129 protein-coding genes, 2 tRNA genes and 2 pseudogenes (2 of these 133 cut by a window edge) are annotated in these 106463 nt (G+C 62.3%); 62 read left to right on the forward strand and 71 right to left on the reverse strand.

Going from position 1 to position 106463, the window contains the following annotated elements; genetic code table 11:
* A protein-coding gene (locus ABIC03_RS00240) for a hypothetical protein (protein ID WP_354054549.1) crosses the window boundary here: on the forward strand, nt 1-28 show its 3' end. The gene continues 266 nt to the left of window position 1, outside the view; 28 of the gene's 294 nt are visible here — the last part of the coding sequence; its start codon lies off the left edge, out of view; its stop codon occupies nt 26-28.
* A 234-nt stretch (nt 29-262) separates the two neighbouring features.
* Here the strand turns inward: ABIC03_RS00240 and tnpC are convergent, their stop codons facing one another.
* The 3 genes from tnpC to tnpA all read right to left on the reverse strand — a co-directional run bounded on the left by tnpC (nt 263) and on the right by tnpA (nt 2661).
* Nucleotides 263-1834 carry an IS66 family transposase gene (gene tnpC, locus ABIC03_RS00245; RefSeq protein WP_354054551.1) on the reverse strand — a complete coding sequence of 524 codons (1572 nt, stop codon included), beginning with the start codon at nt 1832-1834 and terminating at the stop codon, nt 263-265.
* 72 nt (nt 1835-1906) lie between these two features.
* Nucleotides 1907-2233 (reverse strand): IS66 family insertion sequence element accessory protein TnpB, encoded by a 327-nt coding sequence (gene tnpB / locus ABIC03_RS00250; protein ID WP_354057453.1) that lies wholly within the window; start codon nt 2231-2233, stop codon nt 1907-1909.
* Between the two features lie 17 nt (nt 2234-2250).
* Complete coding sequence (tnpA, locus tag ABIC03_RS00255; RefSeq protein ID WP_247405896.1) at nt 2251-2661, reverse strand: IS66-like element accessory protein TnpA; 411 nt, start codon at nt 2659-2661, stop codon at nt 2251-2253.
* A 431-nt stretch (nt 2662-3092) separates the two neighbouring features.
* Between tnpA and ABIC03_RS00260 the strand changes: the two genes are divergently transcribed.
* From ABIC03_RS00260 to ABIC03_RS00270, 3 genes are all read left to right on the forward strand, one after another.
* On the forward strand, nt 3093-4727 hold the full coding sequence (locus ABIC03_RS00260; protein ID WP_354054554.1) for a hypothetical protein: 1635 nt from the start codon (nt 3093-3095) through the stop codon (nt 4725-4727).
* Nucleotides 4728-6547: 1820 nt separating this feature from the next.
* The gene (locus tag ABIC03_RS00265) at nt 6548-6991 is read left to right on the forward strand and encodes a hypothetical protein (protein ID WP_354054556.1); all 444 of its coding nucleotides are present in this window, start codon (nt 6548-6550) and stop codon (nt 6989-6991) included.
* An 80-nt stretch (nt 6992-7071) separates the two neighbouring features.
* A complete protein-coding gene (locus ABIC03_RS00270) occupies nt 7072-7275 on the forward strand; it encodes a hypothetical protein (protein WP_354054558.1) in 204 nt (67 codons plus the stop codon).
* A 1084-nt stretch (nt 7276-8359) separates the two neighbouring features.
* On the opposite strand, the gene ABIC03_RS00275 is transcribed toward ABIC03_RS00270, so the two are convergent.
* On the reverse strand, nt 8360-8551 hold the full coding sequence (locus ABIC03_RS00275) for a hypothetical protein (RefSeq protein WP_354054560.1): 192 nt from the start codon (nt 8549-8551) through the stop codon (nt 8360-8362).
* 977 nt (nt 8552-9528) lie between these two features.
* On the opposite strand from ABIC03_RS00275, the gene ABIC03_RS00280 reads away from it, so the two are divergent.
* On the forward strand, nt 9529-9753 hold the full coding sequence (locus ABIC03_RS00280; protein ID WP_354054562.1) for a hypothetical protein: 225 nt from the start codon (nt 9529-9531) through the stop codon (nt 9751-9753).
* Nucleotides 9754-9836: 83 nt separating this feature from the next.
* Here ABIC03_RS00280 and ABIC03_RS00285 read toward each other — a convergent pair whose 3' ends face one another.
* Nucleotides 9837-10016 carry a hypothetical protein gene (locus tag ABIC03_RS00285; RefSeq protein ID WP_354054564.1) on the reverse strand — a complete coding sequence of 60 codons (180 nt, stop codon included), beginning with the start codon at nt 10014-10016 and terminating at the stop codon, nt 9837-9839.
* A gap of 210 nt (nt 10017-10226) precedes the next feature.
* Between ABIC03_RS00285 and ABIC03_RS00290 the strand changes: the two genes are divergently transcribed.
* Entirely contained in the window at nt 10227-10586 is a 360-nt protein-coding gene (locus ABIC03_RS00290) for a PRC-barrel domain-containing protein (protein WP_354054566.1), read from the forward strand.
* Between the two features lie 764 nt (nt 10587-11350).
* Here ABIC03_RS00290 and ABIC03_RS00295 read toward each other — a convergent pair.
* Complete coding sequence (locus ABIC03_RS00295) at nt 11351-11710, reverse strand: hypothetical protein (RefSeq protein WP_354054568.1); 360 nt, start codon at nt 11708-11710, stop codon at nt 11351-11353.
* A gap of 377 nt (nt 11711-12087) precedes the next feature.
* Between ABIC03_RS00295 and ABIC03_RS00300 the strand changes: the two genes are divergently transcribed.
* A complete protein-coding gene (locus ABIC03_RS00300; protein WP_354054570.1) occupies nt 12088-13866 on the forward strand; it encodes an adenylate/guanylate cyclase domain-containing protein in 1779 nt (592 codons plus the stop codon).
* Between the two features lie 156 nt (nt 13867-14022).
* Here ABIC03_RS00300 and ABIC03_RS00305 read toward each other — a convergent pair whose 3' ends face one another.
* The 4 genes and pseudogenes from ABIC03_RS00305 to ABIC03_RS00320 form a co-directional block, all read right to left on the reverse strand.
* A complete protein-coding gene (locus ABIC03_RS00305) occupies nt 14023-14232 on the reverse strand; it encodes a hypothetical protein (protein WP_354054572.1) in 210 nt (69 codons plus the stop codon).
* Between the two features lie 58 nt (nt 14233-14290).
* Complete coding sequence (locus tag ABIC03_RS00310; protein WP_354054574.1) at nt 14291-14467, reverse strand: DUF3606 domain-containing protein; 177 nt, start codon at nt 14465-14467, stop codon at nt 14291-14293.
* Between the two features lie 185 nt (nt 14468-14652).
* Complete coding sequence (locus ABIC03_RS00315) at nt 14653-14883, reverse strand: ATP dependent DNA ligase (RefSeq protein WP_354054576.1); 231 nt, start codon at nt 14881-14883, stop codon at nt 14653-14655.
* A gap of 161 nt (nt 14884-15044) precedes the next feature.
* Nucleotides 15045-15332: pseudogene (locus ABIC03_RS00320) on the reverse strand (ATP-dependent DNA ligase); the annotation flags it as partial.
* A 569-nt stretch (nt 15333-15901) separates the two neighbouring features.
* On the opposite strand from ABIC03_RS00320, the gene ABIC03_RS00325 reads away from it, so the two are divergent.
* A complete protein-coding gene (locus ABIC03_RS00325; protein ID WP_354054578.1) occupies nt 15902-16141 on the forward strand; it encodes a hypothetical protein in 240 nt (79 codons plus the stop codon).
* 51 nt (nt 16142-16192) lie between these two features.
* Here ABIC03_RS00325 and ABIC03_RS00330 read toward each other — a convergent pair whose 3' ends face one another.
* Both ABIC03_RS00330 and ABIC03_RS00335 read right to left on the reverse strand, forming a co-directional pair.
* Complete coding sequence (locus tag ABIC03_RS00330) at nt 16193-18049, reverse strand: acyltransferase family protein (RefSeq protein WP_354054580.1); 1857 nt, start codon at nt 18047-18049, stop codon at nt 16193-16195.
* A gap of 219 nt (nt 18050-18268) precedes the next feature.
* The gene (locus tag ABIC03_RS00335; RefSeq protein ID WP_275174549.1) at nt 18269-18502 is read right to left on the reverse strand and encodes a hypothetical protein; all 234 of its coding nucleotides are present in this window, start codon (nt 18500-18502) and stop codon (nt 18269-18271) included.
* A 102-nt stretch (nt 18503-18604) separates the two neighbouring features.
* Here ABIC03_RS00335 and ABIC03_RS00340 point away from each other — a divergent pair, with 102 nt between their 5' ends.
* Nucleotides 18605-18763 (forward strand): hypothetical protein, encoded by a 159-nt coding sequence (locus tag ABIC03_RS00340; protein WP_354054582.1) that lies wholly within the window; start codon nt 18605-18607, stop codon nt 18761-18763.
* A 905-nt stretch (nt 18764-19668) separates the two neighbouring features.
* Here the strand turns inward: ABIC03_RS00340 and ABIC03_RS00345 are convergent.
* Entirely contained in the window at nt 19669-20040 is a 372-nt protein-coding gene (locus ABIC03_RS00345) for a PilZ domain-containing protein (RefSeq protein ID WP_354054584.1), read from the reverse strand.
* Between the two features lie 1787 nt (nt 20041-21827).
* Between ABIC03_RS00345 and ABIC03_RS00350 the strand changes: the two genes are divergently transcribed.
* Nucleotides 21828-22214: a hypothetical protein gene (locus ABIC03_RS00350; RefSeq protein ID WP_354057455.1), complete on the forward strand. Its 387-nt coding sequence runs from the start codon at nt 21828-21830 to the stop codon at nt 22212-22214.
* Between the two features lie 263 nt (nt 22215-22477).
* Here ABIC03_RS00350 and ABIC03_RS00355 read toward each other — a convergent pair whose 3' ends face one another.
* The 3 genes from ABIC03_RS00355 to ABIC03_RS00365 form a co-directional block, all read right to left on the reverse strand.
* A complete protein-coding gene (locus ABIC03_RS00355) occupies nt 22478-22759 on the reverse strand; it encodes a hypothetical protein (protein ID WP_354054586.1) in 282 nt (93 codons plus the stop codon).
* Nucleotides 22760-23103: 344 nt separating this feature from the next.
* Nucleotides 23104-24567 (reverse strand): hypothetical protein, encoded by a 1464-nt coding sequence (locus tag ABIC03_RS00360; RefSeq protein ID WP_354054588.1) that lies wholly within the window; start codon nt 24565-24567, stop codon nt 23104-23106.
* Between the two features lie 227 nt (nt 24568-24794).
* Entirely contained in the window at nt 24795-25001 is a 207-nt protein-coding gene (locus ABIC03_RS00365; RefSeq protein WP_143273880.1) for a hypothetical protein, read from the reverse strand.
* Nucleotides 25002-25597: 596 nt separating this feature from the next.
* Between ABIC03_RS00365 and ABIC03_RS00370 the strand changes: the two genes are divergently transcribed.
* Nucleotides 25598-25753 carry a hypothetical protein gene (locus ABIC03_RS00370; RefSeq protein WP_275172625.1) on the forward strand — a complete coding sequence of 52 codons (156 nt, stop codon included), beginning with the start codon at nt 25598-25600 and terminating at the stop codon, nt 25751-25753.
* Nucleotides 25754-25815: 62 nt separating this feature from the next.
* Here the strand turns inward: ABIC03_RS00370 and ABIC03_RS00375 are convergent, their stop codons facing one another.
* Both ABIC03_RS00375 and ABIC03_RS00380 read right to left on the reverse strand, forming a co-directional pair.
* Entirely contained in the window at nt 25816-26181 is a 366-nt protein-coding gene (locus ABIC03_RS00375) for a hypothetical protein (RefSeq protein ID WP_354054591.1), read from the reverse strand.
* A 15-nt stretch (nt 26182-26196) separates the two neighbouring features.
* A complete protein-coding gene (locus tag ABIC03_RS00380) occupies nt 26197-27480 on the reverse strand; it encodes a hypothetical protein (RefSeq protein WP_354054593.1) in 1284 nt (427 codons plus the stop codon).
* A gap of 137 nt (nt 27481-27617) precedes the next feature.
* Between ABIC03_RS00380 and ABIC03_RS00385 the strand changes: the two genes are divergently transcribed.
* Entirely contained in the window at nt 27618-27845 is a 228-nt protein-coding gene (locus tag ABIC03_RS00385) for a DUF2171 domain-containing protein (RefSeq protein WP_275172628.1), read from the forward strand.
* Nucleotides 27846-27971: 126 nt separating this feature from the next.
* Here the strand turns inward: ABIC03_RS00385 and ABIC03_RS00390 are convergent, their stop codons facing one another.
* Nucleotides 27972-28190, reverse strand: coding sequence for a hypothetical protein (locus tag ABIC03_RS00390; RefSeq protein ID WP_275172629.1), 219 nt, complete (start codon nt 28188-28190; stop codon nt 27972-27974).
* A 236-nt stretch (nt 28191-28426) separates the two neighbouring features.
* Nucleotides 28427-28576, reverse strand: a complete 150-nt coding sequence (locus ABIC03_RS00395) for a hypothetical protein (protein WP_197031201.1) — start codon at nt 28574-28576, stop codon at nt 28427-28429.
* Between the two features lie 226 nt (nt 28577-28802).
* Between ABIC03_RS00395 and ABIC03_RS00400 the strand changes: the two genes are divergently transcribed.
* Nucleotides 28803-28964: a hypothetical protein gene (locus ABIC03_RS00400; protein WP_007610185.1), complete on the forward strand. Its 162-nt coding sequence runs from the start codon at nt 28803-28805 to the stop codon at nt 28962-28964.
* A 76-nt stretch (nt 28965-29040) separates the two neighbouring features.
* Here the strand turns inward: ABIC03_RS00400 and ABIC03_RS00405 are convergent, their stop codons facing one another.
* From ABIC03_RS00405 to ABIC03_RS00415, 3 genes are all read right to left on the reverse strand, one after another.
* A complete protein-coding gene (locus tag ABIC03_RS00405) occupies nt 29041-29826 on the reverse strand; it encodes a hypothetical protein (protein ID WP_275172630.1) in 786 nt (261 codons plus the stop codon).
* Between the two features lie 184 nt (nt 29827-30010).
* Entirely contained in the window at nt 30011-30247 is a 237-nt protein-coding gene (locus ABIC03_RS00410; RefSeq protein ID WP_275172631.1) for a hypothetical protein, read from the reverse strand.
* A 77-nt stretch (nt 30248-30324) separates the two neighbouring features.
* Nucleotides 30325-30561 carry a hypothetical protein gene (locus ABIC03_RS00415; RefSeq protein WP_275172632.1) on the reverse strand — a complete coding sequence of 79 codons (237 nt, stop codon included), beginning with the start codon at nt 30559-30561 and terminating at the stop codon, nt 30325-30327.
* A gap of 268 nt (nt 30562-30829) precedes the next feature.
* Here ABIC03_RS00415 and ABIC03_RS00420 point away from each other — a divergent pair, with 268 nt between their 5' ends.
* Nucleotides 30830-31177, forward strand: a complete 348-nt coding sequence (locus tag ABIC03_RS00420; RefSeq protein WP_275172633.1) for a DUF6481 family protein — start codon at nt 30830-30832, stop codon at nt 31175-31177.
* Between the two features lie 140 nt (nt 31178-31317).
* On the opposite strand, the gene ABIC03_RS00425 is transcribed toward ABIC03_RS00420, so the two are convergent.
* Nucleotides 31318-31560: a pentapeptide MXKDX repeat protein gene (locus ABIC03_RS00425; protein ID WP_007591301.1), complete on the reverse strand. Its 243-nt coding sequence runs from the start codon at nt 31558-31560 to the stop codon at nt 31318-31320.
* Nucleotides 31561-31893: 333 nt separating this feature from the next.
* Here ABIC03_RS00425 and ABIC03_RS00430 point away from each other — a divergent pair, with 333 nt between their 5' ends.
* Genes ABIC03_RS00430 through ABIC03_RS00440 form a run of 3 tightly spaced genes read left to right on the forward strand, consistent with a single transcriptional unit; the run spans nt 31894 to nt 34822 of the window.
* Entirely contained in the window at nt 31894-32916 is a 1023-nt protein-coding gene (locus ABIC03_RS00430) for a TRAP transporter substrate-binding protein (protein ID WP_354054599.1), read from the forward strand.
* The gene (locus ABIC03_RS00435; protein ID WP_106943529.1) at nt 32913-33467 is read left to right on the forward strand and encodes a TRAP transporter small permease; all 555 of its coding nucleotides are present in this window, start codon (nt 32913-32915) and stop codon (nt 33465-33467) included. The genes ABIC03_RS00430 and ABIC03_RS00435 overlap by 4 nt, the downstream gene beginning before the upstream one ends.
* Complete coding sequence (locus tag ABIC03_RS00440) at nt 33464-34822, forward strand: TRAP transporter large permease (protein WP_354054602.1); 1359 nt, start codon at nt 33464-33466, stop codon at nt 34820-34822. The genes ABIC03_RS00435 and ABIC03_RS00440 overlap by 4 nt, the downstream gene beginning before the upstream one ends.
* Before the next feature lie 91 nt (nt 34823-34913).
* On the opposite strand, the gene ABIC03_RS00445 is transcribed toward ABIC03_RS00440, so the two are convergent.
* Nucleotides 34914-35597 carry a GntR family transcriptional regulator gene (locus ABIC03_RS00445; protein WP_354054604.1) on the reverse strand — a complete coding sequence of 228 codons (684 nt, stop codon included), beginning with the start codon at nt 35595-35597 and terminating at the stop codon, nt 34914-34916.
* 205 nt (nt 35598-35802) lie between these two features.
* Here ABIC03_RS00445 and ABIC03_RS00450 point away from each other — a divergent pair, with 205 nt between their 5' ends.
* The 4 genes from ABIC03_RS00450 (at nt 35803) to ABIC03_RS00465 (ending at nt 39685) form a co-directional block, all read left to right on the forward strand.
* On the forward strand, nt 35803-36411 hold the full coding sequence (locus tag ABIC03_RS00450; RefSeq protein ID WP_275172659.1) for a TRAP transporter small permease: 609 nt from the start codon (nt 35803-35805) through the stop codon (nt 36409-36411).
* Nucleotides 36411-37676 carry a TRAP transporter large permease gene (locus tag ABIC03_RS00455; RefSeq protein ID WP_354054606.1) on the forward strand — a complete coding sequence of 422 codons (1266 nt, stop codon included), beginning with the start codon at nt 36411-36413 and terminating at the stop codon, nt 37674-37676. Before ABIC03_RS00450 ends, ABIC03_RS00455 begins: the two co-directional genes overlap by 1 nt.
* Before the next feature lie 24 nt (nt 37677-37700).
* Nucleotides 37701-38684 (forward strand): TRAP transporter substrate-binding protein, encoded by a 984-nt coding sequence (locus ABIC03_RS00460; protein WP_275172637.1) that lies wholly within the window; start codon nt 37701-37703, stop codon nt 38682-38684.
* Between the two features lie 74 nt (nt 38685-38758).
* Entirely contained in the window at nt 38759-39685 is a 927-nt protein-coding gene (locus tag ABIC03_RS00465) for a dihydrodipicolinate synthase family protein (protein ID WP_354054609.1), read from the forward strand.
* A 113-nt stretch (nt 39686-39798) separates the two neighbouring features.
* Here the strand turns inward: ABIC03_RS00465 and ABIC03_RS00470 are convergent, their stop codons facing one another.
* From ABIC03_RS00470 to ABIC03_RS00485, 4 genes are read right to left on the reverse strand one after another with little or no spacing between them, the layout of a single operon-like run.
* On the reverse strand, nt 39799-40710 hold the full coding sequence (locus ABIC03_RS00470) for a hydroxymethylglutaryl-CoA lyase (RefSeq protein ID WP_354054611.1): 912 nt from the start codon (nt 40708-40710) through the stop codon (nt 39799-39801).
* A 1-nt stretch (nt 40711) separates the two neighbouring features.
* Nucleotides 40712-42715, reverse strand: a complete 2004-nt coding sequence (locus ABIC03_RS00475; RefSeq protein ID WP_354054613.1) for an acetyl/propionyl/methylcrotonyl-CoA carboxylase subunit alpha — start codon at nt 42713-42715, stop codon at nt 40712-40714.
* Between the two features lie 4 nt (nt 42716-42719).
* Complete coding sequence (locus ABIC03_RS00480; protein WP_354054615.1) at nt 42720-44324, reverse strand: carboxyl transferase domain-containing protein; 1605 nt, start codon at nt 44322-44324, stop codon at nt 42720-42722.
* Nucleotides 44325-44348: 24 nt separating this feature from the next.
* Complete coding sequence (locus tag ABIC03_RS00485; RefSeq protein WP_502916927.1) at nt 44349-45476, reverse strand: isovaleryl-CoA dehydrogenase; 1128 nt, start codon at nt 45474-45476, stop codon at nt 44349-44351.
* 157 nt (nt 45477-45633) lie between these two features.
* Here ABIC03_RS00485 and ABIC03_RS00490 point away from each other — a divergent pair, with 157 nt between their 5' ends.
* Nucleotides 45634-46662, forward strand: a complete 1029-nt coding sequence (locus ABIC03_RS00490) for an AraC family transcriptional regulator (RefSeq protein WP_354054620.1) — start codon at nt 45634-45636, stop codon at nt 46660-46662.
* 73 nt (nt 46663-46735) lie between these two features.
* Here the strand turns inward: ABIC03_RS00490 and ABIC03_RS00495 are convergent, their stop codons facing one another.
* The 3 genes from ABIC03_RS00495 to ABIC03_RS00505 form a co-directional block, all read right to left on the reverse strand.
* A complete protein-coding gene (locus ABIC03_RS00495) occupies nt 46736-47035 on the reverse strand; it encodes a DUF3551 domain-containing protein (protein WP_354054622.1) in 300 nt (99 codons plus the stop codon).
* 272 nt (nt 47036-47307) lie between these two features.
* Entirely contained in the window at nt 47308-47793 is a 486-nt protein-coding gene (locus ABIC03_RS00500) for an Lrp/AsnC family transcriptional regulator (RefSeq protein WP_354054625.1), read from the reverse strand.
* Between the two features lie 262 nt (nt 47794-48055).
* Nucleotides 48056-48361, reverse strand: coding sequence for an ETC complex I subunit (locus ABIC03_RS00505; protein ID WP_247499210.1), 306 nt, complete (start codon nt 48359-48361; stop codon nt 48056-48058).
* Between the two features lie 259 nt (nt 48362-48620).
* On the opposite strand from ABIC03_RS00505, the gene ABIC03_RS00510 reads away from it, so the two are divergent.
* Both ABIC03_RS00510 and ABIC03_RS00515 read left to right on the forward strand, forming a co-directional pair.
* Entirely contained in the window at nt 48621-49790 is a 1170-nt protein-coding gene (locus ABIC03_RS00510) for an OpgC domain-containing protein (protein WP_354054627.1), read from the forward strand.
* Between the two features lie 171 nt (nt 49791-49961).
* A complete protein-coding gene (locus ABIC03_RS00515; protein ID WP_275172645.1) occupies nt 49962-50387 on the forward strand; it encodes a translational machinery protein in 426 nt (141 codons plus the stop codon).
* A 13-nt stretch (nt 50388-50400) separates the two neighbouring features.
* On the opposite strand, the gene ABIC03_RS00520 is transcribed toward ABIC03_RS00515, so the two are convergent.
* The 5 genes from ABIC03_RS00520 to ABIC03_RS00540 all read right to left on the reverse strand — a co-directional run bounded on the left by ABIC03_RS00520 (nt 50401) and on the right by ABIC03_RS00540 (nt 53791).
* Nucleotides 50401-50595 carry a hypothetical protein gene (locus ABIC03_RS00520; protein WP_275172646.1) on the reverse strand — a complete coding sequence of 65 codons (195 nt, stop codon included), beginning with the start codon at nt 50593-50595 and terminating at the stop codon, nt 50401-50403.
* An 815-nt stretch (nt 50596-51410) separates the two neighbouring features.
* Nucleotides 51411-51487: transfer RNA gene (locus ABIC03_RS00525), tRNA-Pro, on the reverse strand.
* Nucleotides 51488-51601: 114 nt separating this feature from the next.
* Nucleotides 51602-52087, reverse strand: coding sequence for a DUF192 domain-containing protein (locus ABIC03_RS00530; RefSeq protein WP_354054630.1), 486 nt, complete (start codon nt 52085-52087; stop codon nt 51602-51604).
* 111 nt (nt 52088-52198) lie between these two features.
* Nucleotides 52199-52831: a cold-shock protein gene (locus ABIC03_RS00535; protein ID WP_018457757.1), complete on the reverse strand. Its 633-nt coding sequence runs from the start codon at nt 52829-52831 to the stop codon at nt 52199-52201.
* 198 nt (nt 52832-53029) lie between these two features.
* Nucleotides 53030-53791 carry an SIR2 family NAD-dependent protein deacylase gene (locus tag ABIC03_RS00540; RefSeq protein WP_354054632.1) on the reverse strand — a complete coding sequence of 254 codons (762 nt, stop codon included), beginning with the start codon at nt 53789-53791 and terminating at the stop codon, nt 53030-53032.
* Between the two features lie 294 nt (nt 53792-54085).
* Here ABIC03_RS00540 and ABIC03_RS00545 point away from each other — a divergent pair, with 294 nt between their 5' ends.
* The gene (locus ABIC03_RS00545) at nt 54086-54250 is read left to right on the forward strand and encodes a hypothetical protein (RefSeq protein ID WP_007610153.1); all 165 of its coding nucleotides are present in this window, start codon (nt 54086-54088) and stop codon (nt 54248-54250) included.
* Nucleotides 54251-54318: 68 nt separating this feature from the next.
* Here the strand turns inward: ABIC03_RS00545 and ABIC03_RS00550 are convergent, their stop codons facing one another.
* Complete coding sequence (locus tag ABIC03_RS00550) at nt 54319-54615, reverse strand: hypothetical protein (RefSeq protein WP_275174556.1); 297 nt, start codon at nt 54613-54615, stop codon at nt 54319-54321.
* Between the two features lie 97 nt (nt 54616-54712).
* Between ABIC03_RS00550 and ABIC03_RS00555 the strand changes: the two genes are divergently transcribed.
* Both ABIC03_RS00555 and ABIC03_RS00560 read left to right on the forward strand, forming a co-directional pair.
* Nucleotides 54713-55123, forward strand: a complete 411-nt coding sequence (locus ABIC03_RS00555) for a hypothetical protein (protein ID WP_354054635.1) — start codon at nt 54713-54715, stop codon at nt 55121-55123.
* A 76-nt stretch (nt 55124-55199) separates the two neighbouring features.
* Nucleotides 55200-55325, forward strand: coding sequence for a hypothetical protein (locus tag ABIC03_RS00560; RefSeq protein WP_007610149.1), 126 nt, complete (start codon nt 55200-55202; stop codon nt 55323-55325).
* Here ABIC03_RS00560 and ABIC03_RS00565 read toward each other — a convergent pair.
* Nucleotides 55322-55519: a hypothetical protein gene (locus ABIC03_RS00565; protein ID WP_354054637.1), complete on the reverse strand. Its 198-nt coding sequence runs from the start codon at nt 55517-55519 to the stop codon at nt 55322-55324. The two genes, ABIC03_RS00560 and ABIC03_RS00565, sit on opposite strands and share 4 nt — an antisense overlap.
* Before the next feature lie 763 nt (nt 55520-56282).
* A complete protein-coding gene (locus tag ABIC03_RS00570; protein WP_354054639.1) occupies nt 56283-56435 on the reverse strand; it encodes a hypothetical protein in 153 nt (50 codons plus the stop codon).
* A 291-nt stretch (nt 56436-56726) separates the two neighbouring features.
* On the opposite strand from ABIC03_RS00570, the gene ABIC03_RS00575 reads away from it, so the two are divergent.
* A complete protein-coding gene (locus ABIC03_RS00575) occupies nt 56727-56954 on the forward strand; it encodes a hypothetical protein (protein WP_354054641.1) in 228 nt (75 codons plus the stop codon).
* Between the two features lie 236 nt (nt 56955-57190).
* Here ABIC03_RS00575 and ABIC03_RS00580 read toward each other — a convergent pair whose 3' ends face one another.
* Nucleotides 57191-57367: a DUF2934 domain-containing protein gene (locus ABIC03_RS00580; RefSeq protein WP_007610132.1), complete on the reverse strand. Its 177-nt coding sequence runs from the start codon at nt 57365-57367 to the stop codon at nt 57191-57193.
* A gap of 160 nt (nt 57368-57527) precedes the next feature.
* Complete coding sequence (locus ABIC03_RS00585; RefSeq protein WP_007591377.1) at nt 57528-57824, reverse strand: HU family DNA-binding protein; 297 nt, start codon at nt 57822-57824, stop codon at nt 57528-57530.
* Nucleotides 57825-58234: 410 nt separating this feature from the next.
* Here ABIC03_RS00585 and ABIC03_RS00590 point away from each other — a divergent pair, with 410 nt between their 5' ends.
* The 7 genes from ABIC03_RS00590 to ABIC03_RS00620 all read left to right on the forward strand — a co-directional run bounded on the left by ABIC03_RS00590 (nt 58235) and on the right by ABIC03_RS00620 (nt 61968).
* Nucleotides 58235-58420, forward strand: a complete 186-nt coding sequence (locus ABIC03_RS00590) for a hypothetical protein (protein WP_007591378.1) — start codon at nt 58235-58237, stop codon at nt 58418-58420.
* Nucleotides 58421-58679: 259 nt separating this feature from the next.
* A complete protein-coding gene (locus tag ABIC03_RS00595) occupies nt 58680-58982 on the forward strand; it encodes a hypothetical protein (protein ID WP_354054647.1) in 303 nt (100 codons plus the stop codon).
* A gap of 126 nt (nt 58983-59108) precedes the next feature.
* Nucleotides 59109-59381: a hypothetical protein gene (locus tag ABIC03_RS00600; protein ID WP_275174562.1), complete on the forward strand. Its 273-nt coding sequence runs from the start codon at nt 59109-59111 to the stop codon at nt 59379-59381.
* A gap of 171 nt (nt 59382-59552) precedes the next feature.
* The gene (locus ABIC03_RS00605) at nt 59553-59729 is read left to right on the forward strand and encodes a hypothetical protein (RefSeq protein WP_354054650.1); all 177 of its coding nucleotides are present in this window, start codon (nt 59553-59555) and stop codon (nt 59727-59729) included.
* 219 nt (nt 59730-59948) lie between these two features.
* Nucleotides 59949-60482, forward strand: a complete 534-nt coding sequence (locus ABIC03_RS00610; protein WP_354054652.1) for a hypothetical protein — start codon at nt 59949-59951, stop codon at nt 60480-60482.
* A gap of 167 nt (nt 60483-60649) precedes the next feature.
* Nucleotides 60650-61672 carry an acyltransferase family protein gene (locus ABIC03_RS00615; protein WP_354054654.1) on the forward strand — a complete coding sequence of 341 codons (1023 nt, stop codon included), beginning with the start codon at nt 60650-60652 and terminating at the stop codon, nt 61670-61672.
* Between the two features lie 92 nt (nt 61673-61764).
* Nucleotides 61765-61968, forward strand: a complete 204-nt coding sequence (locus ABIC03_RS00620) for a DUF3072 domain-containing protein (protein ID WP_275174566.1) — start codon at nt 61765-61767, stop codon at nt 61966-61968.
* A gap of 233 nt (nt 61969-62201) precedes the next feature.
* Here ABIC03_RS00620 and ABIC03_RS00625 read toward each other — a convergent pair whose 3' ends face one another.
* The 3 genes from ABIC03_RS00625 to ABIC03_RS00635 all read right to left on the reverse strand — a co-directional run bounded on the left by ABIC03_RS00625 (nt 62202) and on the right by ABIC03_RS00635 (nt 63493).
* Nucleotides 62202-62471 (reverse strand): hypothetical protein, encoded by a 270-nt coding sequence (locus tag ABIC03_RS00625; RefSeq protein ID WP_275174567.1) that lies wholly within the window; start codon nt 62469-62471, stop codon nt 62202-62204.
* Nucleotides 62472-62476: 5 nt separating this feature from the next.
* Complete coding sequence (locus tag ABIC03_RS00630) at nt 62477-62677, reverse strand: hypothetical protein (RefSeq protein WP_354054657.1); 201 nt, start codon at nt 62675-62677, stop codon at nt 62477-62479.
* 423 nt (nt 62678-63100) lie between these two features.
* Nucleotides 63101-63493 (reverse strand): hypothetical protein, encoded by a 393-nt coding sequence (locus ABIC03_RS00635; RefSeq protein ID WP_354054659.1) that lies wholly within the window; start codon nt 63491-63493, stop codon nt 63101-63103.
* A gap of 307 nt (nt 63494-63800) precedes the next feature.
* On the opposite strand from ABIC03_RS00635, the gene ABIC03_RS00640 reads away from it, so the two are divergent.
* Nucleotides 63801-64253, forward strand: a complete 453-nt coding sequence (locus ABIC03_RS00640) for a VOC family protein (protein ID WP_027517781.1) — start codon at nt 63801-63803, stop codon at nt 64251-64253.
* Between the two features lie 327 nt (nt 64254-64580).
* Complete coding sequence (locus tag ABIC03_RS00645) at nt 64581-65219, forward strand: glutathione S-transferase family protein (RefSeq protein ID WP_354054665.1); 639 nt, start codon at nt 64581-64583, stop codon at nt 65217-65219.
* 109 nt (nt 65220-65328) lie between these two features.
* On the opposite strand, the gene ABIC03_RS00650 is transcribed toward ABIC03_RS00645, so the two are convergent.
* The 3 genes from ABIC03_RS00650 to ABIC03_RS00660 are packed head-to-tail and all read right to left on the reverse strand — an operon-like array spanning nt 65329 to nt 66051.
* Complete coding sequence (locus ABIC03_RS00650; protein WP_247397846.1) at nt 65329-65496, reverse strand: hypothetical protein; 168 nt, start codon at nt 65494-65496, stop codon at nt 65329-65331.
* Nucleotides 65497-65502: 6 nt separating this feature from the next.
* Nucleotides 65503-65748: a hypothetical protein gene (locus ABIC03_RS00655; protein WP_354054668.1), complete on the reverse strand. Its 246-nt coding sequence runs from the start codon at nt 65746-65748 to the stop codon at nt 65503-65505.
* 48 nt (nt 65749-65796) lie between these two features.
* Nucleotides 65797-66051 (reverse strand): PilZ domain-containing protein, encoded by a 255-nt coding sequence (locus ABIC03_RS00660; protein WP_007591415.1) that lies wholly within the window; start codon nt 66049-66051, stop codon nt 65797-65799.
* Between the two features lie 224 nt (nt 66052-66275).
* Between ABIC03_RS00660 and ABIC03_RS00665 the strand changes: the two genes are divergently transcribed.
* From ABIC03_RS00665 to ABIC03_RS00700, 8 genes are all read left to right on the forward strand, one after another.
* Nucleotides 66276-66350 (forward strand) — tRNA-Glu (locus ABIC03_RS00665).
* Nucleotides 66351-66450: 100 nt separating this feature from the next.
* Nucleotides 66451-67098 (forward strand): hypothetical protein, encoded by a 648-nt coding sequence (locus ABIC03_RS00670; protein ID WP_354054671.1) that lies wholly within the window; start codon nt 66451-66453, stop codon nt 67096-67098.
* A gap of 165 nt (nt 67099-67263) precedes the next feature.
* Nucleotides 67264-67890 carry a pilus assembly protein PilZ gene (locus ABIC03_RS00675; protein WP_007609965.1) on the forward strand — a complete coding sequence of 209 codons (627 nt, stop codon included), beginning with the start codon at nt 67264-67266 and terminating at the stop codon, nt 67888-67890.
* A 104-nt stretch (nt 67891-67994) separates the two neighbouring features.
* Nucleotides 67995-68267 carry a hypothetical protein gene (locus ABIC03_RS00680; RefSeq protein WP_473301206.1) on the forward strand — a complete coding sequence of 91 codons (273 nt, stop codon included), beginning with the start codon at nt 67995-67997 and terminating at the stop codon, nt 68265-68267.
* Nucleotides 68268-68343: 76 nt separating this feature from the next.
* A complete protein-coding gene (locus ABIC03_RS00685) occupies nt 68344-68499 on the forward strand; it encodes a hypothetical protein (RefSeq protein ID WP_275172004.1) in 156 nt (51 codons plus the stop codon).
* A gap of 319 nt (nt 68500-68818) precedes the next feature.
* Nucleotides 68819-69859 carry a PrsW family glutamic-type intramembrane protease gene (locus ABIC03_RS00690; protein ID WP_354054674.1) on the forward strand — a complete coding sequence of 347 codons (1041 nt, stop codon included), beginning with the start codon at nt 68819-68821 and terminating at the stop codon, nt 69857-69859.
* Nucleotides 69860-69932: 73 nt separating this feature from the next.
* Nucleotides 69933-70511 carry an HdeD family acid-resistance protein gene (locus tag ABIC03_RS00695; protein ID WP_354054676.1) on the forward strand — a complete coding sequence of 193 codons (579 nt, stop codon included), beginning with the start codon at nt 69933-69935 and terminating at the stop codon, nt 70509-70511.
* A gap of 234 nt (nt 70512-70745) precedes the next feature.
* Nucleotides 70746-71831, forward strand: coding sequence for a 3-deoxy-7-phosphoheptulonate synthase (locus tag ABIC03_RS00700; RefSeq protein ID WP_354054678.1), 1086 nt, complete (start codon nt 70746-70748; stop codon nt 71829-71831).
* Between the two features lie 54 nt (nt 71832-71885).
* Here the strand turns inward: ABIC03_RS00700 and ABIC03_RS00705 are convergent, their stop codons facing one another.
* The 3 genes from ABIC03_RS00705 to epmA are packed head-to-tail and all read right to left on the reverse strand — an operon-like array spanning nt 71886 to nt 74336.
* On the reverse strand, nt 71886-72137 hold the full coding sequence (locus ABIC03_RS00705) for a hypothetical protein (protein WP_275172000.1): 252 nt from the start codon (nt 72135-72137) through the stop codon (nt 71886-71888).
* Nucleotides 72138-72180: 43 nt separating this feature from the next.
* Nucleotides 72181-73275: a lysine-2,3-aminomutase-like protein gene (locus tag ABIC03_RS00710; protein WP_354054680.1), complete on the reverse strand. Its 1095-nt coding sequence runs from the start codon at nt 73273-73275 to the stop codon at nt 72181-72183.
* A complete protein-coding gene (gene epmA, locus ABIC03_RS00715) occupies nt 73272-74336 on the reverse strand; it encodes an EF-P lysine aminoacylase EpmA (protein ID WP_354054682.1) in 1065 nt (354 codons plus the stop codon). The genes ABIC03_RS00710 and epmA overlap by 4 nt, the downstream gene beginning before the upstream one ends.
* Nucleotides 74337-74498: 162 nt before the next feature.
* Between epmA and efp the strand changes: the two genes are divergently transcribed.
* The 3 genes from efp (at nt 74499) to ABIC03_RS00730 (ending at nt 77782) form a co-directional block, all read left to right on the forward strand.
* Nucleotides 74499-75065 carry an elongation factor P gene (gene efp / locus ABIC03_RS00720; protein WP_027569909.1) on the forward strand — a complete coding sequence of 189 codons (567 nt, stop codon included), beginning with the start codon at nt 74499-74501 and terminating at the stop codon, nt 75063-75065.
* Nucleotides 75066-75088: 23 nt separating this feature from the next.
* On the forward strand, nt 75089-76711 hold the full coding sequence (locus ABIC03_RS00725; protein WP_354054685.1) for a M23 family metallopeptidase: 1623 nt from the start codon (nt 75089-75091) through the stop codon (nt 76709-76711).
* An 84-nt stretch (nt 76712-76795) separates the two neighbouring features.
* The gene (locus ABIC03_RS00730) at nt 76796-77782 is read left to right on the forward strand and encodes a DUF808 domain-containing protein (RefSeq protein WP_354054687.1); all 987 of its coding nucleotides are present in this window, start codon (nt 76796-76798) and stop codon (nt 77780-77782) included.
* 30 nt (nt 77783-77812) lie between these two features.
* On the opposite strand, the gene ABIC03_RS00735 is transcribed toward ABIC03_RS00730, so the two are convergent.
* Both ABIC03_RS00735 and ABIC03_RS00740 read right to left on the reverse strand, forming a co-directional pair.
* Nucleotides 77813-78316 (reverse strand): cupin domain-containing protein, encoded by a 504-nt coding sequence (locus ABIC03_RS00735; protein ID WP_354054689.1) that lies wholly within the window; start codon nt 78314-78316, stop codon nt 77813-77815.
* A 22-nt stretch (nt 78317-78338) separates the two neighbouring features.
* On the reverse strand, nt 78339-78818 hold the full coding sequence (locus ABIC03_RS00740; RefSeq protein ID WP_354054691.1) for a carboxymuconolactone decarboxylase family protein: 480 nt from the start codon (nt 78816-78818) through the stop codon (nt 78339-78341).
* A gap of 54 nt (nt 78819-78872) precedes the next feature.
* On the opposite strand from ABIC03_RS00740, the gene ABIC03_RS00745 reads away from it, so the two are divergent.
* Nucleotides 78873-79397, forward strand: a complete 525-nt coding sequence (locus ABIC03_RS00745; protein ID WP_275171994.1) for a MarR family winged helix-turn-helix transcriptional regulator — start codon at nt 78873-78875, stop codon at nt 79395-79397.
* Nucleotides 79398-79424: 27 nt separating this feature from the next.
* Here the strand turns inward: ABIC03_RS00745 and ABIC03_RS00750 are convergent, their stop codons facing one another.
* From ABIC03_RS00750 to ABIC03_RS00760, 3 genes are all read right to left on the reverse strand, one after another.
* Nucleotides 79425-79604 (reverse strand): hypothetical protein, encoded by a 180-nt coding sequence (locus ABIC03_RS00750; RefSeq protein ID WP_275171993.1) that lies wholly within the window; start codon nt 79602-79604, stop codon nt 79425-79427.
* A gap of 85 nt (nt 79605-79689) precedes the next feature.
* Complete coding sequence (locus tag ABIC03_RS00755) at nt 79690-79941, reverse strand: hypothetical protein (protein WP_354054694.1); 252 nt, start codon at nt 79939-79941, stop codon at nt 79690-79692.
* Between the two features lie 62 nt (nt 79942-80003).
* The gene (locus ABIC03_RS00760) at nt 80004-80264 is read right to left on the reverse strand and encodes a hypothetical protein (protein ID WP_219680264.1); all 261 of its coding nucleotides are present in this window, start codon (nt 80262-80264) and stop codon (nt 80004-80006) included.
* A gap of 134 nt (nt 80265-80398) precedes the next feature.
* Here ABIC03_RS00760 and ABIC03_RS00765 point away from each other — a divergent pair, with 134 nt between their 5' ends.
* The gene (locus ABIC03_RS00765; protein WP_354054697.1) at nt 80399-81628 is read left to right on the forward strand and encodes a lytic murein transglycosylase; all 1230 of its coding nucleotides are present in this window, start codon (nt 80399-80401) and stop codon (nt 81626-81628) included.
* A 7-nt stretch (nt 81629-81635) separates the two neighbouring features.
* Here ABIC03_RS00765 and ABIC03_RS00770 read toward each other — a convergent pair whose 3' ends face one another.
* The 3 genes from ABIC03_RS00770 to recJ form a co-directional block, all read right to left on the reverse strand.
* The gene (locus tag ABIC03_RS00770) at nt 81636-82433 is read right to left on the reverse strand and encodes an aldolase (protein WP_354054699.1); all 798 of its coding nucleotides are present in this window, start codon (nt 82431-82433) and stop codon (nt 81636-81638) included.
* A 109-nt stretch (nt 82434-82542) separates the two neighbouring features.
* Nucleotides 82543-83352, reverse strand: a complete 810-nt coding sequence (locus ABIC03_RS00775) for an SDR family NAD(P)-dependent oxidoreductase (protein WP_354054701.1) — start codon at nt 83350-83352, stop codon at nt 82543-82545.
* A 45-nt stretch (nt 83353-83397) separates the two neighbouring features.
* Entirely contained in the window at nt 83398-85239 is a 1842-nt protein-coding gene (gene recJ / locus ABIC03_RS00780; protein WP_354054703.1) for a single-stranded-DNA-specific exonuclease RecJ, read from the reverse strand.
* 278 nt (nt 85240-85517) lie between these two features.
* Here recJ and ABIC03_RS00785 point away from each other — a divergent pair, with 278 nt between their 5' ends.
* Nucleotides 85518-86594, forward strand: a complete 1077-nt coding sequence (locus tag ABIC03_RS00785) for a methyl-accepting chemotaxis protein (protein ID WP_354054705.1) — start codon at nt 85518-85520, stop codon at nt 86592-86594.
* Nucleotides 86595-86754: 160 nt separating this feature from the next.
* On the opposite strand, the gene ABIC03_RS00790 is transcribed toward ABIC03_RS00785, so the two are convergent.
* Nucleotides 86755-87741 (reverse strand): helix-turn-helix domain-containing protein, encoded by a 987-nt coding sequence (locus ABIC03_RS00790; protein WP_354054707.1) that lies wholly within the window; start codon nt 87739-87741, stop codon nt 86755-86757.
* A 317-nt stretch (nt 87742-88058) separates the two neighbouring features.
* Nucleotides 88059-88832 (reverse strand): MBL fold metallo-hydrolase, encoded by a 774-nt coding sequence (locus tag ABIC03_RS00795; protein ID WP_354054709.1) that lies wholly within the window; start codon nt 88830-88832, stop codon nt 88059-88061.
* 73 nt (nt 88833-88905) lie between these two features.
* Here ABIC03_RS00795 and ABIC03_RS00800 point away from each other — a divergent pair, with 73 nt between their 5' ends.
* Nucleotides 88906-89790 (forward strand): LysR family transcriptional regulator, encoded by an 885-nt coding sequence (locus tag ABIC03_RS00800; RefSeq protein ID WP_354054711.1) that lies wholly within the window; start codon nt 88906-88908, stop codon nt 89788-89790.
* 13 nt (nt 89791-89803) lie between these two features.
* On the opposite strand, the gene ABIC03_RS00805 is transcribed toward ABIC03_RS00800, so the two are convergent.
* Entirely contained in the window at nt 89804-90544 is a 741-nt protein-coding gene (locus ABIC03_RS00805; protein ID WP_354054713.1) for an SDR family oxidoreductase, read from the reverse strand.
* Between the two features lie 99 nt (nt 90545-90643).
* On the opposite strand from ABIC03_RS00805, the pseudogene ABIC03_RS00810 reads away from it, so the two are divergent.
* From ABIC03_RS00810 to ABIC03_RS00825, 4 genes and pseudogenes are all read left to right on the forward strand, one after another.
* Nucleotides 90644-90820 (forward strand): annotated as a pseudogene (locus ABIC03_RS00810) (IS5/IS1182 family transposase); the annotation flags it as partial.
* 319 nt (nt 90821-91139) lie between these two features.
* Complete coding sequence (locus tag ABIC03_RS00815; protein WP_354054715.1) at nt 91140-92153, forward strand: formylglycine-generating enzyme family protein; 1014 nt, start codon at nt 91140-91142, stop codon at nt 92151-92153.
* A gap of 236 nt (nt 92154-92389) precedes the next feature.
* Nucleotides 92390-93133 carry an SDR family oxidoreductase gene (locus ABIC03_RS00820; RefSeq protein ID WP_354054717.1) on the forward strand — a complete coding sequence of 248 codons (744 nt, stop codon included), beginning with the start codon at nt 92390-92392 and terminating at the stop codon, nt 93131-93133.
* Between the two features lie 10 nt (nt 93134-93143).
* A complete protein-coding gene (locus tag ABIC03_RS00825; protein WP_354054719.1) occupies nt 93144-93560 on the forward strand; it encodes a cupin domain-containing protein in 417 nt (138 codons plus the stop codon).
* Between the two features lie 42 nt (nt 93561-93602).
* Here ABIC03_RS00825 and ABIC03_RS00830 read toward each other — a convergent pair whose 3' ends face one another.
* From ABIC03_RS00830 to ABIC03_RS00870, 9 genes are all read right to left on the reverse strand, one after another.
* Nucleotides 93603-94598: a L,D-transpeptidase family protein gene (locus ABIC03_RS00830; protein ID WP_354054721.1), complete on the reverse strand. Its 996-nt coding sequence runs from the start codon at nt 94596-94598 to the stop codon at nt 93603-93605.
* A gap of 12 nt (nt 94599-94610) precedes the next feature.
* On the reverse strand, nt 94611-95672 hold the full coding sequence (locus ABIC03_RS00835; RefSeq protein WP_354054723.1) for a glycosyltransferase family 4 protein: 1062 nt from the start codon (nt 95670-95672) through the stop codon (nt 94611-94613).
* Between the two features lie 135 nt (nt 95673-95807).
* A complete protein-coding gene (locus ABIC03_RS00840) occupies nt 95808-96017 on the reverse strand; it encodes a hypothetical protein (protein WP_354054725.1) in 210 nt (69 codons plus the stop codon).
* Between the two features lie 136 nt (nt 96018-96153).
* Nucleotides 96154-97158 carry a 4-hydroxythreonine-4-phosphate dehydrogenase PdxA gene (locus tag ABIC03_RS00845; RefSeq protein ID WP_354054727.1) on the reverse strand — a complete coding sequence of 335 codons (1005 nt, stop codon included), beginning with the start codon at nt 97156-97158 and terminating at the stop codon, nt 96154-96156.
* Nucleotides 97155-98705, reverse strand: a complete 1551-nt coding sequence (locus tag ABIC03_RS00850) for a tripartite tricarboxylate transporter permease (protein ID WP_354054729.1) — start codon at nt 98703-98705, stop codon at nt 97155-97157. Before ABIC03_RS00850 ends, ABIC03_RS00845 begins: the two co-directional genes overlap by 4 nt.
* An 11-nt stretch (nt 98706-98716) precedes the next feature.
* Nucleotides 98717-99199 carry a tripartite tricarboxylate transporter TctB family protein gene (locus ABIC03_RS00855; protein WP_354054731.1) on the reverse strand — a complete coding sequence of 161 codons (483 nt, stop codon included), beginning with the start codon at nt 99197-99199 and terminating at the stop codon, nt 98717-98719.
* Between the two features lie 253 nt (nt 99200-99452).
* Entirely contained in the window at nt 99453-100445 is a 993-nt protein-coding gene (locus ABIC03_RS00860; RefSeq protein ID WP_354054733.1) for a Bug family tripartite tricarboxylate transporter substrate binding protein, read from the reverse strand.
* Between the two features lie 54 nt (nt 100446-100499).
* Entirely contained in the window at nt 100500-101759 is a 1260-nt protein-coding gene (locus ABIC03_RS00865; RefSeq protein WP_354054735.1) for a CaiB/BaiF CoA transferase family protein, read from the reverse strand.
* A 9-nt stretch (nt 101760-101768) separates the two neighbouring features.
* On the reverse strand, nt 101769-102563 hold the full coding sequence (locus ABIC03_RS00870) for an enoyl-CoA hydratase/isomerase family protein (protein ID WP_354054737.1): 795 nt from the start codon (nt 102561-102563) through the stop codon (nt 101769-101771).
* 102 nt (nt 102564-102665) lie between these two features.
* On the opposite strand from ABIC03_RS00870, the gene ABIC03_RS00875 reads away from it, so the two are divergent.
* The 6 genes from ABIC03_RS00875 to ABIC03_RS00900 form a co-directional block, all read left to right on the forward strand.
* A complete protein-coding gene (locus ABIC03_RS00875; protein WP_354057457.1) occupies nt 102666-103346 on the forward strand; it encodes a GntR family transcriptional regulator in 681 nt (226 codons plus the stop codon).
* A 185-nt stretch (nt 103347-103531) separates the two neighbouring features.
* A complete protein-coding gene (locus ABIC03_RS00880) occupies nt 103532-104503 on the forward strand; it encodes an MBL fold metallo-hydrolase (protein ID WP_354054739.1) in 972 nt (323 codons plus the stop codon).
* A gap of 209 nt (nt 104504-104712) precedes the next feature.
* On the forward strand, nt 104713-106128 hold the full coding sequence (locus tag ABIC03_RS00885; protein WP_354054741.1) for an L-lactate MFS transporter: 1416 nt from the start codon (nt 104713-104715) through the stop codon (nt 106126-106128).
* 26 nt (nt 106129-106154) lie between these two features.
* On the forward strand, nt 106155-106310 hold the full coding sequence (locus ABIC03_RS00890; RefSeq protein WP_354054743.1) for a hypothetical protein: 156 nt from the start codon (nt 106155-106157) through the stop codon (nt 106308-106310).
* A gap of 7 nt (nt 106311-106317) precedes the next feature.
* Nucleotides 106318-106443: an MFS transporter small subunit gene (locus tag ABIC03_RS00895; protein ID WP_275171964.1), complete on the forward strand. Its 126-nt coding sequence runs from the start codon at nt 106318-106320 to the stop codon at nt 106441-106443.
* Nucleotides 106444-106453: 10 nt separating this feature from the next.
* Nucleotides 106454-106463, forward strand: partial view of a hypothetical protein gene (locus tag ABIC03_RS00900; protein ID WP_354054745.1) — the 5' portion only. Its footprint extends 200 nt past the window's final position; 10 of the gene's 210 nt are visible here — the first part of the coding sequence; it begins with the start codon at nt 106454-106456; its stop codon lies off the right edge, out of view.

The following is a 106463-nucleotide window of genomic DNA, read 5'->3' on the forward strand; positions in this document are numbered from 1 at the left end:
CCTTACTCGGTGCCTGCCACACGCCTGAGGTAAGTGATCCTGAACTCCACGATCACGTAACTATTTGTCGGCGCCGCCGTCGGAACGGCTCGCCGGTTACCAAGTTTTCCCGATGCCCATTCCCAAGTGGGTAATAAAGTCGGGCCCCAGCTCTTCCCCATACCCCCCGGAGCTGGGGCTCATTTTTTTGTTTCATCTCGAAGGAAATCGTACGCATCCGGCGAAGGCCCCAGCAGGCCGCTTTCGGGAAGGCTGATCGCGCTCAAGCTGCGTGAGCGACGCTTTGAGGCTGCCAATTCCAAGGCAGCAGTTCGTCAATGCGCTTGGCAGAGTGATCAGGTAGGCGCGCCAGCACGTCGGCAAGCCAAGCCTGCGGGTCGACGTCGTTGAGCTTTGCGGTGGCGATGAGGCTGTAGATGGCAGCAGCACGCCGACCGCCCTGATCGGATCCGGCGAAGGTCCAATTTTTTCGCCCGATGGCGACCGCCCGTACCTCACGTTCAGCAGCATTGTTGGACATGCAAAGCCGTCCGTCATCAAGGAAGCGGCTAAATGCATCCCAGCGGCTGAGGCAGTAATTGATCGCCTTGGTCGTGTCGTTGTTCCTGGAGAGCTTGGCGCGCTGCTCGCGCAACCACACCTCCAGCTCGCCGATCAGGAGGCGACTACGCTCCTGGCGCACACGCAGACGCTCCTGCGCAGGAAGTCCGTTGATCTCGCGCTCGATAGCGAACAGAACATCGACGCGCTTGACCGCCTCGGCCGCGATTGGCGCCTTGCTGAGCCGTGCCAGATCAAAGAACTTGCGTCTGCCGTGCGCCCAGCATGCGGCCTCGATGATCGGGCCGCCCTTGCGATTGGCCTCGTAGAGCCTGCCAAAGCCGGCGTAGGCGTCAGCCTGCATCAGTCCGGCGTAGCCCGCCAGATGCTGCTCCGGATGCGCACCGCCACGATCGGGCGAGTAGAAGAACACGGCCGCCGGCGGATCTGGGCCGGCAAACGGACGGTCGTCGCGCACGTAGGTCCAGAGCCGTCCGGTCCGGGTCTTGCCCTTGGCCAGCACTGGCACCGTGGTGTCATCGGCGTGGATGCGCTCGGCTGCGAAGACGTGGCTCCGGATCGCATCGACCAAAGGCATCAGGCTTGCGGCGGAGGCACCTACCCAGTCCGCGAGCGTCGAGACGTCGAGGTCGATGCCCTCACGCTGGTAGACGTCGCTCTGACGATGAAGCGGCAGGTGCAGGCCGTACTTGGCGAACAGGACATGAGCCAGAAGCTTGGGCCCTGCACGCCCGCGCGCAATCGGGTGCGAAGGAGCCTGCGGCTGGGTGATCGCTTCGCAGGCCCGGCAGACGAGCTTCTCGCGCACATGCTGGATTACCTTGCACTGGCGCGGAACGAGTTCCAGCGTCTCGGTCACGTCCTCGCCAATTTTGCGCAATCGGCTGTCGCCGCAGCATGGGCAGGTGGCAGGCACCGGATAGACAATGCGCTCCCGCTGCAAATGCTCCGGCAGCGGACGGCCGGCCGGCTTGCGGCGCTCGAACGATGGCACCGTAATCTTGTCGGCTGCCATCTGCGTCGCGGCCTCAGCCTGCGCCGCGTTCTCCTCCAGGTCGGCGAGCTGTAGCTCGAGCTGGTCCAGCAATGCGCCTCGCTCGGAGGACTGTCCGAACTGCTCATGCCGCAGCTTCTTAATCGTGAGCTTGAGCTTCTCGATCAACAAGGTCCCCGCATGGGCCTCGGCTTCTGCGGCCAACTGGGCCGCTCGCTCGGCGAGCAGCATCGCCTGCAGCGTAGTCACATCATCAGGAAGAGAATCATCGGCGCCCATCGCGACCAGAGAATCACAAGACGCGGTCTCTGTCCGAACTGCTGGTCGCGCCGGCGATTCAAATCACAGCGATCAGCCGGCCGCCTGCGGTCGCCAGGTATGTTGCGGCATCCGCCAGTCGATGCCCTCCAGCAGGTAGCCAAGCTGGGCTGGGGTAATTGTCACGACGCCATCAGCCGGCGATGGCCACAGGAAGCGGCCGCGCTCCAGCCGCTTGGCATAAAGCGACATGCCCAGTCCATCGTGCCAAAGGATCTTGATCAGCTTGCCGCTTTTGCCACGGAACACATAGAGGTCGCCGCCGTGCGGATCTCGCTTAAAGCCTTCCTGCACCAGTAAGCCCAGCGAGTTCATGCCCCCACGCATATCGGTGTGGCCGGTCGCAATCCACACCCGCACGCCTGACGCAATAGGGATCAACGTAGACGTCCATCTGCCAGCACCGCCACCGCGGCCTTCAGCGTGGCCGCGTCGACCGTACCCGTGATCCGCATCCGAGCCCCGGCAGCAAACTCGATCTCGATCGTCCCGCCGCTGCTGGCCGGCGCGACTGGACAGGGCGCCGGACCTGATTCCGCCACCACCATCGCCGGTACGAAGCCAGGTTGATGGACGGCATCCTTCGGCTCAGGCCGAAACGACCGTCGCCATCGCAGCAGCAGTGAGCGCGAAACGCCATATCGCCGCGCCGTCGCAGCGACCTGACGCGGCGCTTGTAAGCTCTCCAGGACGATCTTGAGCTTCTCATCCTCGGACCAGCGCCGCCGCCGGCCTGTATCCACTACTTCGAGCCGTTCGACTTGGCCACTGCGCCTATCACTGTCCATAAGGACAGTTCTCAACAACACGCCTCATTCGGCAAGGCGGCCTTCACCGAAAGCATACAGGAAATCTTCCGTCTGCTTGCCTGCTTTGCTGCCGGGGACTTTGGCGGCGCGCACATAATGAACGGAAGCGGTGGTGCGGGCAGCCCATCGCCTCCGTTGGCGCGGTGTCGCTGCATGTCGGCGGCCGGCCGCCAGTTCGGCGGCTTGTGACCCCGGAGCGGAAATTCGTGGGGGCCTGGCCGGTATTCATGATTGCCAATGTAGGCTGGATAGAGCGGCTCAGTTGCGCCCCCCGCAGCTCACCCAGCCGGAACCTCATTTAAGTATCTGATTTAATTTGTTCGAAAATGTGATTTAATTTTAACAACGAAACGTTGTAAGTCATTGGAGCGCATCTCCGCGGCAACCTGCAAACCAGGAGGGAGGGTCACATGGCTGTTCTCTATGGCGACACAAGTGGATCACTCACGGGACGACAGCATGGCGCAGCGCAAACACTGGTTGGTTCCGATCCGACAAACACACTGTTCGGGGATGCTGGCGTGGACTTGCTCGGCCGCGCGATCGGCGGCAGCGACACTTTGCTGACGTCCGGCTCTGGAAGCCTATTCGGTGATGCGGGCGGAAACATTTCTGATCATGCGCGGGGCGGCAGCGATACGTTGTCCGCTCAAGTACCGGCGTCCGCTATGATTCCCGGCGAGACTTTCAGCCTAGATATGTACGGTGATGCTGGAGGCAATATCTCGGACTGGGCCATTGCGGGCAATGACATGTTCAATGTCGAACTGCCCCTGGCCTTTACGCCCGGAGTGAGGGTGAATGCCTATGGCGACGCTGGCGAAACATTGTCCGGTCAGTCCCAGGGTGGTGACGACAACTTCGGTGTCACCGCTGGCGCACATCAAACAATTACCGTGTATGGAGATGCGGGCGGAAACCTGATCAATCGCGCGGTCGGCGGTAATGACACATTCGTTGGTCACATCGGACCGGATGGCAGTTTTGTGTTCTATGGCGACGCCGGCGGAGGTTTGCTCGGGCATACCCGCGGCGGCAATGATAGCTTCACTGCGACCGGATTAGAGTACAACAACTATCTCTATGGTGACGCCGGAGGTGACATGGGCCGTCATGCGGCGGGCGGCAACGATAGTTTCGCTGTGAGCGGGATTAATCCGTTCAATTTCGTTTTTGGCGATGCGGGTGGAAACATGTCCGCTTCCGCCGCCGGCGGAAACGACACGTTCGACGACTCTAGCGACGCAACACTCGCCGACCGAAATGTCTTTTCCGGCGATGCTGGCGGGAACATGTCCGGCTCTGCCCAAGGCGGGGACGACACGTTCAACAAGACCGGCTTGGGGGGAAGTACGTTCTATGGCGACGCCGCGGGCGACATGTCTGGTCGTGCCCACGGCGGCAACGACACATTCCAGGCCTCAGGCACGCAAAACCAAAATCTCTTCTACGGCGATGCCGGCGGCAATATGGGCGATCAGGCCGTTGGCGGCGACGACACCTATCTCGGTGGCAACGTATTCTCCCAGGTCATCAATCAAGCATATGGCGATGCGTCGACTATGTCGGGCCGCGCGCATGGCGGCAATGACACCCTGGTCGGCGGCAATGATCCGAATCCGCATGCCGCGGGCAGCTACGAGACCATTCTCGTCGGCGATGCCCAATCCATGTCCGACTACGCGCGCGGCGGCAACGACGAGCTGGTTAGCGGCACGGGAAACGATAACATCTGGGGCGATGCCCAGATGATGCTCGGCTTTGCCCAAGGAGGGAACGACACGTTCGTGTTCGATTTCGATAACGGGCACGATAAGGTCGAGGACTTCGGACAGGGACTCTCGAATCGGGGCGCCGATCACATCGACGTCTCTGCGCTCGGCATCGAGAATTTCAGCGATCTGAGCATCTCACTGTTCGATCCTGCCACGCACGAGAGCACGGTCACGTTCAGTCCGGGCAACGACGTGGTTGTGCTTAGCGAGCAAGCGCTCAGGCCTGAAGATTTCATTTTCGCGCCTTCTCAGTACGATCTGTTGACCTGAGCCGATACTAACACCGCCCGCACACCGCATATGCGTTCCAAAGCTCGTTCCTACTTCGGCCGACAAGGTCATCGAGTAACGACCGGCTCCCGGGCAGGGCTCGGACCCTCTCGTCGGGATGCATGTCTTTCAACTTGGTCAACACCAAGCCTGAAGTTGCGGCGATAGATGAGTCCGGTTGTGGCCCTTAGGCGACATGCTGCATCGGCTATTTCTGATGTCCGATAACCGCCCTTACCGGACATCAGGATTCCCGCACGCGGTGCGCTTACCCAAAGGAATGCTGCGCACCTTGGAGGGAAGTGGTGGCTGCGTTCATGTTCGGAACTAACAAATACACTCGCCGCGCCGGCTATAGAGATTCGCTTCCTTTAATGACGCCTGCCGACTCACGCACCTTACTCCAGTCTTTCAGGATGGATTGAATGGGAGGCGCATTTGCAGGGACTTCGCCAAATCCAATTTGCTCAACGACTAGACGAGCTCGCTTCCCAACTAACCGAACTCGAAGATCTCCGATCCCAAGTCGAAGAAGCAGAGCGGCGCGCCAAGTTTGTACTACGGTCGCCTGCGAAGCCTCGATCGCCCGCTCGTAGTGAGACTGCTGCCAGAGCGTCCGCCCTGACCTGAAGCCAGTGAGTGCCCCCGTGCTCAACAATGTTGGAGTTGCGGCCGACGAAGAAACGGGGCTGGAACGACTTGCCGATTGTAAAGTTTTCACGCTGCCCGTTGCCAAGGGTGGCTGCCTTCCCCAAGGGGCAGCCGTAAAGAAAGCCCCAGCTTCACCGCCCTGAATCTGGGGTCCTCTTGCTGTCTCGATCGCCTCAAAAGTGGACCCCGACGCGTGCTGACCTGAAGGGAGCGAGCCGACATCCCGGAGGAGTGAACTTGAGGGTGAGGAACGAAGTCCACAACCTGGTGTTGTCGGACTGAAATCCCTCCCGGAATGCCCTCTCCGCATGCGCCGCCTGCTCATAACTGCTCTGGAAAACCGATCGATCAAACTCGGCACGCTCGCTCTCCGCATGGTCTACACCCCGCCGCGAACCGAGCTCAGGAGCAGGTTTAGGCAGCGCGTAAACATCAGAAAGCTGGGGAAGCCCCACACGCACGACTCTGGAGCGATAACTTCCTTGAAGAAAAGCGGACGGGTTACAACGGGGGCCGAGGCCAAGCGAAGCCACTGAAGGGAATGGACGGACACGCCGCACTTGGTTCAAGATGCCGCTATGCGTACCCATATTATTGCTATCCTAATTGGCGCTCTGCTCGGGACCGCGACATCGGCCGAAAGCATTCGTCCGACCACCGTCCGAACAGGCAAAGCGCGCCCAGACGGCGCCCTAGTTTGCCCCACCTTGGCCGCCGTAGCTTTCGCCACGGAACAGCTCCGGCGAGGCTCCTCCCCGCCTGACCTCAAGATCCTTCGTTGCGCTTTGCTTCCCGAAGGAACGTCCATGACGATCGAGGAAGGCGACCGCGGCGCGATCGTAACGGCCGAAACGATGTTCGGCACCGTCGTTCGCGGCGTGACAGACTTGACGACGGTTGATGTTGATTCACCAGGCCGCTGAAGTTATCGAGGCGCGTTGCTGTTCGGCACGACGAGGCCGACATCCATCGATTTATCGTCAAGTCCACTAGCACCTCCGCCCTTGCCGCTATCCCTGGCTCAATTTCATTGCGCTCGCGGGCAATGGTTCGACGCCCCTCCCGCACACCCTGAGGGAGTGACTGAGAAAGGGACAATTTTAGCAAAAGTCGGAACGGCCCCTCAAAGCCTGCCCGATAGTGTGCGGGTCGGGACTTGGGGACATGCCATGAAATACCTGCTCTGTGCCGCCACGGCGGCCTTTCTGTGCCAGCCGGCAAGCGCAAGCTCGTTGTGCGTCAAGGATCGAACGCCATTTGCATTGGCCTCCGATACTATGACCTGGAGCATGACCATTGCGCCCAGCCAGGACTGCATCCAGGGTCTCCGCTGGTCTTACATGCAGATTTATGACGTCTCGGTCGTGCAAGCTCCAAGCAAAGGACGGCTCGTTGTTGTCGGATCAGGCTTTCGATACTTCGCCGGCGGCTCAGATGATCAGCACAGTGTCGACAAGTTCACGCTGCTGATTTCAGGGAAGAACCGGCACGAAGTCGGTTCTTCGACCCTGGAAGTCGAGGTCCACCCTAGTGCAATGACCTCCGGCCACGCTGCAACCGATCGCTCTGCCGCGGCCGCTGCGGCCGCCGAACTTAGCCCCGCAGGGAGTTAGTACGCAGCCTGAGGGAGTGAACGGCCGCGGTTTGGCCGCACTTCGGTTTGACAGATGATGGCTTCCTACAGGAGGCGTCCATGAAGATCATTTCTCAGGTAGCCGTCGCCGTCACACTGCTCATTCACACCGATGCGCTTGTCATGGTTCGCGATGCCTCAATCAATCATGATCTTGGTGGTGTAAGGGAGCAGTTCAAAGCAATGCTTCGATCACACGAGGGTCAGGCGACAGATCGGGCGAATGCAGTTGCGGCCGTCCGCGACGCAGAGGTGCCTCGTTAAGCGCGTTGCCGCCTGCAGGAGGCTTGGCTAACCGCCGGGCGGCAGGCTTGATCGGAGTGAACCGGGGCCACCACCAGAGACCGTTGCTAGCAAGGTAGTGTGGCCCTAAACTCTGGGTAGATGCATAGAATTTGGGATAATTGCCATGCGAGCAATCTCGATCGTCGCTGTCGTCCTGATTTTACCTACGTCCGTTCTGGCCCAGAAAAAAGAGAAACCGTCTGAACTACCGCCATGCTCATACTCATTGGCGACAGGTCAGTATGTTGAGGTGCCAGTTGGCTCAACTGTTTGCCGCCGCGCCCCAGCACCGTACCAAGATTTGTACGGGCTCCTGCAATGCATTCCACCGCTGAATGAGGTCGAACAAGTAAAGCGCGGCGATCCACGCTGTGAAAAATACGATGATCGGCCTTAAGCGGGAGCTCCGCGGCGATACTCGCAACTTTCGACTGGCGGGGCTGCGACAGGCTACGCCATTCCATCTCCCGCCGCAGGCGTCAGCGCCTAAGGCACTCAAGGTAGTGGACGGTCCTTTATTCCTGGCGTGCAGGCGAACGAGCTGCGGAACTGCGGAACTGCGGTTCTCCTTTGTTGAGATCAGCGGTCATTGAGCGCAGGCCGCCTTCACAAGACTGTCATGGCACATTTTTAGCATGGTACCGCGATGGGGGATCGGCGCGCCAGCTCCCCGCTCGGCCTGATGGCCAAGGCTCTGCGGGGAGTGAGCCGGCCCTTTTGGCCTGCCGTTGGTTCGACAGGCTGCTTGGAGGTTAGCGCAGGTCACCTTCCAAGTTTTTGCGTTGAAACAAATTTGAGAGCGACCGTTTTTTGCGCATTTCCTTCCTTGGAGGGTTTTCCATGCGTATCCCGCCAATTCAAAATTCGTATGTTGCGGCATTGTTGAAACTCCACGAGCAGCGACTAGAAAGACTCCGCATCGATCCAGAGATCGCACGGGAATATGCAAAAATCCTTCGTCTGAGGAAAAGACTAAGACTGGCACTCGATCAGAAGAAGGCTCCGTCCGCACCGTTCAGCACACGAGTCTCGCGATCTCGCACCGAAAAGCGCTCCTGATACATCAATGCGCGCTCCTTATCCAGTAAACCAGCATCTTTGCGGGGGTGGACCGGACGATCATCACCGCCCGGGTCCACGTCGTTTCCGAAGGTGGCTCGGTTGCGATTTCGCCCGCGGTCGAGCCAACGTTGATCATTTTGATCAGCATCTGTACATCGCCCTTGGTCCACTGCTCAGGTTTGTGGTTTCGCACGCGCCAAGCTCCGGTTCGCTGAGAGATTAGCGCAATTGTTCCACGCCTGGACGAAATGCCCACTGCGGTTATACCGAATTTGTATTTGCAAACGAGACGAAGCTGGGGCAGAATTTTCTGCACCGGGGCTGGCTGCACTTGGCCCTTTTAACCCGGCTCCATTGACCCCGCGGGGGCCGCTGCGATTTAACCTCCCGCCGCGGCCTTCGCCGTATGGCCGCCAGTGTGAACCGCGGTGGGTCGTCCGAAGATGGCCGCTCGAAGCGCCTGCTCAGCTTTGCTTACCGTGCATGCAGGCGATCACGAACTCTCGCTTTGCGCGACGTTGTCCCTTTCCTCTTCGCCCACACTCGAAAACCCGCGAGCTGCTGGCATTTTTCCACTTTCTGAGGATTGCGAGGCGCACCCTGCCGAGCCTGTACGGCGCCGCCGAACCAGAGCAACGGAAGCATGCGCACACTGGCCGATAAACTAAATGGGGGCCATTATCCTCCCGCTGGCTGACGGCCATGTGACCTGCAGCATCCAGTGCCTGAACGGCCGCTGCGAATCGCGTGGGCTTGGGCTCAGGTGCCTCTTTAGCCGGGTGAGGCTCGTCAGGCGGCCCGAGGGTCGCGGAGAAACCGAACGCGGCCGTTGAGATGGATCTCAGGTCGAATCGGCCTCGGGGAGTTACAAAGAAAGCCCGGCGGGGGATCGGGACCCAGCTGGGCCTTGCTGAACACTGGGCTTATCTGGAGAAGGACAGTCCCAGCGATAGAGACGATGGATGGCTCGCCGGCGCCCCTTGATCCATGTCAGAACGATCTCAGAAGCTTAACAAAGCTGAAATGCCCGCCAGCGTGAACCGGCGGGCTGAGGATTAGACGGTGTAGGAATTGGGGGCGATCCCACGCAGCATGAGCATGGCGGCGGCTTTCGTTAGGGGCGCCTTCGCCTCTCAGGAACCTTAGCTCGTTCCGTCGCTTGGCAGAAATATGAGCGAGGAGTCCGTCATTCTATTTCCTGGGATGCGCAAGGCCCTTCGGCTGGCCCGCGTGCACGGCTTTTTGGTCCAGCGCGAGGACGGGCTTTATCACCCGGGAGGCAATCAACCTGCGTGCTCGATGGGTTTGGCGCGCAAGATGGTCGAAGGGGGCTGGCTCGTGAAGCACGGCTGGCGTTATGAACTGACCGAACCGGGTCTGAAAGCGGCGGAGTGATCCAAATGGGACTCCGTCGCCTTTGCGCCGCTTGGTCGCGTTACATCTGGCCGCTAATGCTGTCGGTCCTGCTGGCGAAGTCTCTAGCTTTCGCGCATGCAGTGCAACTCAGTTTCCTCATTTTCGGTGTCTAGTCTCTGGCGTTTCTTTTCAGCGACCAACGCTTCCAGTTCGGCCAGTAGCCGCCGTTCACTTGCAACCACCTCGTTCTCAATTTGCCGTAGCACATCTTGAAGAAAGCTTGTGTCCATCTGATCGCTCATCCCGGTTTTTATGAGCCTGATCAAATCCGGCGAGAGGATTGCGTTCCGGCGGGCGATGTCTCTGCCGCTCGTCAATTAGACGGAAACATTAAAGCGTTGTCATCGCGTGGGTCCGAGAGAAACTGTTGCGGCTTGAATCCGTTATCTGATTCTGCTGATGGACAACCATCATGCAGGCTCATTCCAAGAATGCCAACACGGAGGCAAGCAATGGGAATGCAAGATCGAGAAACGAGCAATCTGATCGGCAGCGACAAAGTTGAGGGGACCACGGTCTACGGCGCCGACCGTAAGCAGATCGGTAGCGTCGAGCGCGTGATGATCGACAAAAGAAGCGGCCAGGTAAAATACGCTGTTTTGAGCTTCGGAGGTTTCCTCGGGATTGGCGATGACTACTACCCCTTGCCGTGGCAGTCCCTCACATACGATGAGAGCCTCGGTGGGTACGTCACCAACATTACGGAAGACCGGCTAAAGGCTGCCCCCAAGTACAGCGACGAAAGCAGCTGGAATTGGTCGGATCAAAGTGAGACTAACGTGAACAAGTATTACGGGAGCTCATTTACGTAACACTGGGAAGACCGCCTTCGGGCGGTCTTTTCGTCTCAAAGCCAGCCATAACAGAATCTGGCCGTCCCGGTGCTGTACATCACGAACCCGACGTTGCCCCCCACGTGGCAACTGCAGCACTCACCTGCGCAGAACGACTCCGCTTCACGGCACCAAGCCGGTAAGAAAAGGCGCGTGCGCAATCGAACGCGCTGAGTTTACCTCGGGATCAGCATCCCTATAGATCAACGTCGACAAAGACGTTGCGATCAGTTGAGAAACTTCACAGCGAGACGGCGCTCATCACGCCATACAACGGAGCAATCGACATTCAAGCCAGCACATGGAACGCGAAGCCCAAATGCCGCGGGCACGATAGGCGCGCTATCGATTTGGACGATCGCAGAGGAATCCGTGAGGTGCCGGACCTTGCATCGCACAGGACTGCCGTCGACCAATATCTGCGCAGTATAGACGTTACGTCGCCGCTCGTTCCCCACGTCCCGCAGTCTCCCCCTCTAGCGCGATGGATATTGATCGGCGATTCCAGTCTCAAATGAGGCTGGACCATGGTTTCATTGGCCACGAGCACCTATCTCCATCGCAGCCAGAGCCTCCAAGGCCACGTCTCGCGGTGCCAGCGCCATCTCGCTCTCGTCTAAGGCCAACAACTCTTTACCCTCGGATCGAAGGCCTAATTGGCGATCCATTTGCTCGAGACCCCAACGGCCCATGGCGAGTTTCAGTTCTTATTGCGCGGGCGGCAGGCCGACTACAATGCTTCCCTAAAGGACGGCTCCGCGCGGAAAAATAGCGCAGCGAGACTGCTCGGAGAACAGGGCGTGCAAGTTTCGAAGCACAACGGAGGAACTGTTGATCTTTGATTGATCGTTGGGTGTCCTGCTACCGGTTGTCATTCCTGCCGTGCTGGTTGTCTCGCCGGGCGCATGAGAAGCCGCGCCACGCTTGTCTTGATTGGCCACATAGCCAGATTCACCGGAGTTGCGGGTTTTGATGCCTTTGTCGGCTTCAGTTTGCACGTTTTGGTCCACACCGGCCTGAGACGTCGCGCCCGTTTGCTGCGCGGCAGCGGGTATCGAAATGAGTGGCAACGCGGCAACAAATGCCAAGGAAAGCTTTCGCATGGCCGTTCTCCATCTAAACCCTCCACTGCATCAACGTGCGCATCTCCGAACATTTCCGCAAAACTGCTGAAAACTTGTGACTGCAACGTTGACACGTTCAAACACGGGACGACATGTCGCGTTAGCGTGCGGTACTCTTGGGGATGTAACCGCCCTCAGTTTTTCACCGTGTCCTCGTGGGGACTTCGGGTAGACAGCCAGAGCTCTACTTAGCACCGTTTCGGCTGATGCCAGCGCACTCCGGTCTACCCTGATAACCAGACGCACTTTTGTGAAGGGCGAGAAGCCGACATACCGAACCGCGCCCCTCATCACCGAATCCCTTGGCACCTAGAGCTAAATGCGTAGACTGGGTCCGACCGAGACAGGAGGGAGATTTGGCGATAGAGCGGCCAAGTCGACGGCTGACGACGATCCTAGCGGCCGATGCAGTCGGCTACAGTCGGCTAGTGGGAGCTGACGAGGAAGGCACGCTCGAGCGCCTCCGGGCCGTCCGCAAGAACCTAATCGATCCTGTGATCGCAACCCATCGCGGGCGCATAGTCAAAACGACTGGAGATGGCCTGCTGGCCGAGTTCGCCTCGGTTGTGGATGCAGTTCGTTCGGCGATCGAGATGCAAGGGGCCATGATCGAGAGCAATTCTGACCTCGCACAGGATAAGCGCATCGAGTTTCGCATCGGCATCAATCTCGGAGACGTGGTCGTAGAAGACGATGGCGACCTTATGGGCGATGGCGTCAATGTAGCGGCAAGGTTAGAGGGGATTGCTGAGCCCGGTGGCATTTGCCTGTCTAGTGCGGCCTATCACCAAGTGCGTGGCAAAATTGATATGGCAGCGCAAGATCTAGGTGAGCAGAACCTGAAGAACCTTGCCGAGCCGGTACGGGTCTACGCGCTGTCACCACGAATTGCTGCAGCGGCGGCGCCGTACCCTGTCACACCGCGGCTTTCCATCGTTGTCCTGCCTTTCGTCAATCTCGGCGGCAGGAGCGAGGAGGACTATTTTGTCGACAGCGTGACCGAAAGCCTGACAACTGACCTGTCGCGCATTCCTGGCGCCTTCGTCATCGCACGCAACACAGCCTTCACCTTCAGAAATAAGCCGGCGGACGCGCGCGTGATCGGGCGCGAACTCGGAGTACGTTACGTGATGGAAGGTAGCGTGCAAGGCAGCGGGGACCGCATTCGGGTGAACGCGCAGCTTATTGATACGGGAACCGGTGCTCACCTGTGGGCCGAGCGTTTCGATAAGCCCCGCGCCGACATCTTCGACATGCAAGACGAGATCACCACGCGCCTCGCCCGGACCGTCGGTATCGAGCTCGTTGCCGCAGAGGGCCGTCGCGCGGAGCGCGAACGACCGAACAATATGGATGCCGTGGACCTCGCCATGCGGGGATGGGCAATCCTCAACCAACCCCTGTCGCTGCGCCGCGACCGCGCGGCATGTGACCTGTTCGATGCGGCGCTCCGGTTAGACGCTAGGAACGTCGAGGCGCTGGTTGGTCTCGCCTTTTACCACGGCAACGAGCTTCGCACCTTCGCCTCGACCAATCGGGACGAACAGCTACGCATCGCCGGGATGGCCATCAGCGAGGCACTGAGGCTTGCTCCAAGCAATGCCTTGGCCCATTTCGTTCACGCCAATCTCCTCCATGTCTCGGGCGCGACGGAACCAGCGCTGCGCGAACTTGAGTTCGCTATTGCCATGGATCCTAATCTGGCTTGGGCCCATGCTGATGCAGGCTTTTTGAAAGTACTGCTGGGTCGTGCTGAAGAAGCAGAAGCCGACCTCACAAATGCGATCCGGCTAAGCCCGCGCGACCCCGGGCTAGATCGCTGGTACGCCCTGCTGGGTATCGCCGACCTGTTCCTCGGTCGGCTGGACTCGGCCATGGACCGGCTGCGCAAGTCGGTCGGAATGAATCCAAACGTTGCCATGCCTTATTTCTTCCTCGCGACGTCATTGGCGCTCAACGGCCGCACCGCGGAGGCACGGGAGGCGCGGAACGCCGGCCTCCGGCTTGACCCGAACTTTACCATCGCCAGATTTCGCAATGAACGGCGCAGTGAAAACCCGACCTTTCTGAACCAGCGGGAGCGGATCTATGAGGGGCTAAGCTTGGCCGGAGTTCCAGAAGACAAGTTGAGTTGAAGCAAGGGCAAATGGTCTCCAAGATGACGCTGTTCCAGTTTGTCCGCCTCGGGTCAAAATGCCAAGAACTCAGCGTGAGCAAATCGGGTCTGCGGGCGACGTTCTCGTTATCGCTCGCTTCACAGGATGTGAATCGTGGACCGATCAAGCGGCTCGTCAATGACGGCGCTTCTCCACGCCTGCGTGTTCGATGATCTGGCTGGCATCCGGCTCTTCGATTCCCGCGTCTATGTCCGGCGACCTGTTGCAGGCGCACGGATCACCGGCACCACACTGGCAGCCAAGCTCTGCGCTCCAGGCCCGGTCCGGGTGGTTCTCGCAGACGAAGCCGATGCCGAGGCAGATGGGGCAGTTGGGATTGGTCATGGCATGAAAAAGCGCGCGGGCCTTGCACCAAAGATCGCAAGCATACCGCGCGCCTCGGTCACGCCGCTAATTCTTTGCGAACCGCGGCGGCCGAATTGCCTACCTTGTCGACGGCGTTCTGCAACTCATCCTTCGAGACACCAAGCTGCTTGGTCCAATACTTGACCTCGAAGTCTTCATGCATGTTGATCTTGCTACGGTCGCGCTGGTCCCGCTTGGTGAGATTGTCGCTCATCTTCCTCCTCCATCGCCTGGACAAGCCGCTCATCGTCAAGAACGGCCAGCAGGTCATTGATCGTCTTCTCGCTGTCCCTCGGCCCAGGCTCGACATAGCGAGCGAGGATGGCTTGGGCTTCTTTTACCGCTTGGGTTACGCGATCCGGCATGCCGGTACTCCACTCACACGTGGAGAAAACGCGGTCAGGAACGCCGCGTTCCCTTGCTGAGCCCCTTGAAAGAGCTGGCCCGCAGCAGGCCTTCGGAGGTGATGTCCCGGTATTCGATCTCGGCGTAGAACTTCGGCTCGATCCAGGTGGGCTTCGGCTTCTTGATGCGCTTCGTGAGCTTTTGCTTCGGGCTGACGACGGTATCGAGAGCCTTGCGGATCTCCGCCGATTTCGTCCGTCTCCAGCCCGTCCCGACTTTCCCCATGTACCGCACCTCTTTCCCTTCCTGCTTGCCGAGGTAGAGCGCGGCGACGCCGGACGGGTCCTTGACGAAGCCAACGACGAGGATTTTTTCGCGCTCACCGTCTTGATCTTCTGCCAGGCCTCAACCCGCTCCGACCGGTACGGCGCATCAACCCGCTTGGAGACGATGCCCTCGTAGTTCAGCTTGCTGGCCGCCTCGAACAGCGCCTGCCCGTCACCTTCATGGTGCTCACTGTAGAAGATCGGTGCTTCCAGCCCGTTCTCGTCTATCAGCTGCTTCAGGAGCTCCTTGCGAGCAAGCTGAGCCATCCTGCGAAGGTCCTTCCCGTCCAACCATAGAAGATCGAAGGCGAAGTAAACCAGCCGGTCCTGGTCGCCCCTGCCGAGGTCGGCCTGAAGTTCTGAGAAGTTCGTTCGCCCTTGATGGATTACAACCACCTCCCCGTCCACGATAGCCTGACCTGGGATGTCGAAGGCGCCGGCAATGACGGCAAACCGGTTGATCCAATTATAGCCGTTGCGGGTGAAGGCCTACGGTCGTCGCCGTCGATATGGAGCTGGATGCGGTAGCCGTCGTATTTGACTTCGTGAATCCACTGAGCCCCCGAAGGAGCCTTCATCTTCAGGGTCGCCAACTGCGGACTGATGAAGCCCGGCATGGAAGCTCGCGGCTTCTTGGCCGGTGCCCGGATACGCTTTGCCACTAACGCAACTCACAAAAAGCCCGCCGCCGGTGTTGGGAGCCGACGGCGGGGCAGTCTACCTACCTTATTCGCGACTCTCCAACGGCGAAGCCGATGCGGCGTTCCCCGGCGTTCCCTCATACAACCGCAATCGCGATTCCAGGTTGTATTTTCAACGTCAACGAGAACGGCAGCCGAACAGGAAGCGAACGCTGTGTGCTAATTCCTTCTCAGTACCGCCGCTGCGGCGCGCCCGGGCCCGGCGGGAGATCAGTACCGACAACACAGGTCAGCTTGGCGGGAGTTTGCTTGCACCAATGATTGGCTGCGGAGATGATGCCGAATGTCAAAAGCCATGGAGTTGATTGTCGCAGGTTATTGAGGGGCAAGGATCGACGCGCTCTGGCAGAATTGCTCGCGCATCGGCGCAAGATGCTTGGCGAGCTGCAGGCCGTCTCGGGCATCGATCCGGCGAACTCCATTCAAGCCGTTCAGGACGAACTTGTTATCATCGAAGCCGGCCTGGAAGAGCTTATGCCGCCGCCTGGCTCATTGCCCGAGAACGAGTGGAGCTAGGCAGCCGGCTCCGAGCATGACATAGTTCAACGACGGCGAATTTGCTGCCGACTAGCGAGTTAAAGCTTGGCCGGAAACGATATATGGGCCGATTGCGTCGAGCACCAATTTCGCCCCGCTTGATGTCAGATGAACTGTATCGCTTGCAACCGCGTCTCCATTTGGCGTGCGCACCAGGCACTCCTGGCGCTGATCGCAAAGCACGTTCCTCACGGACACATACTGCACGCCCACCGATTTGCTGAACCCAGCCATCAGGTTGTCCTCGGCCGGACCGGACACGCCGGATCCAAGTCGGTCCGGCAATTCGTGCGAGAAACGATAGTGATTGACGATGGCGTGCGGGAGGGTGCGCTTCCAAACCGGCGGCGGCCCAATAATGACCACCCGGGCGACGCCGGCTTTGCGCAAGGTAGCGATGGTGCCGCCGAGCTTGTCCAGGTCGTTGTCAAATCCCCACATCGCGTGCAGCACTACAACATCGGGGTGAGATACCTTGATGTGGCCAAAAGCCGCCTCGTTGCTTTGCTTGCAGGACGCATTGGGTCCGGCCTCAAGAATCGGCGCGCAACCGGGCGCACTGAGACGCGCTACCCGGAACGATGCCGATCTGGCCGCATCGGCTATAGCCGGAAAGAGCGCCGCAGCATTTGAATCTCCCCACAACAGAAGCAAAGGTCCGTCACCTTGCTCGATGCAGCTCATATCAAAGCTGCTGCCCGGCGCCTCGAGGAAGCAGTGGTCTTTGAATGCGGAATTGTCGTCAGTGCTGACTGCCGCGATCGCCTGCAGTTTCTCTGGAAATCGCGAGACGAAGCCGGCAAAGAGGATCGTTGCGACGCCGATCACCCCGACTAACGCTAGAGTCATCGACAATGCCGGCACGACATTGCGCCCGCGACGAGCCGGCCATTCGACGAAGCGATATGTCAGAATCGAGAGCACGATCGCGGCGACAACCGCGGCCCATACTTCGAGGAAGTTCGGCACCCCATGCCGAACAACGCCGAGGTAAGCCAGGAGCGGCCAATGCCAAAGATAGAGTGGATAGCTGATGAGGCCAAGCAGCACAGCGGGCCTGCTCGACAACAGCAGTCGGTTGACAGCGGCATTTGGCGTCGCGATCACGACTGCAGCGCCGAGCACGGGGAGCAGCGCCAGCGCCCCCGGAAAAAGCATCGATTTATCAAACAGCAGCGCGGAGGCCAAGATTGCGCCAACGCCGGCCGCACTCAGGAGATTGCTACTGTCTTTCTTCACGAGATTGGCCTCAGCGACGAGACCACCGATCAACAACTCCCAGGCGCGCGGAACGGGCGCATAGAAGGCCCAATCCGGATTGGTCCACGCCAAAACCTGTCCGGCTGCCAGCGAGACTCCGATCAATCCGACGATGATCTGCCGACGATGCGGCGAATGCACCATCAGACCGAGAGCCAACGGCCAAAAGATATAGAATTGCTCTTCGACGCCGAGCGACCACAGATGAAGAAGCGGATTTTCGGCAGCCCGCGGCGCAAAGTACCCAGCCTGCCCGACCTGGAACAAATTCGAAACGAAGAGCACGCTGGCGGCCATGTTCTCTCCGAGCAGACGTAACTCTGACGGGAGCAGGATCATCCATCCGAGCGCATAAGTGGCCAACAGGACGGTGATCAGCGCCGGAAAAATGCGTTTGATCCGTCGCCCGTAGAATGTCGAGAGCGAGAAGCCGTCGGGCGCCAGCAATATCCGGGTGATGAGAAAGCCCGAAATGACGAAGAAGATGTCGACGCCAACGAAGCCGCCGGACAACATCCAGGGATGCGCGTGATAGCCGACCACTAGCAGGATCGAAACAGCGCGAAGCCCGTCAATATCCGGTCGATAATTTTCCGATGGTTTCATGGACGTTGCAGGATGCGGCATCCGTTCTTCAACGGCCTGTGGATTTGTGATCGCCTACAAGCTGCACGCGCCTGGAGATCGCAAATTGCGGTTGATTTAACCTGAGCACGTACCAACGTCTAGCCGAGCCATGAATCGAAATCGCAGGATGCCTTGAAGACCGGTTCGCGCGGAATTGTGACAAACGTTGAAGGGCTCCAGAAGGCCGAGCACAAATCCCGCGCCTCGCCGAATAGGCCATTACCATCGACGCCCGCCGAGCACCCTGCCCTTATTGTGATGCGTGTCGGTCTTCTTCAGCGCGTCTCGCTGGTCGCAGAGCGTATCGATCTTGCCTAGCATTCGCGAGAGCAAGGTCTCAGCCGATGCAGTCGATATGCCCGCCCGCTGGAGTTGGAGGATCTCCTTTCGCTGGCGCCCCACTTGGGTGCGCATGCGCTCGATCTCCTTCCTGATGTAGTTCAGGTCGGCCATATCCGCCTCTCGTTTGGAAAAAGACACATTAGAACGAAAAGCGAACGAATACTCAAGCCAGATTCTTCAGGAACTCGACTTTTTGGGAAGAGTTGTGCGCCCATGAAGCCGGCGAAAACCTTTAAACAGCAGGCTCGCGTAGCCAAGAAGGCCGCTGAGAAGACCGCCGACGAATTCGTGTCTCGGCAAATGAAGGCTCTGGCCGCGGGGTTTAGAGCGCAGGGGAAAGTATTGAAGAAGAACAAGAAGAAGGGGAGATGACCAAGGAATCTCTTCAGAACCAAGCCGACCGGGCCGAAGCCCTCGCCGCCGAGACGTAGGACGATGAGGTTAGCGAGACCCTTCTCAAGGCCGCGCGGGAATACCGAGAGCAGCTCAACAGCGAAAACAACCACCGGGCCGATCGCCTGGGCGCCACCGACTCGGTCGCAAAGGAGGATCAGCAGTGAGCGACAGGACGGGCAATGAACCGGCACCCTTGCTGCTTCTCGGCGTGGCAATCATCCCGATCATTGCAGTATTGGCGTGGTTCGCTTTTTAGCTTTGAACCTTTTCCGCGATCGCGCGTCATACAGTCGAAGCGTCCCTAAGCTTCACCCCTACCAGAAAGCCCCGCTTCCCCCAGGCGGGGTTTTCGCTGTCCGCGCTGCATCAACGCACCAATCTCTTGAAGCGCCCTTGGCGTGACCACTTTTGCCGATACAGCAGCCTAAATGTGAAGAGGCAAACCCTAGTGGACTGGAGCGCTTTGCGTGTTTCATGGAACCGCTACATGCTGTGATGTAGGCGCGGCCTCTTGTACTTTTCGGCTCTGGGCCGATGTGACCGCCCCCGGAGGGGAGGTGAGGCTTCTGGCGCGGTCACCCTCGCGGACCGCCGTTGAACTTGCACACGCGACACCGCGGATTTCGCAACTTTTTTTGCCCGTGACACTTTTTGGAAACTTGCGGCCTAAACTCTATGACTGTACGGCCGGAAGTTAAGCTGGATCGTCCAAGAGCGTTGAGCCGCCCCTACCCCTCTCTTGCAAATCGGCCCCATGGCCAACGCGATCAAAACGTGTCGCCAGCTATCATGAAGCACTTGGCGTGCAAGCCGGTGCGCCCGCGACAGCGGTCATCTCGGTTCTCACGAGCCTCTTCCCCATTCGATGCTAGACCATTAGGTCAATGCACATCAAAGGGGAGGACGCATACGTCGCCAACGGGTCTCACAGGCGGGAGCGAATTGCACGGATTAAGCTGAATGACGCTTGCACTCACCGGCTTTGTTGCGCGGCGGCGCACAACGAACACCACGCCCGAAATGGTTGCCCGCCTCCATACCACTCGACAGGCAAGCTTCTTGTGAAGCCCGCGGAACAACAGATCAAACTCGCTGGCGAATATGTAATAGGGCGCGGAAAGGCAAGCGCCAAAGGCATTGATGTCGCGCACTACACACGGATGCACCCCTATAATTCCATCGAAGGAAAGCAAGGCCGGCACATTAACGATCTCGCGCGGCAGAGCGCGACGCTCCATTGAACTTTCAATCATGGCGAGAACTCCGCACAAACTTCTTTGCTTCAGTTGTCGGTCCCGCCGAACCTCGTCAAACAAGATATTTCGTGCACTCCGCGAAACAAGCAGTTCTCCTGTCTAATTAGAGTTGACTCTAATTCTTCTATGAAAGCGAAGAACGGACGATTCAAAAAATCGCGCGATGCACGGAAACGCGCAGATCGAGGCTGCCCGGGCGGATGAATTGAGAAGCACTTTTGGCAGCTATTGGCCATTCTGCGGAGTCGCGACGCCCCTCACTAGCGCGCTGAATCGGTGGGGGGCTGGCATGACTCGGTTCGATCAAGAGGGTCATCGTGGGCAATTTACTTAGTTGCCGGAATGGCTAGATGACCGGCTTGTAGATGACAATCCGGTTCGCTTGATCGACGCCTTCGTTGCAGCCCTCGACCAATCATTCACGAGGTCCTCTTACCTAGGCATGGCGGACCAGATTTGCTCGCGTTGAGTTCTTCGCATTTGACCCGGAGCGGTCCTTTGCGCTGGTCGAAGACGTAGTGGCGTCTCCTCTCTTTTTGCGGTCATGTAGTCGAGCGTTGGGTCACTATGTGCTTTTGCGGCGAGCCGATCGCGCTGCTGTATGTCGCAGATCAGCCGCCGCCAAACTTGGATGGATCATTGTAGGAAGGAGGGTCGTCGTGGTCGGTCCGCAGACCACCCGGAACGGAGTCGTCGCGATAGATCCGCACACCACCTGGAGTGACATAAGCTGGTGAGCTTCCTGGAGGTAATGTTCTAAGGCCTGATCGTCTAGGGGCCAGGATCGTGACGCCTCTAACAGGAGGGCGAACAGTGGAAAGGTTGTAGTTCAATGTGCCTTCTGCAAGGGCAAAGTCACTTGGGACAGCGAGGAGTATTGCTATTCCGATTGTCGTAAGTTTCATAGTCGATCCGCACATTGTGTCGGTTGGTCGAACAGATAAGACACACCCGCACCCGTTCCATTAAATTCTTCTTCAACAATAGAAGCCGGAAAGCCGTTCACCTGTACACAGAGCGTTGATCTTCTGAGCACTCGTTCCGTTTAAAGAACCGGTTCGGAATTGCCATCACTTCCACTGTTGCCCATCTCTGACCTCCCGCAGCGCCGATGACGCCCGTTCCCGGTGCTCAACCCGATGTAAGCAGCCGGAGATACCGAAAGGCCGCTCGTGACCCATGCCGGACTCAGGTGCCTTGAGGCAAACTCCTCGACGGTTGACCAAGGCCACGCGGCATCATGTATATCGGCACCGCCTGATAGAAACCGAAGCCCCGCACCTTGGTCGTCACCTTCTCAGCCGGCAGTGCCTCCATTGAGGCGCCGACGGAGCTTCCCGATGATCTCGCGCAGGCTGTCCGCATATTCCTCGATGATGCGTCGACCCTCCTCCGCGCGCGAAGGCTTGGGCTTTGCGCTTCTTTACCCGGGCTTGGCTCGTCAGGCCGTTCATGGCCAACCCTCGCGGAGACCCAAACGCGGCCGTTGAGATGGATCAAAGGACCGCCCGGCCCGTGATTTCCGTCTCACGGCGCTCAGGTCGAAATGGTGTCTTGATGTTCATGACAAAACAAAGCCCGGCCGGAGATCGAGTCCCGGCCGGGCCTTGTTGAAGACTGGGCTGTTGGAGAAGACCGGCCCAGTGATCAATACAATGGACAGGCTCGCCCGCACCTTCCTTGATCTACGTCAAGGCACCCGCATTAGAAGGCGCGCTCGATTCCCCCGCATGAAGAAGCTAGACCTGGCATTGTGCGCCACGGTCCAACGCAAGGAGCAAGCCATGATAAATCTGAAAGTTCTTGGCGCGGTCGTTATTGCGGCATCCGCGCTGTCCAGCTCTGCTGCACTGGCCCAGGCGGCTCTCTCCAATCCGGACGAATGCCAAGCTGAATTCGCCAACTGCACGGGTCTTGGAACCGGGACTACCCCCGTCTATCGATACCGGCGAACGGCGTATCGCCATCATCCGGTGGCGGCGGCCGCTACCGTCGGCGCCTGGGGCAACTCCTACGCCATGTCCGGCGGGATGGGGTACGGCGGCGGGATGGGGTACGGCCAGAACGGCTGGTACGGCAACTGGAGTTCGTATGCTACCCGCAACGGCATCACCTGCAGGCCCGGCACCAATTTCAAGGGTGCTGACGGTCTCCAGCATCTCTGCCAATAGGTCACCCGCTAGAGGCTAAATCAGGCGGCCCCAAAAGGCCGTCTGACTCTTGGCCCCAAACCCGACACGCATCCTGTCGGGTTTCGCGTCCTAGGGGCAAAGCGGATGGGCCTATTGAGTACACATGTTAAGCCGCAGCCTGCTCATCCCCGCCTATGGCCACGTTCAGCGCAGCTACCGCCGCCCGCACCTCCTTACCCACCATCCTTGCCGCGTATTGGCCCGCAAAGCCGAGATATTCGCCTATCTCACTTAAGGTGCTGTCAGCGCCGGCCATATCCAGCACAGTGCACCTTATGGCCCAGCTGGCCGCGCAAGGTCTCGGTATCCAGCGCGCGAGCCAACTCCCCTTGGGCATCCGGCATCTCAGCATCCCAGCTCTCTGTGTCGGCTTTCTCGCTTGCCCGATACCGAACCTCACCGAACCGTTCTTCGGGACTAAGCCAGGCGTGCCCGTCCCAGATCTTAACGAGCTTGTTACCAACCCAGCACGCCCGTTTGATTTCGACCGCCCAAATCAGTTGCTTCGCGCTGACGTCCACCATCTCGCGCTCCATGCTCGGAAGTACGGGCTGCTCGCCGCTCTCCGTATCCGCCTCATCTGGCACCTCATTGTCGTTGGCAGCCGCCCGCGGCGGAGCGTTCAAGTCGCGCCAGAGCCGGAGGCCCAAGAACGTAGTCTCACCCCCGCCCGCTTGGCCCACGTCACGCAGGGTGGCTATCCCTGGTGCGTGGCTTGCGTCGCTGGTGCGCTTTCCAGCCAAGCACGGCGGGCGGCAAGGTCAGTGAAGTCGCTGGCCTGTATCGGGCTATTGTCGTTGGCGTGTGTCATTGTGGCTCCGTGAAATGCTATTGGCCGTCTGCGCGGCTTAAAAAAACGACTCGGTGATCAGGCGCCATCCTCTAACTGGGCCTCAAACCAAGCGTCGTATTCGGCTTGCTCCTCATCGACAGTCATCCGGCGCTTTGATGGTGGTGCATCGTCGACCGGTGCATCCTCGAAGAATTCCGGATGCGCCGCATCCCATTCCCTCATGCCTGCGGCGCGCTCTTGCCGAGCCGTATAGCGCCGCTCCCATTCCTTGGTGCCAAAGTCGGCCGGCCTGGGGGGTGGTGCGGCCGATGGCGTATGCAGATCCACCGGCTCGGGCTTGACCGGCAACGGCGGCTCGTCATCCGGCCGGGTTGCTGGCGCGGCGAATGCGGCGTCGTCGCCAGTTAGTATGACGGTACGGCCTAATAGCTCCGCGGTGTCATCGATGCGCTCAAGGCCGGTCGCACGGCCAAGCCGCGTGAATAACCGTTGGCCATCCTCCTGCTTTTCTTGGACGTCGTGCTCAAGCGGGATGATGTAGTCCCACACCGTGCCGTCGCCGTCCGTGAATTCTAGACGCAACTCGGTCGCGCCTTTAGTTTTCACAACGTCCACAGACGTGATGCGAGCAGTGGTAGCGGTTGTTCGGACCGCACGCTTGGCGGGCTTGGCTGTGGTTGATGTGATGGCGGAGTTCACCTTGGCCGCCCTGATCGGACGTTCCTTCGGCTGGAAGCCCTTCGGCGGGTCCTCGTCGTACCGCTCATCCTTGAGCCAGCGGGCCAGCGCGTATCGCGGCGCGTCAGGCTTACCTTGTGCCGCCCATGAGGCTTGCCATGCCGCAGCGACCCTGATCACGGCGGCGCGGTCTACCTCGGCGGGGAGCGCATCCCATGCCGCCCTGGCTTCCTTCTTGCCCTTGAGGCAGTCATACGTGCGGTAGCATAGCTCAAAGGTTGGCTTGGCTTGGGAACTCGCCAACTCTTCCACCGCCGTCCCCCCAGCCGGGGTGGCCGCAAGGCCAGCCCCGTGCGGGGGCGCCGTAGGCGGGCGCGTGCCATCTCTATCTTTCTGTATCTCGGCCTTGTAGGCCGGATTCAGTAGATAGGATTCGGTATCGTCAGCAGTACCGCTAGAGGCGCTAGAGGTATCGTGGGCAATACCCCCAGTGGTATCGCTAACAGAACCACTAGGCTCATTGGTGCTAGTGGTATCGTCAGCAATACCGCTAGAGGGAAATTCGAAGTTCAAGGAAAATTCGGAAGGGCGAGTCCCCTGACCTTGCCGAACCAAAACGATGGCACCTTGCTCAGCGAGGCGGCGAACCGATGCGATGACGTTGGGGCGACTCGCTCCCGTCGCCCGCTCCAGGTAGCGCAGGCTGGCACGGCCATTGCCATGCTTTGGGTAATAGCGGTCGATGATGTGGCGGGCCACCTTGTGGTCGAGGCGCGTTGCCCACGACGCATCGATGATGGCACCCAGCAGATTGTATTGGTCTAGAAGGCCGCCGGGCTTATGAGCTTTACTGTCGGCCATGGCCACGCCCCCCAGCCGCTATCGCGGCGCGCGCAAATCAGCAACGGCTCTGTCAAAGCGGACGCCAGCGCCAAACACGCGCATTGAGCCGTCAGGCTTGCGAGTAACCGAGATGTCTACGGCTCGGACTCCTGGGGCAAGCTCTATATCTATTTTTGCAACATGCTTGGCATCCCAACCGGGACGCACATTAGTAATCCTCACTCAAAGGTCTCCTGATAAAAGAGCTAGAGATAGACAACGCCAGCAGCAGTATTCGCTGCCGCGTATTGCGGTTTCGGCTCGAAAAACAGTTCGCCGTCCAGCTCGCACATGATGAATCCTCTGCGGTCCATCTCGGCCGCCGTCAAGGCGAGCTGTCGGTGCATATCTGTGAGCCGCGGGTCCGACATGACGCGACATGCCCACGCACGACGCTTGGCGCGATTACCCATGAAAGCCTCCGTTGTTGGTCTGGTAAGGAATAGTGCGAGTTTTTGAGCCGATCGCTAAAAGCGACGGTGCCGATATTTGGTGGTCGGCGCGGCAAGGCTGCGGGATGCTCTCGGGTAGGCCAGTCGTGCTATAGGGATAAGTATGGCCGGCGAGGAAAATACTCGGGGTGCCCTCAAAAAAGAGGGTCAGGGCAAGGGTCGCCAATCGAGGACGAATCAGACCCCGCGCCTGCCCTCTGAAGGTTAGGCATTCGCCAAATTCCTCTAAGAGAAACAATGGCAGGAGAATTGCCTAACCGCGCCATCAAGCTCTTGAAATGATTCATTTCAATCAATCCTGCCGGGATCGCCATTTCAGTCTCAAGCGTTCATCGTGAGCCCGGTCTACGATGCGCGCCTGCAGAATCCACCGTCCTTCACGAACGCGTGGGTCGCCTCGCTCCGGGCTTTGATCTTGGCAAACGAGCCCTATCTATCCGCCGAGCGACGTGCGCCCGATAAGGACTTCGATGCCACTATCCGACTTGGCGAGAATGGCTGTCGCATCTGCGGTGGCGATTGTGGCAATATCGTTCCTGGCAGTTGACGCGGGAGTCGTGAACTCCGGCGTCATCACAAAGCCCATCGCGACGGCGCGGGCTTCCATCGCGGACGCGGCGGCCAGTCAGCATCAACTCGCCTTCGCCGTTCAGGCATGGACGCGTCGCGGCCACCAGAAGCCGGCCGTGGAAGAATGCCTGGCGATCGATTGAAACAGCGCAGTTGTCGCCGCTTTCGTTTCGCGGATGTATGCGCAACGTAACAATCATGTTTGTTACAGGCCATTATTCCCCCGGATGAAGATCGTCCAAATCCAGCCGAACAGTGCGCTCAAGGCGGCGACCGATGCGGCGATTGCCGCGGTCCGGGTCCACCAGATCTGCCGCTCGTGGCGTTCGATATCCGCCTCGGACTTTTGATTATCTTTCCAGTTCAGCCATTCCTGGGCGAACCCGATCGTCATGACCGGCGCGGTTCCGATCGCAATCGCTCCTGCGGATGCCGCGTCGGTCTGGGCTAGGCGCGCGCGGACGTTGGCTGCACCCGTCTTTTCAAGCACCGCAAGCCATTGCTGGGACTGTTCGTCTGAAACATGCCACGTGCATTCCCTGTAAGGAAACGCGTTCGATCGCTCTGTCATGGCCTTGCACCGTACTCACCCTTCAGTCTCGCCCTGATGTCGCGCCCACCACCCGGCAATCGCCGCCGCGAGATCCTTCCACAACGCGGTGGGCAAATCCGGCACGGCGACCCGGACGCTGTACCGATCCTTGGTCGCGTCGTGAAACCACTCGGTCGCCGCGAAATCGAAACCAAAACTGCCGGCGTGGCGAATGGGGAAGCCTTTGGCGCTGAGGTCGCGGCTCATGTCGTCGGCGGCCTGCCGCGCGGTCGCCTCGTCGAGGGCGCGCCTGCCGCGAAGCGTGACATAGAGGCCGTGGGTGAAATGCAGCTCGGCCGAGAGCGAAGCGAGCTCGGAGGCGAAATATCGCGCCGTGTGGCGACCGTTGCGCAGGATCGCCGCGACGCGCCTTTTCGTCAGCGCCCAATAGCCCGCTGAGCCCACGAATGGCGGGAAGTGCGCCGGCAACGCCGCGCCACCGAGAAGCCGGACGGCATTGCGGGTTTCCGCCGCCAGGCTTTCGGACAGCAGCTGGCCTGCCTTGAGGTCCTTCCGGCTCCAATGCCCGAACACGGCGGAGCCGAGCCGGCCGTATTCCACCCCGAGCGAATCCAGCTTGTTGTGGCTTCGCACCAACACGACGGGAATGTCCCATCGCGCGGCCCATCTCAGGACGCGCCGGATGCGCCCCGATCTGCCGGCGAAACATGTCGTGTCGAAAATCAACAGATCGAGCCCCGAACCGTCGCAACGCAAAGCCGCTTCGAACGCCCCGGCAGGAGCGCATGAATCCAGCAGGAGAAGCCGTGGCGAGGCTGCCGCAGCGAACGCTTCGGCCAGCGGCAGTCTGGCGGTGACAAGTCGCAAATGGGGGACGAGGCTCTCGATCAACTCCAGTGTCTCGCCGTATGTGCCCGGCAGCACCACGATGTCCGCCTTGCCGGTGATTCGTGCGGACGCGAGCAGCAGCGCGGAGATCGCGGCCATGCCGGATGCGGTATAGATCGCCTCGCTCCGGCAGCCGCGCTCGAGTTCATAGAACGAGGGACCGCGGACCTTGAGGTCCGCGCGCTGATAATCGTAGCTGAACACGAACGGACCGCTGGTGGGAGACGCCGCGTGCGACCAGGCGGTCTCCGTCGCCTTCCAGTCCTGCAGCGCATGCTCCGCGCGCAGCGCGGCGGCGAGCCGAAATTTGGAGTCCACGACCTCGTCGACCGATTGCGGCCGAGCCAAATGCAGCGGGCTCCTCAGGCAATCGTTCAGCAGCCCGATTTCCCTGTGCTTTCGTTCGAGATAGGCCTCGGAGGTCTCCATGCGGATATTGATAACGGTCCTGGCAATTGCGGTTGCCTTTCAACGCTCGGCGAACGCATTGGCTCCAGACAGTCGACCCCGCTCGTCCTTGCAACGAAGACCGGTCCTCGCCGTTGACACTTCACAAGGAGAACATCATGAGCGAGATCAGAGAGCATATGAAGATCATCGGCAAGGACGGCGCGCCTGTCGGCACCGTCGACCGCGTCGAGGGAAACCGCATCAAGCTGACGCGGAAGGACAGCCCGGAAGGTCACAAGGACCATCATCATTACATCGACACGAAATATGTGGGTGCCGTCGAAGGCGATATCGTCAAGCTTTCGGTCAATGCCGACGCGGTGCCGAAGTCGGAAGCAGCCTGAGTCAGCAAATTTCCCCGGAGGCTTTTTGTTTGTTCACGGTCCTGCTCCGCTTCGTTCCGCGAAACGAATCGCGATCGGAAAATCGTCGTCCGAACAAGTCTTAACGTCGCGTTTCTGCGACTCTCGTCAGGCGTCGAGCGTCACGAGTACGGGCCGCAAGCGGTAGGCGTCGATCGCGGCGTTGGACAGCAGCAACCGTCGGCGTTCGCCACCCCGCATCATGCGGTCGATCCTGTTTAGGATGAACCGGGCCGCGTCCCTGCGCTCGCCAGTAAGCAGGCCGGATTGGTCGAGATATTTCCAGGCAATCTCGAAGGACTCTGCGCGCAACTCGGGATCGTTCATAGCGGCTCAACGTCGGCGAGGAACCGACGTTCCATCGGCAAGATGCGCCTCCCCGGCCGGCCTTCATGATCTCGCGCGAAAAGGATTGAGGAGGCGCGGAACGAACCTCCGGTCGGCGCGTTCGCTACCGAGTGGTGCCGATTTGCCAGCCCCGATCGGCTCTCGAGAACCCCGTGCTTGTCCCCCCGAGCACGGGGTTTTTCTGTGAATACGGGTATTGTCGCAAGAACGTGGGCTCAGTCCGTCCGCTCTTCGCGCCGGTCGCGGGCGAGTTGATGCCAGGCCAGAGCCAGCTCGATGAGACGTTGCCGGTCGGGGCCTTCGGCCGCGACGGCGCGCTTCATCGCCGCCTCGGCTTCGTGCTGTGGATCGTACTTGGTACACATGAAGCCAATTCTAGCCGGACGATCTGGACAAGCGCGTGGCAATTTCGTCCGTATGATTGCGGGGTTAATGCCGTTCTCGGCGTTTGCGACTCGATCCAGTTCACACGTCTGTCTGGCCTTGATGCGCACCGATCTGTGAAGTGCGTCACAGCCGGCGCCCGGCGCCTCCGCTAAACAGTCCTCAGCGCTCTCAGGAGAGCGAGAAGGCATGGGAGGTGGTCCCGTCATGACACAAGAAGCCGCAGCCGAAATTGCCGTCCCGACGCGACGCGAAAGATCCGATCCGCTCGGCATCGCATATCTTGCGACCATCGGTATCGTGATGCTGGCCTGGATCGCAGGCCTGGTCTGGGCCGCGATCGCGTTCTTCAGCTGGCTGGTGTCCTGACGCGCGCGGCCACGCCACAAACGAAAAGAGGCGGACTTTTCATCCGCCTCTTCGCATCAGGTCTTGCCTGGAGTGCTCAGTAACACGCGCGAGGGTCGGCCTGCACATATTGGCCGCTCGGATAGCGGTAGTAGCAGTTGCCCTGGGCCAGATAGTAGCCAGGACGCGAAGCAGCCGTCGCGCCGGCGATCGCGCCGGTGGCACCGCCGATCACGGCGCCTGCGGCCGCACCTGAGGCGTTGCCCGAGATCAGGCCGCCCAGCAGGCCGCCGACGATGGCGCCGCCAAGCGCGCTCGCGCCGGGATCGGCCGGTGGCGGTGGCGGCGGCGGTTCATAGGCGACCGGCGGCGGGGCGTAGGCCACCGGCACGTCGTCGTAATAGTCCTCCGAGATGTAGGCCGGCGGGCCGGCCATCCGCTGCGGATAATAATACCGCGCGCCGCCGACATCCCACCACCAGCCGGAGCGGCCGTTGTGGACTTCGTGGCGCCAGCGTCCGCCATCCCAGGCGAGATGGCCGCGATAGCTGTGTCCGCCCCAATCGCGCGCCGGTGCGGGCCCCCTGGCGTAATTGCGTCCGGGCGGTGGACCGCCGGCATTGCGCGGCGCAGGACCTGGACCCGGACCTGCATGTCCAGGACCGCCGGCGTGAGGCTGGCCGCCGGGCTGTGGCGCGGGCCGGGCGGCCTGCTGCGGCGGCGGACCCTTGCGCATGTTCTGCGGAGCACTGGCGCCCGGTCCGGCCGATGGCTGGGCGGCGTCTCTCGGCGGCCTGGCCTCCTGAGCCTGCGCCGGGACGGCGAGCATCGACATCGCCGAAACCAAGGGAATGATGATCTTGATGCGACTGGACGCACTCATGCGTGCTTGCCCCCTACTCTCTCGATTGCGGTCAATGGCCGTGATGCCTGGCGCGATAGACGATTCGGCTCGCGCTGAGCTGATGCCGGCTGACATGACTGACCTGCTTTGGTCGCCCAAGTCCCGTTACAAATGATTAAGATCACGAGATTTTTTCGTCCGCGCGGGCCGCGCTGGAGTGCTTCTAGCGGGCCGGCTCGATCACGTTGCAGTTGCTTCGCCCGGACATCAGGCAGTCCTGCATCTTGCTGGCCGAGGTGAGATCGCGGGCGAGCCACCAGCCGACGCCGAGGATCACGATCGCGATGATCAAGCCCGCAATGGCGCCGCGGCGGTTGTCACCGGATTGAGGTTTTGGAGGGGATTTGGGCTTCGCGCCCGGTTCGGGCTTACGTTCGGACTTTGCTTCGGACTTTGACATGGCTGGCCGATCACGGGGGCGAGCGGGCTTTATCACCTCTGCGGCGTGGCGTCACATCTCGCCCAAGCTTCTCCCGGTTAGCCTCGGGTGGGCCGGATCGCTTCCTTGCGCGAGGTTTCGACCGCCGGGATCGCCTGCTGGACCCGCGGTGCGCAGGTCGTGAGCACGAACGCGGTCTGGGTGCATTCCCAATCTGCGCCCAGGACGGCACTTTCGATCGGCTGCGGCCGGGCGAGGAGCAGCGTGGCACCGGCCAGGGCTGCCACCGTGACGGCGATTGCGAGCGCCTTCACGCTTAGTCTTGAGATCGTCATACCCGTGCTCCGCGTCTCATACCGGGCGGGACGCTAGGCACCGCCCTGGTGCCCCCGTATGAGGGACATCACAATTCGGCAGTTTTTCGGGGCTACGAGAGATCGTCGGGGGCGGCGATTTTCGTCTACCTGATCGGCTGCGATTATAGGTGGCATCACGGCGCGCGCCGATGTACACGCATCTGCGTCGCGCGGCGCCCGCTATGCCCAGCCGACGTACCAACAGGCAGTGATGTAGGATCGAAAGCGAGGATGACAAGGTTCGCCGATGAGTGGATTTAGGGAACCAGGCTTCTCCGACCGACAAAAGGCGGCACAGGAAGCACGCAAGAACCTTTTGAACAAATTCAAGTCGCAGCCAGGGCCGGATGATCCGGCGGTTGTGGCGAAGCGTGCGGAGCGCGAGGCCCTTGCGGCCAAGCGCGCCGAGGCAAAGGCTGCGCGAGAGACTGAAAAGGCCGAGCAGAAGCGCCTTCAAGAGGAGGCTGCCGCGCTCGAGTCCGCGCGGATCGCCCGCGAAGCCGAAGAAGCCGTCGCGAAGGCGGCCGAAGCCGAGGCCGAGCAAAAGGCCAAGCGAGACGCTCGCTACGCCGCCCGCAAGGCGAAGCGCAAGTAACGTTCGCAAGTCTAACGCTCGCAAGTCACGTTCAATTGAATTTGGACTGAAACGACACTCTGGGGGGCGGTCATACGTGACCGCCCCCGGATTTTTGGCGCGCGTCTGTCTGTCGCAAGCGCCTCCTCGACGATGGAAGATCAGTGCTTCTTCATCATCCCGTCGTCTTTCTTCATCCCGTCCTTCGACATCGTGTCCTTCTTCATGCCGTCGTCCTTGGACATGGTGTCCTTCTTCATGCCGTCCTTGGACATCGTGTCCTTTTTCATCATGCCGTCATCCTTGCCCATCTTGTCCTGGGCAAAAGCGGCCGGCGACAGCGCGAGGCCGAGCGAGAGAACGGCCGCCGAAACGCCGAGCGCGATGCGGGTACGAATGGTCATGACTGGTCTTCCCTTCGAGATGGATGTTTGTCAGCGACGGACGCCGCTATCTGATCTCGACGGATTGCCACGGGGCGTTGTTACGCGGCCGGTGATAAATTTCTGCGCGCCCGCCGCCTTCCTTCGTTCGGCGGATGCAGGAGATCGGGCGTGTGCAACGCAACATAGCCGCCTCTTGCCGCGGCATTCGGTCTCGAACTATCAGACTAGAGAACATTGTCTGAAAGACCGGCTAGGATAGGCCTCAGCACGGTCTCAAAGACCAACCCAAAATCACGGCAAACAAGAACCCTCCAAAGAACCGTTCAAAAAACCGCCCAAGGGAATCACACCATGCTCACGCGCCGCCACCTGATCGCGACTGCCGTCGCCGCACCCGCCATTCTCCGTTTCGGCACCGGCACCGCGCATGCCGCGACCACGCTGAAGATCTCGCATCAGTTCCCGGGCGGCACCGTCGACAAGGGCGATTTCCGCGACCGGCTCTGCCGCATGTTCGCCGCCGAAGTCGGTAAGCGCAGCAACGGCGACATCGCCGCCGAGATCTATCCGAACTCCTCGCTGATCAAGACCAACGCGCAGTTCTCCGCGATGCGCAAGGGCGCACTCGACATCAGCCTCTATCCGATGCCCTATGCCGGCGGCGAATTGCCGGAAACCAATATCGGCCTGATGCCGGGCCTCGTCACCACCTACGACCAGGGCATGCGCTGGAAGAAGGAGCCGGTCGGCAAGGCGCTGACCGACTTCCTCGCCGACAAGGGCATCATCCTGCTCAGCTGGGTGTGGCAGGCCGGCGGCGTCGCCAGCCGCTCCAAGCCGATCGTGGCCCCCGAAGATGCCAAGGGTCTCAAGGTGCGCGGCGGCTCGCGCGAGATGGACATGGTACTGCAGACCGCCGGCGCCTCGGTGCTGTCGGTGCCCTCGAACGAAATCTACGCAGCGATGCAGACGGGTGCCTGCGATGCCGGCATCACCTCCTCGACCAGCCTGATCTCGTTCCGCCTCGAAGAGGTCGCGAAATCGCTGACCTCTGGCGCAGGGGCGTCCTATTGGTTCATGCTCGAGCCGCTGATGATGTCGAAGGCGATCTTCGACAAGCTGGCGAAGAACCAGCAGGACATCCTGCTCGCGGTCGGCACCGAGCTCGAAGCATTCGGCCGCAAGGGCGCGCAGGACGACGACGTCGAGGTCGCCAAGGTCTACGAGAAGGCCGGCGCCAAGGTCTCCGCGCTCGATGCCGCAACCGTCGGCAAGTGGCGTGACATCGCCCGCGACACCGCATGGAAGGACTACGGCGCCAAGACCGCGACCTCGGCCAACCTGCTCAAGCTCGCGACCGACGTCGCCGCATGAGCCACGGTCCGCTTCCGGATCGTGACGACCAGGCCAACGCTGCCGCAAGGACCGGCCTTGCGGCGGCGATCGATCGCGGTCTCGCCATCCTCAACAGCATCATCGTCGTGTTCGCCGCGATCGCGCTGATCGCAGCCTGCGCCATCCTGAGCTACAGCGTGCTCAGCCGCGCCTTGTTCAAGGCCGCCAATTATTGGCAGGACGAGGCGGCGGTGTTCCTGCTGGTCGGCGCCACCTTCATGACCGCCGCCTACGTGCAGCAGAACCGCGGTCACATCGGCATCGAGGCCTTCGTCGGCCTGCTCTCGCCGCTGGCGAACCGGATCAGGCTCTGGCTGGTCGATGCCGTGACGCTTCTGTTCTGCGCTTTCTTCGCCTGGAAGTCCTGGACGCTGGCGCATGAAGCCTATGTCGACGGCCAGGTCTCGAACTCGATGTGGTCGCCGCCGCTGGCGATCCCCTATTCGCTGATGGCGTTCGGCATGAGCCTGCTCTGCGTCCAGATCCTCGTGCAGCTTGCGCTGCCTTTCGCTGGAGCCAGGCGTTCATGAGCGTTTTCGGTATCGGCCTCGCGTACGGGATCGCGACGCTGGTCGTGATGTTTTCGGGCATGCCGATTGCGTTCGCGCTCGGCGCGGTCGCGGTCGTGTTCATGGGCATCTACATGCCCGCCGCCTCTCTCGATACGGTGACGCAGAACGTCTACGAGGAAATGGCCTCGATCACGCTGCTTTCGATCCCGCTCTTCATCCTGAAGGGCGCCGCGATCGGCAAGTCGCGCGCGGGCCAGGATCTCTACTCGGCTCTGCACGCCTGGCTGCACCGCGTCCCCGGCGGCCTCGGCGTCGCCAACGTGTTCGCCTGCGCGCTGTTTGCGGCGATGGCGGGCTCCTCGCCCGCAACCTGCTCGGCAATCGGCTCGGCCGGAATCCCCGAAATGCGCAAGCGCGGCTATTCCGGCGGTTTTGCCGCCGGCATCATCGCCGCCGGCGGCACGCTCGGCATCCTGCTGCCGCCGTCGATCACCATGATCCTGTTTGCTGTCGCCGCCGAAAAATCGCTGGGACGGCTGTTCCTCGCCGGCATTGGACCCGGCCTGCTGCTGGTCTCGTTGTTCGGCATCTACGCCGTGATCCGCTTCCGCCAGGAATATGCCGCGGCCGAAGCGGTCTACAAGAACGGCGGCCCGGAAGCTGCGATCCTCGCCCGCGACGAGTACACGCTCGCGGAACGCTTCAGCGTGCTGCCGCGCGTGATCCCCTTCGTGCTGCTGCTCACCGGTGTCATGATCGCGCTCTATGGCGGCTACGCCACGCCGTCGGAAACCGCCGGCCTTGGTGGCCTGCTGGCGCTGGCATTGATCGCGGCGATCTACAGCGTGTGGCGGCCGAGCGACCTCGCCCCGATCCTGAAATCGACGATCCGGGAATCGACCATGCTGATGATGATCATCGGCATGTCGCTGCTCTACTCCTACGTGATGAGCTATCTGCACATCTCGCAATCGGCGGCCGAATCCGTCGTCGCGATGCACCTGCCGCGCTGGGGCCTCTTGTTCGCGATCCTCGTCATGGTCGTCGTGCTCGGCTTCTTCCTGCCACCGGTCTCGATTATTCTCATGACCGCGCCGATCATCCTGCCGCCGCTCCGCGCGGCGAACTTCGACATCATCTGGTTCGGCGTCGTCATGACCATCGTGATGGAGATGGGACTGATCCATCCACCCGTCGGCCTCAACATCTTTGTCATCCGCAACGTCGCGCCCGATATCCCCTTGCGCGAAGTGATCTGGGGCACGCTGCCGTTCGTGCTGCTGATGATGGTCGCGGTGCTGCTGCTGTGCTTCGTGCCGGAGATCTCGACCGCGCTGCCGGATCTGGTGATGGGCCCGGACGGGAGCAGGTAAAACTCCCGTAGGGTGGATTAGCCGAAGGCGTAATCCACCTCTTCTCGTCAATGCGGTCAGAAAGAGGTGGGTTACGCTTCGCTAACCCACCCTACGATTTCTCTTTCCGCCGCGACCGCGGTGCGATCGCCACCACCTGCAACAGATCCTTACGCACGGCTTCGATGTGCCGCTCCAAAAACCGGCAGGCTTCATCGACCTTCTGCGCGCGACAGAGCGCGATCAGATGGGCGTGCTCCTTCTCGGCGGTCCCCATCGCCTTGGTGTTGGAGAGCTGAAGGCGCGTGTAGCGGTCGCTGGTTTGGAGCAGTGACAGCGCGATCGCCCGGGTGCGGGGCTGCGGGGCATGGACATACAACGCCATGTGGAAGTCGGCGTTGAGCTGCCCCCATTCGCTGACGTTGCGGGCCTTGATCGCCTTCTCGAAGCTCTTGTGGATGTCGTCGAGCCCCGCGAAATCCTCCGCCGTGAATCGGGGAGCCGAGTGCGCCAGCAGCCGCGGCTCCAGGATCCGGCGCAGGTCGAAGACGTCGTTGATCTCGTCCAGTGACAGCTCGGAGACGATGGCGCCCTTCTGCGGAACGATCCGCACCAGGCCCTCCGCTTCGAGCTGAAACAGCGCCTCGCGCACCGGGATACGGCTGACGCCATAGGCCTCGCCAAGCGCATCCTGGCGCAGTTGCGATCCGGCCGGATAGGTCCCGTCGAGGATTGCCTGTCGGAGTTGGTCGACGATCGCAGCCGACAGGGTGCGATGCTTCAGAGGCGCTTTCATCCGATATTCCGTCCGTTCCCGACTCGGCCGGCCGGAACGGTCCCTGTCTTGCATGTTGATGTCATCCCGTCCCCCGCGAAAAGGTCGTGCACGCCTTCGAGGCAGCCCGCAATTCCATTTGACAGCCAAAATGTATAAATTATACATTCGGCCATCGCACGACAAATCTTGCGGGCAATGGGGCCTCTTCATGATCGAGCAGACGATGCCGGCCACGCGCGCGTTCAGCGTTCGACGCATGATCGTCCGCGCTTCCAGCGCCCTGCTCGCTGTCGAGCGCATCGCATTGATGGGCCTGATGTACCTGCTCACCGGCCTGATCCTGGTCAACGTCGTCACCCGCTACTCGCATTTTCCGATCTACTGGATCGACGAATCCGCGGTCTATTGCGTGGTCTGGCTGACCTTCATTGGCGCCTCCGCGATGACGCGGCTGCGGCTCGATTTCGCGGTGACGATGCTGACGGAACGTCTTTCGCCCCGCATCCGGAAGATCGCGAAGGCGATCTCGACGGGCCTCGTCGTCGTGTTCGGCCTCGCCCTGATCGTTACCTGTGTGCTCTGGATGGACCCTATCGGCCTTGCCCGCGCCGGTTTCGACGGGCGCAAGCTGGCGGCCCAGACCTTCAATTTCCTCTACACGGAGCACACCCAGACGCTGAACTGGCCGACCTGGGTGCTCTATCTGACGCTGCCGATCTTCGCGGTGTCGATGACCGTGCATGGCCTCGCCAATTTGCTGGAAGACCTCGAGCTGGTTCCGCGCACGCAACCGAAGGGCTTTGCGCTCTCCGAACTCGACGGGGTCAACTGATGATCACGTCGGCAGCCTTCCTCGCGATCATGCTGGTCGGCGTGCCGATCGGCCTCTGTCTGTGTCTCGCCGGCCTGGTCTACATCGCGGCGTCAGGCAATCCCGTGCTGTTCCAGTCCTATCCGCTCCAGCTGTTCGGCGGCGTCGACAGCTATGGCCTGATCGCCATTCCGCTCTTCATCCTGATCGGCGAGATCATGAACGGCGGCGGCATCACGCGGCGCATCGTCGATATGGCGATGGCCTTCGTCGGCTCGCTCAAGGGCGGGCTCGCCTACGTCAACATCCTCGCCAACATGTTCATCTCCTCAATCCTGGGATCGGCGACCGCACAGGTCGCGATCATGGCCCAGATCATGGTGCCGGAGATGGAGAAGAAGGGCTACGACAAGACGTTTGCGGCGGGGCTGACCGCCTATGGCGGCATGCTCGGCCCGATCATTCCGCCATCGGTGATGTTCGTGGTCTACAGCGTGCTCGCGCAGGTCTCAGTCAGCGACATGTTGATCGCCGGCATCGTGCCGGGTGTGATCCTCACCGTGATGTTCTGCGTCGTCATCGCCCTGATGGGATACATCTACAACTATCCACGCGCCGACTATCAGACGCCGCGGCAGCGCGTGGCGACGATCCTGCGGACTTCGCCCACCCTGCTGATCCCGATCGTCATCGTCGGCACCATCCTCGGCGGTCTCGCCAACGCGACGGAATCCGCCGCCGTCGGCGCCGTTGCCGCAGCCCTGGTCGGAAAGTTCTGGACCAGGGAGTTCGAATTCTCGCAGCTGCCGCAGATGATGCTGCGTAGCGCGATCTATGCGGCGATCGTGCTGTTCCTGGTGGCCGCCGCGGCGGTGTTCTCCTGGGTGCTGATCTTCGGCAAGGTGCCGCAGGAAACCGCCGCCTGGATCCAGACGGCCGCCAAGGACCCGATCAGCTTCATGCTGATTTGCAACGTCATCCTGCTGGTGATCGGCACAGTGATCGACGGCATTCCCGGCCTGATCATGACGGTGCCGATCCTGCTGCCGGTCGCAACCGACGTCTATCACATCGATCCCAGGCATTTCGGCGTCGTGGTGGTGATCAACCTGGTTCTCGGCCTGTTGTCCCCGCCGGTCGGGCTCTGCTTCTTCGTCGCGGCCGCCGTCACCGGCGCCAAGCCCGGCAAGATGTTCATGGTGACCCTGCCCTTCTTCGTCATCTCCTGCGTCCTGCTGGTGCTGCTCTCGCTCTATCCGTCGCTCTCGCTGATCCTCATCAAATAGGCCCGTCAAAAAGGAAGCCCGACCATGCCGCTTTCACGCCGCCGCTTTCTCGCAGCCAGCGCCGCCGCATCGGTGTTCGCGCCGTCGCTGGCGCTCGCCCAGTCCAAGGAATTCCGCCTCGGCCTGATCACGCCGAACGGCCATTCCTGGAACAAGGCCGCACTCAAATTTGGCGAAGACCTCAAAGCCGCTACCAACGGCCGCCTGACCCTCACCGTGTTCCACTCCGGCCAACTCGGCAACGAGCCCGCGATGATGCAGCAATTGCAGTCCGGCGCGCTCGACATGGGCTTCATCCAGGCCGCCGAGCTCGGCTCGCGCGTGCCGCACATCGCTGCGATCAACGCGCCCTACATCGTCCGCTCGACCCCTGCGGTCGCGAAATTCGTGCGGCATCCGGCGGCGGTCAAGCTGTTCGAGGTGCTGCCGCAGGAGACCGGGACGATCGGGCTAGGCTGGGGCATCACCGGGATGCGGGCGGTATTCTCCTCCAAGGATCTGACTTCGCTCGCCGACATCAAGGGCATGAAGCTGCGGATCAATCCGACGCCGGTCTATCGCGATTTCTACTCATCGCTGGGTGCAGCCCCGACGCCGATTCCGACGCCGCAGGTGTTCGACGCGATGGCCAACGGCCAGGTCGACGGCCTCGAAGCCGACCTCGAATTCTCCTGGAACCAGCGCTTTGACAAGGTATCGAAGGTGATCCTGCAGATGAACGCCGTCTTCATGCCGATGGCCGCAGTGGTGTCGGGCCGGGTCTGGCAGTCGCTCCCCGCCGCCGACCGCGAGCTGATCGCCAAGACCGTCAAGTCGACGCTGGATGCGCAGATCGACGAGTTGGCCTCCAACGAGCCCACCCTGATCGAGAATTTCCGCAACGCCCCGATCCCGATCCGCCAGGTGCCAGCCGGCGATACCGAAGCTGTCATTGCCGAGTTCGACAAGATCTGGCTGCCCAAGGCACCCGTCCTCGCCGAGTTGCGCAAGGTCGGCGCCACGCTCTGACCCCACCCGCCATCCCCTTCAAAACACCCGGCGGATCCAGCCTCCCGCCGGCAAAATCCCCTCGGAGTCAAACCATGAGCCGCCGCGTTTCCTGGGAAGGCGTCTTCCCGGCCGTCACCACGCAATTCCACGACGATCTCTCGCTCGACATCGACGCGACCGCGAAGGTGATGGACGGGCTGATCCGTGACGGCGTCTCCGGCCTGATCGTCTGCGGCTCGGTCGGCGAGAACACCTCGCTTCAGCGCAAGGAGAAGGTCGCGATCATGGAGACCGCGAAGTCCGTCGCGGCCGGCCGCGTCCCCATATTGTGCGGCATCGCCGAATTCACCACGGCCTTTGCGGTTGAAACCGCGAAGGAGGCCGCGCGCGTCGGCATCGACGGCGTGATGGTGATGCCGGCCCTGGTCTATTCGTCCAAGCCGCACGAGACCGCCGCGCATTTCCGCGCCGTCGCCACCGCGACGGACCTGCCGGTGATGCTCTACAACAACCCGCCGATCTACAAGAACGACGTCACGCCCGACATCCTGGCCACGCTCGCGGACGTCGAGACCGTCGTCTGCTTCAAGGATTCCTCCGGAGATACTCGGCGCTTCATCGACACCAGGAACATGGTCGGCGATCGTTTCGTGCTGTTCGCCGGCCTCGACGACGTCATCGTCGAGAGCATCGCGATGGGCGCCGTGGGGTGGGTCTCCGGCATGTCCAATGCCTTCCCGCGCGAGGGCGAGACGCTGTTTCGTCTGGCCAAGGCGGGGCGCTTTGCCGAGGCGATGCCGCTCTACGAATGGTTCATGCCGCTCTTGCATCTCGATGCGCGCCCGGACCTCGTCCAGTGCATCAAGCTGTGCGAGCACATCATGGGCCGCGGCACCGCGCTGACGCGCCCGCCCCGCCTCGCGCTGCTGCCGCAGGAGAAGGCTGAGGTCGAGGCGATGATGGTGAAGGCCCTCAAGAGCCGACCGCGCCTGCCGGATGTCGGGCTGAAGGCAGCCTGATCCTACAAGAGCTCTCTCAGTCGTCATTGCGAGGAGCTCTTGCGACGAAGCAATCCAGACTTATCCCGCGGAGGGACTCTGGATTGCTTCGCTGCGCTCGCAATGACGGAGAACTAGGAAGCGGCGCGCTTCTTCTTCGCGTTCAGCGCGGACGCCACGCGGCTCACGGGCGACTTGCCCAGCACGCCGCTCATCTCATTCGTGGCGGCCAGCAGTCGGTCCATATCGACACCGGTCCTGATTCCCATGCCCTCGAGCATGTAGACGACGTCCTCGGTCGCGACATTGCCGGTCGCGCCCGGCGCGTAGGGGCAGCCGCCGAGGCCGCCGGCGGCGGCATCGATGACGCGGACACCCTCCTCCAGGCCGGCATAGAGATTGGCGAGCGCCTGGCCGTAGGTGTCGTGAAAATGCATCGCGAGGTTGGCGGGAGGGATGTTGGCGCTGACCGCCCGCAGCATCTCTTTGGCTTTGGCCGGCGTGCCGACCCCGATGGTGTCGCCGAGCGAGATTTCGTAGCAGCCGAGCTCCCACAGCGTGGTGGCGAGATCGGCCACCGCCTTCGGCTTGATCTCGCCGTCGAACGGACAGCCCAGCACGCAGGAGATATAGCCGCGGACCTTGACACCATCGGCGTTGGCGCGCGCCAGCACGGGCCTAAACCGCTCGATGGATTCGGCGACCGTGCAATTGATGTTGGCCCGCGAAAAGCCCTCGGAGGCCGCGGCGAACACGGAGACCACCTTCGCGCCCGCGGCGCGCGCGGCGTCATAGCCCTTCTCGTTCGGCACCAGCACGTGGAATTCGGCGCCGATCAGGTGGCTGACGCCGCGCAGCACAGCGTCCGAGCTCGCCATCTGCGGGATCGCCTTGGGCGAGACGAAGGCCCCGACCTCGACTGTATTGAGGCCGGCGGCAACCAGCGCCTCGATGAAGGCGATGCGGGCCTCGACGCTGACCGCCGTCTTCTCGTTCTGCAAGCCGTCGCGCGGCCCCATTTCGATGATGCGGACCTGATCGCTCATCTCATTCTCCGGAAGGCTCGACCACGGCGAGCTCGACGCCCTCCTGGATGATGTCGCCGACCTTGCACTTGATGGACTTCAGCACGCCGGCATAGGGCGCCCGCAGCGTCTGCTCCATCTTCATCACTTCCAGGGTGAGGATCGGCGCGCCCTTCTCGAGGTTGGCACCCTCCTCCGCCAACACGGCGACGACGGTGCCCGGCAACGGCGCCGCGATCTTGTCCGCGCCGGCCTGCTCCTCCATCTCGCCGCCGAACGGATCGACCCAGTGCAGATCGAAGCGGCCGTTGCGCGTGCGCAAATACAGCTCATGACCATCGATCACGGCCGCGACCGACGATTTGACGCCGTCGAGGGTCAGGTCGAAGCCGCCGTCCTTCGCCGCGATCGTGAACGGCAGCTCGCGCTCGCCGATCATCAGCGTCGACGGCCCGCTGCCGTAGTTCAGCACAACCTTTTGCTCCGGCCCGTGGCCAACGCGGAAAGCAAAGCCGCGCTGGCGGCGGCCGACCGGCATCCAGCCAAAGGTCTGCCAGGGCGAGCTCGCCTCGCCTTGCGCGGCCTGCCGCTCATCATTGACGATCGCAGCCACCGCGGCACACAGCTCGAGCTCGCCTGGCGCCGGCGGAGCCTGCGTCAGGACCGCCAGCTCGCGTTCGATGAAGCCGGTATCGATCGCGTTCGCCCTCACCTTCGGATGCGTCATCAGCGCCGACAGGAACGGGATGTTGGTGACGATGCCGCGAACGTCTGAATCCTCAAGCCCGCGATTCAGCCGCTCGATCGCGACATCCCGCGTCGGTGCCCAGGCGATCATCTTTGCCAGCATTGCATCGTAGTACGGCGAGACGGCATCGCCCTCGCGATAGCCCGCGTCGATGCGCAGACCGCCGGTTTCCGCGGGCAACCGCCAGGTCGAAATCTTTCCAACTGACGGCATGAAGTTCTTGGTCGGGTTCTCCGCGTAGACCCGAGCCTCGACGGCATGGCCGTTGAGCTTGATCTCATCTTGTTTGAGCGGCAGCGCCTCGCCGAAGGCGACCCGGAGCTGCCACTCGACGAGGTCGATCCCGGTGATCAGCTCGGTCACGGGATGCTCGACCTGGAGGCGGGTGTTCATCTCGATGAAGAACACGTCCTTGCCGTCGGAGACGAACTCGATTGTGCCGGCGCCGACATAGTTCACCGCGCCCGCCGCCTTTCGCGCGGCGGCGCAGACCGTCTCGCGCTGGGCTGGATTGAGCGTCGGCGACGGCGCCTCCTCGATCACCTTCTGGTGGCGGCGCTGCAGCGTGCATTCGCGCTCGAACAGCGACAGGAGATTGCCGTGGCTGTCGCCGATCACCTGCACCTCGATATGCCGGGGATTGTCGACGTATTTTTCGATCAGCATGCGGTCGTCGCCGAACGCCGCTTTTGCTTCCCGCTTGGCGCTAACGATCGCAGGCGCGAGCTCGTCCGCGGAGCGAACGATGCGCATGCCACGTCCGCCGCCGCCTGCGGACGCCTTCACCAGGATGGGAAAACCGACCTTCTCGGCCGCCTTCGCCAAGGTCGCCTCGTCCTGGGCCTCGCCGTGATAGCCGGGCACCAGCGGCACGCCGGCCTTCTCCATCAGCGCCTTGGAGCCGGACTTCGAGCCCATCGCCGTCATCATACCGGCGGTCGGGCCGACGAAGACCAGTCCCGCATCGAAGCACGCCTGGGCGAATTCGGCATTCTCCGACAGGAAGCCGTAGCCGGGATGGATCGCCTCCGCTCCCGTCTTGCGCGCGGCCTCGATCAGCCGTTCGGCATTGAGGTAGCTGTCGCGGGCGCGTGCGGGCCCGAGCAGCACGGCCTCGTCGGCGAGCGCGACATGCATCGCACCGCGGTCCGCCTCGGAATAGACCGCGACCGTGCGCAGGCCCATGGCGCGCGCGGTGCGGATCACGCGGCAGGCGATCTCGCCGCGGTTGGCGATCAGGAGCGTGCGAAAACGGCGGTAGAGCTTTGAGCGGTCCATCGCATCACATCCTGAACAGGCCGAATTTCGTCGGTTCGATCGGCGCATTCGACGCCGCCGAGAGGCCGAGGCCGAGCACCAGCCTTGTGTCGGCCGGGTCGATCACGCCGTCGTCCCACAGCCGCGCGGTCGCGTAATACGGGTGCCCCTGGCTCTCATATTGCGCGCGGATCGGACTGCGGAATGTCTCTTCGTCCTCCTTGGACCAGCTATCGCCCTTGGCCTCGATATTGTCGCGGCGGACCTGGCTCAGCACCATCGAGGCCTGCTCGCCGCCCATCACCGAGATGCGCGCGTTCGGCCACATCCACAGGAAGCGCGGCGAGTAGGCGCGGCCGCACATGCCGTAATTGCCGGCGCCGTAGGAGCCGCCGATCACGACGGTGAATTTCGGCACCGACGCTGTCGCCACCGCCGTCACGAGCTTGGCACCATCCCGCGCGATGCCGCCGGCTTCGTATTTCTTACCGACCATGAAGCCCGTGATGTTCTGCAGGAACACCAGCGGAATGCCGCGCTGGCAGCATAGCTCGATGAAATGCGCCCCCTTCAGCGAGCTCTCGCTGAACAGGATGCCGTTGTTGGCGATGATGCCGACTGGAAAACCCCAGATGTGGGCGAAGCCGCAGACCAGCGTCGTGCCGTAGAGCTTCTTGAATTCGTCGAACTCGGAACCATCAACGACGCGCGCAATGATGTCGCGCACGTCGAACGGCTTGCGCCCATCGACGGGCACCACGCCGTAGATCTCCTCCGCCGCAAACAAGGGATCGCGCGGCGGATGCATGTTGAGGTTCGGTCGCACGGATGGCTTCAGCGTGCCGACGATGCGGCGGGCGATGCCGATCGCGTGCGCGTCGTTCTGGGCATAATGATCGGTCACGCCCGACTGCCGCGAATGCACGTCGGCGCCGCCGAGTTCTTCCGCGGTCACCACTTCGCCCGTCGCCGCCTTCACCAGCGGCGGCCCGCCGAGAAAGATCGTGCCTTGATTGCGCACGATGATGCTCTCGTCCGACATCGCGGGGACATAGGCGCCGCCCGCAGTGCAGGACCCCATCACGATGGCAATCTGCGGAATGCCTTGCGAGGACATCTGCGCCTGGTTGTAGAAGATGCGGCCAAAGTGACGCTCGTCCGGAAAGATCTCGTCCTGCAGCGGCAGGAAGGCGCCGCCGGAATCCACCATGTAGACGCAGGGAAGATTGTTCTGCCGCGCCACGTCCTGCGCGCGCAAATGCTTCTTCACGGTCATGGGATAATAGGTGCCGCCCTTGATGGTGGCGTCGTTCGCGACGATCACGCATTCGCGGCCCGCGATGCGCCCGACACCGGTGACGACGCTCGCCGAATGCACGTCGCCGCCATAGAGGCCATAGGCGGCGAGCGGCGACAGCTCCATGAACGCTGTGCCGGGATCGACCAGCAGGTCGACGCGCTCGCGCGCCAGCATCTTGCCGCGCGACGTATGTCGGTTGCGCGAGACCTCGCCGCCGCCGCCGGCAACCTGGCTCAGCTTTTCGCGCAAATCCGCGACGAGGCTGCGCATGGCCTCGGAATTGCGTGCAAAGTCCGATGAAGACGTATCGATGCTGGAATGGAGCGGCATGTTGATTCCAATTGCGTGAAGGTTTTAAGCCGTCTCGGCCATCAATTCGCGCCCGATCAGCATGCGCCGGACCTCCGAGGTGCCGGCGCCGATCTCGTAGAGCTTTGCATCGCGCCACAGACGTCCGACCGGAAATTCGGATGTGTAGCCGACCCCGCCCAGCGCCTGGATCGCCTCGCCCGCCATCCACGTCGCCTTCTCGGCGGAATAGAGGATCGCAGCCGCCGCATCCTTGCGCAAGCTGCGCGCATGATCGGCGCGGTCGCAGGCGCGCCCCACCGCGTAGACATAGGCGCGCGTGGCCTGCCAGGTCGCGTACATGTCGGCGAGCTTGCCTTGCATGAGCTGGAAGTCGCCGATCGGCTGCCCGAACTGCTTGCGCCCGTGCATGTAGGGCACCACCGCGTCCATGCAGGCCGCCATGATCCCGAGTGGGCCGCCGGAGAGGACCGTGCGCTCATAGTCGAGCCCGGACATCAGCACCTTGACGCCCTCGCCGACCTTGCCAAGCACGTTCTCCTCCGGCACCTCGCATTCGTCGAAGAACAGCGGATAGGTGTTGGAGCCACGCATGCCGAGCTTGTCGAGATGCTGGCCATGGCTGAAGCCCTTGGCCCCCTTCTCGACCAGGAAGGCGGTCATGCCGCGCGGGCCGGCTTCGGGATCGGTCTTGGCATAGACCACCAGCACGTCGGCATCACCGCCATTGGTGATCCACATCTTCGAGCCGTTGAGCACGTAGCGGTCGCCGCGCTTGTCGGCGCGCAGTTTCATCGAGACGACATCAGAGCCGGCGCCGGGCTCGGACATCGCGAGCGCGCCGACATATTCGCCGGAGATCAGCTTTGGCAGATAGCGCTCGCGCTGCGCATCATTGCCGTTGCGGCGGATCTGGTTGACGCAGAGATTGGAGTGGGCGCCGTAGGAGAGCCCGACCGCGGCCGAGCCGCGCGAAATCTCCTCCATCGCGACGATATGGGCGAGATAGCCCATGTTGGAGCCGCCATATTGCTCCGGCGCGGTCATGCCGAGCAGGCCGAGGTCGCCGAGGCGCTTCCACAGGTCCGCCGGGAACAGATTGGCTTTCTCGATATCGGCGGCACGCGGGGCGATCTCCGCCTCCACAAAGGCGCGCAGCGTGTCGCGCAGCATGCTGATGTCTTCACCCAGATCGAAATCGATGCTCGGGATATTCAAGGCGATTCCTCCGTATTTTGGGGACCGAACCTAGCGGCATCGGGGCCCTTCTGCGGTCGAAAAGGTTGCATTTTCCGCCAAACTTGGCGAGGATTTTCCCAGAGGATTTCCGATGCCTTTTCAAGTCGCAACTGCGATCCCGCGCCGTGCCGTGACCCCTGCCGCCTTCGTCCGCGGCGTCGTTGCCGCTTACGAACGCTACGGCCGCGATCCGACCGAGGCGCTGAGCCGGGGTCAGGTAACGCCAGACCTTGTCAATTCTCCGGATGGGCGGGTCACGGCCGGCCAGTTCGAGGCGCTGGCGGGCCACGCCATGCGCGAGCTCGATGACGAGGCGCTCGGCTGGTTCTCGCGGCGGCTGCCCTTCGGCACCTACGGCATGCTGTGCCGCGCCTCGATCACCGCCCCGACGCTGGAGGTCGCGCTCAAGCGCTGGTGTCGGCACCATCGTCTGCTTACCGAGGACGTGCTGCTCGATCTCGCGGTCGGCGAGGAGACCGCGGTCGTGTCCATCCGCGAACTGGCCGACCTCGGACCTCTACGCGAATTCTGCCTGGTCACCCTGCTCCGCTATGTCCTAGGCTTTTCCTGCTGGGCTGTGGATTCAAGGATCGCGCTCCGCACCGCGGAATTTCCGTACCCCGAACCCGGCCATGTCTCGGTCTATCCGACCATCTTTTGCCGAAACATCCGCTTCGATTCCGACTGTGCTTCCATCATCTTCGACAAGCATTATCTGTCGTTGCCGCTCACCCGTAGCGCGGCGGACCTCGACAACATGCTCAAGGGCGCGCTGCGGCTGACCGTACTGCCGTATCGGCGCGACCGGCTGCTGGTCGAGCGTGTTCGCCGCGTGCTCCGCGATGCGCGCGGACGCAGTCTCGGCGCCGAGGATGTCGCGCGCGAGCTGGCGCTCTCCACCCGTACGATGCATCGGCGCCTGCGCGAGGAAGCGACCTCGCTGCGCGATCTGAAGGAAGAAGCAAAATTCGAGCTCGCCAAGCAGGAGCTGATGCGCGGTCGCAGCCCGATCAAGCGGATCGCGGAGATCGCCGGCTTCCGCAACGAGAAAAGCTTTTCCCGCGCCTTCCGCACCTGGGCCGGCGCCTCACCACGCGAGTTTCGCGGCAGGTATCGCTGACGCGTGGGCTGTCATGCTGTTGCGGCCTCCGAGATCCAACTCGGAGGCCGCAACATTTCGAAACCGGTCCCGATCAGTTCGAGTTGGTCTGCCCGCCCGGGCGGAGCTTGGTGCGCGACTGCGTCTGCTTCGGCTGGAAGGCCAGCGCGTCGGTCGACGTCTTCGCGCCGCCGCTCTGCGAGCACGAGCCGCCGATGCCGCCGGCCGCGGCCCGGCAGGCCTCCATCGTCGGATAGCCGCAGCCGTGCGCGGCCTGGGCGCCATTGGTGATGCAGTAGTCTTCCGCCTGGGCAGCCGGCGCGGTCATCATGAGAAACGCAGATGCAAACAGCGTCGCAGCGGATGCGACGAACGTCTTCGAGATCGAGGTCATGTTGTCTTTTCCTGCTTCAGGGTCCCACAAAAGAGGCCTCGGCATGCGACGCAGGCTGAGGTTCACACCTGGCATGTAGGCCGGCACCAGGAACCGGCAATCACGGCTCGGCGCATTGCAGGACTTCGCAAATCACATGTCACAGTTAGGTGAGTTACTTAGCTTTTTATCCACCTTATCCGAACCTGTATCCCGGTAAGGGAATCACTCCCGCGCCTTCGGATTTTTGGATGTCGTTGTGCGAGCCACGTTTAGGATCCGTCGCCGCCGAACTATCCTGCCGCCGCGATCTCCTGCAACGGCAGCGGTACGTCCTTCGCCACGCCCAGCACCGGGAAGCTGCGGACGTTCTTCACGTTCGGCATCGCGGCGAAATGCAGGAGCTGCTGGCGCATGCTCTCGACGCTCGGCGCCACGCATTTGAGAAGATAGTCGGTGTCTCCCGAAATCCGCCAGCACTGCTGGATGCGCGGGATCGCGGCGATCGAGCTCTCGAACGCCGCCAGCACCGGCTGGGCCTGGCTGCCGAGTTGGATCGAGACGAACGACACCACCTCGTAGCCGAGCAGCCGCTCGTCTATGACGGCGCGCACCGCCCGGATCACGCCGCGGCTGAACAGCGATTTCAGCCGCCTCACGCAGTTGGGCCCGGACACCCCGACGCGCAGCGCAAGCTCGTTGTTGCGAACCCACCCGTCCTGCTGCAATTCGGAGAGTATTTTCAGATCGACGCCGTCGAGCTGGTCACGCCCCGCCATAGCCCACCTCGTCATGCTCGTCTTATGCGCGGCAGCGAAGCACGGAGCGGAATGGCTGCCAAGGGCAGGACGATGGGAAGAACCCGCGTGGTTGCCTGAGCTTGTCCCGGCCAGCCGCGGGCTTTCACGCGGAGGCTAAAAACGTAGATGCCCGGGACCCGGCTCCGCCAAGGCTTCGCCGGGCATTCGGTGTTGGGCCGGCGAAGCTTCAGCGAAGACGGCAAGCCCAGGCATAACGAGAGTCTCGACGCGCGGCCCGCCCTCAATGCGTCCAGGGCTCGCCGCGGCGGAACGAGAAATTGTCGGAATAGGCGACAGGCCGGCGCACCGATTCCTTCGGCTCGATCACCTGGTAGGCGATGCCCTTGCGCTCGCAATAGGCGACGGCCTCTTCCTTGCTGTGAAAGCGCAGCGTGATCTGCTGCTTCATGTCGCCGGACGAGGTCCAGCCCATCAGCGGCTCGACCGCGCGCGGCTGCTCGGGCTCGTAGTCGAGCTGCCATTCCTTGGTCTTCGACCGGCCGGATTGCATCGCGTTCTTGGCGGGCTTGAAAATTCGTGCGGTCATGGATGGTCCGGGCCTCTTGTTCGTCTTTTCGTTCGATTTCGATGCGTCACGGTAGCAGTTGGTGGAAACCGCGGGCATAGTATAGAGACACCTTTTGGGAACTGATCGGTGATTCCGGCCCCCGGGATGCCTCGCCGATGGGTATAATCATTATGCTGCATCGTGACAATTGCGTACCCGCCTTCCGCGCCGGGATCTCGCCTGGCGGCCCTGCTTCGTTGACCTCTCCCTGTCCGTCCCCTCCGAAAGCTCTCGTCGCATGTCCTTCCTGAACATCAATGCCACGCTCCCCGAGAAGGGCCGTGACCTCAGGCTCGACCTGTTTCGCGGCATTGCGAACTGGGCGATCTTCCTCGACCATATCCCCGACAACGTGGTGAACTGGATCACCACCCGCAATTACGGCTTTTCCGACGCCGCCGATCTGTTCGTCTTCATCTCCGGCTACACCGCCTCCTTCGTCTATGCACGGATGATGCTTGAGCGCGGCTTCCTGGTCGGCGCCACGAGGCTGACCAAGCGGGTCTGGCAGCTCTACGTCGCCCACATCATTCTGTTCGTGATCTACATCGCCTCGATCAGCTATCTGGCGCTGCGCTTCGGCGATTCCGAGATGATCAACGAGTTCAACGTCGCCGGCCTTGTCGACAACGCCACCGAGACGCTGCGCCAGGGCCTGTTCCTGCGCTTCAAGCCGCTCAATCTCGACGTGCTGCCACTCTACATCGTGCTGATGGGGCTGTTTCCGCCGGTGCTCTGGTTCATGCTGCGCAAGCCGGACCTGACGATGGCACTATCCATCGTGCTGTGGCTGACAGCGCGCCATTTCGGTTTGAACCTGAACGCCTATCCGGCCGGACAGTGGTACTTCAACCCGTATGCCTGGCAGGTGCTGTTCGTGTTCGGCGCCTGGTGCGCCCTGGGCGGCGCGCGGCGCTCGATGACGTTGATCAACGCGCCGGTCACGCTGTGGCTCTGTCTCGGTTACATGCTGTTCGCGCTGATCATGACCATGGCCGGCCGCTTCCCGACCCTCGGCGGCATGTTCCCGGAATGGCTGTTCTCGGCGTTCAATCCGAACGACAAGACCAACCTCGCGCCCTACCGCTTCATCCACTTCGTCGTGATCGTGATCCTGGTGATCCGCTTCGTGCCGAAGGACTGGCCGGGCCTGGAATGGAAAGGGTTCGACCCCATCATCGTGTGCGGCCAGCAGTCGCTCGCCGTGTTCTGCGTCGGCGTGTTCCTGTCCTTCGTCGGTCATTTCGAGCTGTCGATGAGCTCGGGCTCGCTGCTCGCGCAGATCTTCGTCAGCGTCGCCGGCATCGCGATCATGACGACGGTGGCCTATTACATCTCCTGGTCGAAGAGGCAGGACAAGCCGCTGAAGCCGCCGCCGCCCAAGCCTGCGGCCGCAAAAGCAGGCTGAGCCGGGGACGCCTGGTTCTCCAGGCTCCGGTTAGTCCCCTGGGACTGTTTCGCTTGCCCGGGATCGGATTGACCTGCCTCAACCAAAGGCGGCGCCGGTCGGCCTAATGTCGCCGCGACGCACCCCGCCGCAGCGATGTCGGCGCCCTCCCTCCTCGGAAGGCCCAAGCACATGCCCTCTCATTTTCACGCCGTGGTATGGATCGACCATTCGCAGGCCCGGATCTTCCATCTCGGTCTGAGCGGCTCGGACGAAATCACGCTGCATCCGCAGCTGGCGACGCGTCATCTTCATCACAAGGCCAACGCGATCGGCAGCGGCCATGCCGCACCCGACAAGGCTTTCCTTGTCGAAGTGACCAAAGTCCTCGCCGATGCTGGCGAAATCCTGATCATCGGTCCGGCGAGTGGGAAGACGGAGCTTGCCAGCCACATTCGCGCACACGCGCCCAATATTGCCGAGCGGATTGCCGCGGTGGAGGCGGCCGATCATCCCTCCGACAACGAAATCGTCGCTTATGCAAAGCGTCACTTCAAGTTGCCGCTGCCGCGTGTGCAGACGCCGGGATCGGCCGCGAGCGAGAGGCATTCGAGTTAAGCGGCGTGGCCTGCTAGGCCGCCACTTCGCCGTCGTACTCGGTGAACTTCTTGTAGATCCAGTCGCGGCCGTCGTGGCGGCGCCAGACCTTGCCGTAAACCAGCTGGCCGTTGATCGAGCGGCGCGGCACGAACACGGTCCAGAGATGCCAGATCTCGGTCCAGCTCGCCTGCGGACCGATGGTTCGGACGTCGCGATCGAAAGACATGATGCAGAACTCACAGGATACGAGCGCTGCGACGAACTGTGATGTCGTGTGAGCACGAGTTTCAGGCAGCCATCGCGAGCCGGACCGATCTGATAACAGCCACTAAGGCGGCCGCAACAACCGCTCGCCCTTAACCTAACCGATCAACCTTACTTCCTGTGAGCGCGCGGCAAGACCGGTTGAAAGCGGTCGCCGATTTTCCTAGACTGTGTGCGATTTGAGAATGAGCGCGTCATTTTTTTGAGGGCGCGCGGTTATTTCCGGGCTGACGCGAATTTTTGAAAACTATTGATGGGCGGGGCCACCACGATGAATTTGCAATGTGCATGTCTGCGCTTGGCGCTGCGATCGACGCCGCCTGCGCCGCTCGCGAAGACGCCGGAGCAAGAGCCGCGGAAGGCCGCCAACGACAATCAGCTGGCCTGGCCATTCCTGCCGTTTCCGTTCGGCTGGTACGCGACGAACTGATGGTTGGAAAAGCGCAACGCCGCGCAAGCGGAATATCATCGCTTGGCGGCGTCCGTTAGGCATTGGGCGCTGAAATCCCCCAACACCTATATGTCTAGGGCGACGCCTAAAGGTTCGACAAAGTTTTACGATTTCCGCGCCGCCCGACCCGCCCAATGCCTTGAAAAATCGCGCGGAAGTCGCGTTGCGCAGAGAATGAGGGCCGAGGGTTTAGGAAGGCTTTTGGCAGCTCCCGGCATCGGCACTGAACGCGCGCCATGCTCGGCTGCTTGCGCTCTCGCTCGGATCTTCTGGCGCCTCGCCGAATGGCTGCTGTTCTGAGGTGCGGTTCTGACCCAACTCCGGACTGGTCGGGGCAGCTGGATTCGAACCAACGACCTGCAGTACCCAAAACTGCCGCGCTACCAGGCTGCGCTATACCCCGAATGTCCGGCGAGCCCCGTCGATACACGCTTCCCAAAGCGCCAGCAAGCCTTCCAAAGGCGCCAGCAAGCTTCCCAAGAGACCGCCAGGACGGGAGCAATAGCTCCCTTCCCGCCTACTTGCTGCCGAACAGCGGGTGGCCGACGCGGTCGCCGGCGCGGATTCCATATTTCTGCGCCGTTCCCGCCACCACCTCCAGAACGGCCCGCGCGGGCCCCCTGGATGAGATGATCTTTGTCGACATCGGCTCGGTATTTTCGGCGATGCGCAGGATGCGGCCGTCGGCGCGAATGAAGATCATGTCGAGCGAGACGTAGGTGTTCTTCATCCACATCGACACCTCCTGCTCGGGATTGAAGTCGAACAGCATGCCTTTTCCGTCCGCCAGTTCCTTACGGTACATCAGGCCGGTCTGCTTCTCCTCCTCGGTCGTCGCGATCTCGACCGAGAACACCTGCACGCCGTTCCTGGTGACGATCTCGAGCGGCTGGAAGCTGGCGGCGCGGACGGGCGCGCTCGCAACGGCAGAACTGGCGATGACGAGGATGGCGGCAAGCCAGCCCTTCGCAACCGCGAAGACGGCCTTTCGATCGAAATTCATGAATGGCACTCGAGGCGTGGGACTGGACCAGTCCTTACGCGGCAGCCTCCGGAAAAGCCAGAGGCGCGCCGGCCAGCCAGCGCACTCCTGCTCACGATCGCGGGAAATGGATCAGTGGGATGAGACCGGCGATCCCGTCTCGGGATGGATCTCGGCCGCCATCATGCCCTTGGAGCCGGGCCCGAAGCGGACCAGGACATACTGGCCGGGCCGCAACTCGGTCATGCCGAAGCGGCGCAGCGTCTCCATGTGCACGAAGATGTCGGGCGTGCCCTCGCCGCAGGTCAGGAAGCCGAAACCGCGCAGCCGGTTGAACCATTTGACCTGGGCCCGTTCCAGCCCGCTGGTCGCCGTCACCGTGACATGGGTGCGCGGCGGCAGCATCTGCGCCGGATGGATCGCAGTCGACTCGTCCATCGAGACGACACGAAACGCCTGGTAGCCCTTGGCCCGCTGGATGCACTCGACGACGATGCGGGCGCCCTCATAGGCGGTCTGGAAGCCGTCGCGCCTAAGCACGGTAACGTGCAGGAGCACGTCGGGCCAGCCATTGTCGGGAACGATGAAGCCGTAGCCCTTTGAGGCATCGAACCATTTGATGACGCCGTGAACCTCGACGAGGTTGGCGCTGCTCTCTCCAAGTCCGGTGAACGGACTGAGAGCGCTGTCGCGACCGCCACCGCCGTGTTCGCCCACGGCGGGAACTCCGACCTTCTTGGACTCAAATCCGTCCGACGACCCCATAACCCCGGACCCCACACATGCCATGCAACCCGCCTGAATGGCGGCGCCGAATCACGCGTCTTTAGAGAATCTTCTCAACTGGACGCGACGCGAATCTTTCGACTCAAAAGATAACACTCCCGGTTGCGACGCATAGACAAAAAAGAGATTCGGCGGAACCTATGAACAGCTTGCACAGCCGCGAATCAAATTGCTGCCTCAATTAGCGACAAAGGGCCCGAGCGTTTCGCCGATGTCGTGGCGGATCACGAGGTCGGCGATGTCGTCCTGCTCGGTCGGCTCGCGATTGACGATCACCAGGCGCGCACCTGATTCCTTCGCCATCATCGGAAAGCCCGCGGCCGGCCATACCACCAGCGAGGAACCGATCGCGATGAAGAGATCGCAGGCTTGCGACAGCGCGGTCGCGCGCTGCATCTCGTCCTCAGGCATCGTCTGGCCGAAGGAGATCGTGGCGGTCTTCACTGGCTCGTCGCACACGGTGCAGTTGGGCGCGGCGCCCTCCTCGGCGAAGCGGCGCTTCACCCAATCAAGCGGATAGGCCTGCCCGCATCCGATGCAGCGCGCATAAGTGGTGTTGCCGTGAAGTTCGATCACGTGGTCGCTCGCGACACCGGAGGCCTGGTGCAGATTGTCGATGTTCTGGGTGATGATCGCGGGAACCTTGCCGGCGCGGTAGAGCGAGGCGAGCGCGCGATGGCCCCGGCCGGGCCTCGCCGCCGCGAAGACCTCCTCCATCGCGAAGCGCCGGCGCCAGGATTCGTCGCGCGCCTCCTGGCTGGCGACGAACTCGTCGAACGGGATCGGGCGGTTGCGCGTCCAAATTCCGCCCGGCGAGCGGAAGTCGGGGATACCGCATTCGGTCGAGATGCCGGCGCCGGTGAACGGCACGATCCGTTTGGCTTCGGCGATCATGTCGCCGAGACGCTCGACGCCGCTGCGAAGATCCGATGCAATCAACGCGGCCTCCCGTTTTGCTTTGCCGTGTTGCCTAGTCGATTGGTTTCTCTGATTTGTTTTTGCGCTAGCTGCAACATGCGCAAGCGACAAGATTGTTGACGCTGTTATCCACTGCGGCACAAGGCGTAGTCGGCAATTTTTTCCGACCGTCGCTTATCACAATCCTGCAATGCCTCCTCCCCATTGACGCCCCAATCAGAAGCGCCAATGCATGTGTTGACGCGACTCAACGTGATTGCGGCGGCAGTGCTTGAGTTCAGTAGGACACATACTCACGTGCAGAGGGGATTTGACATGACCGAGGACGAACAACGCAAAATCCGCGAACGCGAAGAGATCGCCGCCCGTGTCGCCGCCTTCCGTGCCACCCAGGAAAAATTCAAACGCGAGCGTGACGAGTATTTCGTCTCGACGCTCGACAACGCTCGCAAGGTAGAGCGGCCCTCGCTCTGGCCGTGAACACACCAGATCACCAAGCATGAAAAGAGCCCGGAGCGTTGCTCCGGGCTCTTTCGTTCGTTCAGCCGTTACCAGTGGCGGTAATAATGGTGGCGGCGGTAGTACGGTCCATCGCCGTAATAGGCGTACGGACCAGGGCCGTAAGCGTAGGCCGGGCGGCCATAGTAGCCATACCCCGGACCATAGCCGTAGCCATAAGGATGGGACGCGGCAACAGCGCCCGCAGTGATCGCGCCGGCGGCGAGGCCGAATGCGAGGCCCGGACCGATGCCGCGGCCGCGCGCCTCGGCGGGCGCAGGCGCCGCGATCGTGGTCACGCCGACGGCCGCAACGGTAGCCAGAACTGCCAGTGTCTTCCTGATCATAAATGTCCTCCTTCGTATCTCGCACAGACAACGCCCGCGCGTTGCGATGGTTGCGCGTAAGCCTGTGGAACCGAGCTCGGAATAAATGCGACCGTGCATGGAACGGGGACGCGTTCCGCGAATTGCATCTTCGAGTGCGGAAGCCTCCGCCATCCGGTTGAGGCAACAGCACGAAGACCCCGTCAGCATCACCGATGCTGGCGGGGTTTTCAGTTTCACGCACAGCATTGGCAATGCACCACAATTGCTGCCAAAGGGGAGCGCCGAGGAGGATAAAGTGCCGATATCCAAATTGCTGGCCCGTATCCGCAGGCTCGTTCCCAAATCAGGCGATCAGCATTACGACGAGATCGTCCGCAATTTCGGTGTCGGCACGCTGCGCCCGCCGCCGACGCCGATGAGCGACGGCGAACTGGCGCGGGCCATTGCCGAGTTCCTTAGGGAACAGCCGTCGAGCGAGTCCGTAGGCGCCCTCGGCCGGCGGCTCGACCCCACCACGCCGCTTTGAGGTGCCGTTCTTCCGGTTCGGGAACATGCGCTTCGCGCGCACGTTGGCGTAGCCTTCAAGGAGAAAAGAGGCCCCCATGCCCGTTTGGCTCGAAGTCTTGCTCAACCTGTCCGGCTATGCCGGCTTCGTGGCGCTCGCCTCACACGGCACCGCGTGCCCGGGCAATTCCGCCGACCATCAGATCTCCGGCGACGACCGCTAGTTCGCGTGCGGCGCCTGGCCCGCAGTCCGCATCAGCCTGTCGGCCTTGACCGCGACACGCGTGTCCTCGAGCTGCGGCCGCAGCGAGAAGCTGATCACCACGAAAGCCAGACAAAAGAGCATGCCGACGATGGCGACCCGCCGGTAGGTGTGGCGGTCGCCCTGATAAAAGCTCGGTTCTGAAAAAGGTGTCATGAATTCGTTCTTGGCAAAATTGCTTGTTGGTAAAGTCGCTTATCGCAAAGTCTTCGCCAGACACCTATCGCAAGTGGCGGCAAGCGCAACGCGATTGCGCTTTTAACCTAACCGAATAGGGTTATCGGCTTCGCGGCAAGCTTCCATTAGGAGTTCGCCAAGCGTCTTCAGAACAAGCGTCTTCAGAACACGCGTCTTCAGAACTCGGCGAGCCGCTTCAGGCTTGCGCGAAAGCCGAGGCCTTGTGCTAATTCGCCGTCCGGCTTTGTTCCAGCTTCGCCTTTCGTTCTCGAAGAACGAATCGGAATCGCGGAAATCGGCGCGAAGCAAGCCTTAAGAATTCGTTTGCACGCAAACGAGCGACGTCGCCAGCCATCGCGCGCTCACATCGCGTCTTCGGATTTCGAGCGCGGTGGCACTTGCGGCACCGATGGCCTGCCTTTGCGCAAGCGCGGGTGCCGATCGTACCAAAACACTTTTGCGATCTCGGCGAACATCTCGAGAAACCAGCACGCATCCATGTCGCGTCTCCCTCGCCTGATCTCGTAGCGAGAACACGCGGACGGGACAGTGCGAAGCATCACGCTGGCTTGGTTAGGAAGCGCGTGTCCCGCATCGACACAGAAGGTACGGCTTGTTCTGCATCCGACTCCATTTCGTTCGCAAAGAACGAATCGGAGTCGAGGAATCAGCGCAAAACGATTCCTAACGATCGGTGAAGGCGGGCGCGATTGCCCTTATCATTGACGCAGTGCGACGCCCATCACGCCGCTCGCTTCACCGTGTCGTTCCCCGACAGGCCCTTCTCCGAAAAGCATTCGAGGATCTGGATGCGGAGTTCTTCCGCGGCCGGGCCCTCGAGCTTCCTGAGCTGATTCCAGAGCCTGATCACTTCGCGTTGTTTCTCGACAGTCATGGGCACCTCCAAAAGAATGGTCACTTCCAAAACCGATGCCTCACTAGAACAAAATAGGAACAAAAAGTCCAGCCCCCTGCCCGCGAAATTCGCTGGGCACATCGCCTTGAGTCTTCCGCGCGCCGGCGCGGTTGCTTTTTGGGTTTTCAACCTTAAGTTCGAGCCACGGCCGGCGGCCCGGCGCTGAAATCCCATCGCCGCCAGCCAAGAAGGCCCCGTGCGAAAGCGCGGGGTTTTTCTTTGGGGAACGCGCCATCGCCGTCCCCGTTAGTCATTCCGGAGCGAGGGACCGTGACCAGAAAATTCTACGCCGTCGAAGTGGTGCGTCAGATCGAGGAGACCGTGGAGATCATGGTCGAAGCGCCGGACCAGACCGCCGCACATGATGCAGCGCTTGCGCACCTGAAGGCGCGCGGCTCAGAATATCAGTGGCTCAATCCCAAATGCGATCTCGTCGTCTGGCGCGAGCGCCAGGTCGATACCCCGGCGATCATCGACGTGTCCGTGTCGCCGGACTAGCGGCCGGAACGAATTTACCCGGCTCGCGTTGTCAATTCGAATTCAGTGGTGCTGGCGGCATGTCGCAACGCGGCCGGCCAGCTTGAAGAACCCCGGTCCCTAAGCCCGGGGTTTTTCTTTGAGGCGACTCCATTCGAACGGTGGCCGAACAGCAAAGCAGCCACCCGGGTGTTACGCCGGGTGGCTGCTTTGAGAACTGTCAACGCTCGCCTCTGTTCGCCTCTTAGACCAGCATGTCAGACCGGCAAATTGTCGGTCATCCCGGGCGGCACTTCGCCTTGCTTGGTCCGCTCGGCGAGAAGCTCCTTTTCGGCTTCGTACCAGAAGGTGTCCATCGTGCCCGCGGGCTCGCCGGCCTCCTTCCAGAGGTGATAGGCCCGGTTTCGAATCTCTTCTTCGCTGAGACCAGTCATGTGATTTCTCCCTTTCGGAAGCAAAGCCTGACGACGCCCGAGAGTTCCCTAAGAGAGTTCCTTATTGGTTCGGCACAAGCAAGCAGTCATTGCAGTACGTCGCGGCAGCACTCCGCGAAAAGGAGCCTCCGCAACGAAACCGCGAACCCTTAGCGAACTCTTAGACGGAGTCCTTGGCCACCTTCAGCGGCGAGGCCTTCACCGACTTGCTCGCCGGCTTCGCCGCGAACTGCATCGGCTCCTTGGTGAAGGGATTGACGCCCATGCGGGCTTCGGTCGCCGGCTTGTTCACCACCGACATCTTCACGAAGCCTGGAATGACGAACTCGCCGGACTCGTTGAGCTCCTTGTAGCCGACCGTCGCCATGTACTCGATGACCGACTTCACGTCGTTCTTCGACAGCTGCGTGCCCTCGGCAATTGCATCAATCAACTGAGTCTTGGTCATCTTCGCCATGTCTGAATTTCCTTCTGTGCGCGCGAGCAGGCTTTGCTCAGGACGCGGTCCAACCGCGCAACGCGCTTCTGATTCATGCCAACTTTCATGAAGTGACGGGGCTTAGAACCCATCGACGCCCAAAACGCAAGCAGGGGGTTCGGCGGGGGGCCGGACGCCGTGGGAAAGATGCCGCAGCCTGCGCCGTTTTCGCCTTGAACCATTTTCTCCCTGAGGCGTCTAACTCTTTGAAGTCCCCAAGCTTCACCCCCATCAGAGAGCCCCGCTTCCCCCAGGCGGGGCTTTCGCCTTTTCCGGGGACCCGGCCACGCAATTTCGATCCAGCCGGGCCCCGAGGTCTGCGCCTGGGCCGCGCGGATGACCGTCACAAGGCAGGTTCTCTTTTCCGGCCATCTCCTGCATAATGCGGCATGGCAAAAACAAAAGTGACCTTCAAAACCGTCCGCATTGCAGACAACGACTGGAAAATCCTGGCGGATTACCCGGACAGCGAACAGCGCGAAATCAAGGGCTTCACCAGCAAGGCAGATGCGGACGACTGGATCAACGGCGACCGCAAGATCGCGTGGCTCCGCTCCCAGGGATACGCCAAATAGCGGATACGCCAATAGCGCGTGCAAGTAACACGCGCCTAAGTTACGCGCGCATCGTGTGACGCCCGTATGGGCATGCGCGCTTAGTCCCTCCCCGCTCCAGATGTTCTTCCCGTGCCGGCGCGTTGTCGAGCAGGCGGCGACGCCCGCGCGTCTATCGCTTACCTGGTCGAGAAACCTGTGGCCGGGCATGTGCCGTTGAGACTTCAGTAACCTAACGCCTCCAAGCTCCTCTCAGTATCGTTGCGTTGGAGTACCCACAGTGCTGGATTTTAACGAGCTGCGTGAACTCGCAGCCGATGTTCGCGTGTTCGTCGACATTGCCGAAGACAAGGCCGAAGCGCTTCGCGCCGTCATCACGGCCTATGACGTGGTGCTCGCGATCTTCCCGTCCGGAGAGGGCATGGGCCTCCACGTCATCAAGGGCGGCGAGATCCTGGACCATATTGCAAAATCACGAACCCATGCGAGCTACAGCCACACGGCCATCGCGGTTCCGGACCTGGAGCATGCGGAAGTGCTCAAGCACCTGACGGGCCCGGCCGACCAGCGCATTGCGGCCTAGTGGGTTTTCACGCGAAGTCGATAGCGGTCCGCGCGCAGACGAGAATTTTTGCACTCCGGAACGCCCTCTTTTAGGAACACGGCTGCTGCGCTCCCGTTGGCCCACGCAACCAACCAGGAGTTTGAGATGAAGAAGCTCATCATTGCGACCGCCGCCCTCGGCCTCATGTGCGGCTCCGCCTTTGCGCAGAACCAGACCGGCCCCGCCGCGCAGACCGACAACATGCAGAAGCCCGGCATGACCAACACGGACAAGGGCACGATGAGGAGCGGCACGACCGGCATGAGCCATGACGGCATGAGCAAGGGCGGAACGGTGAGGCCCGACGCCTCCGGCCAAGGTGGCTCCGGCCCCGGCAGCGATCAGGGCGGTACCAAGACCCGCAGCAACATGAAGTAAGCCGGTTTCCTGTACGGCTTGTTCCCGGCCGCGTCGCTCCCACAAGGCGGCGCGGCCATTTCATGACGCGGTTTTTTTGAACCTGTCGCGAATGCACTCCTCACAATCCCGCGCGCGCCGGAACGGTCAGGTCTCGCCGCGAGTTGCCCCATCTCCAGCAAGGAGATCGTCATGAGCGTTGAAGGTAAAGTGAAGGAAGGCGCCGGGTTCATCAAAGAAGAGATGAACGAACACGGCAAATCCCCCGAGAGTCAGAAGAAGGCTCAGGAAGGTCGCCACTTGCGCAACGAAGGCCGGATCGAAGACGGCAAGCCGCCAAAGACGACGAAGCCCGGCACCGGTCACTAGATCGCGTTTCGAAACCCCGTTTGGTGAAAGCCGCCCCTGGTCATGTCAGGGGCGGTTTTCACGTTCATGACCAGCCGACACGTGCCCACGCGATCTTCCGAAGCTCCGATCTTCCGAAGGTGCGGCCTACAAAGATAGCGGGCGGCTCGAACCAAGCAGCGCAATGGCTGGTAGAACGCTTCGGCTGTTGTATGGTCGAACGTTTCTTGTGAGGGGCTGATGAAGATCGCCATTGTTATCGTCGGTTTGATCGTCGTTGCTGCTGCCGTTCTCGTCTCGGTACAGCCCGGCTTCCTGAAGCCTGCGTCTCTGGCACTCGTGAAGAAGTCCGACATTCTCGGCTTTTCGCCCGGCATGACATTCGACGAGACCAACAAGCTCATCACGCAACGTCGCTACCGCTGCCGTCAGCTTCGCGATTCCTACGTCCTCGAATGCGCAGTCGACGGCGCCAAGGTCACGATCTTTGCCAACGACGTCGACCCCAAGAATCCGGACCCCAAACATCCCATCTGGCGCGTCAATGCGGAGTTGAGCAATCCGGGGCCCCAAGACGCTGCTTCCAAAGACGCTGCCGTCAAATCGATATCCGACCAGTTCAACGCCCAGCCAACCCGGGACGCCGGGGACGCCCGGGAGGAATGGATATGGACCGTCGGGCGTGGGCTGAAGCTGAGCTACGACGGCGCCGCCTTCAAGCTCGTGGACGAAGCCGAGGAAATCAGGCGTGCCAAGCAGGAAGCAAAGCGCTAGCGAGCGCTCCTGTGGTCGTGCCTTTGATGAATTGCACAGCAGTCTATCCGCCTGAGACATGTCTCATTCCAGCGCATCCAACAGCCATCTATCGCATCCGCGCAACTGTTCCTTAATGGGTTTCCCGCCTAGATTGCGCTATCCTGAAATGAACGTGGCGGGGCTTGGTGCGGATCTTCGCGGGTGTACAGGCGATGCGCGGGGTCGCTGCGCTGTCGGTGGTCTGCGGACACGCAATCAGTGCGCGACCCGATATGGTCGGGCCGGACCTTGCCGAGGGCGCGCTGACGATCCTTGCGAGCGGCGTCGACATCTTCTTCGTGATCTCCGGCTTCATCATCGCGACCACGGCGGCGGCACAACACAACCCGCTGGATTTCGCTTTCAGACGAGCCCTCCGAGTTTTTCCGCTCTATTGGCTGGTGTTGCTGGCGGCGTTTGTCAGCTCCTCCTGGATCGCGCTGGCACCGGGCGACCGCCCCGCCCTCGACCTCGGAACCATCTTCGCATGGACCTATCCGAACTGGTACCTTGCGCCGGCATGGTCGCTGGCTTTCGAACTGCACTTCTATGTTGCCGTCGCCGTCGTCCTGGCGATCAAGCCGGACCGGCTGTTCGAGATCTTGTTCGCGGGATTCGGCCTGGTCATTCTTGCTCTCGTCTTCGGCCTTGAGCTCGGGATCTACTTCCATCCGCTGGTGCTGGAATTCGGTGCCGGCGTTGTCATCGCCTATCTCCAGAGAAGCGGACGATTGCGCTTTTCGCGCCGCGTCCCAGCCGTTTCCGCGGGCCTGTTCGTGGCCGGCTGGTACTGGATTTTCGTGCACGGTGCGATCGACGCGCAGTTCGCGCGCGTCCTGACCTATGGCCTCGGCGCGGGATTGCTGATCCATGCTGTGGTCGCCGTCGAGATCGAAGGACGATCCTTCTCACCGGTCCTGCAATGGCTCGGCAAGATTTCGTACTCGCTCTATATCGTCCATTATCTGGTGGTGAAATGGATCGCCAGCTTTGACGGACTGTGGCTTCTATCGACCGTCGGCACAGTCATCGCCGGCATCCTGCTCTCCATCGGTCTCGCCGCCGCCTTGCACGTCGCCGTCGAGGCACCGATCCTCGATTGGGGGCGCAAGGCAAGTCGCAAGATAAGTCTGATGCGCAGACGCCGAACGATGCCGGCCGTTTCCTGATCATTCCCGACGCTCGATTCCGGTCGCCGGCCACGAACAAACAAGGAACAAAAAGCGCGAGCCGGCATTGAACCTGAAAAGGAGAGATCGCCATGGCTGACAGGATCGCTGACAACACACAAAAGGATCCGAAGGATTGGGTCTCCGGCGACGACCCGATGACCGGTGCCCAGGAATCCTATCTCAAGACCCTCGCCGAGCAGGCCCACAAGGAGCTCCCCAAGGAGGATCTGACCAAGGCAGAGGCGTCAGAGCTGATCGACACGATGCGCCAGAAGGCCGGGCTCGAGAAATAGACGGCTTCAGCATTTCGAACCACGGGAGACGGGCGGCGGCTGACAGGAAGGCCGCCGCCGATTTTCGCGAAGCGCCAATTTGCGGCAGCTAAACGCCAACCAGAGGCCGTCATGGGCCATTGAAGGCATCGATGCTGGCGAAGAGCACCGCGATCACGCAGTCAACTGCGCGTCACCGTAATTCGCAATTCCCGTCGGATGGGCGAATATCCGGCATCACGGTCATTGCCGGATCACTTCGGCAGACCACGAATTGCCAGCTTGGCGACCGTAACAACGACGAAGGCAACCGCCCCGTAAACGATGGCATTCACGGCCCAAGTGATGGCGACGCCCAAGAAAACCGAACTGCCGACAGCTCCCCAGAAAAGGTAAGCTGCAGATATGCCCGGCATCTCCCATGCCATCACAGCGATGGAGTAGTCGGTGAGCTGCTCCATCACGAGCAGCACCGCCGAGACGAGCGCCCCGATTGCCAGTGCGGTGATGAGAACCGATTTCATTGTCTTCAAAGCCCCAACAGCCCCATCAGTATCGGAATCATAAAAAACGCTGCCAGACCGAGGAGACCTCCTACGGCAACCTTCACCCAACGCCGTTGAATTTTCGGCTCGAGCCACGTCCCCAGTTTGGCCCAGAGCGCATACGCCCATCCAGCAACAATCGAGCGGATCAATGCGAACAGAAGCTCGCCTAAAATATTGGCCATGGCCGTTAGTCGCGTCATCTTCGGGAGGAGTTCATCTGCCAGCCGCTATCGGGACGACGAAAGCGGCGGCATAAACACTTGCTTTTCAAAAGGATGTCGTTGGAAGCCGCATAGGTAAGTGGAGGCCCGGCAAGCCTCGCGCAGATCGCATAACAGTACAACGCAAGTCGAACTATTTAGACCGGTTTCCAAACTTGATTTTGAGAGGCAATTGAATGTGTCATTGGCTTCTTGTCAATTTTCGGCGCGTTACACGCCGGGTTTGACCAGTTCGCAGCTCCACGTGCTGTCACCGTTTTCCTATTGGTCACGTGCTTTGGTGCGGTTGCTTCAGCCCTGTAGTGAAAAATGCCCACGCGAAAGAAGAGCGTGATCGGGACTAATCATCGTCCTTCTTTATCACCCAAGCGCCTTGTGGGGCGGTCAAAGAATCAAGAAGATGCTTCTCTTCATCGCCAATCGGACGCCAAAGGTAGAAGCTTTGTTTCGACCAACAAGGCCGAATTCAAATGAAGGCGGAGCGTCGGGGGCGATTTTCAGCTGCGGAACGATGACGTGATTATCCTTCTGCAGAAGATCCAGCACTTTACCATTTTGGATCGAGTGAGCGTGGATTGCTTCCTTTTCGCAGTCCATGCTGTAGTGCAGGCAGCGGTTATAGTTCACCTTTCGCAGGTCGAAGAACTTCTTTAGTGCCGCGCCGTCGACTAACCCTTTTTTCGCAGGCGCGATCGGCCTTTGTACGAATGAGCGCCTCTTACTATGGTGCGTCTTGCGCGGGCGATGCTCCCTATGGCTGCGGCGTCCCTTGGACATTCCCACCTCCCAAAAGCTCAGCGTTACCACAGGGTGTAAGAACCAACTAGCTCACGCGTTCGGAACCTCGGTTATCTGACGCCCGGCTTCGGCGCTCCCTTCGCTACCGCCCACGGGGCGTTTAGGTACTGCTCCGACTGAATCGGGCTACGGCCGCCGAAGGTGGTGCTGCACAATCCAAATGCAGATTGTAGGGCCCAAGCACCGGTGACACGCAATTGACGCGCGCCCCCTGCCGCTTGTCGCATTTTGCTGCTATTCATCGCCCCCGGCCCAAACAAAAACCCTCCATCAGGGAGCAACAACCATGCGATACCTCCACACCATGCTGCGCGTGCGCAATCTCGATGTCGCGCTGAAGTTCTACCAGGATGCGCTGGGGCTGAAGGAGGTGCGGCGGATCGAGAACGATAAGGGGCGTTTCACGCTGGTGTTCCTGTGCTCGTCGGACGATCTCGAGGCACTCAAGAAGCAACCGCAGACGCGCGGCGCGCCGCTGGTCGAGCTCACCTGGAATTGGGACGAGGAGAAGTATGGCGAAGACCGCTTCTTCGGCCATCTCGCCTATGAGGTCGACGACATCTACGCGACCTGCGAGAAGCTGATGAAGGCCGGCGTCACCATCAACCGTCCGCCGCGCGATGGCAACATGGCCTTCGTGCGCTCGCCCGATTTGCACTCGATCGAGATCTTGCAGAAGGGCGACCCGAAGCCTCCGCAGGAGCCGTGGTCGTCGATGCCCAACATCGGCCATTGGTAGAGCCTTTCCGCGGGAACCAGCCCCTGCCCCAAGCGTTCTCTCTTCGACAATGCAATTGGAGGAGGACGCGATGGGACGCGGAATTTTGTTGTGGATGTTGGGTGTGCCGATCCCGGTGATCATCTTGCTGTGGCTGTTCTTCGGCCGCTGATCGCCTGACCAGCTTTACCTTGCAATGAAAGCTCCGCCTCGGGCGGAGCTTTTTGCATGCCGACCCTTTTTGCATGCGGACCTTTTTGCATGAGAGGCTCGGCGCAATCGCGCATCGCTCGCGGCGGCGGATTCCGCTATCACCCGCGACACCAAGAAACGCCTGGGGAGGATGACGTGCCGGAGCAAAAACTGACGATCTGGGGCCGCGCCAATTCGGTCAACGTGCAGAAAGTTCTGTGGTGCCTCACCGAGCTCGGCCTGGCTTACGAGCGCATCGACGCCGGCATGGCCTTTGGCAAGACCCGCGAGGCCGACTATCTCGCGATGAACCCCACTGCGCGCATCCCGACGCTGGTCGAGGGCGATTTCACGCTGTGGGAATCCAATTCGGTCATGCGCTATCTCTGCCTTGCGCACGGGCGCGGCACGCCGATCTATCCCGAGGCGCCGAAGCTGCGCGCCAGCGTCGACCGCTGGCTCGACTGGACGCTGTCGATGGTGCAGCCGGTCGACCGCCCGGTGTTCTGGGGCATCGTGCGCACGGCGCCCGCCGAGCGCGACATGATCCAGGTGCAGAAGGATGCCGATGCCGCCGCCGAGGTCTGGGCCATCGCCGACCGCCTGCTCTCCACGCGCCCGTTCATGGACGGCGATGCGTTCACCCTCGCCGACATCGCGATCGGCGCCTATGCGAGGCGCTGGCTCGGCGTCGAGGGCATCACCCGGCCCGCGCAGCCGCATCTGACGCGCTGGCTCGCCGAGCTCGGCAAACGGCCCGGTTTTGCACAATTTGTGGCACCGCCGATGTCGTGAGCGGTGACGCGGCTTAAAGTTCGTTGAGAGCACGATGAATCGGCGTTCTCGCGCGCGCCGCCGGGAGCTAGCGGCTACTGTGCATGGGGTTGTTTTCGCGTTTTTTTGTTTAAGGCCAGCCGCGCTCGAACAGAAGCACGCAGACGATCAGCACAAGGGTGACGGCCGCGGTGGCGAGCCGCGCGGTCCAGCTCAGACCGCGGCCGATCCACCACAGCAGCGCGCAATACATCACGAATGGAACGATGATCTCGGGCCGCATGATGTCCGGTGGCATGGGGCTTCAGCGCCTGATCGTGGTCTCGACGCTGATCGAGCCGCCGATCTTGACGCAGGTGCCGGTGCTCTCGACCATATGGAAGCCGCGGCCATAGGCGGCGCAGGAGCCTGCCTTCGCGCTTCCGCCGGCACCCTTCAGCGGCAAGGCGTTGCCGGCCTGTGGGCGCTCCGGAGGCGGAAGACGCAAGGATTCTGCCGCGGCCGCGGACATGGTCAGCAACGAGATCAAGATGAGGAGCGGCGCACGCATGCGGGCCGTTCTAGCCCGGACCGGCGCCGCGCGCCATCAGGGGGCGCTTCAGATGAACTTGATGCCGGCCGATTTGCCGCGGCGCCACACCACCTGGCAGCTCCGCCCGGTCCGCGCATCGCGCGCGAACGCCATCCGGATCACGCCCGGGAGCTGGCTCGCATCCTCGTCCAGCGTGATCTTGGCGCCCGTGGCGGAGATGTCCTGGACCAGGCATTGCCGCGCCGCGAACCCGCCGTCGAGCGTGATCCAGGCATGCTGCGACAGCGACTTGCGGGCTGCGCGCTTCTTGGGCGGTGGCATCGGCTTAAATTCTCCCAGTCCAGCGCTAGCTCAGGGAACCTAAGAAACCGTTGAATTCGCCCCGATTGATCCTGGGGTAGGAGGCTATCCACCGGTGCCAAAAGACCGTTCCCGAACGGCTTGCCCATGGCGGCAAAGGCCATTATAGGTTCGCCCGCTGCAGCCGCCGGGCATGACTCGGGCGGCCAGCGCCGTGCCGCGATAAGCGGCGGGGCCCTGGGTTTGCTCCCTTCGTCTATCGGTTAGGACGCCACCCTTTCACGGTGGAGAGAGCGGTTCGATTCCGCTAGGGAGCACCATCATCCGGGCGTCTGGATGACACGACGAAATCTGCCACCCGTATGAACCTCGCTGCCCCTCGCCTCCGACCAATGTCCTGTTGGAACCGGATGCAGGCCCATGGCGCAGCATAAATCTCCCTCGGACGATCAGGCCGGGATTGCCTCGCCGGCGCCGCCGCCATGGATCCACCGCACGGCAGCTTACGTGCCGGAGCGGCGCGCCAGAATGCTGGAGCACATGACGCGCGCCAGATCGCTGCCTCGGGCCACGGCTGCGCCGGAGCCGTCGCCTACGGCCGGTGCGAACATACTCGCTGACGCCTGCGGCTACGCCGTCCTGTTCGGCATCATCGCGCTCCTGTTTCAGTCGCGCGTTCCGCTCTACCTCGGCGCCTTCCTCTTATTCACCGATGGCGAGCGCATCGAACTCGCTCTTGGAAAGATCGGCATTCGTCTCGAGCCCGGCACGATCGGGCCCGACATCATCAAGGGCTTCGTATCCCTGTTCGGATGGTTCGCGCTGCTGGCCTCGCTGAAAGCGTCCGTCCCCGATTGGCTCGCGGCATGGATGCTTCCGGACACATCGTGGTCCTTGCTCGCCGGCATCGCGCTTCTGCTCGCCATCGTCGAAGCGTTCGCAACGCGCGCGATGCGGCATGCATTGCCGTGGTTCGGACTTGAGAGCCGACCGGACAGCCTTGGTTGCGCGACGATCAAGTTCGTCATGGTCATTGGCGTGCTGGCTCTGCTGGTGCTGCTCGGATAACGCGATCGTGAGGTCACGGGCCTCATAATCGCGGCGCTATGCCGCCCGTCCCGATCCGCGCATTTACCAGAAATTTACCCCTGCTCGTGAGCGCCGGTATCATTTGCTTAGAATTTGGCTGGTACCGTGGAATTACGGAAAGCCTCCGAAACACGATTGGCGCCCATGTCCGTCGCAGAGTTCCTCAGACAGCGTGCCGTGCAAGTCACCGTGAGTGGCAGCTACTCGCTGCCGCGCTGGTACGATTGCGAGGGCAAGCTGCGTACCTTCGCCTGCCGCACCAGCCGCGTGTCACCGTTCCGCATGATGGTCGACGTTCCCGTGGTCGGAAAGGTCGGCGAGCGCGTGACATCCTACTTCCAGGATTTCGGCGAATTCCAGTGCACCATCAGCGCGACGCTGAAATTGGGCTTCCTGATGGAGCTCGAGATGACGCGGGCCCGGCGCGCCTGGATGTCGGAAAAGCTGACCTGGCTCGAGAAGAAGCAGAAGGACGCGAGCGTCCAGGAGCTGCGGCGTGACGCCCGCTTCGTTCCGCAGGTCGCGCACACCTTCCTGACGCTCGCCGACGGCAGCACCCATGCCTGCTTCATCATCGACGTCTCCACGGCCGGTGTCGCGATATCCTGCGAATACGATCCGCCAGTGGGAACTCCGCTTGCGGTCGGCGCTTGCGTCGGGCGCGTGATCCGCAAATTCGAAAACGGCTTTGCTGTCAAATTCGCCGAAAAGCAGTCGCGGGACGACGTCGTCCGGCTGATCGTCCGCTCGCCCATGCTGCAATCGGCCTGATCCTCCGGCCGCGCCGCCCTATCGCAGCCCTATTTCGAGATAAGCTTTTGAAGGTCCGCGTCTCGTGCCGTGGATCATCTGCAGACTTGCGATCGGGGGACCGAATGGCAGTCGAGAAAATTACGGTCGAAAAGATCAGAGTCGAAAAGATCACCTGGGACAAGGTCGGCCGGGTCACCGAGCCCGGACGCTACATGTACACCTTCGGCTGGCTCACCATCACCGCCGGCGATCTCGATATCTGGAAGCAATACCCGCAGGCCGCGTTCACGCTGATGGCGCAGCATTCCGAGCCGGACGCATCCATCGGCGAGGAATTCCATCTCGGTGCCTTCGACGTCGCGCCCGACACACCGCCGCCGTTCACCACGCATTGAGACAGTCAAACCGGGGCTGGGGATCGGCTGGAACTCAGGCCGCGACGGGAACGCGTGGCATGGGCGTTGCTTTATCATGGCCATGACTCACATCCCCGCTGTCGATCAGGCCTTCCTGCTGTTGCTCATCGTGTTCTGCCTTGGCACGTGCCTCATACGCGCGTTCTGGGAGCTGGAGCAGGTCCGGACACGCCGGATCGCATCATCCTCCCGCGCGACGAAGCGTGACTAGACCGGCCGCGCGTCGGCCGGACGGGACGATCCCGTCTCTGGACTTGGCGCGGCGACACGTGCATCGTGAATCGAAGAAACCTGCACATTGCCTTGATCTGACTTACCAATCGCGATCCGATGACGGCGCGCGACCGTTGTCATGGATGACGAGGTGATTCTGTCATGCAATTGATTGCCCTCTGTATTGTGCACCTCGGCGACTGTCCTGATGAACGCAGGCTGTCGCGCTTGTTAAGAGACGCGACAGCTAGCGCATGACACAAGGTCGCATCGGTGAATGTAGATAAGCGGATCAAGGGAACCTATTTTCGGCGCCGATGTACCTGATTGAAGCGTTACCCACCGTCATCGGAACGGCCGCCATTGCCCCGGCGCTGCTGATGCTGTGGCTTGTCATTGCCGCCGAGGAACGCCCGGGACCGCCGGCCCAGGTCTGGACCGCGTTCCTGCTCGGTGCGGCCAGCATTTCGCTGCTGGGCCTAGCCCGCGCCCCTTTCGCCAGGATGGTCGCGGCCCCGGATGACCCGTGGGCGGCGCTGGCCATGCATTCGATCTTTGGGGTCGCGCTGCCGGAGGAAGCGGTCAAGGTGATCGTGATCGTGCTGGTCGCCTCGACCAAGCGGCGGACCTTCGCCAATCCGATGGACACCGTGGTCTATGGCGCCGCCGTCGGCCTGGGCTTCGCCGCCTACGAGAACCTCGCCTATCTCGTCCAGCACGCCGAGATGTGGCGTTCGTTGGCCGCCTTGCGCAGCGTGCTGACCGTACCGTTCCACGGCGCGCTCGGCATCATCGCCGGCGCCTATCTGACCATCGCGCGCGCCGGCACGGCGCTTGGTGCGAACCGCCATCATCGCGACTGGGCTCGTCTTTCCAGCCGGCTGCTGATCTTCGCAGGCCCGCTCGCCCTCCATTCGGCCTTCGACTTCCCCCTGCTCACACTTCAGCGCATGCCGGATCTCGATCCGACGCTGCGGATGTGGCTGGGCGGCGCGAGCCTGCTGATCGGCTTCAGCTCGATCGCCTTCGCCATCCGCCTGGTGCGGCGCGTCGCGCGCCATCACGCGCCCCGGACTGACGTTGCGCGCGAGCGCCTCAGCCAGCTCCGCCGGATGTGGGCGTTGCTGCTCGCGGGCGGCGGCGTCGGCTTTCTCGGTCTCGCCTTCGTGCTGACCTCGATCCATCACTGGCTCATCAACCCCGAGCGCAATCTGACGCTGGCCCTGATCCCGATCGGCTTGGTTTCGATCCTGCTCGGCCTCGCACTTCTGATCGTCACGACCGCGATCTATGTTCTCGGCCGCAACCGCATCCGCACCAGCGGCGAAGGTTTTTCGTCGGCGCACGGGGGCGGCTGAGCCGCGGGTGGCAAGCGCGGTGTGCGCGTACTAGACTAGATTGAACACACACTTCTCGATCCGGAGCTTGCCAATGACATCGCCTGAGGATTTTTCCCGGCTGCAATCCGCCATGAGCCGGACGGTCAAGGCACATTGGAAGGCCTTCCTGTTCGAAGGCATCCTGCTTGCAGTGCTCGGCGTTGCCGCGCTGATCCTGCCGCCGCTCGCAAGCCTTGCGATCGCGATCTTCCTCGGCTGGATGTTCCTGATCAGCGGCATCGGCGGATTGATCGCCACCTATTGGGCGCGCAGCACGCCGGGCTTCTGGTGGTCGCTGATCTCGGCCGCGCTCGCCGTGCTCGCAGGCATGCTCCTGCTGGCGCGGCCGATGCAGGCCGTCCTGACGCTGACCATCGTGCTCGGCGCCTATTTCCTCGCCGAGGGCGTCGCCACCATCATGTACGCACTGGAGCACCGCCGCGAGCCGGGCGGCCGCTGGTCGTGGCTCCTGATCTCGGGCCTCCTCGACATCGCGATCTCGTTCATGGTGATCACGGGATTGCCGAGCTCGGCCGAATGGGCGATCGGCATCCTCGTCGGCATCAACTTGCTGTTCGGCGGCGCCTCTTTGATCGGCATGGCGCTGGCGGCACGCAAAAGCAACAGTTAAGGCGCCCCGTGGCCATCCCGTCCATTGGGGGGTGACAACCCGCCGATCGCGCGCTATATGTCGAGCCATGATCACCCTCGTCACCAGCTATTTTTGGTACTTTAGCTACGACAGCTCGCTGGCGGCAGGAGGATCGCGCTCAATCTGAAACATTGCAGCAAACGTCCGAACAAGCCGCCAGACCTGGCGGCTTTTTTATTGGCCGGCAGGGTCTCAAAATAATAGGAGCCCGCCGTGCTGAGCACGACCGACGATCTTCGTATCCGCGAACTGAAAGAGCTGAGCACGCCCGAAGAGGTGATGCGGGAAGTCCCGCGCACGCTCACGGCGACGCGCGTGGTGATGGCGGCACGCAACGCCATCCATGCGATCCTCAATGGCCAGGACGACCGGCTTCTGGTCGTGGTCGGCCCCTGCTCGGTGCACGATCCCAGGGCCGCGCTCGAATATGCCGAGCGCCTCGCGAGCTTGCGCGAAGAGCTTGCCGACCAGCTCGAGATCGTGATGCGGGTCTATTTCGAGAAGCCGCGCACCACGGTGGGCTGGAAGGGCCTGATCAACGATCCTGATCTGGACGGCAGCTTCGACATCAACAAGGGCCTGCGGCTGGCGCGCAATGTGCTCTCGGCGGTGAATAATCTCGGCCTGCCCGCCGGCACCGAATTCCTCGACGTGACGACGCCGCAATACATTGCGGACCTCGTGTCCTGGGCCGCGATCGGCGCGCGCACGACCGAAAGCCAGATCCATCGCGAGCTGGCCTCGGGGCTGTCCTGCCCGGTCGGATTCAAGAACGGCACCGACGGCAATGTGCGCATCGCGGCGGACGCGGTGAAGTCGGCCTCGAATCCGCATCATTTCATGGCGGTGACCAAGCTCGGCCGCTCGGCGATCGCCTCAACCGCGGGCAACGAGGATTGTCACATTATCCTGCGCGGCGGCAACACGCCGAACTACGATGCGGCAAGCGTCGCAGCGGCCTGCAACGATCTGGCGAAAGCGAGCGTCGCACCGCTCGTGATGGTCGATGCGAGCCACGCCAATTCGAGCAAGAAGCCGGAAAACCAGCCGCTTGTGACGGCCGACATTGCCAAGCAGATTTCCGGCGGCGAGAACCGCATCATGGGGGTGATGATCGAGAGCAATCTCGTCGCCGGACGCCAGGACGTGGTGCCGGGCAAGCCGCTCACCTATGGCCAGAGCATCACGGATGGCTGCATCGACTGGGCGGCCACGGCAACCGTGCTCAAGCAGCTCGCTGACGCGGTCGAGATCCGGCGCAACACCAAGCGCGCAGGACTGCACGAGCGCTCCGCCTGACCAAACGATTGCGGGCGGGGTGAGGCTGTCGCACCCTGCCCGCCGTTGCGGCGCCTAACAGCCGCGGCAGATGCTCTTGATCTTCTTGTCGAGCGCCTGATTTTCCTTGCTGAGGGGATCGTTCGGGTCGCTCAGGTTCTTCTCATTTGGCACGTCGCCGGCGCGCGGCTGCCGATGACCGACGGGCGCAGGCGGCAAAGTACCCGCCGATTGTCCCGAGGTCGTCGATCCCTTGCTTCCCGTCTGCGCGAAGCCGGCGCTGCCGAACACCGTCAGAAGGGACAGTGCCAGGATGATGCTTTTCATTTTGCTTCTCCATTCCTCGAGCCAGCATCTCCATCACGACCAATCAGGTCTCGGGCGGATAGAGGTGAACGTCGCCGCAATAATCCACGATACGATAGCGCGTTTCTTGATCTGCATCACGCGCATCAGGTGCGGTATTTTGCATCGGCAACACGTAATTCGGCCCCACCGGCGACTTGCCGGCGCCGCCGGGAATGTCGATGACGTAGTCGGGCTGACACAGTCCCGACACCCGTCCGCGCAGCTGCCGCATCAAAGCCTGCCCCTCGGCGAGCGTCGTTCGCAGATGCGCCGTGCCGGGCGCGAGATCGCCGTGATGCAGATAATAGGGCTTGATCCGGCATTCGACGAAAGCTCGCATCAAATCCGACAGAGCGGTCAAATTGTCATTGACGCCGCGCAAAAGCACGGACTGGCTCACCATGGGAATCCCGGCATCGACCAGCCGCGCGCAGGCGGCACGCGCGGGCCCCGTCAGTTCGCGCGCATGGTTGGCATGCAGCGCCACCCAGGTGGTTGCGCCTTCGACCTTCAGCGCAGCGACCATCTCGTCGCTGATGCGCGCGGGCTCGGCCACCGGCAGGCGGGTGTGAAGGCGGATGATCTTGACGTGATCGATGGCGGCCAGATCGGCCATGATCTCGCTCATCCGCCGCGGCGACAACATCAGGGGATCGCCCCCGGTCAGGATCACCTCCCAGATCTCGCTATGCGATCGGATGTAGTCGATCGCCGCGCGATAGGCGCCGTCCGAGAGCGCGTTCTCCTTGCCGGGTCCGACCATCTCGCGGCGGAAGCAGAAGCGGCAATAGACCGCGCACACGTGAACGAGCTTGAACAGCACGCGGTCGGGATAGCGATGCACAATCCCGGGAACCGGCGAGTGCGAATGATCGCCGATCGGATCTGCGTTCTCGCCCGGCTGCATCTCCAGCTCCGCGCCAGTCGGAACGAATTGCCGCGCAATGGGATCGTCGGGATCGGACCTGTCGATCAGATCGACCAGCGCCGGCGTGATCGCGACCGCATAGCGTGCGGCAACGCGCTCGAGCGCCGGCAGCGCTGTGGCCGGCGCCAGCTGCTCGGCCACAAGGTCGGCCGGCTCGCGCAATGTGCGTGCAAGATTGCTCTTCGTCATGTCTCGCTTAACGTTTCATTTGCAGGCGGCGTCCACACCACCTGATCAATTCGCGACGCGCCGCTCGCCAGCATCACCAGCCGGTCGAAGCCGAGCGCGACGCCGCTCGCCTCCGGCATCGCCGCGACCGCGGCCAGAAAGTCATCGTCCAGCGGATAGGCTTCGCCGTAGCGGCGCTGCTTCTCCGCCATGGATTGCGTGAAGCGCTTGCGCTGCTCGTCGGCGTCGGTCAGTTCGCCAAAACCGTTGGCGAGCTCGACACCGCAGGCATAGACCTCGAACCGCTCGGCAACGCGGGGATCGCCCGCCTTGACGCGCGCCAGTGCCGCCTCTGGAGATGGGTATTCGAACAGAATGGTCAAACGGCCCTGCCCCAGATGCGGCTCGACATGCTCGACCAGAATCTTGCTGAAGATGTCGGACCAGGTGTCGTCCTCGGCCACCCGGACCTTGCGGGCAGCTGCCCGGGCGAGCGCGGCACGGTCGCCCTCGCCGCCGGAAATGGTCGCGAGCAGGTCGATTCCCGCAAACTGCTCGAAGGCGCCGGCCACCGTCACAAGTTCAGGCTCGGCGAAGGGATCGGCGGTCCGGCCGCGGAAGGTGAAGGCGCCGATACCGGTTGCCTGGGCCGCGCGGGCGATGAGGACGACGCAGTCGGCCATGATGGCGTCATAGGCGGCGTCTGCCCGGTACCATTCCAGCATGGTGAATTCGGGCAAATGCAGGTCGCCGCGCTCGCGGTCCCGGAACACCCGCGCGAACTCGAAAATCCGAGTCTCTCCGGCCGCCAGCAGCTTCTTGCAGGCGAATTCCGGCGAAGTTCGCAAATATCGGCTCACACGGCTGCCGTCGGGTCGCATGATCTCCGTCCGGGGGGCGTGCAGGTGGGTCTCGTTGCCCGGAGAGACCTGGAGAACGGAGGTTTCGACCTCGACGAAGGCCTGCTCGGCGAAAAATCCCCGTAGAGCCCCGGTGATGGCTCCCCTGGCCTGCAGGAACGGCCGGCGGTCGAGATGCCGCGAGGGGGACCAGAACGGCGACATCGGCTTGTCCCCAGACATTAGCCGGCCGCCCCGCAGGCCAGCAAAATGCTGGCATCCAACGGCAAAACCAGTATGTTGCGGCCCGAAACAGGTGCCGCGGTCTGATTTGGGGCCCCAGGTCCCCCATCAATTTGACCACGTCCTGGCCCGAGCCGGGCCAAGCAAGCAGGAAATACAGCTTTGAGAGTCATCGCCAGTTCTATTCGCAAGGGCAACGTGATCGAGCAAGACGGCAAGCTATATGTCGTCGTGACCGCCGAGAACATCCATCCCGGCAAGGGCACCCCGGTCAGCCAGATCGAAATGCGCCGAATCTCGGACGGGGTAAAGATCTCCGAGCGCTACAAGACCACCGACCAGGTCGAGAAGGCCACGATCGAAGAGCGCAACTTCACCTATCTCTATGAAGACGGTGACGGTTTCCACTTCATGAACCCGGAAACCTATGACCAGGTCCAGGTGTCCAAGGACGTCATCGGCGACGCCGCGGCCTATCTTCAGGAGAGCATGACGGTCAAATTGTCGACCCATGACGTCAACGTGGTGTCGATCGCGTTGCCGCAGCGCGTGACGCTGGAAGTGGTCGAGACCGAGCCCGTGACAAAGGGCCAGACCGCTTCCTCGTCCTACAAGCCCGCGATTTTGTCGAACGGCGTGCGCACCACGGTGCCGCCGCACATCGCCGTCGGCACCCGAATCGTCGTGATGACCGAAGACGGCTCCTACTCCGAACGCGCCAAGGACTGACGGGGCCAAAGCGAGCGCAACAGGTGCCGCCGGGGGGCGAGACAGTGGTTGGGAAAAGTTTCCGCTTCGTCTCGCAACTTCTGGCGTCGCTTTCGCTCCTCATTGCCTCTCCGCTCGCTGCGGATGAGTTCCGCAGCCCCTCGCTCACGGCGCTGCGCGTCGATTGGCGCGCGGCGCTCGACCAGCTCCGCACCGAAATCAACACCCATCCACGGGCCGCGGACGATTTCATCTTCGCCCCCCGTCGTTCGGTGCCGCGCTACGATCCACGTGCGATGCCGGCGCTGGTGCAGCTCAACGCGATCTCTTCGCAATTTTTCACCGGCATCGCCCGCAGCTCCGTGCCCGTGCTGCTGCCGTTCGACACAGCCGCTTATTTCGAAGCACGGCGCAATGGCGCGCCGACGACCCTCGCGCTGTCGCGCTACCAGGCCGACTTCAGTTCCGTCGACATGTTCGATGCCGGCCCCGCCGGCTACAGCGCGACCTTTTCGTTCGAGCCTGGCGCCGGAGACGGCATGCCGAGCCGGGTGTTCGCAAGGCCGGTCGAGGTGCAGATCACGGGTTCTGCGCTCGTCTATGACATTGCCGATCCCTCGGGCGGCAAGGGCGACCCGGTCAAACCGCTCGCGGCGCTCTACCCGGACCTGCGCAAGTTCATCAGGGAAGGCTATGTGCGCTACGCTTTCACCCGTTTCGGCGTCGCCTATGTAGTGTCGATCCAATGCCTCGATAGCGTCGCCAAGCCGCGGCGACTTGCCTGCAAGGAGGCCTATCCGGTCGCCGAACGCTTCCTGAAGGCGCTGCGCGTTGCCGGCGGCCAGCGCATGCGGCCGCTGACGGACATCGCTTCCAACATTCTCGATCGTCCCGGGGTACGTTCCCCGGACTTCACCTACCGGCCGAGCGGCGACATCATCCCGAACACCGGCTATCGCAAGCAGGGCGGCCATCCCGACTTGATGGCCTACGCACAGATCCGCTTTCCTCTCGATAAGGCGCCCGCGTTCGTACACTCGCAATCCTATGCCAAGCGCGACAAGATGGAGAGCACGACCGCCTATCCCTGGCGGGACAATTTTTGCGAGTCCCGCAGTTTCGAGGTCTGGCAATGCGGCGGCGGTTATGGCCATCAGGGCGAGGACATCCGCGCGGCCGAGTGCCCGCCGCCCGGTGAAGGCCGCCAAGCCTGTGATCCCAAGCAGCGCGCCGTCGTCGCCGTGCGGGATGCGAGGGTCATACGCGCCTCCAAGGACCAGGCCGTGACGCTGCAAATCAACAGCCGGACCGAGCACATCCGTTTCCGCTACATGCATATGAACCCGCAGGCGCTGAACGCAGATGGCCTGCTCAATGGCCGCATCGTATCGGAGGGCGAGAAGATCGGCGTGGTCTCGAACTATCTCGACCATCCCGCCGGCACCTCGATGCACCTGCATTTCGACGTGCAGGTGTTCACTCGCGACGGCTGGATCTGGGTCAGTCCTTACGTCACGCTCGTCTCGGCGTACGAGCGCCTGATCCGCGCCCGCGGCCGCGAGGTCGGCCCGGAGATCGCCGGCACGCCGCAGCCCGTGGCGCATGCGCTACCGGAGGACGTGCTCAAGCCGGACCTGCGCGAGGGATCGGGCGGCGACGAGAACTGACGGCTTGCTCCTTCCATTGCCAGGCAGTGCAACAGCGTGTTTGTCGCACACACCGCCCGCTGGAAGGCCGAAGGAACTGGGTTGATGAGTGTCGGACTGATTGGTCTTCTCGACGATATCGCAGCGATCGCAAAGGTGGCGGCAGCCTCGCTCGACGATGTCGCGGGCCAAACGGCCAAGGCGGGAGCAAAGGCGGCTGGCGTGGTCATCGATGACGCAGCCGTCACGCCCAACTACGTGATCGGCTTTGCCTCGAAACGCGAACTGCCGATCGTAGGCAAGATTGCGGTTGGATCGCTCCGCAACAAATTGCTGATCCTGCTGCCCATCGCTTTGTTGCTTGGTTATTTCCTTCCCGCCGCAGTCACGCCGCTGCTCATGCTGGGCGGCGCCTTTCTCTGCTACGAGGGTGCCGAGAAGGTGCTCGAGGCCGTGATGCCGCATCATGCGCACGACCAAGAAACTCAGCGCCAGGCGACGGCATCGAATGCGCGGTCGCTTGAGGACGAGAAGGTCGCGAGCGCCATCAAGACGGATTTCATCCTGTCGGCGGAGATCATGGCGATCACGTTGGCAGCCGTCCCGGCGGGCAGCATCTGGACGCAGGCGCTCGTGCTGGCCCTCGTCGCCATTTTCATCACAGTTGGTGTCTACGGCGTGGTCGCCCTGATCGTGAAGGCGGACGATGTCGGCCTGACGCTTGCGCGGTATGGCGGCGCCTCAGTCATTGGCGGCGCAATCCGCTTGCTTGGGCGTGCGCTCGTCCGCGGCATGCCGGCCTTCCTTGCGGTACTGAGCACCATCGGCACCGCCGCCATGATCTGGGTCGGCGGCGGCATCATCCTGCACGGCATCGAACAATACGGCCCACCAGTGATCGGCCATACGGTCCATGCCGCCGCCGAGGCCGCCGCGCATTTCCTTCCCTCCATTGCCGGCATCGTCGAATGGTCGGTCGAGGCAGCCATCTCGGGCGTCGTTGGCCTCCTTGTCGGCGCGGTTGCGATACCGGCCGTCACATACGGTCTTTCACCACTATGGAAGCGTCTTAAGCGATCGCAGCCGACCTGAACAAAAGCGGCTTCGGATTGTGAGTACCAGCTACTCCAACAGCGTCGTGAGTTGCGCGCCCTCGTCCGCCACGAACACCGCGATCAATTCCGCCGGCTCCGTGGTGCTCGCATTGGCCGAGACCAGATGGGTCGAGCCGGGCGGTTCGAAGAAGGACTGGCCGACGCCGAACGTCTCGACCGGGCCGCCGCCGAGCTGGGAGCGGATCTCGCCCTTGGTGATGTAGGCGGTGACGGATCCCGCGTGACGATGCGGCCGCGAGAACCCGCCGGGACCGTAGAACACGCGCACGATGGTGACGCGTTTGCCCGGTACGTTCGGCAGCGCGTAGGAGCCGATCGGTTCGACCCTGTCGAGCGGCGAGCTTTCGGCGGCTGTGGCGCAGAGCGGCGAGAGTGCGCGGGATATGGTGTCCATCGTCACCGGCAGCGCCTTGCCAATCGCAAGCGCGCAGGCGAGCCCGCCAACGACGGCGATCGCCATCGAGCGCGATGGCAACGGGTGCTGCGTGCTAGGCAAACTCATTACTGTCATCACGATCCTCCCTTCGTTATAATCAGGATGCCGCCGCATTCGCTGCGGCCGGCCGCTTCGCCGGCGTCCAGCGAAATGCCGCACCAAAACGGTTCCAGACGTTGATCGAGGCGACTGCCGAGGTCAGGTATGTCAGCTCGGTCTCGGAGAATTCACGGCTCGCCTCGGCGTACACGTCTTCGCCGACTCCGTCGGGCAGGCGGGTCAGCGCCTCGGTCCAGGCCAGCGCGGCACGTTCGCGCGCGGAAAAGATCGGCGCCTCGCGCCAGACCACGACCAAATTGAGCTTGTCGACGGGCACGCCGATCCGCTCCGAAAGTAGGATGTGATGCTGCAGGCAGAAGGCGCAGCCGTTAATCTGCGAGGCGCGCAGCTTGACCAGTTCGAGAAGCTGCTTGTCGAGGCCGGCCTTGGCCGCCACCTGGCCGAGCGCCAGCACCAGCTCGTACGCGTCGGGCGCGATCTTCTTGAAATCCTCGTATTCGCTGCGGGCGTGTGACATTGCCGTTCACCTCGTGGTATTGTAAGAGTGCTGATACATTATAAGAGCACTTATATGACGCGCAAGCCGCCTGATATCACGAGATCGCAACCGCGGCGGCAGGCAGCCACTGCCGCCCCGGCGGTTCGGGTGCCAGCGCCAGGGGAAGGCAAGCGCGGCGAACAAGGCTATCTCGGCTATCTGCTGCGCCAGGCCCACGCCGCAGTCCGTCTGACGATGGAGCGGTCGCTGGCCGATCTCGGTGTCACCTCACCGCAATTCGCGGTGCTGACCATGCTCAATGCCTATCCGGGACTGTCAGGGGCCGACGTCGCCCGCCTCACGTTTCTGACGCCCCAGACCGTCGGCGTCATCATCCGCAATCTCGAACGTGACGGTGCGATTGTGATGACGCCCCATCCCGTCCACGGCCGCATCCAGCAATGGACGCCGACGCCGCGCGGCGCGACGCTTTTGAAAGCGTGCCGGGAACGGGTGATTGCGTTGGAGAAGCGCCTTGCGGTCGGGCTCGATGCCAGGGCCGAGGCAAGCATTCGCCGCTGGCTCGCAGGCATCGCGGCCGATTTGCAGGAGGATTAGACGAAGCGCGTTCGCCGCTGACGGGTCCTAGTCGCCGCCTCCTCCATCGCCGCAGCCGCCACCGTCCGAATCCGGGAAGTCACTTGCGGCGCCGTTGCCTCGAATGCCGCGCCCAAAGTTCTCCGCAAGGATCATCAGGATGACGACGAACAACCCGGCGCCGAACGGCCAGGGATTGGCGCGGATGATGTCGAACAGCTCCTGCATTCACGCATTGTGCGCAGACGGAAGCGAATCGACCGTAAAGTGACAGGCTCAAAATTGGGGATATCCGACCCATTGCAGGCGCGCCCTACCCGCCCTTCAACACTTTCTTAACCTCGCCATCAGGCCAGGTCTCGCCCGCTGCAATCACCCGCACGCGGCTTTGATCGGCATCATTCACCAGCTCATGCGAACTCACCCGATCGCCGCTTCGCTCCAGATGCAGATCGGTTTCGGGCTTCCAGCTCAGCGTGGTCGCGAGATCGCCGGGAAAGATCTGCCATAGCGATCCGTCGTCGAGCTCGACGACATGGCTTTCCGCATGCGCGCGTATCTTCATTCCACCCCGAATCCTCGATGAACGGACGGCGGGCCCCGACGATCGGCCGGGGCCCCACTCCATCAGTCGTTGTCGTGATGAATCACGGTCTTGCTGCGATTGCCGAATTCGTCTTCCTTCTTGATCACCGTGGTGCGGTCGGCGGGTTCGCGCTCCTTGATGACGGTGGTGCGGTCGCGATCACGGTCCCGCTCACGATATTCGTGAGACTGTCCGACCGTCACGCCGGCACCGACCGGACCGACGTGAACGCCGACTTCGTCGGCAAACGCAGGCGCGGCGATGGCCGTGACCATGGCGGCGGCAAACAGATATTTCCTCATCTTCTCCTCCTCTAATTTGGTGCTGGGGGAATGCGGGAGTGCGACAGTTTGTTCCGGGGAACGCGTGCCTGCGTCTCTTCCTCTAGTTCCAGGAACCGGGTCACAGCCGCCATGTTTCCCGCTAGAATGGGCCCATGAAACACGCTGATTCCATTGCCTCTCGCAGCCGCCGCGCTCTGCTTCGATCCACGCTCGGCGCGGCCGCACTCGTCGCAATCCCAACGCGCAGTCTGGCCGCGCCTCCAGGCTTCGAGGAATGGCGCGAGGGCTTTCGCGCACGTGCAATGGCCAAGGGCATCTCCGCTGCGACCTGGCAGCGCGCGATGGCGCGGGTCGAGCCCGACATGAGCGTGTTCAAGCAGATGCGCAACCAGCCCGAATTCCATGAGCAGGTCTGGCAATACATCAACCGCCGCGTCTCCGACTGGCGCATCATCAACGGCAAGATTGCGCTGAAGAACAACGAGGCGCTGCTCGCGCGCGTCGAGCGCGATTTCGGCGTCGAGCGCGGCACGCTGCTGGCGCTGTGGGGCGTCGAGTCCGCCTATGGCGATCCGCTGGTGCAGCAGAACCACATGACGCCGGTGTTTCCCTCGCTCGCCGCCCTCGCCTGGAACGAGCCGCGCCGCAAAGCCTATTGGGAAACCGAGCTGATCAACGCACTGCGCATCGTCGACAAGGGCTGGAGCACGCCGGAGCAGATGCAGGGCTCATGGGCCGGCGCGATGGGGCATTCACAATGGATGCCGGAGGTCTGGCTCAATGTCGGCATCGACTACGATGGCGACGGCAAGGTGTCGCCGTTCGGCAAGCCCGACGACGCGCTGGGCTCGACCGCAAAATATCTCGTCAACCGGGGCAAATGGCACCGCGGCGAGCATTGGGGCTACGAGGTGCGCGCGCCCGGCGAGATGAGCGGCACCCGGACCTATGCGGCTTGGCAGGCAGCCGGCGTCACCCGCGCCGACGGCCAGCCATTCCCGCAAGCCTCCGCATCCGCGCAAATGTGGACCCCGGTTGCGGGCGGGCCGACGTTTCTGCTGGGACCGAATTTCAACGCGGTGAAGAGCTACAATCCCTCGATGAACTATGCGCTGGCGATCTGCCATCTCGGTGACCGCTGCCTCGGCGCGCCGCCTTTCATCCAGCCATTCCCCGGCTCCGAGCGCGCGCTGACGCTCGCCGAGGTGCAGGAGATGCAGACGCGGTTGACCAAGGCGGGCTTTGACACCGGCGGCACCGATGGCCGTGTCGGCAATGACACCATGAAGGCAATCAAGGATTTTCAGCAGCGCGCGGGCATCACGCCCGCGGACGGCTATGGCGGGCTGAAGGTGCTGGCGAAGCTGCGCCAGGGATCGTAGTTATGGCTCAGTGCCGGTACTGCGGCTCTTCCGCATCGAGTTGCCGCCGGCTCGCCGCAAGATGCAGGCGAGCGGATTCGGAATCGCCCTCGCGCATCTGCCTGTAGGTCTCGGCCGCAATGGCTGGATCGACCGGCAATACCTGACGCCCTGTCGACATCGCCAGCACCTGCACCTCGGCAGCACGTTCGAGATAATAGAGATCGTCCCAAGCCTCCGCGATGGTCGGCGCCAGCACCATCACGCCGTGATGCTTCATGAAGATGATGTCGGCATCACCAACGGCGGATGCGATGCGCGCGCCTTCGCGGTTGTCGAGCGCAAGGCCGTTGTAGTCGCGGTCCACAGCCGTGCGACCGTAGAATTTCAGCGCGGTCTGGCCGGCCCAGATCAGCGGATCGCCCTCGGTCATCGACAGCGCCGTGGCGTAGGGCATGTGGGTGTGGAAGGCGACCTTGGCGCGCGGCAGGCGCTTGTGCATCTCGGCATGGATGTAGAACGCGGTCGCCTCGGGCACGCCTTCGCCGTCGAGCACGTTGCCGTGGAAGTCGCAGATCAGCAGCTTTGACGCGGTCAGCTCGCGAAAGGTGTAACCATAAGGGTTGACCAGGAAGAGATCGTCATGACCCGGCACCACGGCCGAGAAGTGGTTGCAGATGCCCTCCTCAAAGCCGTTGCGCGCCGCCATGCGAAAGCAGGCCGCAAGGTCCTCGCGCGCGCTGCGGATCGCGTCGGTGACGAGGTCCGGACGGTTCGAGCGGAACGTTGCTGGCATGGATGACGAAGAGTGAAGGCTGTGCGCCATGGCGGAAGGACACCTCTGTCGATCGGAAGACGCCCGCGTTGTACAGGTCCGACGCCTGCGCGTCAGCCCCCGCGGGCGCCACCCTGCCCTTCGCAGCCCGCGCGGCGGCTTATTGCCGCCGCGGCACACCGCCGGCATTCATGCCGCCATCGATGACGAGCTCGCTGCCGGTGACGTAGCGCGAGGCATCGGAGGCCAGATACAGCACGCCGGATGCAATCTCGGCGGCCTGGCCGGCGCGGCCGAGCGGCGTGACGACGCGCGCACGCTCGTCTGGGTCGATCGGCGCGTTGCCCTGGTTGCCGGTCGCACCTGTCGGGATCTTGCCCCAGATCGGCGTGTCGATGATCCCGGGATGGACGGAGTTGACGCGAATGCCGTCACAGGCCGCCGCGCACTCCATCGCGATCGATTTTGCGAACAGCCGCACGCCGCCCTTGGTCGCCGAATAGGCCGACAGCCCGGGCGCGCCGCGCAGGCCCGCGAGCGAGGACATCATGACAATCGAACCGCCGCCGGTCTTGCGCATCAAGGGCAGGCAATGCTTGACCGAGAGGAACACGCCGTCGAGGTTGATCGCGTTCTGCTTGCGCCAATCGCTGAGCGTCATGTCGACGATCGACGGCACGGCGATGCCGATGCCGGCGTTGGAGACGAGAATATCGAGCCGGCCAAAGCGCTTCGCGATCTCGGCTGTGATCTCGATCCAGCGCTCTTCGCTGGTGACGTCCTGTTCCAGGAAAATCGCCTCGCCGCCGGCCTTGATGATGCGACTGGCGAGTTCTGGGCCGCGCAGCTCGTCGATATCGGTGGCGATGACGGTGGCGCCCTCGCGCGCGAACAGCTCGACGACTGCCTCGCCAATTCCGGATGCGCCGCCGGTCACCAGCGCGACCTTGCCCTCAACCTGCCCTGCCATGTTCACTCCCTTTTTTGCTGTAAGCTTTTTTGTTGTTTGCCGGGCCTATCTAATCATGGATGGTCCCTGGTCGGGTAGCGCGACGTCGATGACGCGGAATTGCACACGCTCGGCGCCTTGATAGCGATCGACCGACAATGATCCCGCGACATGCAATTGCTGGCCGCGATTGGCAACGAGCGCGTTGCCGAGCTTCTGTCCGATCGAACGGAACGCGATGCCGTTGACGATGGCGCCGTCGCCCGATTTGAAGCGTAGCCTCAAATGTGCCTGTCCCACCTCGTCGGCATAGACGAGCTGATGCGCCGGCAGCGCCAACACGACTTCCGGATTGCCGCTGCCGAAGGGACCTGCACGGTTGAGCGTCGTTGCAAGCTCGGTCGTCACCGCGCGCGCGGAGACCGCGCCGTCGATGTAGAGCTCGTTGACGTGGCGCGCCTCGGCGACGTCGCGTGCCAACGCATGCTCGAGGTAGGCGCGAAATTCGGCGAGCTTTTCCTTCCGCAGCGTGACGCCCGCAGCCATGGCGTGACCGCCGCCCTTGAGCAGAATGCCGTCGGCGACCGCCTGCCGCACCGCCTTGCCGAGATCGACGCCGGCAATCGAGCGGCCGGAGCCGGTGCCGATGCCGCCGGGCTCCAGCGCGATCGCAAAGGCGGGCCGCGAGAACTTCTCCTTCAGCCGGGACGCAACGAGACCGACCACGCCGGGATGCCAGCCTTCGGAGGCCGTCACGATCACGCCGATCTTGTCCTCGAGCCCGATCGAGGCGAGCGCCTCGGCTTCGGCCTGCGCTTCGGCCGCCTGCTCGATGATACGACGCTCACTGTTGAGGCGGTCGAGCTCGGCGGCGATCCGCGCGGCCTCGACGCTGTCACCCTCCAGAAGCAGCCGCACGCCGAGATCGGCGCGGCCGATGCGGCCGCCGGCATTGATGCGCGGCCCCAGCATGAAGCCGAGATGCCAGGCCTCCGGCGGGCCGTTGAGCCGCGCCACGTCCATCAGCGCGGTGTGGCCGACATGGTCGCGCCGCCGCATCGCGATCAGGCCCTTGGCGACGAAGGCGCGGTTGAGACCGATCAGCGGCGCGACATCGGCAACCGTGCCGAGCGCAACGTGATGCAGCATGCCGAGCAGATCAGGCTCGGGCATCTCCGCTTTCCAGAAGCCGCGCTGGCGTAATTCACGATTGACCGCGACCAGCGTCACCAGCACGAGGCCGACGGCGGCGAGATGGCCGAGACCGGAGAGATCGTCGAGCCGGTTCGGATTGACGAGCGCGTCAACCTCCGGCAGCTCCGTGCCGGCCTGATGATGGTCGATCACGACGACGGACATGCCGAGACGCTTTGCTTCGGCGAGCGGCTCGATGCTGGTGGTGCCGCAATCGACGGTGACGAGCAGCGTGGCGCCCTTTTCGGCCAGCGCACGCACGGCCTCCGTGTTGGGCCCGTAGCCCTCGAAAATGCGGTCGGGAATGTGGATCAGCGGATCAAGCCCGCAATGGCGCAGATGCCAGGTCAGCAGCGCCGCCGAGGTCGCGCCGTCGACATCGTAGTCGCCGAAGATCGCGACCTTCTCGCCGTTCGCCGCGGCATCCGCGATCCGCTTCGCGGCGGCTTCCATCTCCGTTACCGTGAACGGGTCCGGCAGGAGCTTGCGGATGGTGGGATCGAGGAAATCGGCGACGGCGTCGCTGTCGACACCGCGGCCCGCCAGCACCCGCGCCAGCAGCTCGGGCAGTTGGTGGCGCTGCACGATGGCAAGCGCCTTCGCCGCCCCGCGCGCATCCAGCCGGTCGCGCCAGAGCTTGTCGGTGAGCGAGCGCGCCACCCCCAGGAACGCCTGGGGCACTTCGACGGGCAAGGCGGTGGCGGGCGGCGTCATGAGCTTCGGTCGGTTTGAGGAACCTGGGAGCCGGAGGTATTGCATCGCCCGGCCGACGGGACGATTGGCCCGCAATCCCCCGGGATTTGCAATCTCTGCGCCGCACAAAGCGGTGGATTGCCGCTTTGCTACGCGGACTGACTATCATTTGAGCATTCCGCAAAACAGCAAATTAAGCAGGCGTTAGGCGGAATCTTCGAAAAAGAATTGTATTCGATCTGTCAGTGATTGTTCCGGGTTCGTTGCAGATCAGACCTCATTGCCAAGGGAAGCCCCCGATGTCTGCTGCGCTGGGCCTCAAAGCCAAGCCGATCGCAAATGAACCCGCTGATGATGATTCCGACATCTCCGCGCTGATCAATCGCCTCACGGCGGAGGTCAACCAGATCGCGGTCGACAAGACCAAGGCGATCCAGCAGATCACCAACCAGATGAAGATGCTGGCGCTGAACGCGCTGATCGAAAGCTCGCGCGCCGGCGCGCAGGGCGCGGGCTTCGCCGTGGTGGCGCAGGAGGTCCGCGGCGTCGGCCAGCAGGTCGAGACCATCGCCCGCGAGCTCGAAAGCCAACTGACGAAACGGACCGGCGATCTCGTCTCCTCGATTGACCGGATGAGCCAGCGCTCGCGCGGCGAGCGCATGGTCGATTTGTCGCTCAACGCCATCGAGCTGATCGACCGCAATCTCTATGAGCGGACCTGCGACGTGCGCTGGTGGGCAACCGATTCAGCGTTGGTCGAGTGCGCGGCCTCGCCCGACGGTGCGGCCGTGTCCCATGCCTCGCAGCGTCTCGGTGTGATCCTGAGGGCCTACACCGTCTATCTCGACCTTTGGCTCTGCGACCTCGACGGCAACGTCATCGCCAACGGCCGCGCCGACCGCTTTCGCACCGTCGACCAGAACGTCGCCCACACCAAATGGTTTCGCGAGGCCACGACCCTGCGCTCCGGCGACGACTATGTCGCCGGCGACGTCGAGAACCAGCCGCTGCTCGGCAACGCGCAGGTCGCGACCTATTGCGCCAGCGTCCGCGCCGGCGGCCAGGCCAACGGCGCGCCGATCGGGGTGCTCGCCATCCATTTCGACTGGGAGGCACAGGCCCGCGCCATCGTGCAGGGTGTGCGCGTCGGCGATAGCGACAAGGCACGCGTACTGCTGGTCGACTCCAATCTTCGCATCATCGCCGCCTCGGACGGCCAGGGCATCCTCAGCGAGCGCATCTCACTCTCCCTGGACGGCCAGCGCTCCGGCTTCTATCAGGACCGCTCGGGCACGCTGGTGGCGTTCCACGCCACGCCGGGCTACGAGACATATCGCGGCCTGGGCTGGTATGGCGTGATCGTCTGCGGGGCGTGAAGCTGGAGGCGGTCTGCCCATCCAACTCAAAACCGTGAAAACAACCCCATGCACAGTAGCCATCTGGTTGTTTTCATGACGGTTTTTTTCGCGATTTGACGCCGGCAAAACACCGGCACGCATGCCATCATGGCGTCTTTCGCGGTCCAGGCTCAGAGCGCTAGGCTCTGGTGATATCGTCTTCGACGGCCTGCACCGTCGCAATTCCAAGCGTTTGCGACGGACGCTCTCCGAACATTGCCAGGTAATATTGCGAAAACCGGCCGAGCTCGTAAAAGCCCTGTTGCATGGCGACGGCTGTCACGGTGGTCGAGCCGGGTGCGCTCTGGTGCAGGATCGAATGAACAGCGCAGAGACGCTTGTGCCTGAGGAAGCTGACCGGGCCGAGACCGAATACCTCCTGAAAGGCGCGGTGGAGCGTGCGCCGCGATACGCCGAGCACCGCGCAAATTTCCGACACATGCACCGGACGCGTGCCGGCGTCGTCGAGAAACTCCTCGACCTTGCGGATCAGCCGTCGCGCGGAAGGGAGCCAGCCATTGCCGTCGGGTGGCAGCGACGACGCGACGTTGGCAGCCATGCATTCGGCGATCGATCGTTTCCAGAAATCGGCAGTTGATGGCGTCAGCCCATATTTGTTGTCGCGCAGGTGCGACATGACCCGGACCAGGCGGCGCGAGGCGATCGCGCCGGTCTCGATGTGCGCGCGGAAATGACCGCGGCTGCGCCAGGTGTCGGGGTCGCTCAGCCGTGCCTCACCACCGAACAGCGTCGCGACCTCGTTGAGGTCGAAGCGCATGGCGGCGTAGGCGGAGCCGCCGTGAAAAACACCGTCATGTTCGAGCCGCGGCGGAATGACGAGCACATCGTTAAGCTGCATGTCGAACGACCAGTGGGCGACGCGCTCCTCGGCCGCGAGCAGCATCCCGATGATCAGTCTGTCGTCGCTAGAAACCCGCTGCGTGCGCATGCCGACGTTGAAAGCACCAATGCTGAGCGAGAAGTCGCCGATGCCGACATGGGATAAAGTTCCGCGCAACCGACCGCGGCCGAGTTGCATCACATCGACATGCGAGCCGTGGACGGCCTGCTGAAGACCTTCGAAACCATCCAGCTTGCGCGAATCAACCAGAAGGAACTGCCCCATGGCTGTACCGTGTTACTGAAGCACGACAATTCTGCGGCAGGCAGCAGCGAAATACCACCACAACGCGAGGTGGGTGTAGCAAGCCGACTTCGCGTTTTGAGGCAAATCATCGCCGAATTTGTCGCGAGATATGCCACTGAATTGCCTCTGCATTGAGGGATTTGCGACATGGGGCGCCAGGGTGCGTACCTATAAAATCTGCTGCCAAGAGTAGGCGCGCAATGTCCGCTTGTCCTCCAACAGCGGCGCGAAAGCGGACGTTGTCGGACTTCCAAGAAGGGCTGATCGCCGACACGTGCCGTCGCGCCAACCATCCGCTACCAAGAGATCGTCAACGCTTCGCCCTTCTCAAACCTTGTCAGACGTTTTGACAAGTTAAACGAGGCAAAGACTTCGGCAAGTTGATCTTGGCTCTCTCTCAGATGCCCCCATCCCTCATTATGCACAGCGACTAGAGCTGCATCCGGGAAGGCGTGCGCAGCCTCCAGCGCGTCCTCGCTACCCATCGTCATGTGAAACCGCCCGCGGGGCTCGGCCGCGCCAGTGTGTAGGATGACAATCCTGGGCGAAAACTTCCGCGCCACCTCAGACGTGCCATCGAACCAAAGCGTATCGCCCGTGATATAGATCAGGTCGCCGGCCTGCTCTGCTCCAAGCGCAAAGCCGACCACGTCACCAGCCTCGACGCCAACAGGGCCATGGCGAGCCGGCGTGGCGGTCACGATTAACCGCTGACCATCCTTTCCTTCGAGAAAACGAGCCTCAAATGGGTCAATGCCGACGGCATTTCCACCTAAACGTTGAGCTCCCGACATGGTCGTATAGACCGCGCCGACCTTCGGTAACAAAGCCCGGCCCAAATTATCGAGATTGTCAAAATGGTGGTCGTGGCTCAACAGGACTGCATCCACCCTTCCGACATTCTCCACCGAGATACTCGGCCCTTCGGTCTTGACGTGTTTCACGGGGCTGTGCGGCCCCTGATATTGCCCAGGTGGATCAAAGGTAGGATCAGTCAGTAGGCGAAAGCCATTGTGCTCAATGAGCACTGTTGGACCACCGATCAAGGTGAGGGTGATTGAACCGGACATGGAGCTCTCTTCAATGTTGTCCAACCTTAGATAATCCACTGGCCATCGGATAAAAATTCACTATCTTCTCCCAATGGCTGTTAAAAATCGCACAGCGCTTGATTGGGAGAATGTTCGGGTCTTTCTCGCGCTCGCTCGCCACGGGAGTTTGACGGCTGCCGCGCGTGCCCTCTCCGTAAATCACGCGACGGTCGCCCGCCGCGTGAAGTCGTTAGAGCAATCTCTTGGTGAGCAGCTGGTCGAGCGGCGTCTCGACGGTTATTTGCTGACACCTGCGGGCACCCGTCTTCTCGGTCCAGCCACTGAAATGGAAACAGCGGCGGCAAACCTCGGCCGTGGCGGAGGCGATGACAAGCCTATTGGGCTTGTTCGAGTAAACGCGCCGCCAAGTCTCTCGCAACACTTTCTCGTTTCACGGCTCGCCAAACTGTGCAGGCAACATCCAGGGCTCGATGTCGACTTGGCGACCGACTTTCGGTCGGTGAGTTTAGAACGACATGAAGCGGATATTGCCCTCCGTTTCGGACGCCCGCAGGATGGTGACGTTGTTGCCAAGCGGCTGCTGCCAATCGGGTTCGGCTTTTACGCTAATGCCGAATGGCGGCGCCGGGTTCAAGCCGGAGCCGAGCCGGTCTTTGTCGGGTTCGATGAAGTGAACGCGCATTTGCCGGAAGCACGCTGGCTGTCTAAGCACTTTCCACGTTGTCGATTATCTTTTCGAACCGACAGTCAGTCCGCCCAGGCGGTCGCCGCTCGTGCGGGCGCAGGCATTGCACTTCTACCGCATTTCGTTGGCAAATCGGAAGACGGCCTCTTCACATGCAATCTTGAGCGTGAACCGCTGATCCGCGAGCTGTGGCTGATCATGAGGCGTCAAAGTCGAGAAAGCCTGCCTATCAAAACCGTCGCGGACCATATTTCTTTTACTTTCGACGACGAGTCCAAATTGTTTCAGTAAGATCGATCCACGGTCAAATTGCTTGAGCCGTCGGGCGAACCACGATCTCATTTATATCGACATTGGCGGGTTGCTCCATTGCAAACGCGATTGCACGAGCTACCGCTTCGGGCGGAATCGCATTTTTGTAGATCTCAAGCATGCGCGCACTTTCGGAGCCTGTGGTCTTATGTTGGATGCCGGTGTCGACGGCACCTGGCGTGATTAAAGTCGACCGTATTGGCGTCGTTGCAAGTTCGGCTCGAAGACCCTCGGATAGCGCCCGGAGCGCAAATTTAGAAGCCGAATGCACCGCGCCGCCTGGCGAAAACACTTTGAGGCCGTGGATGGAACTGAGACTGATGATATGCCCGCGCTGCTGGCGCATGAAAACCGGCAGAACAGCCGCGATTGCCCACAACGCCCCCTTAATATTTAAGTCGACAGTGGTCTCCCATTCCACGGTGTTGATCTCCATCAGCGGGCGGACAAACATGATCCCGGCGCAGTTGATCAGCGTATCCAGCGAACCAAAATCCTGAGCGACCTTCGCGACTGTTGCCTTTACCTGCTCTTTCTGTGTCACGTCGACGGGATAGGCGCGGCTTTCGCCACCCGTGTTACGTATCGCCCTTGCAACATCCTCGGCCTTCGCCTCGCTGATGTCGGCGACCGCGATCTTCGCCCCTTTTGATGCGAGATCCTTTGCCGTTGCTGATCCGATGCCGCCAGCGCCACCAAGAATAAGAACAACTTTGTCTTTAACGTCGCTCATCCGCCATCCCTCTACGTTGTGCGAAACGTAGCTCACCAAAGTGCCGTGTTGACTGAGCGTTTTTGATCAGCGACGGCGAAAAAATGAGTCGGCTTGATCTGCTTTAGCCCGTACCTCTATCGCGCTCGCAACCTCGTCGGACTGTTCTTCAACAGGATCAAGCACTGCCGTCGGGTGGCGACGCGCTACGACAGGCTTGCAGGAAACTACCTTGCCGTCGTCCAACTTGCATCTATCCGGCTATGGCTGGCCGCGCGTTATGAGTCCGCGCCCTAGGTCTCACCAAATGCCCACAGACTGGCACAAACTGCACATCACAGCCGTCCAATCTTCGAGTACCGTTTGCAACCTTAGCGATATCAAGGGGAAGCGCTCTGCGGATGGCAGAGCGCACGCGGCATGATTTGCCGCGTACTCGAAAACGTGCGTGCGAAGGAAAGAGATGTTGACGCAATGCAGCGTCTTCCTCTCCCCCGAGCACCAAAAAAAGAGGGGGACTCAATGCGTCCAGTGGGCCGGGCAAAGAGCTATCGTCGAAGTCTGCCAGAGTTGGCGCAGTAGCATCGAGTGGAATGCGAGTATCGGAGCTTCCACCATGTTGCGAGCGGATCTGGATCACTGCGAGTGGTTGCCGGATGATTTGAAGACCGGCGAGATGGTCTTCATTCCCGGCGGAACCTTTCGCATGGGATCCGACCATCATTATCCCGAGGAAACGCCGAGCCATCGCGTCGCTGTCGACGGCTTCTGGATTGACCGCACGCCCGTGACCAACCGGCAGTTCAAGCAGTTCGTCAACGCAACCGGCCAGGTCACCGAGGCGCAGATCGTTCCCAATCCGAAGGACTATCCAAGCGCGCTGGCAGAGTTGCTCTACGCGGGATCGCTGGTGTTCTCACCGCTGCCGCGCATCACCGATCTGACCGACTGGAGCCAGTGGTGGACTTTCCTGCGCGGCGCCAACTGGCGCCATCCCTATGGCCCCGGCAGCAACATCAAGGACCTCGACGACCATCCCGTCGTTCACGTCTCCTTTAGCGATGCGGCAGCGTATGCCCGCTGGGCCGGCAAGGACTTGCCGACGGAGGCGGAATGGGAGTTCGCGGCGCGTGGCGGCCTCGAGGCGGAGGAATACGCCTGGGGCGATGCGCTGATGCCGGGCGGCAAGCACATGGCCAATGTCTGGCAGGGCAACTTCCCCGTCCAGAATCTCGGCGAGGATGGGTACGAGCGTACCTCGCCGGTCATGGCCTTCCCGCCGAACGGCTACGGTCTCTACGACATGATCGGCAATGTCTGGGAGTGGACCTCCGACTGGTGGTCGTCAAAGCACGCCGCCGAGGCTGCAAAACCCTGCTGCATTCCCAAGAATCCCCGCGGCGGCGGTGAGCACACGAGTTACGACCCTCGCCTCCCCGACATCCAGATTCCGCGCAAGGTCCTCAAGGGCGGCTCGCACCTCTGCGCGCCGAACTATTGCCGCCGATATCGTCCGGCCGCGCGGCACGCGGAGCCGGTCGATACCTCGACCAGTCATGTCGGATTCCGGTGTGTGGCGCGGATGCCGTCAGTAACCGAACGCCAACAAGAAGGACGTGCTGCAATCTAACGCCGCCGCCGGCGGACGCCGGCGACAGCACTGCGCGCCGCGCCTCGAACTATTTCGATACCCAACTTTATCTATCGGCGATCGGATAGACGTCTTCAGCATTTTTCGACAAGGCAGGCCGGTTACAGGCAAGAGCCCGCCCCATTTCCCCGGTAAGAGTCGCCTCATCGCTTTCGGGACGCGCGCGCCGTCGATCCTGAAACGCTCGCGCTCGCAACGTGCCGAGGAGACATGCCATGAAGATCGTCGTGATCGGCGGGACGGGATTGATCGGATCCAAGCTCGTAGCGAGACTCAAGCAGCAAGGCCACGAGGCCGTCGCGGCTTCGCCGAAATCAGGCGTGAACGCCGTGACCGGGGAAGGCCTCGCCGCTGTGCTGGCGGGTGCGGATGTCGTCGTCGACGTTGCCAACGCGCCGTCCTGGGAGCCTTCCGCCGTGCTCGAATTCTTCGAACGTTCGAGCAAAAACCTCGCTGCGACTGAGGCGGCTGCAGCCGTGAAGCATCATGTGGTCCTCTCGATCGTCGGAACCGAGCGCTCGCCCGATAACTCCTATTTTCGCGCCAAGCTGGCACAGGAGACCATCGTCAAGGCATCTCCGGTCCCCTACTCGATCGTCCGCGCCACCCAGTTCTTCGAATTCCTCAGCGCCATCGGCGATATGGGTGCGGCCGACGACCGGATCGTCGTTCCCACGGCATTGTTTCAACCGATCGCGGCCGAGGACGTGGCCGATCGCCTCGCAGAGGTCGCGATGGGCCAGCCGCTCAACGGCACGATCGATATCGCAGGGCCTGAGAAGGCGCCCTTCAATGAATTCATCGCACGGCGCCTGAAGGCGTCCGGCGACGCCCGACCAGTGGTGGGAGACCCAAAGGCAGCGTACTACGGCGCTCCCATCGACGACACATCGCTGAGCCCTCTCGGCGAGGCACGGCTTGGCAAAACGCCGCTCGCTACATGGCTCGCGAGACTTTGAGGAGACTTCCATGCGCAGATTGCTGATCGCAATTGCTGTTTATGCCGCATCATTCCTGACGGTCCATGCCGCCGAGACGGCGGCACCCACAGCCAAGGTGACCGTCGTGTTCGACCAGGCGCTGCCCAATGTCCCCGGCAAGAGTATGAAGGGCGTGCTGGTCGAGTATGGTCCCGGAGGGTCCTCGCCGGCCCACATCCACGCGCCCTCGGCTTTCATCTACGCCACCGTCCTGGAAGGAGCGATCCGCAGCCAAGTGAATGACGGCCCCGCCAAGGTCTTTCATAAGGGAGAGAATTTTTCCGAACGACCTGGCGACCGCCATGCCGTCAGCGCCAATGCCAGCGACACCGAGCCCGCGAAGCTGCTTGCCGTGTTCGTGGTGGATACAGCCGACAAGGAACTGACGACGCCTGTCGCGAAGTAGCGCCAGGTCAGCAGACGGCGATGCTGGAACGGGACGCTGGCGTCAACCCGCGCTCGCCACGAACGCGACCGGCGTACCTTTCGAGACACTGGCTGCCACCCGTTCAGCGTCCCAGTTGGTGAGACGCACGCAGCCGTGGGATTCCGCTTTGGAGATCTTCTTCGGCGAAGGCGTGCCGTGAATGCCGCAGCCCTCGGCAGACAGATTGATCCACATCGTGCCGACCGGATTGTTCGGACCGGGCTGGATGGTGAAGGGCTTGCGCGAACGGACGTCCCTGAAGTGGTAATCGGGGTTGTAGCGATAGTGCGGATTGCGGCTGATTTCCGTGACCTTCAGGGTGCCCGAGGGCGATGGCTTCTCTTCGCTTCCTACCGTCGCAGGATAAAAGCCGATCAGCGCATTCGACTTGTCGAACAGCTTCAACGTCTGTCGGCTCTTGTCGATCTCGACCCTGTCGGCTTTGGCAGGCGCAGCGCCTCCACTCGCGGTATCCACGATGACGATGGTGTCGCCGGCACGATCGAAGCGGCGCCCGGGGTTGAGCGCTGCCAAGAGCTCCTCGCTCATGTGAAATTTCTCGGCCAATCCTTCGCGCGGACTCGTGAATCCAAGCTTCGGAATTCCTTTCATCTCCTCCATGCTCGACGGAAGCCTGCTCAGGAAAGGGCCCGCCACGTCTTGCTGGGCAATCGTGTAGGTCGCCGTTGCCGGCCGGTCGTCCGCCAGCAACGCCTTCCAGATGTCTTCCGAGAGAGCCTCCGAACTCGGCAATTGCTGCGCTTCCGCATAGGCGCGCAGCGCCTTCCTGGCGTTCTCTCCGAACTTGCCGTCGATCTCGCCGGGCGAGAAACGCGCCCTGTCCAGGAGGACCTGCAGCCGGACGCCGGCAGGCGTCGGCTTCTCGTTCGAGAGAGTCTTGTTGGTTGGCTGGGCGGAATTGATGGCGGCGGCGTCCATCGCCGCGGCGAACGCTGGCGGCGCCGTCAGAGCGAAGACCAGAAAGATGCAAATCTGCCCCGCTTTTCCGAGCGACATTGCCGGGTCCTTTCACGTTTCCGACGGTTCAGTGATGAATTCCCGAGCCACGGCGGCAGACAATTTGCGGTACTGATCTTCGTACTGCCTCGCCATTCGGCTCGCGGAAAAGCGCTCCTCGAACCGGGAGCGCACCTTCCTTCGATCCAGCTTGCCCAATTCGCCGACTGCCCTGACGGCCTGCTCCTCGTTCTCGACGATGAAGCCTGTCAATCCGTGCTCGACGACTTCAGGAACGGAGCCGGAGCGATAGGCGATTACCGGGGTTCCGCATGCCATGGCTTCGATCATGACCAGCCCAAACGGCTCCGGCCAGTCGATCGGGAACAACAGCGCAGCGGCTTCGGCAAGGAAGGGCTGTTTCTTCGCGTCATCGACTTCACCAACAAGCTGGATGTTCTTGCCGTCGATGTTGGGCTCGATGTGCTTCCTGAAGTAGGCTGTCTCGGCGCGAGGGACCTTCGCGGCGATGCGGAGGGGCATCTGGACCGCGCGTGCGATGCGAATGGCGTCCTCCGGACCCTTGTCTGCGGTGAGACGTCCGAGAAACGCCAAATAGGACCCCTGTTCGTAGGACGGGCGAAACAGGTCGGACGGCAGCCCGTGCTGGATTGTTCCGATCCATTTCGCATCCGGAAGCGGCAGGCGCTGATGATCGGAAATCGACACGAAGCATGCTTCAGGAAATTGCCTGGCTACGTCCGGTAGCCCAGGCAAGTCGAGGCGCCCGTGCATGGTCGTAAGGAACGGCACGCCGAGACGACTGAGCAACGGCAACGACAGCCAGTCGACATGCGCGTGGATCACGTCGAACTCCTTCGCACGCCTTGCAATCGCCTCCATCAGCATCGCGCTCGCGGCCGTCGGGTCCGCCCCCTTCCGCCCGAGACGCAGCGCGTGTGGCCAAACCGGATGAAGCGCACCATTCGTCCTGGAATCGCCGCTCGCAAACAGCGTGACCTCGTGGCCGAGCTCGACCAGCCCATCCACCAGCCAGGCCACTACCCGCTCGGTGCCGCCGTAAAGCTTCGGAGGGACGCTTTCGGCGAGGGGAGCAAGCTGAGCGATGCGCATGAGAGGGTACCCGTTAAACCGCCGCACGCACGATCAGAATGATCGCGGCGGACAGAAGGTTCGAAATCACGAGCAGCGTCCAATTCGGCCTGGCACTTGCGGCCGCGACCCGGCAGACGAGCCCTTCCATGAGCCTCAACATTCGTCGTCAGGAAGCCGATCGAGGCAGGCAATCCCGAATTGCGTGAGTTCTTCGGCATCGCTCCCGCGCGCTTTCCATCTCCCTTGCAGATGACGCTCAAGCAGGCAGCGACGACTATCCGCGGCATCGACATGGCCATGCCGGGCGCGGTAAACGGACCAAGCAATATCCACCGCCCTTCGTAGCGGGTCGTCGTCGACCATGTTCCAACTCCGAGATGGAGACGTTCATGCGACGGCAACTCGTTACGAGGACGGAAGTTTCCACTTTTTCCCGGAAAGTCCGAAACTGCGCGGCCGCCGCAGACAGAAGCAGGCGCCCACCTCCCCGTCGGAGAAATCAGGCGACGCGACGCACGGCCATCTCCGCGGCGAGCAACACCGCGGCGCGGGTGGCCCCGACTGATGCAATGCCTTGGCCGACGATGTCGTAGGCAGTACCGTGCGCCGGGGTGCAGATCGGGAACGGAAAGCCGCCAAGCAACGTTACGCCGCGATCAAAACCCATCAGCTTCATCGCGATCTGGCCCTGGTCGTGATACATGGTCAGCACCGCATCGAAGGCCCCACCCTTGGCGCGCAGGAACACGGTGTCGGCGGGAAACGGTCCCTCCACGACGATGCCATCGCGCTGGCCGGCTGCGACTACCGGCGCAATAACATCGATCTCCTCGCGGCCGAAATTTCCGCCGTCGCCGGCATGCGGGTTGAGACCGGCGACCGCGATGCGCGGCCGGGCGAAGCCGGCATTGCGCATGCAGGCATCAGTCAGCTTGAGCGCGCGATGGATGCGTTCGCCGGACAGTCGCGCGGCGACGTCCTTGAGCGGGATGTGGGACGTCACGCGGGCGTTCCAGAGCCGGTCCAGCACATTGAATTCGCTTGCGGGAGTTTTGAGTCCGACCACTTCCGCCGAGAACGCGATCTCGTCGTCATACTCGGCGCGAGCCAGCCGCATCGCCTGCTTGTTGAACGGCGTAAAGCAGACGGCATCGACCCGGCTGTCACGGCCGAGTTCGAGCGCGTGCTTGTAGTTGGCAAGCGCGAACCTGCCGCCGGCTAGGCTCGCAATGCCCTGCCTGATGTCGCCGGGATCGAGGTGGCCGAGATCGACGAACAGCGTCTCGCCCACCGCCTCGCGCAGATCGGCCCCCTGCTCCACCATTGTCAGCTCCGGCTTGACGCCGGCAATGCGCGCGCCTTCGTCGAAGATGCGGCGGTCGCCGATCACGACGATCCGGCTGCGGGCGCGGATGTCGTCCTGCACGACCAGCTTTGCGGTCAGCTCCGGACTGACGCCGGCAGGATCTCCCATTGCCAATGCAATGAGGGGCTTTGCGGTCATATGGTCACCTTCTCTCGAGCGGTCTCTTGGGCCGTTGTCTCGGTCGCGGCAGATGCGGGTTTGCGCCAGAGACGCGGCAGCTGCAGCACGAGCGGAAGCAGCAACAGCGCGATGCCGGCCAGGATCAGGCACGTCACCAGCTTGTTGGCGAAGAAGATTCCGAGCGATCCCTTGGACATTAGCATCGACTGCCGGAACGCGTCCTCGGCCTTGTCGCCGATGACGATCGCGAGCACGAGCGGCGCCAGCGGATAGAACAGCTTCTTGAAGAGATAGCCGACGATGCCGAAGCCGAGCATCATGACGACGTCGAGATAGGAGTTCGACACCGAATAGGCGCCGACGACGCAGATGATCACGATCAGGGGTGCGATGATCACGAAGGGAATCCGCATCAGTGCCGCGAACACGGGGACGGTCAACAGCACCAGCACGACGGCGACGATGTTGCCGACATACATCGAGGCGATCAGGCCCCAGACAAAGTCCTTCTGGTCGACGAACAGCATCGGTCCGGGATTGAGACCCCAGATCATCAGCCCGCCCATCATGACGGCCGCGGTGGCCGAACCGGGAATGCCGAGCGAGAGCATGGGCAGAAGCGCGCTGGTGCCTGCGGCATGATCGGCCGTCTCCGGCGAGATGATGCCTTCGACCTCTCCGGTGCCGAAGTATCGGCCACGGCGCGAGAAGCGTCGGGCGATGCCATAGCTCATAAAGGACGCCGCTGTCGGGCCGCCCGGCGTGATGCCCATCCAGCATCCGATGGCAGCGCTGCGCAGCAGCGCAACACTATGCCGCGGCAGGCGGCCGATCGCGCGAAACACCTCGCGCCACTCAATCTTCGACGAGACCGCGCGGGCATGAAACTCCTCTTCGACGGCCACGAGCAGCTCGCCGATACCGAACAGGCCCATCACCGCGACGACGAAGTTGACGCCCTTCACCAGCTCGTCGACGCCCATCGTCAGGCGCACGCTGCCGGATACGGTGTCGATGCCGATGGCGGCAATGGCAAAGCCGATTGCCAGCGCAACGATGGTCTTGATCGGCGCCGACCCGCCCATGCCGACGAAGCTGGCGAAGGCCAGGAAATAGACCGCAAAATATTCCGCCGGCCCGAAGGCGAGTGCGACCTGCGCCACCCATGATGCGAGGAAGGTGATCAGGATGACGCCGATCAGCGCGCCGAATGCCGCCGAGCCGAAGGCGGTGGCGAGCGCCGTGGTCGGCCGTCCGTCGCGGGCCATCGGATAGCCGTCGAAGGTGGTGGCGACCGAGGACGGCTCGCCCGGGATGTTGAACAGGATCGAGGTCACGGACCCCCCGAACAGCGCGCCCCAATACATGCTGGAGAGCAGGATGATGGCAGAGACCGGCTGCATGCCGAACGTCAGCGGCAGCAGCAGCGACACCCCGTTCGGAGCACCCAGCCCAGGCAGCACGCCGACGAGAATGCCGAGCAGCACGCCGATCACCATCAGCGCCAGATGCGGCAGCGTGATCGCGATGCTGAAGCCGTGAAGGAGTTCTCCGAGATTGTCCATCGGCCTCTCCGTCAGAAGCCGAATGCCGCGGCGAGCGCGCCGTGCGGCAAGCTCACCTGGAACATGCGCTCGAACACGACGTAGAGCGCAAGCGCTGTCGCCGACGCCATGCCAAGCGCGCGCGGCACGGATTGTTGTCTGGGGATCGCCAGCACCGCGAAGATGTACAGGGCTGAGGCGACGTACATCCCGGCCAACGGAATCGCAGCCACGAAAATCGCGGCCGGCACGAACAGGCCGGCAAGCCGGCGCAGCTCGATGGATGTGATGGCAATTGGGACGCTGGCGAGCGTCGCGGCCGGCACGACACCTCGAACCAGGTTGTAGAGGCTCCCGAGCACGATGATGATCCCGGTCAGGAACGGAAACGTCCCGGCCTCCACACCCGCGCTCGACCAGCCGATACCGTTATCGAGGCTGGAGACGACGACGGTCACACCGAAGCTGCCGGTGAGGATGGCAGTCGCAAGTTCGAGGGTGCGGCGCGATATCATCGAAGGCTCCGCTCAGTCGGCGGGCGACGGCTGGTCGTGCATAACGCGCGTACTATTCCCGGCGTTCGCTGTCGTCCCGGCGAAGGCCGGGACCCATAACCCCAGGGAGGAGTTTGACGACGACTTGACGTTACAGCCACGTCGGTACAACGACCAACCCTCCTCGAGAGATCACGCGGTATGGGTCCCGGCCCCCCCGTGCGCAATTGCGCACTAGGCCGGGACGACGGAGGAGTTTGAGGCGTACGCCGCCTCACTTGACCAACCAGCCCTGCTCGCCCGCGACCTGCTTGACGTGCTCGAGGTCCTCCTTGATGAACTTGTCGAACTCGGCGCCGGTCAGGAAGGTGTCGACCTGGGAGGTTTTCTCGATGTAGTCCTTCCAGTCCGGGGTCGCCTGCACCTTCTTCATGAGGTCGACATAGAACGCGGCCTGGTCCGGGGTGACCTTGCCGGGGAGCCACACTGTCCGCGGCTGCTCATACTGCTTGATGTCGAGGCCCTGCTCGACGCAGGTCGGAACGTCGCCCCAGCCTTCGGTCGCGGTGACCTTGGCGCCCTGCGGCAGCCGCTTCGGGCTGAAAACGCAAAGTGGCCGCTGCGTTCCACCGCGCCATTGCCCGAGGCTTTCGCTGGGATTGTTGACGTGGGAGTCGAGGTGTCCGCCGGCGAGCTGCACGGCGGTCTCGGCGCCGCTCTTGAAGGGGATGTAAGTCAGCTTGATGTGGCCGGCCTTCTCGATCATGCGGGTCAGCACCTCGTCGGTGTCCTTTGACTGCGCGCCGCCCATCTTGAATTCGCCCGATGCGGCCGCCTTCAGGTAGTCGCCCGCCGTCTTGTAGGGCGCGTCCTGCTTGACCCAGAGCAGGAACTCGTCCTGCGCCATCGCCGCGATCGCAGTGAGATCGGTGTAGTTGAAGGCGACCTTGGAGACGAGCGGCTGCTGCCAGGCATTCGACGTGCCGAAGATTACCTTGTAGGGATCGCCGGCGGATGCCTTGCCGTAGACATAGCCTTCCGCGCCGCTGCCGCCGCCCTTGTTGACGACGACGATCGGCTGCTCCACCAGCTTGTGCTTGGTGATGATGTTCTGCACGGCGCGCGCGAGATTGTCCGTGCCGCCGCCAGGCCCGGCGGTCGCCACGAACTCGATCGGCCTTTGCGGCTGCCAGGCCGAGAGCGCCGGCATCGTACCGGCGAGCACGGTTGCGGCCGCGGAGAGCAGAAGTTTTGACGTTCGACCCATGATTTCCTCCAGCTGATTTTTTGTCTCTTGTTCTTGTCGTTTTTCGACGTCCGGTCAGGCGACGCGTTCCTCGCGTCTTCCAGATGCCAGCACGATTGCGCCTTCTTTTTCGAGCGCTTCGATCTGCTTCTGGTCGAACCCATGCTCGACCAGCACCTCGCTTGTATGCTCACCGTAGACCGGGGCGCCCGTGCGGACTTTGCCTGGGGTCTCCGAAAACTTGACCGGCAAGCCGATCGTCTTCACGGGACCGAGCGTGGAATGCTCGACCTCGACGACCATCTCGCGCGCCAGCGTCTGCGGATCGCGAAGCGCCTCCAGCATGTCGTGCACGGGTCCGCACGGCACGCCCTTCTCGTCCAGTGCCGCCAGCCAGTGCGCCCGCGTGCGGGTGCGGAAGCGCTCGCTCAGGACGGCTTCGAGCTCCTTCAGATTGGCCATGCGGTCGGCGCCGTTGATGAAACGCGGATCGGCAGCGAGCTCGCTCGCGCCCAGGGCCTCCAGCATCAACAGCCAGTGCTTCTTGTTGGCGCCGCCGACCACCAGCCAGCCGTCCGAGGCCTCGAAGGCCTGATAGGGCGCGTTGAGCGGATGGGCCGAGCCCATGGCGCGCGGTGCGGTACCCGCAGCCAGCGCGATGGTCGACTGCCAGTAGGTCTGCACCAGCGCGGCCTCATAGAGCGAGGTCTCGACCCACTGCCCTTCGCCAGTCTTGAGACGGTACGTGTAGGCCGCGAGGATGCCCATGCTCGCCAGCAGGCCGGCGGTGATGTCGGACAGCGGCGGGCCGCATTTCACGGGCGGACCATCGGGACGTTCGCCGGTAAAGCTCATGATGCCGCTCATGGCCTGGGCGACCAGATCGAAGCCGCGGCGGTGCTTGTAGGGTCCGGTGCGGCCGAAGCCCGACAGCGAGCAATAGATCAGCGTTGGATGCTGCTTGTGCAGGTCTTCGTAGCCGAAGCCGAGGCGCTCCATGGCGCCCGGCGCAAAGTTCTCGACCAGCACGTCGGCGCCCGCGATCAGCCGCCGCAAGACCTGCTTGCCGCCATCGGTCTTCAGATCTAGCACGATGCCGCGCTTGTTGCGGTTCATCATCAGGAAGGAGGCCGCCTCGTCGCCGATCTTCGGCGGCACCGAATGGCGGGTGTCGTCACCGTTCGGCGACTTCTCGATCTTGATGACGTCGGCGCCCATGTCGGCCAGCATCAAGGTGCAGGTCGGCCCCGCCATGACATGGGTGAGATCGATGACCTTGAGGCCGGCGAGCGGCCCCGAACGGCGGGAGGTTGATTGCGAGCGATCGCTTTGCATCGGGGCGTCCTATCGGCCGCGCCATTGCGGCGCGCGCTTGGTGAGGAAAGCATCGAGCCCTTCGCGAAAATCCTGGCTCGTGTAGCATATCAGGATGAGGTCTTCGCCCTCGTCCGGCGTCAGCGGCCTTTGCAGGCGCGCCACTGCCTGCTTTGTCGCATTCAGCGTCAGCGGCGCGTGGCTGGCGAGCAATCGGGCAACTTCGTCCGCGCGCCTGTCGAGCGCGGCGAGATCCTCGACGACCTCGCCGAGCAGACCGACACTGGCGGCCTCCGTGGCGTCGACGAGGCGCGCCGTGAAGATCAGATCCTTGACGCGGGCAGCACCGATCAGCGCGGTGAGACGACTGATATTGGACATCGACAGGCAATTGCCGAGCGTGCGGGCAATGGGAAAGCCGATTTTCGCGCTTTGGGTACCAATGCGGAGGTCGCAGGCCGCGGCGATGCCCGCGCCGCCGCCGGTGCAGAACCCGTTGATCGCCGCGATCGTCGGCACGCGGCACTGCTCGAGCGTGGTCAGGACCCGATCGATGCGGCTCTCGTAGTCGATCGCGTCCTGCGGCGACTTGAAATCGCGGAACTGGTTGATGTCGGTGCCCGCGGCAAACGCCTTGTCGCCGGCCCCGCGCAGCACCAGCACCTTGATCGCGTGATCGTGGTTGATCTCCTCGCAGATCGCAGCGAGCCGCTCGTACATCGCGAAGGTGAAGGCGTTGCGGGCCTGCGGGCGGTTGAAGGTGATCCGCCCGATACCGTCCTGGCGCTCGAAAACGAGGTCTTCCGCCCCCACCTGCTGGTCCATTTCCTCATGTCCTTCTGCTTTTCTACATTTTTGAATGCAAAATTGTCGTTTTACAAGCTGGAACTTGCCTTAAACCGCATATATCTTTATTTTTGCATTCAAATGGACTTCAGACCCATGCTGCATGAGGACGTCGTCGGCCGCATCCGGGCCATCCTGCTCGACGGGGAAATCCCGCCGGGCGCGCGGATTCCCGAGCGCGAGTTGTGCGAACGGCTGCAGATATCGCGCACGCCGCTACGCGAGGCGCTCAAGGTGCTCGCCGCCGAAGGGCTCGTGCAGCTCCTGCCCCATCGCGGCTCGCGCGCGGCGAAACTGACCGACAAGGACATGCGCGACCTGTTCGAGGTCTGCCAGGGTCTCGAGGCGCTCGCCGGCGAGCTCGCCTGCGAACGCATCACGGACGCCGAGATCGACGCGATCGCCGCCGCGCACGCAGACATGGTGCGGCATTATCGCGAGAGCGATCTGATCCAGTACTATCGCGGCAACCGCGCCATTCACGAAGCCATTGTCGCTGCGGCCGGAAACCCGGTGCTTGCGGGGCTGTATACGTCCGTGACCGCGCGCATTCGGCGCGCGCGTTACGTCACGCCGATGACACCCGAGCGCTGGGCGGTCGCCGTGCAGGAGCACGATGCCATCTTGAACGCACTGCAGAGGCGGGACGGCGTCGGCCTCGCCCATATCCTGCGCGCGCATCTGCGCCACAAGCGCGAAGAGGTTTTGCAGGCAGGCTTTGCCGAAACGGAAGGCAGTGACCTGGTGCCGCGGATTGCGTGAGACGGCATTCGCGACGAAGAAACTTGCGGTCCCGCTACAACGCGCAGTCAAGAGACACAATCGCGACACAATCATTGACTGCATTCGGCCGTACGATCCGATCGTGCTGACGCGAGGCGATCGGCGCAGGCCGAATGTAACGCGCAAACAATTGCGCAAACATAAGACAAAAGCGGAGGAAACGCATGACAATCGATGTCTCACGTCGGTCCTTGTTGGCCCTTGGGGCCGGCCTTGGAGCCAGCGCAATGCTCGGCAGCAGCGCGATGGCGCGCGCTCCCAAGCTCGGCACCCAGACGCCCTACTGGCACCGCTTCGTTCTCGGCGATGCCGAAGTCACCGTCGTATCCGACGGACCGCTTCCGCTCGGCGATCCCTCCGGCACCTTCACCGGCGTTCCCAAGGAAGAGGTGAAGAAGATGCTGGCAGATAATTTCCTGTCGCCGGACAATGTCGTGCTCGAACAGAACTCGCCGATCGTCAACACCGGCGACAAGCTGATCCTGTTCGATACGGGCATGGGCAGCTCGAAGATGTTCGGCGCTACCACTGGGCGGCAACAGAAGAGCATGACCGAGGCCGGCATCAAGCCCGGGGACATCGATGCGGTGGTCTGTTCGCATGCCCATATCGACCACATCGGGGGCATCGTGGACGACGGCGGCAAGCCGCTGTTTCCGAACGCGCAGATCTACATCTCGCAGACCGATTTCGACTTCTGGACCGACGAAGGCAAGCTCGGCAGCGACGCCAAGGATTTCGTCGTTCACGCCCGCAAGAACCTGCTGCCGGTGCGCGACCGCATCGTGTTCTTCAAGGACGGCCAGGAATTCCTGCCAGGCGTGCAGGCGATCGCGGCGCCCGGCCATACCGTCGGCCATACCATCTTCATGGTCTCGTCCGCCGGCAAGTCCTTCGCCTTCATGGGCGACCTCTCGCACCATTCGGTGCTGCTGCTGGAGCGGCCGCGGATGGAATTCTCCTACGACACCGATCCGAAGCAGGCGGCCGAGTCACGCGTCAAACTGCTGACCATGCTCGCGGCAAACAAGGTGCCGGTGATGTCCTATCACTTCGCCTGGCCGGGCTATGGCCATGTTGCCAAGGCCGGTGAGGGATTCCACTATTATCCCGAACCGATGCAGATGACTCTGTAGATCGTCAAAGTCCGGGCAGCGCCTGCCGCCCGGACTTTTTGCTTCCCGTCTCAAAGCGCCCACTTCGCCTTGGGTATCTAAGATTCCGATTTAATCGACCAATATTATTCGTTTGTCAAAATCGTCCTCCTGCGTAGCTTACGCAGAGCGGCTATCGCCCGCGGCCGAACGGCCGCCACCAAAAATGGCGAAGCACGAGGAGGATGAAGATGACGACGACGCTCGACGCATCGGGAATGCCTGCACGCTCGCTACTGCGGTTCCTCGATCGCGAGCATACGATCGCAAGGCCGGGCTATAGTCGATGGATGGTGCCGCCCGCGGCGCTTTGCGTGCACCTCTGTATCGGGCAGGCCTACGCCTTCAGCGTCTTCAACCTGCCGATGACCAAGCTGATCGGCGTCACGCAATCGGCGCCCGGCGACTGGAAACTGACCGAGCTCGGCTGGATCTTTTCCATTGCGATGGTGTTCCTCGGACTGTCGGCCGCGGTGTTCGGACGCTGGGTCGAGGAAGGCGGCCCGCGGCGCGCGATGTTCACCGCCGGCGTCGCCTGGGCGAGCGCGTTCCTGATCTCGGCACTCGGCGTCTATCTCCACAATCTCTGGATCATCTATCTCGGCTACGGCGTCGTCGGCGGCTGTGCACTTGGCATCGGCTACATCTCGCCGGTCTCGACGCTGATGAAGTGGTTTCCTGACCGGCCAGGCATGGCGACGGGGATGGCCATCATGGGCTTTGGCGGCGGCGCACTGATCGCCTCCCCCTTCTCGGTCTGGCTGATGAGCAAGTTCGCCAGCGCGACCGACGTCGGCGTGCTCGGCGCCTTCATGACGCTCGGCTGCGTCTATTTCGTCTTCATGATGGTCGGCTCCGCAATCGTGCGCGTGCCTGCGCCGGGCTGGAAGCCGGAAGGTTACGTGCTGCCTACAACCGCGACCAAGCTGATGACCAAGAACGACGTGTTCGTCTATCAGGCGATCAAGACGCCGCAGTTCTGGCTGATCTGGATCGTGCTGTTCTGCAACACCACGGCCGGCATCGGCGTGCTCGGGCAGGCCTCGGCGATGAGCCAGGAGATGTTCCCGGGACATATCACCGCGGTGGCGGCCGCGGGTCTCGTCGGCCTGATGAGCCTGTTCAACATGGGCGGACGCTTCAGCTGGGCTTCGTTGTCCGACTTCATCGGACGCAAGAACACCTATTTCGTCTACATGGTGCTCGGCTTCGCGCTTTACGTCACGGTGCCCTATGCCGGCGCGAGCGGCAATGTCGTGCTGTTCGTGCTGTGCTTCCTGATCATCGTCAGCATGTATGGCGGCGGATTTTCCACGGTGCCGGCCTATCTGCGCGACATGTTCGGCACCCGCTATGTCGGCGCCATCCACGGCATCCTGCTCACGGCATGGTCGATGGCGGGCATCGCCGGGCCGGTGCTGATCAACTACATCCGCGAATACAACGTCACCCACGGCGTGCCGAAGGCGCAGGCCTACAACACCACCATGTACATCATGGCCGGACTGCTCGTGGTCGGCTTCCTCGCCAACCTCTGTGTCCGTGCCGTCGACAAGCGCCATCACATGAAAGACGACAACGCAGGTCTCAAGCCGGCGCGGGCTTGAGCCGCGGCGGAACAGAAGGAGCGACCATGACAACGACATCGCGAAGCGAAGCGTCATTCTCCCATTTGCTGCTGAGCTGGATCACCTATCGAGTGTCCCAGATCACGGCGATCAAGCCGTCCCATCGCGCCAGCGAGATCGCTGCCGCCGCCGCGGCGAGCAACAACCCATCGGGAGCGTGACATCATCATGCATCATGCCCAGACCGTAAAAACCACGCCGCTGCAATTGGCGCTGGCCTGGAGCTTTGCAGGCATTCCCTTGCTTGCGGGCGTCATCCAGACCCTGCTCAACGCGATGAAGCTGTTCCAGTAGGCAGGAACCCATGCGCTCGA

It is taken from the genome of Bradyrhizobium sp. RT6a, assembly GCF_040547675.1.
In the GTDB taxonomy this organism is placed as follows: domain Bacteria; phylum Pseudomonadota; class Alphaproteobacteria; order Rhizobiales; family Xanthobacteraceae; genus Bradyrhizobium.

Coding starts and splice junctions, on each gene's coding strand:
- ABIC03_RS00450 (WP_275172659.1), top strand. CDS start 35,803: ATGCCGGCCACGCGCGCGTTCAGCGTTCGACGCATGATCGTCCGCGCT.
- ABIC03_RS00675 (WP_007609965.1), top strand. CDS start 67,264: ATGTCCGTCGCAGAGTTCCTCAGACAGCGTGCCGTGCAAGTCACCGTG.
- ABIC03_RS00535 (WP_018457757.1), bottom strand. CDS start 52,831: ATGGGGTCGTCGGACGGATTTGAGTCCAAGAAGGTCGGAGTTCCCGCC.
- ABIC03_RS00760 (WP_219680264.1), bottom strand. CDS start 80,264: ATGAGGAAATATCTGTTTGCCGCCGCCATGGTCACGGCCATCGCCGCG.
- ABIC03_RS00580 (WP_007610132.1), bottom strand. CDS start 57,367: ATGACTGGTCTCAGCGAAGAAGAGATTCGAAACCGGGCCTATCACCTC.
- ABIC03_RS00820 (WP_354054717.1), top strand. CDS start 92,390: ATGAAGATCGTCGTGATCGGCGGGACGGGATTGATCGGATCCAAGCTC.
- ABIC03_RS00430 (WP_354054599.1), top strand. CDS start 31,894: ATGCTCACGCGCCGCCACCTGATCGCGACTGCCGTCGCCGCACCCGCC.
- ABIC03_RS00785 (WP_354054705.1), top strand. CDS start 85,518: ATGTCTGCTGCGCTGGGCCTCAAAGCCAAGCCGATCGCAAATGAACCC.
- ABIC03_RS00260 (WP_354054554.1), top strand. CDS start 3,093: ATGGCTGTTCTCTATGGCGACACAAGTGGATCACTCACGGGACGACAG.
- ABIC03_RS00685 (WP_275172004.1), top strand. CDS start 68,344: ATGGCCATGACTCACATCCCCGCTGTCGATCAGGCCTTCCTGCTGTTG.
- ABIC03_RS00895 (WP_275171964.1), top strand. CDS start 106,318: ATGCATCATGCCCAGACCGTAAAAACCACGCCGCTGCAATTGGCGCTG.
- ABIC03_RS00825 (WP_354054719.1), top strand. CDS start 93,144: ATGCGCAGATTGCTGATCGCAATTGCTGTTTATGCCGCATCATTCCTG.
- ABIC03_RS00515 (WP_275172645.1), top strand. CDS start 49,962: ATGCCCTCTCATTTTCACGCCGTGGTATGGATCGACCATTCGCAGGCC.
- ABIC03_RS00865 (WP_354054735.1), bottom strand. CDS start 101,759: ATGCAAAGCGATCGCTCGCAATCAACCTCCCGCCGTTCGGGGCCGCTC.
- ABIC03_RS00570 (WP_354054639.1), bottom strand. CDS start 56,435: ATGACTGTCGAGAAACAACGCGAAGTGATCAGGCTCTGGAATCAGCTC.
- ABIC03_RS00280 (WP_354054562.1), top strand. CDS start 9,529: ATGAGCGAGGAGTCCGTCATTCTATTTCCTGGGATGCGCAAGGCCCTT.
- ABIC03_RS00740 (WP_354054691.1), bottom strand. CDS start 78,818: ATGTCACACGCCCGCAGCGAATACGAGGATTTCAAGAAGATCGCGCCC.
- ABIC03_RS00635 (WP_354054659.1), bottom strand. CDS start 63,493: ATGTCCAAGGGACGCCGCAGCCATAGGGAGCATCGCCCGCGCAAGACG.
- ABIC03_RS00295 (WP_354054568.1), bottom strand. CDS start 11,710: ATGCGAAAGCTTTCCTTGGCATTTGTTGCCGCGTTGCCACTCATTTCG.
- ABIC03_RS00860 (WP_354054733.1), bottom strand. CDS start 100,445: ATGGGTCGAACGTCAAAACTTCTGCTCTCCGCGGCCGCAACCGTGCTC.
- ABIC03_RS00365 (WP_143273880.1), bottom strand. CDS start 25,001: ATGGGTAATCGCGCCAAGCGTCGTGCGTGGGCATGTCGCGTCATGTCG.
- ABIC03_RS00605 (WP_354054650.1), top strand. CDS start 59,553: ATGAGCGTTGAAGGTAAAGTGAAGGAAGGCGCCGGGTTCATCAAAGAA.
- ABIC03_RS00840 (WP_354054725.1), bottom strand. CDS start 96,017: ATGGTCGACGACGACCCGCTACGAAGGGCGGTGGATATTGCTTGGTCC.
- ABIC03_RS00380 (WP_354054593.1), bottom strand. CDS start 27,480: ATGGAGACCTCCGAGGCCTATCTCGAACGAAAGCACAGGGAAATCGGG.
- ABIC03_RS00640 (WP_027517781.1), top strand. CDS start 63,801: ATGCGATACCTCCACACCATGCTGCGCGTGCGCAATCTCGATGTCGCG.
- ABIC03_RS00805 (WP_354054713.1), bottom strand. CDS start 90,544: ATGAGCGACGTTAAAGACAAAGTTGTTCTTATTCTTGGTGGCGCTGGC.
- ABIC03_RS00565 (WP_354054637.1), bottom strand. CDS start 55,519: ATGACACCTTTTTCAGAACCGAGCTTTTATCAGGGCGACCGCCACACC.
- ABIC03_RS00480 (WP_354054615.1), bottom strand. CDS start 44,324: ATGCCGCTCCATTCCAGCATCGATACGTCTTCATCGGACTTTGCACGC.
- ABIC03_RS00305 (WP_354054572.1), bottom strand. CDS start 14,232: ATGACCAATCCCAACTGCCCCATCTGCCTCGGCATCGGCTTCGTCTGC.
- ABIC03_RS00505 (WP_247499210.1), bottom strand. CDS start 48,361: ATGACCGCACGAATTTTCAAGCCCGCCAAGAACGCGATGCAATCCGGC.
- ABIC03_RS00560 (WP_007610149.1), top strand. CDS start 55,200: ATGCCCGTTTGGCTCGAAGTCTTGCTCAACCTGTCCGGCTATGCCGGC.
- ABIC03_RS00310 (WP_354054574.1), bottom strand. CDS start 14,467: ATGAGCGACAATCTCACCAAGCGGGACCAGCGCGACCGTAGCAAGATC.
- ABIC03_RS00670 (WP_354054671.1), top strand. CDS start 66,451: ATGGCGCAGCATAAATCTCCCTCGGACGATCAGGCCGGGATTGCCTCG.
- ABIC03_RS00470 (WP_354054611.1), bottom strand. CDS start 40,710: ATGAGCGATCAGGTCCGCATCATCGAAATGGGGCCGCGCGACGGCTTG.
- ABIC03_RS00835 (WP_354054723.1), bottom strand. CDS start 95,672: ATGCGCATCGCTCAGCTTGCTCCCCTCGCCGAAAGCGTCCCTCCGAAG.
- ABIC03_RS00345 (WP_354054584.1), bottom strand. CDS start 20,040: ATGATTGAAAGTTCAATGGAGCGTCGCGCTCTGCCGCGCGAGATCGTT.
- tnpA (WP_247405896.1), bottom strand. CDS start 2,661: ATGGACAGTGATAGGCGCAGTGGCCAAGTCGAACGGCTCGAAGTAGTG.
- ABIC03_RS00405 (WP_275172630.1), bottom strand. CDS start 29,826: ATGAGTGCGTCCAGTCGCATCAAGATCATCATTCCCTTGGTTTCGGCG.
- ABIC03_RS00550 (WP_275174556.1), bottom strand. CDS start 54,615: ATGATCAGGAAGACACTGGCAGTTCTGGCTACCGTTGCGGCCGTCGGC.
- ABIC03_RS00475 (WP_354054613.1), bottom strand. CDS start 42,715: ATGGACCGCTCAAAGCTCTACCGCCGTTTTCGCACGCTCCTGATCGCC.
- ABIC03_RS00325 (WP_354054578.1), top strand. CDS start 15,902: ATGCCGAATGTCAAAAGCCATGGAGTTGATTGTCGCAGGTTATTGAGG.
- ABIC03_RS00855 (WP_354054731.1), bottom strand. CDS start 99,199: ATGATATCGCGCCGCACCCTCGAACTTGCGACTGCCATCCTCACCGGC.
- ABIC03_RS00815 (WP_354054715.1), top strand. CDS start 91,140: ATGTTGCGAGCGGATCTGGATCACTGCGAGTGGTTGCCGGATGATTTG.
- ABIC03_RS00510 (WP_354054627.1), top strand. CDS start 48,621: ATGTCCTTCCTGAACATCAATGCCACGCTCCCCGAGAAGGGCCGTGAC.
- ABIC03_RS00425 (WP_007591301.1), bottom strand. CDS start 31,560: ATGACCATTCGTACCCGCATCGCGCTCGGCGTTTCGGCGGCCGTTCTC.
- ABIC03_RS00420 (WP_275172633.1), top strand. CDS start 30,830: ATGAGTGGATTTAGGGAACCAGGCTTCTCCGACCGACAAAAGGCGGCA.
- ABIC03_RS00340 (WP_354054582.1), top strand. CDS start 18,605: ATGAAGCCGGCGAAAACCTTTAAACAGCAGGCTCGCGTAGCCAAGAAG.
- ABIC03_RS00285 (WP_354054564.1), bottom strand. CDS start 10,016: ATGAGCGATCAGATGGACACAAGCTTTCTTCAAGATGTGCTACGGCAA.
- ABIC03_RS00710 (WP_354054680.1), bottom strand. CDS start 73,275: ATGACGAAGAGCAATCTTGCACGCACATTGCGCGAGCCGGCCGACCTT.
- ABIC03_RS00630 (WP_354054657.1), bottom strand. CDS start 62,677: ATGGCCAATATTTTAGGCGAGCTTCTGTTCGCATTGATCCGCTCGATT.
- ABIC03_RS00465 (WP_354054609.1), top strand. CDS start 38,759: ATGAGCCGCCGCGTTTCCTGGGAAGGCGTCTTCCCGGCCGTCACCACG.
- ABIC03_RS00440 (WP_354054602.1), top strand. CDS start 33,464: ATGAGCGTTTTCGGTATCGGCCTCGCGTACGGGATCGCGACGCTGGTC.
- ABIC03_RS00265 (WP_354054556.1), top strand. CDS start 6,548: ATGAAATACCTGCTCTGTGCCGCCACGGCGGCCTTTCTGTGCCAGCCG.
- ABIC03_RS00395 (WP_197031201.1), bottom strand. CDS start 28,576: ATGTGTACCAAGTACGATCCACAGCACGAAGCCGAGGCGGCGATGAAG.
- ABIC03_RS00350 (WP_354057455.1), top strand. CDS start 21,828: ATGATAAATCTGAAAGTTCTTGGCGCGGTCGTTATTGCGGCATCCGCG.
- ABIC03_RS00415 (WP_275172632.1), bottom strand. CDS start 30,561: ATGACGATCTCAAGACTAAGCGTGAAGGCGCTCGCAATCGCCGTCACG.
- ABIC03_RS00795 (WP_354054709.1), bottom strand. CDS start 88,832: ATGTCCGGTTCAATCACCCTCACCTTGATCGGTGGTCCAACAGTGCTC.
- ABIC03_RS00695 (WP_354054676.1), top strand. CDS start 69,933: ATGACATCGCCTGAGGATTTTTCCCGGCTGCAATCCGCCATGAGCCGG.
- ABIC03_RS00335 (WP_275174549.1), bottom strand. CDS start 18,502: ATGGCCGACCTGAACTACATCAGGAAGGAGATCGAGCGCATGCGCACC.
- ABIC03_RS00500 (WP_354054625.1), bottom strand. CDS start 47,793: ATGGCGGGGCGTGACCAGCTCGACGGCGTCGATCTGAAAATACTCTCC.
- ABIC03_RS00555 (WP_354054635.1), top strand. CDS start 54,713: ATGGAACGGGGACGCGTTCCGCGAATTGCATCTTCGAGTGCGGAAGCC.
- ABIC03_RS00315 (WP_354054576.1), bottom strand. CDS start 14,883: ATGGGGAAAGTCGGGACGGGCTGGAGACGGACGAAATCGGCGGAGATC.
- ABIC03_RS00880 (WP_354054739.1), top strand. CDS start 103,532: ATGACAATCGATGTCTCACGTCGGTCCTTGTTGGCCCTTGGGGCCGGC.
- ABIC03_RS00445 (WP_354054604.1), bottom strand. CDS start 35,597: ATGAAAGCGCCTCTGAAGCATCGCACCCTGTCGGCTGCGATCGTCGAC.
- ABIC03_RS00845 (WP_354054727.1), bottom strand. CDS start 97,158: ATGACCGCAAAGCCCCTCATTGCATTGGCAATGGGAGATCCTGCCGGC.
- ABIC03_RS00385 (WP_275172628.1), top strand. CDS start 27,618: ATGAGCGAGATCAGAGAGCATATGAAGATCATCGGCAAGGACGGCGCG.
- ABIC03_RS00530 (WP_354054630.1), bottom strand. CDS start 52,087: ATGAATTTCGATCGAAAGGCCGTCTTCGCGGTTGCGAAGGGCTGGCTT.
- ABIC03_RS00330 (WP_354054580.1), bottom strand. CDS start 18,049: ATGCCGCATCCTGCAACGTCCATGAAACCATCGGAAAATTATCGACCG.
- ABIC03_RS00680 (WP_473301206.1), top strand. CDS start 67,995: ATGGCAGTCGAGAAAATTACGGTCGAAAAGATCAGAGTCGAAAAGATC.
- ABIC03_RS00485 (WP_502916927.1), bottom strand. CDS start 45,476: ATGCTGCGCGACACGCTGCGCGCCTTTGTGGAGGCGGAGATCGCCCCG.
- ABIC03_RS00850 (WP_354054729.1), bottom strand. CDS start 98,705: ATGGACAATCTCGGAGAACTCCTTCACGGCTTCAGCATCGCGATCACG.
- epmA (WP_354054682.1), bottom strand. CDS start 74,336: ATGTCTGGGGACAAGCCGATGTCGCCGTTCTGGTCCCCCTCGCGGCAT.
- ABIC03_RS00490 (WP_354054620.1), top strand. CDS start 45,634: ATGCCTTTTCAAGTCGCAACTGCGATCCCGCGCCGTGCCGTGACCCCT.
- ABIC03_RS00620 (WP_275174566.1), top strand. CDS start 61,765: ATGGCTGACAGGATCGCTGACAACACACAAAAGGATCCGAAGGATTGG.
- recJ (WP_354054703.1), bottom strand. CDS start 85,239: ATGACGCCGCCCGCCACCGCCTTGCCCGTCGAAGTGCCCCAGGCGTTC.
- ABIC03_RS00655 (WP_354054668.1), bottom strand. CDS start 65,748: ATGCGTGCGCCGCTCCTCATCTTGATCTCGTTGCTGACCATGTCCGCG.
- ABIC03_RS00745 (WP_275171994.1), top strand. CDS start 78,873: ATGACGCGCAAGCCGCCTGATATCACGAGATCGCAACCGCGGCGGCAG.
- ABIC03_RS00755 (WP_354054694.1), bottom strand. CDS start 79,941: ATGAAGATACGCGCGCATGCGGAAAGCCATGTCGTCGAGCTCGACGAC.
- ABIC03_RS00410 (WP_275172631.1), bottom strand. CDS start 30,247: ATGTCAAAGTCCGAAGCAAAGTCCGAACGTAAGCCCGAACCGGGCGCG.
- ABIC03_RS00890 (WP_354054743.1), top strand. CDS start 106,155: ATGACAACGACATCGCGAAGCGAAGCGTCATTCTCCCATTTGCTGCTG.
- ABIC03_RS00625 (WP_275174567.1), bottom strand. CDS start 62,471: ATGAAATCGGTTCTCATCACCGCACTGGCAATCGGGGCGCTCGTCTCG.
- ABIC03_RS00750 (WP_275171993.1), bottom strand. CDS start 79,604: ATGCAGGAGCTGTTCGACATCATCCGCGCCAATCCCTGGCCGTTCGGC.
- tnpC (WP_354054551.1), bottom strand. CDS start 1,834: ATGGGCGCCGATGATTCTCTTCCTGATGATGTGACTACGCTGCAGGCG.
- ABIC03_RS00870 (WP_354054737.1), bottom strand. CDS start 102,563: ATGGACCAGCAGGTGGGGGCGGAAGACCTCGTTTTCGAGCGCCAGGAC.
- ABIC03_RS00770 (WP_354054699.1), bottom strand. CDS start 82,433: ATGGCGCACAGCCTTCACTCTTCGTCATCCATGCCAGCAACGTTCCGC.
- ABIC03_RS00830 (WP_354054721.1), bottom strand. CDS start 94,598: ATGTCGCTCGGAAAAGCGGGGCAGATTTGCATCTTTCTGGTCTTCGCT.
- ABIC03_RS00650 (WP_247397846.1), bottom strand. CDS start 65,496: ATGCCACCGGACATCATGCGGCCCGAGATCATCGTTCCATTCGTGATG.
- ABIC03_RS00730 (WP_354054687.1), top strand. CDS start 76,796: ATGAGTGTCGGACTGATTGGTCTTCTCGACGATATCGCAGCGATCGCA.
- ABIC03_RS00355 (WP_354054586.1), bottom strand. CDS start 22,759: ATGGTGGACGTCAGCGCGAAGCAACTGATTTGGGCGGTCGAAATCAAA.
- ABIC03_RS00590 (WP_007591378.1), top strand. CDS start 58,235: ATGGCAAAAACAAAAGTGACCTTCAAAACCGTCCGCATTGCAGACAAC.
- ABIC03_RS00705 (WP_275172000.1), bottom strand. CDS start 72,137: ATGAAAAGCATCATCCTGGCACTGTCCCTTCTGACGGTGTTCGGCAGC.
- ABIC03_RS00585 (WP_007591377.1), bottom strand. CDS start 57,824: ATGGCGAAGATGACCAAGACTCAGTTGATTGATGCAATTGCCGAGGGC.
- ABIC03_RS00775 (WP_354054701.1), bottom strand. CDS start 83,352: ATGGCAGGGCAGGTTGAGGGCAAGGTCGCGCTGGTGACCGGCGGCGCA.
- ABIC03_RS00360 (WP_354054588.1), bottom strand. CDS start 24,567: ATGGCCGACAGTAAAGCTCATAAGCCCGGCGGCCTTCTAGACCAATAC.
- ABIC03_RS00660 (WP_007591415.1), bottom strand. CDS start 66,051: ATGCCACCGCCCAAGAAGCGCGCAGCCCGCAAGTCGCTGTCGCAGCAT.
- ABIC03_RS00765 (WP_354054697.1), top strand. CDS start 80,399: ATGAAACACGCTGATTCCATTGCCTCTCGCAGCCGCCGCGCTCTGCTT.
- ABIC03_RS00460 (WP_275172637.1), top strand. CDS start 37,701: ATGCCGCTTTCACGCCGCCGCTTTCTCGCAGCCAGCGCCGCCGCATCG.
- ABIC03_RS00690 (WP_354054674.1), top strand. CDS start 68,819: ATGTACCTGATTGAAGCGTTACCCACCGTCATCGGAACGGCCGCCATT.
- ABIC03_RS00545 (WP_007610153.1), top strand. CDS start 54,086: ATGACCGAGGACGAACAACGCAAAATCCGCGAACGCGAAGAGATCGCC.
- ABIC03_RS00600 (WP_275174562.1), top strand. CDS start 59,109: ATGAAGAAGCTCATCATTGCGACCGCCGCCCTCGGCCTCATGTGCGGC.
- ABIC03_RS00290 (WP_354054566.1), top strand. CDS start 10,227: ATGGGAATGCAAGATCGAGAAACGAGCAATCTGATCGGCAGCGACAAA.
- ABIC03_RS00610 (WP_354054652.1), top strand. CDS start 59,949: ATGAAGATCGCCATTGTTATCGTCGGTTTGATCGTCGTTGCTGCTGCC.
- ABIC03_RS00875 (WP_354057457.1), top strand. CDS start 102,666: ATGGACTTCAGACCCATGCTGCATGAGGACGTCGTCGGCCGCATCCGG.
- ABIC03_RS00435 (WP_106943529.1), top strand. CDS start 32,913: ATGAGCCACGGTCCGCTTCCGGATCGTGACGACCAGGCCAACGCTGCC.
- ABIC03_RS00270 (WP_354054558.1), top strand. CDS start 7,072: ATGAAGATCATTTCTCAGGTAGCCGTCGCCGTCACACTGCTCATTCAC.
- ABIC03_RS00455 (WP_354054606.1), top strand. CDS start 36,411: ATGATCACGTCGGCAGCCTTCCTCGCGATCATGCTGGTCGGCGTGCCG.
- ABIC03_RS00800 (WP_354054711.1), top strand. CDS start 88,906: ATGGCTGTTAAAAATCGCACAGCGCTTGATTGGGAGAATGTTCGGGTC.
- ABIC03_RS00375 (WP_354054591.1), bottom strand. CDS start 26,181: ATGACAGAGCGATCGAACGCGTTTCCTTACAGGGAATGCACGTGGCAT.
- ABIC03_RS00735 (WP_354054689.1), bottom strand. CDS start 78,316: ATGACAGTAATGAGTTTGCCTAGCACGCAGCACCCGTTGCCATCGCGC.
- ABIC03_RS00885 (WP_354054741.1), top strand. CDS start 104,713: ATGACGACGACGCTCGACGCATCGGGAATGCCTGCACGCTCGCTACTG.
- ABIC03_RS00390 (WP_275172629.1), bottom strand. CDS start 28,190: ATGAACGATCCCGAGTTGCGCGCAGAGTCCTTCGAGATTGCCTGGAAA.
- ABIC03_RS00520 (WP_275172646.1), bottom strand. CDS start 50,595: ATGTCTTTCGATCGCGACGTCCGAACCATCGGTCCGCAGGCGAGCTGG.
- ABIC03_RS00400 (WP_007610185.1), top strand. CDS start 28,803: ATGACACAAGAAGCCGCAGCCGAAATTGCCGTCCCGACGCGACGCGAA.
- ABIC03_RS00495 (WP_354054622.1), bottom strand. CDS start 47,035: ATGACCTCGATCTCGAAGACGTTCGTCGCATCCGCTGCGACGCTGTTT.
- ABIC03_RS00790 (WP_354054707.1), bottom strand. CDS start 87,741: ATGGGGCAGTTCCTTCTGGTTGATTCGCGCAAGCTGGATGGTTTCGAA.